The following is a 111636-nucleotide window of genomic DNA, read 5'->3' on the forward strand; positions in this document are numbered from 1 at the left end:
ACAGAACTCGGCAGCACGATTCGCGCAGTAGAGGAACTGTCGCGCAGATTCGTGGAGGTCGTCGCGCCGCTCGTCGGGAACGACGAGTTTGACCGGCGCAGTTCGACGCACCTCCATATTTCAGATTATCATCTGATGGTTTTTATAACCTTGGGGGTCGGGTAGCTACCGTCGTGCGGTTTCGTCGTCGGTTGTCGGTTTCCTCTCCGACCTACTCGCTCGCTACACTCGCTCCTTGAGGTCGGAGGCTCCACCTCGTATTATGCTGAACTCCGCTATGGCGACCCGGTCGAACAACTCACCAAGTACGCGAGCTCAGCGGATGCGGACACGCTCTTCGTCGGCCATCACGGCCACTTGGAACACGCCGAGCGGTTTCTCGGCAGTGTCGCCAAGGGGGTCGTCGAACGCGGAGAGATTCCCGTCACTGTCGTCCAGTGAGTGGTCAGGAGATATGTCGACTGGTGGAGTAGCATATGATGATAAGGCCAGTGCCATCGAACGACAAGACATGGCTGGAATAGTGCTTGCCACCGACGGGAGTGAGTACGCAGAGAAGGCGGGTGCACAGGCCATCGAACTCGCAGCCGACCGCGACGTGCCATTACATGTCCTCTGTGTCGTCGACCGCCGTGAGTTCGATGAGACAGCTCTTAGCTCCGGGGAACTGGCCTGTATCCAGGCCGAAGACCGCGGGCACGAATGTGTCGCAACCGTAGCCGACGAGGCTGAAGCAACAGGGCTGGATGTCACAACGACCGTCTGCCACGGGATCCCCGAAGATGATATCGTCGAGTACGCTGACGAAATCGAAGCTGACACTATCGTTATCGGTCAACACGGGGACCACACCGTCCATCTCGGTGGTGTCGGGCGACGGATCGAAGACAACAGTACCCGAGAAACGATGGTCGTCTCTTCCTGAGTGGCCAGTACGGGCGGAAAGGGACGCCCCACTGGCTGTGTTTCTGGCAGCCGACGCCCCGTCGCATATACCTGGAGCGAATCTCTCCGTCGATGGGAGATGGACTGCGCACTAACGGACGCTCCGGCAGCATTCCCAGCAGCCGACGTGTTTCCCGGTGGCTACCAGGAGTCGTCGACGGTGCCTACTGAAACATACTCGGGCCGGTCGGCCCCTGCTCCGTGTCGGATTCCTCTTGAGCGACGCGGCGATATTGCTGGGCGACCTGCTGAAGCTGGTCGCGTATCTCTTCTGCCTGTTCGTCCAGTTCGCTCGTATCGATATCGAAGTCGACCAGCGGTTCCAGGGCGTTCTCGATGACTGCTTTTGCGGCACTGGGGTCCGGAATGTACGGATTCGCCCGGACGACGAGGCCAGCTGCCGACACCCCGCTGTGATAACACTCGTTGATCAGCGTCCCAGTGATACCACCAATGGCACCCTGGCCCGACGCCAGTTCGATATTCGCGTCGGTCAACCGCTTTGCCATCTCGTTATCAGTGGCGACGCCGACGACCTCGCCGATCTGGGACTCTGACTGGGCTGGCATCCCCGCGAGGAAGATGGCTCGCTCGAATTCCGCCGCCAGGTCGTCGAGCACAACCTGCGAAAGTGGTCGAGCGGCGGTCGGTGGGATCGGCACGTCACTCTGGAGCGTCAGCAGGTCAGGATCAGTGCCCGAATACACACGGAAGGTATCCTGAATATGCCCGTCTCTGAACGAGGCGACCGACGGGAGTCCTTCTGACCTGAGCCTGCCGTGATGGCTGAGTTGTAGTTGCTTGCGTATCTGCTCGACGGCAATCGAAGCGACGAGTCCGTGCCCGGGGAGCCCTTCGATGAGCGTCGGTGTCTCTGCTTCGAGGTCTGTCAAACGGTCGAATCTAACGGACGGCTCTGAGTTAGTCATGGGTGGTCTACGGAGAGCTGACGCGTTTTCCCGAGCACCGCTGTGGCTGTGACTCGGGGGTAGCAGCGGGTGCTTTGACTGTCTGTTCCGCACAGACCCATCCACCTGCGGTCGCTAAAAACAGGGGGTCGGAACCACTGTTTCCCGGAAGACCGGCAAGCCGACGATGGTACTCGTCACGCCGATGGTGAGTATCGAGACGATGCCGCGCGTATCGATGACCGGTTCGTACTCACCGATTGATACCCTCCAACGCCTGCGCTTCATCAGTCCACTCACGCACCAGTTCCTCACTGACCTGTATTTGCTCGGCGACTGCCGTCGGGTCGGCGGTGGCGAGTGCCGTTAGCGAATCGATACCAGCGTTGCGAAGTTTCTCGGCATACGTTGGACCGACCCCGTCGATATCGGTGAGATCGTACGCTGTCGCGATTGCCTCACCCGTGATGGCGTCTACGACTTCGGATCTAATGGCCTCGCCAACATTTTCGAGGACAGTCTCCTCAGTACGCCCATCCGTATCAACTGTAACAGTAATCTCGGTATCTGCCGTCTCGACGCTGATTTCTACATCAAGCGCGTCTTCGATGAACTGCTCGATGGCCGCCGGTGAATCCGCAACGAGTGCTCTGGCAATGTCACCGCTCTCGTCGGCGATCCCAATCTCGATCTCGTCCGCTTCTCCGGTGGTCAAATCTGTCTCGATATCGACGCCGAGTGCCTGCTCGGCACCTTCACCGATGACATCGGCCAGTGTGGGATGTGGAATCTGTTCACGGAACCAGTGGGCGACCTCCGGCCACACGTCCCGATGCGCGTTTGCCGACATCGCGAGTCCGACGTGCCCGGTCGGGTACTCGATGGTCGTCACCTCGTCACTCCCGACGAGATCGTTGAACGGTTTGCTCGCTGCAGGGGGGACGAGATGGTCGTACTGGGCGAGAATCTGCAGCACTGGCATATCGATGGCCGTGATATCAACGTGTTCCTCACCGATGGTCAGGTCGTTCTCACAGAGTCGGTTGTCCTGATAGATTTTTTTCGAGGAATTCCACGTAGGTAGCGCCAGCCACGTCGACGCTGTCGGAGAGCCACGTCTCCATCCGTGCGAAATTCCGGACGAAATCCGCGTTTTCGAGCCGGTCGTACAACTGAACGTATTTCGAGACGTAATTCGCCACGGGGTCCATCAACGCGAATCCCACATCGAGGAATTCGCCGGGAACGTTCCCGAACGTCTCGGTCACGGCTGCCGGGTCGTAGTAGTCGGCGTCGCCCCATCGTTCGAGAACGCCACCAGTCTCATCGAAGTACAGTCCAGTGGCCATGAGTCCGAGTGCGTTGACAGTCTCGGGATGCAGTGCGGTGTACATGACCGACAAAGTGCCACCCATACAGTAGCCGAGGATGTTGAGACTGTCCTGGTCTGTGCGCTCTCGGACCTCGTCGACACAGTTCAGGAGATAGCGATTGACGTAATCGTCGAGCGTGAGGTGCTGGTCGAGTCGCGATGGCTCGTTCCACTTGACGAGATACACGTCGTGACCGGCTTCGAGTAACCGACGTACCACCGACCGGTCCGGCTGGAGATCCAGAATATACGGTCGATTGATGAGTGCATACACGATGAGAATCGGCACGTCGTGTTGCCTGTCGGTTACTGGCTCGTATCGGTGGAGTTCCAGTTTGTTCTCCGTGTAGACAACCTCGCTCGGCGTCTCGCCAACTCCGACGGACAGAGCATCTGTCAACCGGTCATCCGCGATGGCTGCTCGCTGCATCGCTTCGGTTCCGACCTCGAGAGTCGTCTGCTGAGCCTCCAGGCCCATCTCCAGCGGCGTCTGCAGTCGAGGTTGGTCGTCCGAGGACATGCACGCTAGTTCCACAATTTTGCAGTTGAAACCCAGTGTCCATGTCTCGAAACGTCTCTCCTGCCGAGGGACGTGGTGTCCACCTCCGAGGGCCAGTAGTCGATATAGCAGCCGGAACAATGCGTAGCAGCCACAGAGTTCTACTGACAGTCCCAGAACGCGGAGCGTTCCGGTGTGTGCGTATCGCAGAGCTTGCGAACGGGTATACGGCGGGGATTCCCTCGCTGTCGATGGTGGACCTGGGGAGCTTACTTGGCCAGTTCCAGTCGATTCGTCACTGTCTCGCCGAACAGTGCCTCGAAGAGTTTCTTCTCGGCAGCCCGCAGGTGTTGCGTGAACGTCGTCTGTGAGATGTCCATCATCGCTGCGACTTCCTCGCCGCTGTGTTCGCGTGGCCAATCGAAAAAGCCTGCAAAGTACGCAGTCTGTGCAGCCTCTCGCTGGCGATCAGTCAGTGAGGAGTCCAGTGTCGCCCGGAATGCAGCCTCCGTCTGGACGTCTCGCTCCCGTTCGCGCTGGGCGACCAGATCCAACTCTTCGTAAATCGTCCCGAGTGTGTCGACGACGGTGCGGATGTCGTTCGAACTGGCGACCTGCGCGACCAGCCGCCCGCTATCGCCGGAGAGGGACAGCGATTCGATGCTGCCACCGTACTCTGCCAGCGTCGCGACGATCGAATCATCATCGACGACGAACCGAAACAGGGTACAGTCGTCATGGTTGCAGACGTGCTGGACGGTATCGATGTGGGCGGCTTCGGTCGCATAGTCGCGGACTGCTTCGGGGTCGCTCTCCGCGACAGTGACGTACTGGATGCGTTTGCCGTCGCCGTCGGCAGCGATGTGTTCCAACTCGACCGTACAGTCCAGCGCTGCCGCGAGGTCGGCGAGTGGCTCGCTGATGCCGGACAACTGGAATTCGAGTTCGGTCACGCTATCGGAGGCGAGCGTCTGCTTGCTCTCGACCGCACTGATCGCGTCCGCGACGGTTCGGCCGAGTTCCGTGAAGATTTCCTGCTCGATGAGGTCGAACGCGTCCGTGTCGCTGGTCATGACGACGAGAACGCCGTACTCGGCACCGCGGTACGCAAGCGGCACGACGACGACGTTCGCATCCCTGGACCCGTCGACTCCCGACGTATTGATGGTGGTAAAGACCGGGTCCTGGCCGTCCAGTGCCTCGTCGACCGGCGTCGGCGTGGTGGCACACAACGTCTCGATGTGCTCGTCGAGCGTGGCAGCGTCAGTCCCGGCCCACGAGCGGGGGCTGACCGCATCGTCGACGAGGCCGCGACTGCCGATCCAGGCCACGTCAAAGATGGCCTCGCTGGCGAACTGCTCACAGACCGCTCGTTCTATCTCGTCTCGTGTGGATGCGGACACGAGTTCCCGGTTGATGTCCCGGAGCACCTCGTTGGTATTGTTCAGCAGCTCTAGCCGCTCGTTCTGGTCTTCGATGCGGACCTCGCGTTGTTTCCGGTCGGTGATATCGCGCTCGACGGCGACGTAGCGTTCGATCCCTCCCTCGTCGTCGGTGATCGGGGCGATGGTGGTATCAACCCAGTAGCGTTCGCCGGACTTTCGCTGATTCGTCAGCTCCCCGACCCAGACCGCGCCGGAACTGATCTGTTCCCAGAGGTCCCTATAGAACTCATCGTCGTGTTTCCCGGATTGCCACAGCCGCGGGTTCTCCCCGATCACCTCCTCGCGGTCGTAGCCCGTGACCGACTCGACGGCTGGATTCGCGTACTCGATAGTGCCGTCCGGATCGGTGAGGAAGATGGCGTGACCAGCATGTTCGATGGCCTTCCTGAACCCTCGAAGACGGTCGTTTGCCCTCTGGAGTTGCGTCTTGATATTCGCTTCCTCGTCGACGTACGTCGAGAGGTAGTACACCGTCAGTATCGCGAATACGCTCACGATCAGGCCGGGTAGTTCTTCCAGCCCCGAACTGGCAGTTTGCATCGTGAGTCCCTGGCGCAGTGTCATGAAAGAGAGCAGAAGCGTCAGGAAGCCGAATCGGCGGTCGCGGGTGCGAGAGAGCAACACCAGCGAGTAGCCCACACCGAGCAGTCGCAGCCCGACCGACACCAGAATGATCCAGTTCATGTACTCTCGGCCTGGGGTGCTGTCCGACCACGCGGCTGTCTCCCGACAGTAATCTCTGTGACCTGACTCGAAAAGCGCATAACAAGGGGTTGACTGTGCGTTCGGATAAATATCAGTATTCAGATCTGCGGCGGCGTGCGCGCCAAACTCGGCGTCACCCCCTCCACCAAACAGTATTGGTACCGGGATTATACGGAGCTAATCACTCGATTATCGACTCAAACAGTATTGGTACAACGCTCTCCACGGGTGTCTGCGTACATCTACGTGTATGAACAGTAGCACTGACTGGTCGGTTGTGGGCCAACCAACGACGGGTGGTGACGATGAGTAGCACAGACGACGGAGAGACGCTTCCGGGTGTTCCGAACGTCGGCACGGACGACCTCGACGCGATGGTCGATCAAGAACAGGTGGACCCGCGCGATGAGCTGGCGGACGTTGACGCGGACACGGACCTCGGAATCGCGATGGCCGAGGACGCAAAGCGCGTTTCCCGCGGCGAGCTTTCGGGCGAGGACTACTGGAGCAAGTACGACGAGGCTGCCAACACGGAGTTTGGCGAAGCGTATCGCAAGACGCCGAACCCATCGGTACAGAGCGGTGACCAGACGATCGATGCGGACGTCGCCGAGGACCTCAGTTGCACCGTCGGGTCGATGGAGTCCGTCGCGGTGGAACTGGCTGAAGCGGAGTCAGCGACCGACGACACGAGCAGCGACAAAACCTGGGGGATGGTCATCGACCTGCAGAAGTGCGTCGGTTGTGACTCCTGTACAGTCGCCTGCAAGGCGGAGAACCGAACGCCACCGGGCGTGTCCTACAACGTCGTGATGGAGGAGGAACACGGCGAGTTCCCGAACGTCACGCGCACGAACGTACCGCGCCCGTGCATGCAGTGTGAGAACCCGCCCTGTGTGCAGGTGTGTCCGGTGTCAGCGACGTACAAGCTCGACAACGGCGTCGTCAACATCGACTACGACCGCTGTATCGGCTGTCGATACTGTATCATCGCCTGCCCGTACGGCGCACGCTACTTCGACTTCGGCGAGAACTACGACGACGAGGTCGAGGAGGCGGGCGAGGTGACCAGTCCGGAGTACGGTGTCGACCGCGGCAAGCGAGAAGACGGGAAATCTCCGGTCGGGAACGTGCGCAAGTGTAGTTTCTGTACGCATCGCCTGGAACGCGGCGAGGAACCGGCCTGCGTCGAAACCTGCGTCGGGGACGCCCGTAACATGGGCGATCTCGACGACTCCGATAGCGAGGTGTCGAAGATGGCCGACTCCTCGCGGGCGTTCCAGCTCAAAGAGAGCGAGGGGACGGACCCCAACGTGTACTACCTCAAATAGGACAATGGCAACTAACTCCTCACTGTTCGAGTTCGATCCGGGCTTCGAGAACGGGCGCTTACGACTTGCCTGGTACGCCTTCATCGGCGCGCTCCTCGTGGGCGGTGGCTACGCGATGTGGCTCCGCATCACCCAGGGGATGGCGAGTACCAACCTCACGAGCATCGTGCCGTGGGGCGCGTGGGTCGCCTTCTACATCTACTTCGTGGGCCTGTCCGCGGGGGCGTTCCTCGTGAGCACGATGGCGAACGTCTTCGAGATGGAGGGGATGCATCGAATCGACCGCGATGCACTGTTCGCGGCCATCATTAGCATGGCCGTCGCCCTGCTGTTCGTCTGGGTCGACCTCGGTCGCATGGACCGGATGTACTTCCCCTTTGTGTGGCGACAGCTGACGTCCGCACTCTCCTGGGAAGTCCACGCGTACGTGGCCTACATCGCCATCCTCGTCACGGAACTGTACTTCTCGATGCGTATCGACCTGGCGCGTCTCGCCGACCGCCTGGACGGGTTTCGTGGCAGTCTGTACAAACTGCTGGCGCTTGGCCGACTCGATACGAGCGAGGCCTCCCAGGCGTTCGACCAGCGCTGGCTCAAGCGAGCCGGTATTCTCGGAATCCCGCTGGCGATCTTCATGGTGCACGGTGGGACGGGCGTGCTGTTCGCAGTCTCGAAAGCCCGTCCGTACTGGAACAGCGGCCTGTTCCCGGTTATCTTCATCATCTCGGCGCTGCTGAGCGGGACGGCGCTAGTGATGGTGCTGTACGTGCTCCGGACGCGTCTGTTCGACGGCAATAGCGTCGACCGGGACTTGCTGGACCGACTTGCGCAACTACTGATCGGCTTCATCGTCATCGATGCGGCGCTTACGGCCATCGAGGCGCTGATCGCGTTCGCCAGTCTGCACCCGCACGAAGTCGAAACCTGGCAGGTTGTGCTGTTCGGCGAGATGTCGTGGTCGTTCTGGTGGTTCATGGTCGGGTTCAGTTGGGTGTTCCCATTGGTGTTGCTCACCAAGCGGTCCTGGCGACGGAGTCCGTGGGTAATGGTGCCCGCGGGGCTGAGCGTCGTCATCGGCATCATCGCTGTCCGATTCAATATCGTCGTCCCCGCCCAGATTCTCCCGGTTATGGAGGGCCTTCCCCACGGGTCGTACTTCCCGTCGCTGGTCGAGTGGGGGACGAGTATCGGCATCGTCGCAGTCGGATTACTGCTGTACACGCTCGGTGCGGAAACGCTACCATTGACGCCGCTTTCCGGAGGTGACCACGAATGAGTACTGACGACAACAGCGAAGACGGTGCGTCGGTTTCGCGCCGCGACTTCGTCAAGGCAGTCGGGAGCATCGGTGCCGTCGCAGGTGCCAGTAGCGCCGCGGTCAACATGGACCTGGATGGGCTGTGGACGGACGCGAACCAACACTACGTCGGCGACGACTACGGGGAGTACGGTGCCAGTGACGTGATCCACACCACCTGCGGGCAGTGCAACACGTTCTGTCCCATCAAGGTGCGACTCGACGACGGCAGTGGCACCGGTGAGTACAGTTCGCTCGTCCGCAAACTCGCGGGCAACCCGTACTCGTTTCTGAACACCCAACCGTTCGCACAGGTCCCCTACGAGAGCGACCCCGAAGACGTCGCGATGGGCGACGTCGACGGCAGCGGCGACGTCGACGCCGACCGCTGGTCGCTGTCCGGCGGGCGCATCTGCCTGAAGGGACAGGCGGGCATCCAGACGGCCTTCGACAGCTACCGTGTCCGCAAACCGATGAAGCGGGTCGGCTCTCGCGGCTCCGGCGAGTGGCGCACCATCTCCTGGGAGCAGGCCATCGAGGAAATCGTCGAGGGTGACGACGAACTCGGCCATCCCGGAATTCGGGAGCTGTGGGCGCACGCGCCCCAGGACGAAGTAATGGCCGACTGGGACGCCGTCCAGAGCGGTGAGATGGACAAGTCGACGTTCGACGAGAAGTGGGAAGACAGCCTTATCGACACTGATCACCCCGACCTGGGACCCAAAGCCAACCAGATCGTCGACGTGGGCGGGTTCCGGCGCAACTTCATCCGGACCCGTCTCTGGCACCAGGGACTCGGCTCGATAAACAGCATCCACCACGCTGGCACCTGTGGGTTCTCAAGCGTCATGGGGAACGTTCGGTCACACGACGGCAAGAAGAAGCGCCAGTACCCCGATATAGAGAACTGTGAGTATCTCATCGTGTGGGGGACCAATCCGATGGTCGCCAACAAAGGGCCGACGTGGCTCGCCCCGAAGCTGACCAATGCCATCGAGGACGGGATGCGCATGGATGTGGTCGACCCGCGGCTCTCGAAGACCGCCGAGAAGGCTGACACGTGGGTCCCGGTCGAACCCGGCGCGGACGGTGCGCTCGCGCTGGGAATGGCTCGCTGGATCATCGAACACGATCGCCACGATATCGAGTACCTCCAGAACCCGTCGGAGTCGTCCGCGAGTGCCGACGACGAGCCGACCTGGAGCGATGCGTCCCATCTCGTCCTCGTCGACGAGGAGACCGGCCCGAAAGCCAGAGCAGCGGACCTCGACCTCGTCCCATCGAACGCCGACAACGCCGACGACTTCGTGGTGGTCGACGCCGAATCGGGCGAGCCGCGACCCGCCAGTGACGTCGACACCGCCGTCCTCGACGTGGAAATCACTGTCAATGGGCGGCGCGTCGAGAGCGCGTGGAGCCAGTACCGCGACCGCGTGTACGAATACACGCTGGACGAGTACGCTGACATGGCTGGCATCCCTGTGGAGCAGATCGCGAATGTCGCGGACGAGTTCACCAGCCACGGCAAGCAGGCGGCGATCATGGCGTACCGCGGCCCGGCGAAACACACCAACGGCTTCTACAACACGCGGGCCATCGCCACGCTCCAGCACCTGATCGGCAACTACGACTGGAAAGGCGGGCAGATAACGCCCTACGCGGGGTATAACACCATGTCCGGCCGGTACGAACTCGGACAGGTCCCGGACGGGCACTCCCCGTGGGGGATTCCACTACTGCGCGGTGGCATCAACTACGAGGACACCTCGCTGTTCGAGCGCGATGACGGCTACCCGGCCAAGCGGCCGTGGTTCCCCGTCGCGCCGCCGCAGGCCGCCCAGGAGATCTACGGCAGCGCTGCCGACGAGTACCCCTACGGCGTCGAGGCGCTGTTCATCCGCCCGTACTCGAACAACCACGTAATGGGGGTCGCTGGCGGCGACCAGATCCCGGCCATCCTGCAGGACACCGACACCATTCCGCTGGTCGTTGCCTCCGACACCGTCATCGGCGAGACGAGCAAGCATGCCGATTACATCCTGCCGGAGCCGACCTACCTCGAACGGTGGGAGAACTTCGGGACGTACCCGAACAAGCGGTTGGCCGACGAAAAGATCAGCCAGCCAGCGGTCTCGGTCGTCCCCAACGCTCGGCCGTTCGAGAACGTGCTCATCGACATGTGGAAACGGCTGGACCTGCCCGGCGTGGGCGACGAGTCGATCCCCGACGCCGACGGCGACCTGTTCCCGCTCGACCAGGCCGAGGACTTCTACCTGAAGTTGGCGGCGAACATCGCCTACGACCGCGACCCCGTTCCGGACGCCAGCCAGGACGAGTTGCAGGTGTTCAAGGAGAGCCACGAGAAGGGACTGGGCGAGCAGTTCGACCTCGACCGCTGGCAGGCGGCGGTTACGGACGAGGAGTGGCCGAAGGTCGTCACAGTATTGAATCGCGGCGGCCGGTTCGAGGAACCGGTCGACGATTACGCGAGCGACTTCGAGGAAAAGGGCCACGAGTACGACTTCGCTGGCCGACGTGACGACACGAACGCCTACGACGGGGACCATATGCGCTACAAGCTCGGCTCGCGCGTGGACTTCTACAGCGAAGTTGTGCCCAACGGAAAACACTCCTACACCGGCGAACGATTCGACCCGCTCCCGCGTGTCGACGACGTCGAACACTACGATGGGACCGTCCAGGCAGCCGTGAGCGGGGAGGAAAACCGCGACAGGCCGCTGCGGCTCATCAACTGGAAGCCTCGTACCCAGGGGATGCACCGCACGCAGAACAGCCCGTGGCTGCGTGAAACCCGCCCGGAGAACCCCTTGTGGATGAACCCACAGGACGCGGAAGAGCGCGGTATCGAGAACGGCGACGAGATCGCCATCGACGCCGGTCGACGGACTGTCGATGGAATCGCGATGGTCACGAGCGGCATCCGTCCCGGCGTCGTCGGCGCGATGTGGGGATGGGGTCGCACTGGCGACGGTGCGGAGTCCGAGACTGTCGACGGCCAAACCCGCGGTCCGGTCGAAGCGGATGGCCACACCCCCTACCAGTTCGACGAGCCGATGGCGGATGAGGCGGGACTGGCGAAAGGCCGTGACGCTGGCTTCGCGATCAACCACATCCAGCCGCTGGACGGGGAACTCGGCGACACCGGGCTCTCGGACCTCGTCGGTGGGAGCAACGCACAGTACGACGCCTTCGTCGACGTGGAGCGGCGGTGATTCCCGTGGCAGAAACCGACGAAGAGCACGGAACGCCGACGACAGCCGCCCGGGACGACCCGGACCCAGTCACGATGGCCCGGGCGCGAAGCCGCGTGTACGACCTGCTGGCAGCGACCTTCGACGGCGAGATGGGGCGGCTCGTGTCGGCGCTCGACGATGCGGTGTTCGTCAGTCTCGCCGAGGTGTTGCCGATCAGTATCGAGACTGGTGATCTGGAGACGGCCGAGACGGATGAGCGGGCGCTTGGGATCGGATACGACAATCTGTTCGTCGTTCCCGGTTCCCATTACGTGCCGCCGTTTGCCTCGGCCCATGCGATCGATCCGAGCGAGGAGTTCGAGTCCGACTCGCCGTACCACTCGGCCGGCGAGGCAGGCGAACTGCTCGGCGATCCAGCGGCCGACATCGCGCACCTGTACGACGCTGCCAGCTTCGAACCGGAGCGGGGTGACGACATCCCCGACCACCTGGCTGCGGTGTTCGAGTTCATGGCCGCGCTCTGTGAGCATGAGGCAGCGATACTGGAAGAAGCCGACCCGGACGCCGAGGCGCTTACCAGCGTCCGCGAGTTGCAGGCGCTGACGCTCTCGCACCTGGGCTGGCTCGACCAGTTCGAGGCGGCCGTCGCCGCCGAGGACACTGTCGAAGGCGTCTTCGCGGCACTCGCGCGGATCGCCCGGACGTTCACCGCCTGGGACGCCCGTGACGGCGTGCAGGCAGACGGTACGACCCCCGACAAATCACCCTGAAGAGCTACTGATTCCAATGTCATCCAACGAAATTTCCGAAGCTGACCTGCGTGATCGCCTGCGCGCCGTCGCGGACCCGGCGCTCGAACTAGATATCGTCGCCGCCGGTCTCGTCAGGGACCTCTCTATCGAGGGCGGGACCGCACACGTGGAACTCGCGCTCGGTGCGCCCTACGCGCCGGACGAGTCCGACATCGCGGATCGCATCCGCGAGGTCGTCGACGAGACTGGACTCGACGCGGAACTCTCTGCCAGCGTCCCGTTGTTCGAGGAGGCCGAAGCGTCCGTGTTGCCCGGCGTCCGAAACGTGATTGCCGTCGCGTCGGGCAAAGGCGGCGTCGGCAAGAGCACCGTCGCCGTCAACCTCGCCGCCGGGCTTGCCGATCGCGGTGCCGATGTGGGTCTGTTCGATGCTGACGTGTACGGCCCCAACGTGCCGCGGATGCTCGGCGTCGACGACGACCCTGAAGTGACGACCGTCGACGGGAAAGATCGCATCGAACCGCCGACTGCCCACGGGCTGGAGTTCATGAGTGTCGGACTGATGATCGAGGACGACGATCCGGTCGTCTGGCGCGGCCCGGTCGCACAGAACACGCTCAGCGACCTCTTTACCGACGTCTCCTGGGGGCACCTCGACTACCTGATTATCGACCTGCCGCCTGGCACCGGCGACGTGCAGTTGACTGTCCTGCAACAACTGCCCATCACAGGCACGGTCGTCGTCACGACACCCCAGTCGGTCGCTGTCGACGACACACGCCGTGGCGTGGAGATGTTCGCGGAGTACCAGACGAACGTACTGGGTGTCGTCGAGAACATGAGCGGGTTCGTCTGTCCGGACTGCGGGGGCGAACACGACATCTTCGGCGACGAGGGCGGCCAGTTGCTTGCCGACGCGGTCGATGTCCCGTTCCTCGGTTCGCTTCCGCTCGATCCGTCGATCCGGGCCGGTGCCGACGGCGGTGAGCCGATCGTCCAGGGCGATACCGGTGAGGCGGCTGGCGCCTTTCAGGACCTGGCGGCGAACGTGGCTAACAAAGTCGGTGTTCTGCGCCGTCACCACAGACAGCAGACGGCCGCTGACAGCGACTGAGGATGACTGGTATGCACAGCGACGAGACGCCCACGGACCTGCGCGCGGTCGTGCTCGCCGGGGGACACAGCCGCCGGTTCGGGGAACCGAACAAAGCCCTGGCACAGGCCCACGGTCGGTCTGTAGTAAGTCGTGTCACAGCGGCAGTCCGATCAGTTGGTGACGCGCCGTCGCTCATCGCGGTCCAGTCCGAGCGCCAGCAAGCGAGGCTCGACGCAGCCATCGACCAGCCCGTGGAGTACGTTCGCGATGCCCCGGATTTGACTGGACCACTCGCCGGACTCGTTGCGGCCGCTCGCACGGCTCAGACGGACCGACTCGCCGTCGTCGGGTGTGACATGCCGCTGCTCGTCGGGGGAGTGCTCCGCTGGCTCGCTCGCCAGTCGTCGACCGCCGATGCTGTTCTCCCGGTCGATAGCGAGGGAAAGGGCCAGCCAGTCCACGCGATTTATCGAACGGACGCGATCACGGGCTGTGAGTCATCAGTGGGATCGATGCGTGCCTTTGTCGACGATCTCGACGTATATCCGGTGCCCGTCGAGACAACTCCGGCGTCAGTGCCGCTCTCGCGGTCGCTGACGAACGTAAACACCCAGGCCGATCTCACGGCAGTCCGGCGGCGGTGGCAACGGTTGGACTGTGACCGCTCGCGACTGGGTAGCGGGACAGTCGGTACAGACACCCGCAGTGAGGGGTGACACTGACGCGGTCAGCGACTGACAGTTCTCCACACGGCTACAGCCGTGGGGTTGGGCCACTGGAAAATAGCAGTGATAAAACAGAGCGTCACGATGCACCGTCCGTCAGAAGTATCGGCTCCCGGACAGGGACGAAATGTCAAGTGCTCGGCAGCCGGATGTGTGCTATGGCATCCTCCCTTTGTCCGCCCGAGTCACGGTGGACGACCGTCGGACTGGTGACGTTGGTACTAGTACTCGGATCAGTGCTGCCGTCACCACTTGGCCGTCATCCGGAGTTCAGTCGCGTCGGGCCTGACAAGGCACTCCATTTTCTGGGCCACGCCAGTTTGGCTGTGACGCTCACTGACGCGCTTGCCGCTGACGGGATCGACCGTATCGGCGCGACAGCGGTTGCAGTCAGCGGTTCGACGGCGCTCGGTCTGGGACTCGGATTCCTCCAGCAATTCGTCCCTGGTCGGGTCCCCGAGCGCGCGGATCTGGTTGCCGGAATCCTCGGGTCAGTCTGTGGTTGCGTCGGCTGGTTGTTCCTGTCCGGGAACTATCGGGAAACCAGCCAGTAGCTTCCAGTCGAAACCGCGTAGCTACTCCCGCGACCACCTATCATCAGTCTGTCTTTTGGAAGCGCGCTCACAGCTCCATTCGTCCACGGTGGTGTCGCTGTTCGGCGTCAGTGCTGTCGACGATCCCTCCGCCGAGTCTCGGCGAAGAGAAAGCCGCAGCCGCCGTATAATTCCTACCAAGCGGGAATTGGTGACGGGTTATTTGATTCGTCGTCACGTAGTACCACCCGGCGGCGATGCCGCCACATTGGCCATGCCATACACACTCGAAATCAGCGACGATCTCAGAGATCGACTGGACGACCACCTCGAAGAGGACGAGACATACGAGGAGTTCATCGCCGAACTGGTCTCCATGTACGAGACAGACGGAGCCTTCCTTCAGGAAGGCTATTCCGAGTGAGCGGGCTCTGGAACTGACCCGGGAGCGGCCATCCCTGCCCCCGCCGCTCGGACAGTGGTAGATTCTTCTGCCCTATCCCGTGCCCTGAGTGTCTGCCTGTTGGGTCGCAGCTCGGACCGCCCGTTGGATTGTCGACCGTCTGGACACTGGCACCCGGCGCGTTCTGTTCGACGCCCAGTATTCCCTGTTCGTATTGCTATCCGCTTGCGTTCCCGTCTCCTTGCCGACGATGATGTTCCCGGTAACCGAGTCGCCAGCGCCATTCTCCCACTCCGTCTTCAGACCTCGACAGTCGCGTTCGACGTGGCGCAGCGTCAGTACGGTAGCCCGGTCTATCTGTCAGTGGTCGGGACCCGAATCCGGGCGTTGCAATGCGTGTTATCTGTCGCCGTCCTGACCGCTGTTGGAAGCGCGCCGTCGCCAGTACAGTTTGTGCATCTCGATCGCGACGCCGACAGTGAGGGCGATGGCTCCCAGAGCCACCCACAGTCTCGGGTCGACGGGGGCTGATTCGAGAACTCGCTGTGCCGGTGGGTAGTACATCGCGCCGACGTGAATCAGGAAGGCAGCGAGCGTCCCCGTCAGCAAAATCGGACTCCGGAGTGGAGAGAGTCGGAGCATCGATATCGTCTCCGAGCGGGCGTTGCCGATGTTGACGATCTCGAAGAGGACGAACAGCAGCAAGACGTGATTGCGTACTGCCGTCTCCGAGAGCCCACTGTCGAGGAGCCACGAAAATGTGAGAAACCCAAACACACCCATCGCCAGGGCTGCGACGACGGTGCGCTCTCCCATGAGTCGGTTGAAGATGCGTTCGTCCGGGTCGCGTGGTGGCCGGTCCAGGACATCGTTTTCCTCCGGCTCGAAGGCGAGGGCGACGTCCTGAACACCGTTCGTCACGAGATTCAGCCAGAGAATCTGGACCGGGGCGAGCGGGAGCGGCATTCCAGCAGCGAGTGCCAGCAACACGAGTAACACCTCGCCTGCGCCAGTCGAGACGAGGAGATAGATCACCTTGCGGATGTTGTCGTAGGCGATTCGGCCCTGTCTGATGCCCGCGACGATGGTCGCGAAGTTGTCGTCACTGATGATCAACTCCGCAGCATCCCTGGCAACGTCGGTCCCCGATTCGCCCATGGCGATACCGATGTTGGCCTGACGCAACGCGGGGGCATCGTTGACGCCATCGCCCGTGACGGCGACGAAGTGTCCGGTTTCCCTGGCTGCCTCGACGATGTCGAGTTTCTGCGAGGGGGACACCCGGGCGAAGACACGAGTCGTCCGAACCCGCTCCCGGAGCTCGTCGTCGGGGACGTCTGCCAGATCAGCACCAGTCACCACGTCGTCGTCTTCCTCGGCCAGCCCGAGGTCCCGAGCGATGGCCAGCGCTGTTTCCGGGTGGTCACCCGTCACCATGGTGACGCCGATACCCGCAGCCTTCGCGGATGCGATCGCCTCCGCGACCCCCTCACGAAGCGGGTCGATCATGCCGACGAATCCAAGAAAGGTCAGGCCGGCTGGTTCCGTCGGCGGCTCCTCGGAGTTGTATGGGGCATCAAGCACCCCTGCTGCGACCGCGAGCACGCGATAGCCGTCTTCAGCGAGGTCGGTCGCGTCGTTCAGGAGCCGGTCAGTCGACTCCTGCGAACCGGTAGCTCCTCCATCGCACATTTCGAGGACGCGCTCGGGAGCACCCTTGACGTACACCTCGATGGTCTCGTCGTCAGGCCCGCGATGGTAGGTTGCGGCGAATCGCTGCTCGGACTCGAAGGGGATCTCGTCCACTTGCGGTCGCTCGGCCAGTGCAGTTTCTCGGGTGATTCCGGCTTTCCGACTGAACGACAGGAGCGCGATGTCGGTCGGATCACCTCGCCAGGTCCACTCGCCGTCCCGATGGTGCAGTGTGCCCTCGTTACAGAGGGCTGCAGCCCTGGCGAGACGTTCGACGGCATCACCGGGAACGGCACCATCCCGTCGGACCGCACCATCCGGTTCGTAGCCCTCGCCGGTGACGTCGAGGTCGGTCCCGTCGGGAAGGCGAACCGTTCGCACGGTGAGTTCGTTGGCCGTCAGCGTCCCCGTCTTGTCGGTCGCAATCAGCGTACAGCTCCCCAGTCCCTCGACAGCGACGAGTCGCCTGACGATGACACCGACATCGGCCATGCGACGGCTGGCGACCCCGAGCGCGACCGTCATCCCCACCGGCAGGCCTTCGGGAATCGCCGAGACGGCCAGTGCGACTGCAAAGAGGAACATCTCGACCACGCTATACCCCTGGAAAAATATCCCGACCAGCGCGACGAAGACCGCTGCGACGACGACAGCGATACTGATTAGCTGGGTGAATCGCTCCATCCGGGCGACGAGCGGCGGATTTCCACCCTCGACCGCCGTGACGTCTTCGGCGAGACGGCCGACGGCCGTCTCGGCACCGGTTCCCACCACCACACCGCGACCCCGGCCCCGGGTTACGACAGTACCCGAATAGGCCATGTTCCGGCGGTCACCCAGCGGGTCCGCAGGCGCTCCCTGCCAGTCTTCGTCCTTGGAGACCGATTCGGATTCGCCGGTCAGCGGGGATTCGTCGACTGCGAGTTCGTGCGTCTGCGTGAGCCGGATGTCGGCCGGAACGCGAAATCCCGATTCGAGTAACACGATATCGCCGGGAACGACGTCTTCTCCGTCGATCTCGACAGCGTCCCCGTCGCGGAGAACCGTTGCTCGGGTCCGGATGAGTTCCTGCAAGGCCTGACTGCTTCGCTCGGCCTGCCACTCCTGGAGGCCACCGATAATTGCATTGATGGCGAGAACGGCGACGATGAACCCAGCATCAGTTAGCTCGCCGATAGCGACTGACACGGCGGCGGCGATTGCGAGGATATAGATCAGCGGGCTCTTGAACTGCCGGAGGAGAATCTCCCACCACGTGACCACCTCACCAGCTGGCAGTTCGTTCGGACCGTATTCCGCTCGTCGCCGAGCGGCGTCGGCAGCTGTGAGCCCATCCGGAGCGGAATCACACGTCTCGTAGATCTCCGCAGCGTCACGGGTATGCCAGTGCTCGGTCTCGTTGTCGCCAGTACTCGTAGGTTCCTGTCGTGACATCGGTTCGATCCGTCGTCTAGAGCGGCTCCTCCAGTACCCCACCGATCCAGTCCCTGACCCGCAGTCTACGTCTGTGGGTGCCCAGAGCGGGACCGAGAGACTCCCTGGTCGACTCTCTCTGCCCCCTCACTGGGTGCTTCCACGGCATGGGTGAAAAGAGAGTGGACGTGACGCCAACCAGACAATTGCGGTGACTCGGACCGTCGCTCGGGTACGCCAGTCGACTCGACTGAAAACTGTCGCATCCCCGATGGGTACAGCGTTCTGAGAACAGTGATCCCCTTTTTCGGCTTCAAACAACTGGAAAAACCAGGTGGGACTGTACTGCTCGATTATCTACTGATTGTGAACAGTCCCGCATCCTTATCTGTCGACCGGGTGTTTGACGAGTGAGGCAGTAGTTAATGGGATTCCTCGATTCGTTCGGCGCACTCGTCAGTAGTATCATCGCGGCACTCGTCATGCTGCTCTTTGCGATCCTGAGTTTCTTCATCACGGTGTTCATCGTCCAGGTGGGAGCAGGGTTGGCCGGTTACTCGCCGTCCGGGGACTTCGTCGTCCTCTCGGCTGCGCTCCTGGCAACGGGTGCGATCGTCGCGGGAGCGACCCCGATGTCGAGTCTCAGCGGCGTCGAAGAGTGAACGGTCCGTGAACTCGGTGAACAGGGTGAACCCAGCGGGAGTCACGGTCGACTCTGGTTTCGACGCGACGCGTCTGGGGCCTCTCGATCCGGGGGAACTACGGGGTTGGCGGAGCCGGGACGTGTCGACTCGGTCGTTCAGTCACCGTCGGCGATGAACGCTTCGAGCGCCTCGCGTGCGTTCTCGACGGCGGCCTCCTTGGTCGCGGGATAGGCTTCGACTTTGGCGCGGAACGTGATGCCGTCGCCCAGCCGGACGTCGCCGTTGAACGCGGCTTGCTTGTCGATGCGGAGGAAGAGCGAACAGTTCTCGTCGACCCGCTCGTCGAGTTCGGCGGCCAGTTGGCTGGCGGTGTCGAGGTCGCTCAACCGGCCGAGCACGTGACGCATCTCGTCGGCGCGTTCGACGCGAGCCGAGAGGACGACGATCCGGTCGCCGTGGTGGCCCTCTGACGTCGCCCGCTCGATCTCGATGTCTTCCGGCAGGAACGTCCGCAGTGCCCCTTCGACTCGCTTCTCGTCCTCGGTGGCATAGCAGAACGTCCGGAGGTCGATGTAGTGGAAGGGGACTGACGGCATCGCGAGTCGTTACTCCTCGTCGTCGTCGCCGGACTCGACGAGATCGAGTTGTTCCTCGGAGAGACCGGCTTCCTGTCCGTCCTCGAAGTTGACGGTGTACGTCTCGTCGCCGAACATCGTCTCCATCACCTGCGTGATGGTCCCCTCTTCGCCGTCGTACTCGCTGTGCTCGTCGTGTAAGATGACGCGGTCGTCTTCGTCGAAACTCATACCGTTCGGTACCCCACGATTGCCTAAAAAGGGACTGGTTCGGACCGGCCGAGCCAGTTCCGAACGGCGCCTACCGGCTGGTCGTTCGTTTCCCGTCCTCATCGATTTCGAGTACGCAGCCGAAGGCGGGCGTCTGCCGCGGGATCTGGTGGTGGGACCGGTCGGTGCCCGTGTCGAAGACTTATTGCAGATACACTGCATATATGGACCTATGAATAACGTTACGCCCCCCTGTCACGCCGTTCGGTATCGGTCGTGGACTACCGGTTCCCCGTCGAACCGACGATGACGGCCGTCGATACCCTCTGGTACAAGGCCGACGAAGCCGACCAGCAGGCCGAACGCACCTATCACCAACTCAGCGACGCCCATTCGGGATACCTGGAGTACGAGCGCTCCCGTCGGGTCTCCCGGCCCCGGTTCCGGACGCTCGCCGAACGCATCCGCGAGAACGGACTCCCGTACGGCGCACACACGCTGGTATACCGCGAGTCCGGGCAGTTGCTGCTCGTTCGCCACGAGGGCGTTGGTATGTGGGTCGTCCCCGGCGGTGAGGTCGACGGCGACGAGACGTTCAAAGACGGCGCTCGTCGCGAACTCAAGGAGGAAGCAGGCGTCGAGGCCGATTACGACGGCCTGGCCATCCTGGCGCGCGTGTCCTTCCGAAGCGACGGGTATCAGACCTGGGGCGTCCTTCCCGTCTTCGAGGGACGTGCCCGGACGACCGACCAGACCGTCAGCGACCCGGACGACGAGATCTCCGACGCCCGCTGGTTTACCGACCTCCCCGAGGACACCCGCGACCGCGCGAGACTGCGACGCTGGCGGCGGCAGCGCTTCGGCTCCAGTTGAGGACTGCCCCGATCCCTTTCGATCTCCGGCAGCTTCACCGCTCGTAATAGACGCCAGACACTTTTACCGGAGTCGGGAACCAGCAACCGATGGATCGTTCAACGACTGCGCTCGCAGTTGGGGGGATCGTCGCCGTCGTCGTCGCCGGCGTCGCTGCCGCGTTCGTCTTCGGTGTGGTTCCGACTGGTGGGGACGGCGCACCGCCGCTGAACGAGAGCACCGACGGCAACGAAACGCAGGCCTTCGCGTTCGACGTCAATCGGACGGAAAAATGCGGCAAGCAGTGTCGGGAGATGACCGTCACCGTTGCGAACACCGACGACGTGGCCGTCGAGAACGTCACGCTCGATTTCGAGGTGTACGCCGGGGGATCGGACCCGGTCTGGGAGGGTGCCGAACAGGTCGACACGCTGGAATCGGGGTCGTCGGAATCGATGACGATCACGATCCGCGTCGACGAGGACGGATACGAGCAGATCCGCTCGAACTTCGGGACGGTGACGCTGCAGACGACCGTCGAGAACGGCAACGTCACGAACCGCTTCGAGGACGAGCGAAACGTCGCCTAGCTGCCGTACTCTTTGCCCTCGCGCCGGTCGGCGTTCAGCCGCCGCAGCGTCGCGCGGGCGTTGCTCGCGTCGTAGCCGAACAGCACTGTCTCGCTGTACTCGCCGGCCACCTCGGCCGCGTCGATGAGGTTGTCGATGTCGACGTCGACCGCGTACAGTTCGATGCTGAAGGGCGTGTCGAGCGCGGACTCGAACCCTTTGGCCAGGATTTCGAGCCAGTAGGTCGTCGAGTAGGCCATGTCGTACAGCGGGACGACGAACTCGTCGACGTACTCCGAGAGCGCATCGAGGTCCAACCCGGCCCGTTCGTAGACGTGTCCGGGGTACGGGTCCGGGTAGAGCGTTAGATACAGGTCGCCGGGGACGCGCTCGCGGGCCTCCCGGACGAACTCGGTGATGACGTGGGCGCGCCAGGCCTGCCAGTCGTCGAACTCGCTGTCGGCGAACCGCTGTTCACAGCGGTCGCAGTGACAGTACTCCTCGCGAGGGAAGCCCACGTCGTCGAGGCGAACGTCCTCCGTGACCTCGACGACGTCTTCGAGGATTTCGAGCAGCCCCTCTCGATAGTCGTCGTGGTTGGGGCAGACGTAGGCCCAGTCGAAGTACTGGCGCTCGCGGGTCGCCAGTTCGCCCTCGTCGCTTATGGGGATGATGTCCGAGTTCGCACCGGCGGCCGCGTTGTCGCCGAAACAGGAGATCATGCTGATGCCGTCCTCGACCGGTTCGGCGGCCCGTCCGGTCACGTCCTTGACTTCGTAGAACGACCGGTCGAACTCACCCCAGGCCAACTCTTCTTCGTTGCGCGTGACGACGCCGTACATGCCACGGGCTAGGCGAGCAGAAAGGAAAAGGCGTTGGGAAAACCCCCCGCTAGTTGGCGGACGATACCGGACGCCACGTCCGTTATTTCTTGACCGCGAGGCGGTAGACGAGGACGATGGCGACCAGGGCGGCGACGAGTTTGAACTTCTTCGACATTGCGTAACAAAAGTCGGACCCTCGGGCTATAATTGTTCCGGGAATCCGCAAAAACCGGGAGCGACGGCGCGAGCGACAGTCAGTCGACCTGGATGTGGTCGGCGATTCCCTCGCGGATGATCGTGTTACAGTACGCACACCGGACGCCTTCGTCGAGGACGTCGAAGTGGGAGTCGACCGGCTCGCTTTTCGTCGTGATGCAGTTGCGGTTCGGGCATTCGAGGACGCCGACGACCTGCTCGGGCCGTTCGACGCGGTGTTTCTCGATGACGTCGTAATCCCGGACGATGTTGATGGTCGCGGCCGGCGCGATCAGCGAGAGGACGTCGACTTCGTCCTGGCTCAGTTCCCGACCTTCGACCTTGACGATGTCTTTCCGGCCGAGCCGGTCGCTCGGAACGTTCATCCCGACGCTGACCTCCTCGCCGCGGGAGCCGTCGATGCCCAGGATGGCGAGGACGTTCAGCGCCTGGCCGCCCGTGATGTGGTCGATGACCGTCCCCTCCGTGATCTTGCTGACGCGGAGTTCCTCGTCGTCAGTCATGCGTTCCCCTCCAGGATGAGATCGAGCAGCGCCATACGAACCGGGACGCCGTTGTGTGCCTGCTGGAAGTAGTGGGCGTGGGTCGTCTCGTCGACGTCCGCGGCGATCTCGTCGACGCGCGGGAGCGGGTGCATCACGACCAGGTCGTCGCTCGCCGCCTCCAGGGTCTCGGCGTCGATCTGGTACTCGCCGGCGATCTCGCGGTACTCGTTCTCGTCGGGGAACCGCTCGCGCTGGATGCGGGTCACGTACAGCACGTCGAGGCTGGGCAGCACCTCGTCGAGTTCCGTGTGTTCCCGCATCGACGCGCCGGTCTCGTGGAGGTCGTAGCGGACGCTCCGGGGCAACTGGAGGCTTTCGGGACTGATGAAGTGCTGGGTCGCGTCGAACGTCGTCAGCGCGTGTGCCAGCGAGTGGACCGTCCGGCCGTACTTCAGGTCGCCCATGATGCCGACGGTGAGGTCGTCGAAGCCGGCCGACTCCCGGATCGTGTGCAGGTCGAGCAGCGTCTGGGTCGGGTGCTGGCCCGCGCCGTCGCCGGCGTTGATGAGCGGAACGTCGACGAAATCGCTGGCCATCTTCGCGGAGCCTTCCAGCGGGTGGCGCATCACCAGGGCGTCGGCGTATCCCTCGACGACGCGAACGGTGTCCGCGAGACTCTCCCCTTTCTTGACGCTGGACTGATCGACCGGTCCCATGTCGACGATGTCGCCGCCGAGGCGCTTCATGGCCGCGCTGAAACTCATCTTTGTGCGGGTGCTCGGCTCGAAAAAGAGCATCCCGAGCAGTTTGCCGGCGTGCCGGTCGGCCACGGCCGAGGGGTCCGCGGCGATCTCGGCAGCCCGGTCCAGGACGGACTCGATGTCCGCCCTGGAGAGCTGTTTGGCGCTGATGATGTGGTCGTGCCGCATTAGCGGGTACGCCGTGGCGAACCCCCTTGAATCTCTCGACACGGTGGCTACTCTGACGCCGGTGGCTCAATCCGTCACTATCTGTGACACGTACGTACGCTATGTAGTTTACATGATAAACAGCTAACGGGTGCTGTCAACTCGAGTGGGGTGGACGACGCACGTCCATTTGATATCGATGTTCGGATCACGTTCCACGGACGACGCGGACGCGGCGCTCACACGAACGAACGGGTGGACGGTCCCTCGGCGGACGTTCCTCTCGGGTGTGGGAACGGCGGTCGGGATGGGATCGCTCACGGGGAGTGGCCGAGCGGCCCCGAACGGCACCAGCCCGCGAGTACCGGAGGCGACCTACTACGTGTATCGGACGAACGACCGCTACCTCGTGGCGAACAGCCCGATTGCGGGGATCGAATTCAACGAACCGGCCGACAGAAACGCCGAGGCGGCGTTCCAGTACGCCTTCGATAACCTCCCGGAGTCCGGGGGGACTGTCGTCGCCAGTCCCGATACCTTTCGATTCGGGGGCCCTGCGACGCTGGGTACCGGGACGACGCTCGTCGGTTCGGACGGGACGCGGTTCGTCGGATCGACGACCGGCCAGCGCGACGACCCGTTGCCCAGCGATGCACAGGACAACCCGCTGGCGACGGGGCACGACATCGTTCGGCTCCGCGGCGACAACGTCGCTGTCGTGGGGATCGAGTTCGACGCCGACGGTGCTCAACTGGACAACCACGCCGTTCAGGCCGACGGCTGTTCCGGTGTGTACATCGCCAACAACCGGACCCTCAATGGGTTCCAAATGGCACTCTCCTTCACGGGGTGTGACGACGTGACCGTACAGGGCAACGTGGTCGATGGCCCCAACTGGTACGGGATCACCGCCCGCGGTGCCCCGGAGGGGAGCGACATCGACCTCAAACAGTCCACGAACGTCCTCGTGACGTCGAATCGCGTCTCCGACCTGAAGTTCAACAACATCGCGGTGTACAACGTCCGGGACTTCGCCGTCTCCCAGAACGTCGTCTCCGAGGGCGGACACAGCCTCATCGCGTGTTCGCCCTCACAGGGCGGGGCTATCGTCGGGAACGTCTGCCGCGACATCGACCGGTTCGGCGGTGACCCTGGCGGTGAAGCGGGGATCGAGATCGAGTACAAGCGGACGCATATCACCGACGCAGTCGCTGGGACGCCGGCTGAAACGTCGTTCGACATCACGGTCGCCGGCAACCACGTCCGGAACTGCGGCGTCGGCTTCATCTCCCGGACGGTGCCCGCCGACCTGGACGACGTGCGCGTCGACGAGGCCCGCCGGAACAAGCGCCCCTACAGCTTCAGCGTCACCGGGAACACTATCAGCGCGTGTCGGAACGCGGGCATCCGGATCCGCTCGGGCGAGGACGCCGTCCTCGCGACGAACACGCTCCGCCGAAACGGTACCGACCCCGAAAGCGCGGACCTCGTCAACGGAAGCGGTGACGAAGCCGCGAACATTGACGTCAACGCCGAGTACACGGCGGGCATTCAGCGGGACCTGAACGTCGTCCGGAACTGACGGCGCTCGCCGGAGCGACCGAACGTACATGTACGAAGACGGAACCACCCACCGGCATGCTCGCTATCGCCGGTGGCAAAGGCGGCTGCGGGAAGACGACGACGGCCGTCGGTCTGGCGGCAGCACTCGCACGGGAGGGCCAGTCCCCGCTCGTCGCCGACGCCGACCACGAGATGCCCGACCTCCACCTTCGAACGGACGTGCCGCGCCAACCGGGACTCGACGCGGTCGCCGGCGGCGCACGACCTGCGACCATCGCCCACGCCCCGAGCGATCAGCCGGACATCGCCGTCGTACCGGCCGGTATCGGTCCCGATGCCGCCCCGGCCGGGCTCGACCGCCTCGATCAGTGGTCCGGTCCCGTCCTGCTGGACTGCCCGGCCGGTGCGGCCCGGGACGCGGCCGTCCCGTTGCGGGTCGCCGACCGAACCCTCCTCGTCACCAATCCCGAGCCCCAGACGATACGGGACACGGCCAAGACGGCTGCGATGGCGCGCACTCTTGGTGCCCCACCGATCGGCGTGGTCTGGATCGATCGTTCGGTTGCGGGGCGTGCTACCGAAACGACGGTATCGGAGGAGGCCGCGCGGAAACTGTTCGGATGCGGCGTGTGTACACGGGTTCCCGCCGCTAGCGAACCCGTGTTGCAAGTGGAAAACGTTCGTACAGCCTATCAGGCAGCCGCAAGAAAGGTGCGCAAACGGAATATTTAATCTGCTGGATATGCTTGGTTTCGAGTGGCATGGAGAATCGGCTCCGGACCGGGATAGACGTTCTCGACCGGAAACTGAACGGGGGGATCCCGGCCGGGAGTATCGTCGCGTTGTGCGCCTCGCCTGCGAGCCAGGCGGAGCTGTTTCTGTACGAACTGACGGCGACGCGCGGCACGCTGTACCTCTCGCTCGACCGTTCGGAGGAGGCCGTCTCCGACAGCATCAGGAACTCGCCGACCGAAACCGGCGACCCGACGGTCCGACACATTCCCGGCGAGGCACCGCTGGACAACGCGGGGAAACTCGTCTCCGCGCTCCCGGAGACCTCGAACCTCATCATCGATCCGGTCAACGTCCTGGAAACCCAGGAGCCGCCGTCGCGGTTCCGGAACTTCATGAACGACGTACAGAACCACATTTTCAACACGGGGAGTCTGGCGATCCTCCACTGTTTGACCGGCCACGACGTTCCCGGACTCCGGGACTCGACCGAACACTTCGCCGACGTGGTCTTTCAGCTCGAAACCACGACGACCGGCGACGACGTCGAAAACAGGCTCGCCATTCCGAAGTTCCGCGGCGGCCGTGCGCCCGCGGACGTCATCAAACTCGATCTCGTCGAGGAAGTCTCGATCGACACCTCGCGCGACATCGCATAAACCGGAAGGCCCGCCCGGAGCGAAAACCCGCGAAGTCGTTACTCCGGTCGGGGCGTGCTGATGTTCTGCATCATCTCGTGACAGCCCGGGCACGTCGTGACCTTCTCGGCGCTACAGAGCCGCTTGCCACAGGCTGGACACTCGTAGAGTTGTGCATCCTCGTCACAGGGTGCTGGGTCGGCCGGCGTGGGCATGTGAATGAGTACCTAACACACCGGGTTAACTGTTGTGTTACCAATTGGTATCCATCTGTCCAAAACCATCTCCATTTGGCAGAACTGCAGTTAAAACCGGACGTATGTCAAAAAAGACCGTGTAGACTTACTCGTCCGCGGCGTCGCCGATCTCCTCGACGATCTCTTCGGCGTCGACGTCGGCGTCTTCGAGGGCTTCCTCGATGTCCTCGCCGCCAGCACCGCCCATACCGCCCATCATGCCGCCCATGCCCATGCCCATCCCGGAGCCGTCGATGATCTCCTGGATGATGACGCGGTCGATGCCGAGCAGGTCAGTGACCTGCTGACAGATCTGTTGTTTCTGCATCATCCACTGCTGATTCATCGTCAGCTGCATGTTCGCCTCGATGTACAGCGTCTCCTTTTCGACCTCGACGGTCTCGGTCTCGGGTTCCGCGTCCTCGTCGTCCTCGTCAGGCTGGACGACCTCTTCTTCCTCGACGGTGTCGGTCTGTAACCACATCTCCAGCTCCATGTCGAGGTACATCTCGAAGAGGCTCTGGGCCTGCTCCATCCGGTCGTCGACCGTGCCGACGACCTCGTAGTCGTACTCGATGTCCTCGCCGGCCAGCGGGTGGTTGAAGTCGACGCGCGCGCGGCCGCCGATGATCGTCTCGACGCGACCCTGCTCCTGGTCGATCTGGACCTGCGCGCCGGGGTAGCGGTCGTCCTCGGGGATCTTGTTGGCACTGACCGTGCGGACCTCTTCGTCGTCGAACTCGCCGAACGCTTCCGCGGCGGGGACCTCGACGGACCCGGACTTGCCGACTTCGCCGCCGATGATGTCTTCTTCGACGGCCTCGAAGAGGAAGCCCTCGCCCAGAACGAGCGTTCGGGGTTCGAAGGTCCGTTCCTCGTCGTCGATGCCCTCTTCCTCGGCGACCTCGGGATCGGTCGTGTCGACGATCATGCCCTCTTCGACGGTGCGGGCGGTGTAGTCGAGTTCGATGAAATCGCCGTTCTGGAGTCCCTCGGTGGACTCCTCGGTCTCAACGTCTTCTTCGGTCTCGGCTACGTCATCGGCCTGCTCGGCCTCGTCGGCCTCGGCTTCGTCACTCATATCGAGACAGTCAGGGCTTGTACTCTTAAGGTCAACGTTTCGGCACAGCAGCGGTGTCGGGGACCCGAGACGTTGCTGTCGGCCCCGTGCGCACGGAATCCGACTGCTTTTGTGCCGGCCGGCGAACCCACCAGGTATGTACGAGGTCGAGGTCAAGGTCCAGGCCGACCACGAACGCGTGCGCGACCGCTTGGGCGAACTCGGTGCCGAGTCCATCGGGACGGTCACGCAGGTCGACACCTACTTCGACGCCCCGCACAGGGAGTTCACCGAGACCGACGAGGCGCTCCGCATCCGCCGCGAGAGTCGGGACGACGAGACGAACGCTCGCCTGACCTACAAAGGGCCGCTCGTCGATGCCGAGTCCAAGACGAGAGAGGAAGTCGAAGCGGCCGTCGCGAACGGCGACGACGTACGCGCGATCCTGGAGGCGCTGGGTTTCTCGCCGGCCGCGACAGTCCGAAAGGAGCGTGAACGGTTCCGATACGACGAGTTCACCGTCACGCTCGACAACATCGACGGGTTGAACACGTTCGTCGAAGTCGAGACGCACGCCGACACCGAAGACGCCGTCGAAGCGAACCGCGAAGCGGCCTTCGAGTTGCTCGAACGCCTGAACCTCGACCCGGACGACCAGATCCGCACCTCGTATCTCGGCTTGCTGCTCGCTGACGGGGACGGCGATACCTCTCAGTAATCGTTATTCTGCGGAAATTTCCGTAAGTTATAGAATCCCCACCTGCCAAGGGATGGCTAATGACCGAGCGGAACATTCGCGTCCAGCCGACCAACCGGCTGGCAGTCGAAGACCAGGAAGTCGAGATCGTCGAGCGAAAAGGGATCGGACACCCCGACTCCATCTGTGACGGCGTCGCCGAGAGCGTCGCGCGCGCGCTGGCCCAGACCTACCTCGATCGGTTCGGGAAGCCGCTCCACTACAACACCGACGAGACGCAACTCGTCGCCGGCACCGCCGCCCCGGCCTTCGGCGGCGGCGAGATGCTCGAACCGATCTACCTCCTCATCGTCGGCCGCGCCACCAAGGAGTACGAGGGCACGAAGATTCCGGCCGAGACCATCGCCCTCGAGGCCGCTCGCGACTACATCAACGAGGAACTGCCGCGCCTCGACGTCGGCAAGGACGTCGTCGTCGACGTGAAACTCGGCGAGGGGAGCGGCGACCTCCAGGAGGTCTTCGGCGAGGACGGGTCGGTCCCGATGGCCAACGACACGAGTTTCGGCGTCGGTCACGCGCCGCTAACCGAGACCGAACAGATTGTCTACAACACGGAGCGCAAGTTGAACACCGAGTACGCCGAGGAAAACCCGGAGGTCGGGCCGGACATCAAGGTGATGGGCAAACGCGAGAACGATCACATCGACGTGACCGTCGCCGTCGCGATGGTCGACGAGTACGTCGCGGACATGGACGAGTACCGCGATGCCGTCGACGGGGTCCGGGAGTACGTCACCGAGTTGGCGACCGACTACACGGACCGCTCGGTCGAGGTCGAGGTCAACACCGCCGACGACTACGACGAGGGGTCGATCTATCTCACCACGACTGGCACGTCGGCCGAACAGGGCGACGACGGGTCGGTCGGCCGCGGCAACCGCGCCAACGGCCTCATCACGCCCAACCGGCCGATGAGCATCGAGGCGACGAGCGGCAAAAACGCCGTCAACCACATCGGGAAGATCTACAACCTGCTCTCGACGGACATCGCCGAGACGGTCGGCGAGGAGGTCGACGGCATCCGGGAGCTCCAGATCCGCCTGCTTTCCCAGATCGGCCGCCCCATTGACGAGCCACACGTCGCCGACGCGGACGTCGTCACCGAGGACGGCGTTGCCGTCTCGGACATCGAGGACGACGTCTCGGCCGTCATCGACCGGGAACTCGCCGACGTGACGAGTATCACGAAACGGGCTATCGACGGCGAACTGTCGACGTTCTGAGGGGGAGTCGGTCGCCGTACATTTTGGGGCTTACTCGTCGGCCTGGACCATGTCGTCGAAGGTGGTTTTCAGCCGGCTGAGAACCTGATCGTCGTGTGCGTTCGGGTCGATGTGGAAGTGACCGACGGCACCGGTCGTGTGGAGTTGGCCGGTGAACATGTGCAGGAACTTGTAGGCGCTCTCGACGTCGACGAACTGGAGCAACGCTGTAACGGAGTCGAAGCAGACGAAGATATCGTTGTCAGTCTCCGAGAGCGCCGTCAGTGCGTTGTTGATTTCCATCCCCAGTCCGGTGAGGTCGTTGGGGTTGGCGGTGAAGACTTCGACGTTCTCGTTCCCGGTGTCGTAGTCCGATACGTCGGCCGACGCTCGGTCGTTGACGTTGACGATGGCCGTGTTCGCCGGGAGGTCCCCGACCAGGTCGGTCCACTCCTCTATGAGGTGGTCGGGCGATCGGTGGTAGACGATTCGGAGGAGGTCCATTTCGGCTGGCGGGGAATCGGTCAGGAGGTGGTAACACGACTCCGTCTTTCCGTCGCTCATCGCCGAGGCCAACACCAGGACGTTCGCCGGCTCGACGTCGGGGCTCACAGTCCCACCCCGTCCTCGCCGGCCCGCGGCGGCCGCTGGATGCGCATGTACGGTTTCTCTTCGGTGTATTCCACCAGTCGCGTCGAGCCGAGGAATCCGGCCGGCGACTTCTTGAGTTTGAGGTACTGGAGGCCCTTGTCGTTGATCCAGGTTCTGAGCACCTGCCAGGAACCGTTCTTGTAGAACTCGGCCAGCTGGTCGTTCATCGTTCCCGGATTGAAGAAGTATAGTGACGTGTCTTCGTCCCGCATCAGGTTCTCCTCCTGCCAGAACCGGACCTGCTTCAGTTCGTCGTTCGTCATCACGGGAAGCTGTGCTTCGACGTTGATGACCGTGAACAGGTCCTTCTCGCCGCGCCGCTCGTCGATGGTCTGGAACACCTCGTCGGCGCTCTCGTCGTCGTGGACCCGCGGTTTGAACACGTTCCGGCGGGTGTTCTCCCAGATGTTCGGGTAGTCGACGAGGAACATGTGATCGTTTTCCAGCAGGTGGTCCATGTCGCCGATGTCCCGCTCGATGATCGCTTCCAGGCGTTTCGGTGGTAGTTCGACCGGCGGCACGAAGGCGATGGCCATGTCCCGGTCGACGGCCGCCCGCATCAGGTTCGTGATGATCGAGTGGGGACTGGCCTGGCCGTCGTGTTGGAGCAGCATCGTCCCGCCCGTGACGATGCCGCCGCCCAGGAGCGCGTCCAGCCCGTCGATGCCCGTCGGCATGAAGTCCTCGGGGACGAACTCGCCGGGATGAGTCCGCATCCGGGGAATGAGCCTGATCCCTTCGTCAGCGAACTCCGTCTGGAACACGCGCGTGTCGTGGTCGACGCCCCGCATCTTCATGATCTCCAGGAAGCGGTGGTAGTCGCCCTCGACGTTCTCGCGCCAGAGCCGGATGACGCCGTGGGTGTTGTACTGGACCGAATCGGCGACTGCGACGGTGGCGCGCCCGGATTTCGACCCGGGCTCGCTCTCCTCGGCGGTCAACAGCGCCGTCGCCTCGAAGTCGTCGGAGAACAGTCGAATCAGGTCCAGGATCGCCCGGCGAAACAGATCGTAGTCCTCGCCCATCGCGGAGAGACCCGACACGCTGTCGAGAACGACGCGGTCGACGGGCGCGTACTGTCGGAGGTGCTTGACGATGTACTCCGGTTCGAAGGGGGCAGAATAGCCCTCTCCGACCGAATCACCGCCGTCGAGCGTCTTCAGGGTGAGTTCTCGGTCCTCGTCTTCGAGCGTGTAGCCCGAAGTCGCGTGCAGCGTCGTGATCGTCAGGTTCTCGTCGTCCAACTCGAAGTCGTACCCAGCGAACGTGTCCCTGAGTTCGTCCTGGGTCTGCTCGGTGCTGATGAACAGACAGGAGTCGTCGCGTGCCACCCCTTCCTGGAGGAACTGCATCCCGAAGGTCGACTTCCCGGTCCCCGGCCCACCGCTCAGCAGGATCGCCCGGTTCTCCGGAAGCCCCCCACGGAGCAGTTCGTCCAGTACGGGACTGCCAGAGGGAACCTTCCGTACCGCACCGGTCGGTTCGGCCGGATCTGTATCTCGGCTCATTGCTGTCTATTTATCCTGGGACCTTACGGACAGCGACCATTTGGAATTACTGGTCGTTACAGTGCTAGAGGACGAGAGGCCCGACCTTCGACCGAGCCGAAACCGCTTTGCCTCGTCGGGGTCACCTGCCCGACATGGCGCGGGTCTGTATCGTCGGCACGCCGGAGACGAACCTCCGGTACGAACTCCTCTCGCGAGAGACGGCGCGGAACGCACTCGCCACCTACGACCTGCGCGAACCCTTCGAGAACACCGTCGCCGTCGAGACGGTGAGTCTCGGCTCGGCCGTCGCCCTCCTCGGCGACCTGAACTGGTATCTCGTCCGCTTCGCCCGCGACGTGTTCGTCATGGAGCCCAGCGTCAGCGAAACCGAGTGGCTCTCGCGGGACCTCGCTGCCGCGCTGCGGGACGACGACGTCACCGACGACGACGCCCAGCGATTCCTCAAGATCTACGGCGTCGTCGAACCGGACCCGCCCGAGCGCGACGACGAGGACGACGAGCAACCCGCGACCGAGCAGCCGCCGGAGCTGGTCGAACCGATGTACGTCACCCGAACGGGCCGCGAGTTACCCGAGTACGACCTCCGGGAGGTCGACGACACGCTGACCGTCCGGGTCACCGAATCGGAGTTCGGCGGCGAGAAACAGCGGTAGGGGACCCGAATTCTGCAGCTAGCGGTCGAACATCCCGGTCGACATGTACCGCTCGCCCGAGTCCCAGAACACGGTGACGACGAGCGGACAGTCCACGAATTCCTCGCTTCCCGGATCGGCCGGTCCCTCGCCGTCCATGACGATCCCCGGCGGCGGCCCCTGCTCGTCGGGCGAGGGGGGACAGGTCACCTCGGGGTCCGCGAGCCGCTCGGCGACGCGATGGGCGACGAGATTCGTTCCACCGCTGGACTGGCCGACGAGGACGCCCTCCTCGCGGGCGAGACGGCGACACTCGGCTTCGGCCGCGTCGATTCCGACGGTCTCGACCGAGTCGATGATCTCGGTGTCGAGGTTCTCGGAGACGAAGCCCGGTCCCATCCCCTGGAAGTCGTCGTCGCCGGACTCGCCCGTCGACAGGACGGCGTTTGCGTCCGGTTCGACGGCGACGACCTCCATCTCGGGGTATTCCTCTTTCAGTCGGTTGGCCGTCCCCGATAGCGTGCCGCCGGTGCCGACACCGGCGACGAACGCGTCGGGTTCGCGGTCGCCGACCTGCCGGATGATCTCCTCGCCGGTCGTCCGGTAGTGGGCCTCCGGGTTGGCGGGGTTCTCGAACTGGCGGGTCTGGACCATGCCTTTCTCGGCTTCCAACTGATCGGCTCGCTCCCTGGCATCGGTCATGTCGCCGTCGATCAGTTCGAGCTCCGCCCCGTAGGCCGCCATGATGTTGCGGCGCTCCTCCGATTTGGACGCGGGCATGACGATGGTTACGTCGTAGCCCTTCGCCGCAGCGGCCAGCGAGAGTCCGATTCCCGTGTTGCCGCTGGTCGGTTCGACGAGGTGGTCCCCGGGTTCGATCTCCCCCGCGGACTCGGCAGCCTCGATCATCGCCAGCGCCGGGCGGTCCTTGGCCGATCCGCCGGGGTTCTTCGATTCGATCTTCGCCGCGACTGTCGCGCCCGGCGGGGACCGGACCTGTACCAGCGGCGACCCGATGGCTTCGAGAACGGACGAATGCATTGGCCACCGATAGGCAGGCCCGGGGTAAATGCCCCCTGCCTCCGGCAGCGCGTGCCTCCGACGGTGACACCCGCACCAATCAGGGTTCGGCCGCGGGTTTTTGCCACTCCCGGGACAAGGCACGCCATGGCCAGTGGAGGGACCGACGGACTGGCGGGGCAGGTCCGCGAGACGTACGTCGCGGCGATACAGCACGACCTCGTCGAGTTCGATGCGGACGCCAGACTCGTCGGCGTCGTCCGGCGACCGACCGGCTGGTTCCACACCGCCGTCGACGAGAACCGCCCGGAACTGGGACCCCCTGAAACCCTGCTCGACGAGGTCAAAGACGAACAGGAGGACCTCAAAATGCAGGGGATGTGCGACGAGGGTGCACACAACGCCGCCTGGGAGAACTGTTCGTTCGCCGACCGCTACGGGGAGTACCTCGCGGAATCCGGGGCCGCCCGAGCCGCGGTAGACGACCTGGCGAGTGCGGTCGAGACTGGGACGACGGTCGTCCTCGTCTGTTTCGAGGGCGAGAACAAGCGCTGTCACCGACACGCGCTGGTCGAGGAAATCGAGGGACGGCTGAACAGCTGACGGAGCTGCTCGGGGCGCGATTAGCCGAACCCGGCCGGTTAAGCCCCTCGGCGACTAACAGTCATTCATGACCGAGGACGGACACCTCACCACGATGGAACCGGATCCCGTATGGGACGCGAAGAGCTACGAAGACACCGTCGACACGCTGGCCGACCACGCCGACGACCTCGTGTTCAAGGTCTGGGGCGGCGACTGGTGTAAGGACTGTCGTTCCCAGTTGCCCGCGTTCGGCGCGGCGCTGAAAGCCGCAGAGGTTCCCGAGGAGAACGTCGAACACTACCCGACCGAGAAGGAAGACGACGGCTCGAAGACCGGCCCCGGCGTCTCCGAGTACGGCATCGAGTACATCCCGACGGTCGTCGTGGAGCGCGCCGAGACCGGGGAAGAGGTCGCTCGCTTCGTCGAGGACGAAGACGTGCCCATCGCCGTGTACCTGGCCGACCAGCTCGCAGGGCTCGAACTCGACGCCTGATAACTGCGTGCTTCGTTTCTGGTCGTCGTACCCGCCCACCGTCGCCGCACCGGTAGCTTGCGGATAACAAACCCGCCGGCGATCGGCAACCGATCGTATGGAAGACGACGGTGATCCATCGGCAGGCATCGATCGCCGCCGTGTGCTCGGAATGCTCGGCGGAGCGACGGCCACCATCGCGGGCTTCTCTGGGCTCACGACGGCCACGCGGGCGGGCGACGATGGCCGAACGTACAGACTAGTCCAGGGAGATCAGTGTCACGAACTGACGCCGCTTACGGACGATGAACTCGCCACCGCGTTCTACGACTGGGACACGTGGGAGACGAAGTACAGTTCGGAGGGGACGACCGACCTCCAGCGACCCGACACGAGCATCCTGTTTCTCTACGAGACGCCGGACGGGGTCGTCCATCTGGTCGTCGTTCACGGGAAGTTGGGCGGCGACCACGACGGGGGGTCGGCCACCTTCGAGTTTCACGACATGCCGGAGCACGGTGACTGGATCGTACAGGACGACTACTACGACGGGTCGACGAACTACGACAACTGGTCCGTGGACAGCGACCACCACACCGTCGACTGGACGTGGGCCGGTGGCCGAACGGATGGCGGCCTCTACGGCCCGTTAGGAGACGATTTCGAGGTCCGCATCGAACCCCTGTTCAACGGGGACGCGGCGCTCTACGGCGAGTACTACGACGGCGAGGTGACCGAGTGGGAGGCGCTCTCGGGCGACCGGTCGGACCCCGACCGAATCACGCTCGACATGAGCCGACCGATTCGGCTCGAAGTCGGAGCCTGCGCAGAGGACGGGGACGGCCGGGACGACACCGACGATGGTGACGATGACGACAGTGATGAAGACGATGGAACCGGGGGCGACCACGAGGACGGCGGTCACGACGATGAAGACGAAAGCGACGGTGACGATGACCGTGACAGCGACGACGATGACAGGGGAGACGAGGACGAAGACGACGAAGACGGCGATGACGACGAAGACGGCGATGACGACGAAGACGGCGATGACGACGAAGACGGCGATGACGACGAAGACGGCGATGACGACGAAGACGGCGATGACGACGAAGACGGCGATGACGACGACGATGAGGACGAGGAAGAAGAGGAGGAAGAAGACGACAACGATGGTGATGACGATGAAGGGGCGGAGAATCCACCACCGGGACACGGTGGAACGCCGCCAGGTCACGGTGGTAAACCACCCGGTCAAGGCAAGTCACCCGGCGAACGCGGCCCACCCGGAAGGCGTGGCAGTGAGTAACGGGAAAGCTGGTCGAACGTTCAGAGGTCACCCTGTCGGCGATAGGGATCGAGGGGACGGACCGAGGGGTCGGACCGGTGCCAACCTCTGTCAGCGGGCTTCGCCCTGGAACCAGTCCAGTGCGTCCGTGACATCGTGCTGCGGCGGCGAACAGGTGAACTGCTGGCAGGCGTAGACGGTCGGTTCGTCGTCGCGTTGCTCCCGATCGGCCCAGATCGGCGGCGCGTCGTCGAGTTCGAGGGCCTCTAGCCACTCGTCGAGGCCGTCGACGGTCGGCGGTCGAACCGAGAGAATCCGACCCGGAAGGTACGCTCGGCTGATGGACTCGTGCCAGGACTCGGGCAGTCCGTCGGCCGCAACGGTCAACTCACGGGCACCGCTGGCGTAGTGATCGGAAGCGAGCACCAGCGACGAGTGTTGCAACGGATTCGACTCGACGGACCCGCCGTGGGTTTCCAGGACCCGCTCGGCGACGTCGGCGAACCCCTCGCGCGGGACGAAGTGGTCCAGCGCCAGGAGCAACTCCGCGGCGACGCCGGCGCTGGAGGGGGTCGACTGGTCGTTGAGTTCCTGTGGCCGGGCGACCAGTTCCTCGCCGTCGGCGGGCGTGAAATAGAGCGTGCCTGCCTCGGCGTCCCAGAAGTCGACCTCGATGGTCCGGGCCAGTTCGAGGGCGAAGGCGAGGTGGGCCACGTCGCCGGTCGCCTGGTACAGGTCGAACGCGCCCCGGGCCAGGAAGGCGTAGTCTTCGAGGTAGCCGTCGACTTTGACATCCCCGTCCTTGAACCGCCGGGAGAGTCGCCCCTCCTCGGCATCCCAGAGTCGGTCCCGAACGAATTCGAGCGCATTCGCGCCGGTCTCAGCCAGATGGTCGTCACCGGTGACCAGCGCGCCCTCGGCGAACGCCGAGATCATCAGGCCGTTCCAGCTGGCCAGAACCTTCTCGTCGCGGGCCGGTCGCGGTCGCTCGCTCCGGGCCTCGAAGACCTGCTCGCGGGCGGTTTCTAGCCTGTCCTCGACTTCGGACTCGTCCATCTCGTACGTCTCGGCGAGGTCGGGCACGCTCGCGACGACGGTCAGGACGTTGCTCTTCTCGAAGTTGCCGGGTTCGGTGACGCCGAAGCGGTCACAGAAGAGGTCGGCGTCGGTCTCGTCGTCGACCGCCTCGCGGACCCCCGCGGGTGTCCAGACGTAGAAGGCACCCTCCTCGTCCTCGCCGGATTCACCCTCGCTCTGGGCGTCGAGCGTGCTGAAGAATCCCCCCTCCTCGTGAGTCAGTTCCCGCTCGACGAACGCGAAGGTCTCGTGGGCGACCTCGCGGTACCGCTCGGTGCCGAACGCCTGGTAACCGGCCAGCAGCGTGCGCGGGATCTCGGCGTTGTCGTACAGCATCTTCTCGAAGTGGGGGACGACCCAGTCGCGGTCGGTGCAGTACCGGTGGAACCCTCCGCCGGCGTGGTCGTAGAGGCCACCGTCGACCATCGCGTCCAGGGCTTCCTCGGCCACTTCGCGGTAGACGTCTCGGCCCGTTCGCTCGTGAGCGCGCATGAGGATGTGGATGCGACCGGCCTGCGGGAACTTTGGGCCGCGTCCCCAGCCCCCTTCCTCGCGATCGGCCCCCCGAACCGCTGCCTGTGCGGCCGATTCGAGGGTGTTCTCGTCCGGCCCCGCTTCGGCCGGTTCGGGCGTCTCTTCGAGTTCGCCGCGGACGGCTTCGGTCCACTGCTCGGCCCGGTCTTCGAGTTCGTCGCGGTCAGTCTCCCAGCTGTCGCTGATACGGTCGAGCAGGTCGCCGAAGCCGGGCTGGCCCCGCTTTGGCTCGCTCGGGAAGTAGGTCCCGACGAAGAAGGGCTTGCCCTCGGGCGTGAGCCAGACCGAGAGCGGCCAGCCGCCGCGTCCGCTCGTCATCTGGCAGATGGTCTGATAGATGCTGTCGACGTCGGGGCGCTCCTCGCGGTCGACCTTGATCGGGACGAAGTCCTCGTTCAACTTGCGGGCGATCTCCTCGTCCTCGAAGGATTCGTCTTCCATCACGTGACACCAGTGGCAGGCCGAGTAGCCGACCGAGAGGAAGATCGGCACGTCGCGCTCTTTCGCCGCGTCCAGGGCCTCGTCGTCCCAGGGTTGCCAGTTGACGGGGTTGTCGGCGTGCTGTCTGAGATACGGGCTCTCCTCCTCGTCGAGTCGGTTTCGCTCCGTGGGGGCCTGACCGTCGGTCATGTCTCGGGATACGGGACCGGGACACAAAAGCCCGGGAGACTGGGAACGAGACGGGGAGCCGTCGGTTTATGACAACGCTTACGTGACCGTGGGTCGGGATTTCTCGTATGACAGAGAGAGTGCTGCTGGTTGGTGGCGGTGGCAGGGAACACGCCATCGCCCGCGCGCTGGCCGACTCCGAGGCCGACCTGTTCGCCTGTGCCGGGAACCGCAACCCTGGCATCGCAGCCGTCGCCGAGGGCTTCGAGACGCTCGACACGACCACTCCGCCCGCGGTCGTCTCCTACGCCGAGGACGTCGACGCCAACCTCGCCGTCATCGGTCCGGAAGCGGCACTGGAAGCGGGCGTCGCCGACGCCCTCGACGACGCGGGCGTCTACACGTTCGGTCCCCAGGAGAACGAAGCCCGCATCGAGACGGACAAGGGGTTCCAGCGCCGCTTCATGGAGGAAAACGACGTCCCGGGCTGCCCCGATTTCGAGGAGTTCCGGGACATGGACGCCGCCTGCGAGTACGTCGACGAGTACGACGGCGACCTCGCGATCAAGCCCGCCGGCCTGACCGGCGGGAAGGGCGTCCGCGTCATGGGCGACCAGATCGACGCCGAGGAAGCCAAGGCGTACATCCGCGACTCCGACTACGACCGCATCGTTCTCGAAGAACGCCTCGTCGGCGAGGAGTTCACCATCCAGGGCTTCGTCGCGAACGGCCAGCTTCGAGTCACCCCCGCGGTCCAGGACCACAAGCGCGCCTACGAGGGCGACGAGGGGCCGAACACCGGTGGGATGGGCAGTTACAGCGACGGCTCGCTGGAACTCCCCTTCATGTCCGAAGACGAGTACCGCGAGGCCGTCGACGTGATGGAAGCAGTCGTCGACGCCCTCGACGGCTACAAAGGCGTGCTCTACGGCCAGTTCATGCTCACCGCCGACGGCATCAAGGTCGTCGAGTTCAACGCGCGCTTCGGCGACCCGGAAGCGATGAACACGCTGCCGGTGCTCGCGACGGACTTCCTTGACGTCCTGACGGCCGCTCGCGACGGCGATGACCTCCCGAAACTCTCCTTCGAGCGCCAGGCCACGGTCTGTAAGTATGCCGTCCCGGACGGGTACCCAACCGATCCCGAGGCCGGGGCAAAAGTGACCATCGACGACGAGAGCGCCGGGGACGCCATCCTCTTCTACGCCAGCGTCGACGAGCGCGACGACGGCATCTACACCACGACCTCCCGATCCTTTGCCGTCGTCGGCGTGGCCGACTCCATCACCGAGGCCGAGGAGATGGCCGAGGACGCCCTGGAGAAAGCCGGCACCGAAGGGCTGCGCGTCCGTCACGACATCGGCAAACCCGATCTCGTCCAGCAGCGCATCGACCACATGACCGAACTCCGCGACTAGGCGGTTCGTTTTTACTTCCGTGCGTCGTCTGTGCGGGCAGTGCCAGGTTCAGAGGAGACCCACCGACACGACCGCACGACCGCCCACGCCACGCCGGGCCCGCTGAACTCCCTCCAGCACTGGCTGGACGCCCGCAACCCGCTCGTCGTCTGTCTCAACTACGCCGTCATCGTCGTGGCCCGCATCGCGCCGAGCCTGCGATTGAAGAGCTGGCTGTTGCGCCGCATCGGCGTCACGGTCGGTGAGGGCGTGTCGTGGGGGCTGGAGTCGACGCCGGACGTGTTCTGGCCCGAACTGGTCACCGTCGAAGACCACGCGATCATCGGCTACGACGTAACTCTTCTCTGCCACGAGTTCCTGCAAGACGAGTACCGGACGGGAGAGGTCGTCGTTGGTGAGGGGGCAATGATCGGTGCGGGGGCTATCGTTCTCCCGGGCGTCGAAATCGGCGAAGGGGCACAGGTGGCGGCGAACTCGCTGGTCACCGAGGACGTGCCGCCGGAGACGACCGTGGCGGGCGTGCCGGCCGAAGCGGTGTAGCTCAGTTCCGAATCCGGACGATGCCGCCCCTGAAGACCTGCTGGTTCGGGATAATGAACTCCTCGCCGTCGTTCTCGATGTGGGTGACGAACAGGTCGACCTCCTGGACGATGCCCCGGTTGTCGCCGACGCGGATCTCGTCGCCGATGCTGTACGGTTCGTTCAACAGCAGGTAGACGCCGGCGGCGCCCGCGGCGAGGAGGTCCTTGAACGCCAGTCCGCCGAGGAACACGACGCCAAAGACGTACGCGGTGAGCATTATCAGCAGGGCGTTGGTCGCGACGCCGAGTTGACTCAGCGCGATCAGCGCGGCGATGTAAAAGACGCTGTACTTGATGAGCGTCGGAATCACGCCGACCTCGGGGAGTTTCACGCCGCGCAGTCGCTCGCTGACGAGCAGCGCGGCTTTTTCGCCGAGTACCAGTCCGGCGATGACGGCCAGTGCGGCGATGAACACCTGCGGGAGGAAGGTTGCGATCGACGTCCAGAACGTGTAGGTGTCCAGCAACTGGGCCATCTGCAGTGCAGCCAGCGCGCCGCTGACGTAGATGGTCAGCGCCACGAGCTGTGAGAGGACGCCGACCGTCGAGGTACCCAGTCCGCGAGCCGTTCGCTCGAAGGCGGTTCCCTCGACCGTCTCGGAGAGTCCGAACGCCTCCAGGACCCGTCGGGCGAGCCGACTGACTGTATAGCCGATGACCAGTCCGACGATGAAGATGCCGCTGGCCAACAGGAACCGGGAGGTCGTGATGTACTGGGCGAAGCTCTGGTGGAACGACATCAGTACTCCTCCGGGTCCAGTTCGAGGATCAGTTCACCACCCTTGAACGCACGGACGAGGCCGTCGCTCTCGCTCAGAACCACGGCGATCGCGTTCGTGTCCCGCGTGATCGCTCCGGCAGCCATGTGTCGCGCCCCGAGTCCCTTCGGAATGTCGACGCCCTCCGCGGCGGGTTCGAGATAGCGGTACGCGGAGACGATCTTCCCCGAATCGGAGATGACGAACGCGCCGTCGAGCCGGGAGAACTCCTTCAGCATGACGTTGACGATGGGGTCCCCGACGTGGACGTGTGACTTCTCGAATGGGTTGTAGGAGAGCGGCCGGGACTTGTTCATCACTTTCCCGGCGTCGCCGACGACGAACAGCGCACCGACCGGCTTTCCTTTCTGGCCTTTTTTCCCGAGTTCGATGGCAACCTCCAGCACGTCACGAATGACCGCCGGTTCCGCGCGGGAGTTGGTGAACAGGCCGTAGACGCCGGAGGGGGAGAACTGGTTGGCTTTGACCCGCATTATCGTGTCGATGTTCTCGTCGAAGGTCTTGGTCGCACAGGCGATCTCTGCACCCTCGTCGATCAGGTCTTTTCCCAGCGCGCCTTCGATGCCGAACCTGACGCGACTCGACACGTCGTTGAACTCCAGCGGTAACTCGACGAAGTTCTCGGCCCCGACGGCGTTTTCCTCGGCGACGACCACGACCAGCGTGTCCGCTACCTCCTCGAAGTTTCCATAGAACGACGAACTCGGAGCGAACAGGAAGACGGCATCCACGTCCGCAACGATGTCCCCGAGCAGATCACGCAGGTCACTCATTGTTGTATCAACCGAACTAGCACGAAAAAGCTTTGCGGGGCGTCATGCGGACGTCTCACCTCCGTCACACGTCCACTCGTGCCCGTTCCGGGCGACTGTCTCCGACCTGTACTGTCCAGGAGCAACCGGCTCGTAATTATATATGTCCCGCAACCGTTTCGTCTGCCATGGCAGACCTTCCCGAAGACCCTGACCCTGCGACCGAGATGTACCGACACCGGACAGAGACGGTTTCCGTCGACCGCGGTGAGGGGCCGCCCCTCGTTCTCAGCCACGGCACGCTGATGGACTGGACCATGTTCCAGCCCCAGCTCGACGCGTTCGCCGATGACTACCGCGTCGTCACCTACAACAACCGCGCCCGCACCGACAACTGGCAGGGGCCCTACGACCTCGACGACCTCGCCGACGACTGCCGGACGCTGATGGAAGCAAAAAGTATCGATTCGGCCGTCCTCGGTGGGATGTCGATGGGGGGATTCATGGCGCTCCGATTCGCCCTTCGCTACCCCGATGCCCTCGAAGGTATCGTCCTCATCGACAGCATGGCCAAGCCCCATCCCGAGGATGACCAGGAGCAGTACAACGACATGGTTCAACAGACGAAAGCCGCCGGAGACGTCCCCGAACAGATGGCCGATATCGTCTCGAACATGCTGTTCGGTCGCACGTCGATCGAGCAGCGGACGGACCTCGTCGAGCACTGGAAGAACCGCTGGCTCACGTATCCCGGTGAGGCAGTACACGACGAGGTCAAGTCCTGGCTCCACCGCTCGGGTGTCGAGGACCGACTGGACGAGATCGAGGTACCCGTGTTGATCGTCCACGGCGAGGAAGACATCTCGATCGAACCGGAAATGTCCGAACCGATGGTCGATCAGCTTCCCAACGCCCGGATGGAGACGGTCCCCGAGGCCGGACACTCCTCGAACCTGGAGAACCCCGAACCGGTCAACGACGCCATCAGGTCGTTCCTTGAAGACGTGTACTAGCGAGCGTTCGAGGTTCGAATCTCTCGCGGCGCGACCCGCAACCCTGGGAACCCGTTACTTCGTTCGCGGCTGTGTCCCGACCGCATCGAGAAATCGGTCGAACGCCCCGCTCTCCGGATGGACATGTGCATACGTGCCGACCGTTCGGTACTCCGTCAACCCGTCCTGTTCGTCGACGATGCCGTCGCCGCGTTCTACGTCGAAGGCGAACGTGGCGTCCCGGTCGACGCTCGCGCTGCTGTAGTGGAATTCGTGCCCACGAAGGTAGCTGCCATCAGATGCGGTCAGCGTGTCGGTCTTCGCCCGGAATTCCACGTGGTCGAGCGCCTGGTAGCGGTCGTGCATCTCCACGTCGGACGGGAGGACCCCGGCCATCTCGCCGCGCTGGCCATCGGCCGTCGTCAGCGATTCGCTGAGGGCCATCAGGCCACCGCACTCGCCCAGTACTGGGAGACCGTCGCTGGCCCGGTCGCCAATGGTGTCGAGTGCCGGGCTCTCCGCCAGTTCCTCGACGTGGAGTTCCGGATAGCCGCCGGGGAGGTACACCCCGTCGCAGTCGGGGAGGTCGTCGCCCGCCGTTGGGGCGAACGTCACCACGTCGGCGGCCTCCCGGAGCCGTTCGATCGTCGCCGGATACCGGAAGCAAAACGCCGCGTCGTCGGCGACCGCGATGCGTGCGTCGGCGCTCGCAACTGGTTCGTCGTCACCGGTCGATTCCGGCGGCTCACGGGCGATATCGAGCAACTGGTCGGTCCGGAGGGGCTCGCCGGCCCCGGACAGCGTCTCGTCGTCCAGCGGGGATTCCGACCCCATGTGGAGTCCGAGATGCCGGTCCGGGATCTCCAGGTCCGGGGTGGGCGGAATCCGACCGAGATAGGCGAGGTCGTCGGGGAGCGCGTCTCGGATGCCCTCGGCGTGACGGCCGCCGTGCGCACGCTGGGCGATGACTCCGGCAACGTCGATATCTCGGTCGATCGCGCTCGCATACTCCTGGAAACCCAGCGCCGTCGCGGCGACGCTCTCCATCCCGGCCTTGGCGTCGACCACCAGCACGACCGGGATGTCCAGCGCCTCGGCGACCATCGCCGTGCTGGAGCAGTCGCCGTCGTAGAGTCCCATAACGCCCTCGACGACGCAAACGTCGCCAGTACCGCGGTGATAGTTCCGCCGAAGTCCGTCCTCGCCTTCCAGCCACAGGTCCAGCGTCCGCGACGGGGTGTCCGCTACGACGGTATGATGGCTCGGATCGATGAAGTCGGGACCTGCCTTCGCGGGTTGAACGGCGTGGCCCGCGCCCTGCAGTGCGCGAATCGTCGCCAGCGTCGCGACGGTCTTCCCGACCCCGGATTTCGTCCCCGCCAGCACGAAACCCTTCACGGCTCCGCCTCCGTCACGTCGCTGTCGAGCAGCCGATCGTACACCGTCAGGACTCGCTGGCGGACATCGGCCATCGGCAGCGATGCCTGTTCGGCCAGTGCTAGCGCACCGCCCATTCCGACGCCCTCCTTGGCCTCGCCGGCGACGTAGGCGTTCGTCGCGGGATGGTCGATGGTCTCGAAGCCTGGGTCGGTCACGGTCACATCCACGTCGAGCGTCGACGCGGCATCCCGGAGCTCGATCGACTCGTCGTCGGCGACGAACGAGGTCGTCGCCAGCGAAATCGGTCCCTCGATCCCGTAGTGACGGGCAGCCGCGGCCGCGGCGAGCATCTGGGTTCCGCCCGCGAGCGTAACTGCCGTGTCGGACTCGACGAGACCCCGTATTAGCCCCGTCATCGTCGCCAGCACCGGATCGCCCATCCGGCGGAGGGCGACGTTCGGTTCCCCCGCCGCACCGCCGGGTTCGACGTCGCTCGCGGTCAGTCCCGCCGAGACGACCGACTCCTTCAGTTCCAGGGGGTTCTCGGGCAGCGACGAGGAGACGGTCGCTTCCTCGCCGAGCGCCCGTAGCACGCCCAGCGCCGTCGTCGTTCCGCCGGGAATCGTCTCCGCGAGGTACACCGCGTCGTCGGGGATCGCCTGCCCGAACTGCCGTGCAGCGGCGACGAGTCCCTGGGCCGCCGGCACGGGGTCCTGTTCGCGAACGTCGCCCCCCGTCCGCGCCCCGACCGTGACCGTCGGTGCTCCGCTCGGTTCCGCCAATCCGCCGTCGACCACGGTCACGTCGAGATGCAGTAGCTCCGCGACCGCTCGGGTGACGACGGCCGGCGTCGGACACCCAGTCGGGCTAACCGGCACCACCGGCGCGCGCACCGGCTCGCCGTACGTGACGATCTCGGCATCGGCACCTGGCGTGTGAACCATCGCCTCCGGGTCCGCGCCTGCGGCACTGATACCGTCGATGGCGGCCGTCTCTGTGGTGCCCGCGACAAGTACGAGACGCATCTACCAGTCCTCCGCGAGCCGAGTTGCTTCCATACTCGTTGCGTTAACACAAGTATACTTTAACTCATGTGCTCGCGGCCGCGGCGACTGTTTCGTCGGTTGATTTATACACGCCGGGTCGCCCATGTGAAACATGGAAGATTACGACGAACTGGTGTCATCGCTGACGCCGCGACAGGAGAGCGACTCGGTCAGCATCTACCAGAACACCGTCGGACTCGCGTGTCCGGCCTGCGAGGAGGCCTTCGACAACCTCATCGTCTGCAAAGCCGAGTTCAACTCGCTCGAACTCGACTTCGCGATGGACATCTGCACCGCTACCCACGACGGTAATCCGCTCCTTTTCACCCACAAGCACTGATCCGTCCGGTCCTCACTCCTCGACGATCCGACTCCCGCCCGGGGGCAGGAACTCCTGAATGCGGTCGGGGCTGGCGACTTTCCGGACGAACGTCTCGTCGGCGAACCGGCCCTTCAGCTCCCGGTAACACATCTTCGCCATGTCGTTTTGCGCGTACTGGCCGGGTTCGACACGGATTGCCGTCTCGGTGTCGGGGAGGATGGCCGTCGGCGGCCCGCCGATGACCCGGGTGTCCGGCTCACAGCGGATGCCGACCGCAACCTCGGCTTCCACGTCCCGGAAGTACTCGCGGTCGCCCCTGATAGCGAACCCGCCCTTTTCGAGGTACTCGCCGCTCTCCGGGGTTTTCGAGACCTGGTCGGGGTCGACCATGTACACGTCGTCGGCGAACTTCCCTTCCTTCCAGACCGACGAGTAGGCGAGCGCGAACTGTGCGGCCTCGTCGAGCGTCGACTGGGGGAAATCCACGTCACGGGCGGGTTCGCTGGGACCGGTGGCCTTGAGAATCGTCACCGGACCGCCGTGAGCCTGGGCGTGGAAGAACTTGTCGCCACCGCTCATGTACTTCTTGACCAGTTCCTCGTTCTGGTCGGCGTTGCGCCCGCCGATGACGAGGAAGTCGTCGCTGGTGCGGAACCAGCGGTACTCCTCGTACCAGTGTTCGGACTGGCGCACCGGAATCGACGCCTTCGAGAGCCAGTCGACGTCCTCGATCTCCTCGTCTTCCTCGGCCGGCTCCCCGTCGCTGTCTTCCTGTTCCCACTCCTCGCGGCGCTGTTCGATCTCCGCCAACTCCTCGCGCTGGTCCTCGATGGCGGCCTCTGCGCCCTCCTTTTTCTCCTCGATGCGTTTGGCCTCGGTATATCGCTGGTCGGCGTTCTTCTCGACGCCCATCGTCGTGTCGACCGTCACGCGGTGGTCACCGAGTTCGATGGTGACCGTCCCCTGGCTTCCGTCGACGCCCTGGACGGCTTCTGCGGCGTCGATCCCCTGTTCGGCCCCTTGCTCGAACTTCTCGGCGATGTCGTCCCAGGGCACGTCCTCGGCGCGTGCGGCCTGCACCGTCGAGAGGATTTCGTCGACGAGGTCGTAGTTCGCGTACAGGAGTTCGGCCTTCTCGCGTTCGGCCTCGGCCTCGGACTCGAAGTCCTCGATGGCACCCTCCTGCTGGGCGATGATGCGTTTTTTCTTCTCGATTTCGGCCTCGAAATCCGGTCGCTGGCGACTGCCGCCGGTGCTCTCGTCTTCCCCGGCCGCCTTGCGCTCGTCGGCGTCGAAGTTCGTATAGTAGTCGTCCAGCGCCTCGGTGAAGGTGTCGAAGGCCTCGCTCGGCCGGTCCTCGTACTCTTCCATCGGGATCGGCGTCACGTCGACGCGAGGCCCGCGGTCGCTCTCGTTCCCGTCGCCTTCCTCGTCCTCGCTGTCGTCACCCTCGCCGTCGTCCGGCGCGTAGTACACTCTCGGGTCGAGGTCGGCGCTGGCGATGCGATCCCGGAGGTCTTCGATGACGCGGAACAGCGCTTCGTAATCGGATTCGTCGGCGTCCGCGATGGCCTTGGTTTTCTCGACGCCGGCGCGGGTACACAGTTCCTCGCCCCAGAAGCCCCCGAAGTCCAGTTGCGTCGCGAGCGTGCGCACCACGTCGCTGTCCGAGTCGTCCATCCGGGCGACGAAGGCCTCGAAGTCTGCCGTGAGCGGATTGAAACGGGCGGAGGGGAACTCGTACTGCGAGCCGGGCGCGACGGTTCGGGATTTGAGTCGCACGGTTTCGAGGCAGTCGATCACCTCGCCGTTGGTGTCGAGGACGGCGACGTTCCCGTCCCCGAACAGTTCCGCGACGATGGTCGTGTCCTGGTCCTCGCGCTCGAAGTGGAACTCGACGATGCGGTCGAACTGGTACTGCTCGATGCCGACGAGGTCCGCCCCTGACAGGCGGTTCCGCAACATCATCGCGAAGTTCGGCGGCCGTCCCGGGGCGTCCGGGACGTTCTCCTGGGCGGCGACGCGAATGTGTTTGGTATCGCCCACGTCGACGAGCAGTTCCACGCGGCCCCGATCGAAGTCCCGGCACTTGAGCCGGACGAGGCCGTCGTCGTAGAGGTAGGCCTTGTCCGCCTTCGCGCCCTCGTAGCGCCCCAACTCGCCGGTCAGCGCCGCGAGGTCGACGCTGGTGAGCTCCCGCTTTCGGTCCATACTGTGGGGTTCAGCGGGCGCCCAAAGAGGGTGTCGTTCGGCCTTGGACAGTCCAGTGGGCGGGCTGACGGCGCATTCACGCCCTCCCAGCGATCCGCTCGCCGGTCTCCAGCCCACACCGGAGCGCGGCGTGAACGCGCGCCTCCCCCGCCACCCAGTCCCCGGCGAAAAACAGGTCGTGTTCCGTCGCCCGTTCGCGCAGGTCGTCGTCGAACGTCCCGTCAGGCTGGGCGTAGCGCCAGTGCTGGGTGTCCGTCCAGTCCGGCTTCGCCAGGTCGACGTTGTCTACCAGGTCGGCCACCAGATCCGAGGCCGCGTCCGTCAGTTCGGTGTCGGGGATGTCGTAGTTCTCGACCGACCAGTCGGGACTCATCTGGGCGACGAGCAGTCCCTCACCGTCCGAGACGTGGCCGTCCTTGCACCCTTCATTGGACACCCAGCCGACGTCGTGGTCCTTGTCCGTGTTGACCAGCGCGTAGTAGGGCCATTCGACCTCGAAGGGGTAGTGCAGGACGGCCGAAACGATGGTTCGATAGGGAATCCCCGCGGTTTTGCGCCGGAGTTCGCGGCAGAGCCGGTGTTCCCAGTTGGCGGCTCCGAACAGGTCGGAGGTCTGTGGGGCCGGGGGCGTGAGCAAGAGTGCATCGAAGGTGCCGAGGTTCGAGTTCTGGTCGTCCCGGAGTTGCCAGCCGCCGTCGGCGCGCACCGGTTCCTCGACGCGGACGCCGTTTTCGACCGTCGCATCGGTTTCGGCGAACAGTCGCTTCCCGAGTTGGGTGATCCCCGCCTCGTAGGTCCACTTGTGTTCGTCCGCGTCCCGTCCTTCCGAGATCGTCCCCTCGACGTCGAAGGTCCAGATCGGTTCCTCGATGTCCACGAGGCCGTCGTCGTCGATGGTCCCCGTGATGAGATCGGACACGCGGTCGTCGCCGGCTTTGACGTAGTTCGCCCCGTAGTCGTAGGTACAGCCGTTCTTCCGGCGCGTGGCCGCCCGTCCACAGACGCCGCGGCTCTTCTCGAACACCGTCACGTCGACGTTCGCGTCCCGAAGTGCGTACGCCGCGCCGGCTCCCGCGGCACCGGCACCGACGATCGCTACCTCGTCAGTCATAGCTCGAAAGTCGGCCCCGACCGTGAGAAAACTTCCGTTCACTCGTACGGCGTACTGTCGCTGTGTACTCCTCCAATCGCCAGCGGTTGGCGATTGATGCGGCGAAGACCGACAGCAGTCCGTCTCAGAGCGTCTCTGCCAGCCGACGAACTGCGTCGGCTCCGCCGCGGATCAGCGGCGTTCCGTGTCCCATGCAGGCCAACTCGAACTCACCGGAGCGATCAGAAAACCGTCGGATACTCTCCCCGATCCGGTCCATGTCGTAGGAATCCAGCCAGAACGGCGGCGTCAACTCGCCCTCGTCCTCCCAGACGAGGTCGCCGAGAAAGGCCGCTCCCTCGTCGTGGACGTAGACAGTGTGACCGGGATTGTGGCCGGGCGTGTGGTAGGCCGTGAACCGGCCGATCCGATCGCCGTCAGCGACGGACTCGACGGTCACGTCGTCCGGGAGCGGCGCGACGTGGCGGACGAGGCGGTGGAACAGCCCCTTGTGGTGGAGCAGTCCGGGATCGTCGCTCCCGTCCAGCAGCCGCACGTCGGCCCCACCCAGGTACACTGGTGCCCGCAACTCGTCTTCGATGCGGTTCAGCCCCATCGTGTGATCGAGATCGTAATGCGTCAACAGGACGCGATCGACGTCGCCGACGCTGTACCCGGCGTCCGCGAGTTCCGAGCGGATGGGCTTGAGATTCCAGAACAGTCCGGCGTCGACGAGCGTGACGCCACTCTCGTCGGCCGCAGTCGTTCCGCCGTCCGCCGTCTGCCCGTCCCCGAAAATCGAACCGTCGGTATCGTCGACGAGATAGGCGTTCGTCGCAAGCGGCGGGAGCAACCCCAGATCCAGAAACCACACGCCGTCAGCCAACTGCGTTGCCATCGCTCGGTCTTAGGGCCCGGAGCGGAAAAAGTCGCTCCCTGGATACGTGTCCAGGTCACGACGCTGGCATCGGTCTCTCGCCTCCCATCTCGGGGCTTCTTGACGCTGGCGTGGGTCCGACCCGTATGAGACGGAAACTCTACCTCATCGCCGGCCTCGTTCTCGCGGTCTCGTCGTTCCCCACGCTCGTACTCATCCCCGACCTCTCACTGCTGGACCAGGTCGGTAGCGCCCTCACTGGCCTCGGCGGCCTCCTGTTCGTCGCCGCCGCACTCAGTGACCGATCCGTACTCGACTCCTCGTCCGTCGAGTGGTTCCACCTCGCGGGTGCCGGCGATATCGCGATCGGCCTCGGACTGCCGACCTCGCTGGCGGCGACGAGCGACGATATCGTCCTCGTCGGGGCCGCGTCCCTCGCCGGCCTCGTCCTCGTCATCATCGGCATGGACATGCTCCGCGGCGGCGAGTACGTCGACGTCAGCGGCCGCTGAGAACCCTCGGACGCTACAACCGCTTCGAGACGTACGGTCCGTCCGTGCATGACCTTTTTCGTCGGCGGGGTCGCTCACTTCGTTCCCGACCCTCTTCTCGCAAAAGCTGTTCCCGCGAGCTTGCGAGCGGGAGCTTGTCAGAGCTTGCTCTGACAGTGGACCAAAACGGCCGCTCGCTCTCCGCCTCGCGGCTTCGCCGCTCGTCCGTCCCGAGATGCTCGTTGTACTCGCATCTCGCGTCGCTCCCGGTACAACTGGTAACGACTGCCTACAGCCGCTTCGAGACGTACGGCCCGTCTTGCTTGTACCCGAGTTTCTCCCGGTAGTACTGCCGGACGCCGATCCCCGAGAGCACCGCCAGTTTCTCGTAACCGCCCTCGACAGCCAGGTCCTCGGCCTTCGCGAGCAGACGGCGACCGTAGCCGCGGTGTTGATGCTGGTCGGCTTCGCTCTGCTGGCCAACCCCGACTTGACTCCCGTACACGTGGAGTTCTCGGACGACAGCGGCATCGGCCAGTTCCCGCCGCACCGGGTTGTTCGGGAACCGAAGCCGACAGAACCCGATCAGCAGGTCTTTCTCGCGGTCCTCGAAGCTGATGAAGTGCTCGCGGCCGCCGCCGACCTCGTATTTCATCACGTCGAGTTCGACCTCCTCGGGTTCCTCGTCGTTCATGCCGACCTCGCGACAGCGGATGCAATCGCAGGTCCAGCCGTGTTCCTCCATCCGCTGGCGGGCCAGCTGTCGGAGGTTCGACTTCCAGACGCCGCCCTCGATGAAGTCCGCCGGGATGTCCCGCTGGACACGCTGGAGTCGCGTGTATTCCGGGATCATCGATTTGATCTCGGCGACCAGTTCGGCCGCCTGTTCGTTGCCCAGCGGCTCGTAGTCGCCGCGGTGATACATGTCGTACGTCGCGGTCCCCTCGACGATCAGCGTCGGGTAGATCTTGAGGAAGTCCGGCCGCCAGTCCGAATTCTCGAACAGTCGGCGGAAGTCCTCCAGACACATCTCCTCGCTCATCCCAGGCTGGCCGGGCATCATGTGGAAGCCGACCTTGAACCCCGAGTCCCGAAGCCGGCGGTTCGCGTCGAGGGACTCCTGGACGCCGTGGCCTCGGTGCATCTCGCGGTTGATGCGTTCGTAGGTCGTCTGGACGCCGACCTCGACTTTCGTCCCGCCCAGGTCGAGCATTCGATCGATCTGCTCGGGGTCACACCAGTCGGGCTTGGTCTCGAACGTCGTCGCGATGTTGCGGATCGAGTTCGTCTCGTTTTCCGCGATGACGTCCTCCAGATAGCGGAACTCGTATTCCTCGGGACTCTCGGCGAAGCTCTCACCCTCGGCGGGTTCGGGTTGGCTCTCCGGGTCGTAGTCGTTCATCGCCTCGATGGCGCGCTTGACGAACCACTCCTGGTAGTCATGAGAACGGGCGGTCATCGTCCCGCCCATCAGGATGAGTTCGACCTTGTCGACCGGGTGGCCGATCTCCCGGAGTTGCTCCAGTCGGAGCGTCACCTGTCCGTACGGGTCGTAGTCGTTTTGCTTCCCGCGTGCGGCCGCGGGTTCGTGACCGGTGTAGCTCTGGGCCGAGGAGAACTCCGAGTCCGGCCCGCCGGGACAGTAGAGACACTTCCCGTGGGGACACCGCTCGGGCGAGGTCATGATCGCGACCGGCGAGACGCCCGATGCCGTCCGAACGGGTTTGCGCCGGAGGACCTCCTCTAGCTCCTCGCGGCGCTCCAGGGGCGCGAAATCGAGGAGTTCGGAGTTCTTGGGGACCTTCGGCGCGGAGTACTCCGAACAGACCTCGAGTTTGGCCTTCTCGACGTCGTCGCGTTCGAGGTCGCCGGCCAGGATGCGGTCGACGAGTTCCTGACAGACCTGCTCGAAGGCCTCCGTCTCGGTCGGGTCGGCTGTCTCTGTACTCATTCGCAGTTGTGTTTCCATCGTCCGTTCGGCCGAATAAGCGTGTCGTCTCGCTCACCCCGTCGGGGGTCGACGCCGCCGTTTTCGTCCGTACCTATATTTCCCACCAGTCACAAGCACTGTCAGAGAGAGGCGTGTCTATGCAGGCCATCTGGGACGACGACGGGACGCTTCGGGAATCGTTCAGGTCGGACATGCGCGAACTGGCCGACCGGGCCAGCGGCGACCTCGAAGGCGACGACGAGTCGACGCTGTTCTGTTCGTTCGAGCCGACCTCGAACCGGTCGTCGATGCGCGTCGGCGTCTACTACGCCAACGGCCGCCAGACCCTCCGGTTCGACACCATCCGCGAGGAGATCGAACTGGCGATGGTCAATCACTACGAGATCGATCGGGCGAGACTCGTCATCGGCTCGGAGAAGGGCAGCCGAACGTTCAGCCTCGACGCCGCAAGCGGCGAGTACTCCGTCTCGAAAGAATCAGTGTAAGGTCGCCGCCTCAGATCTGGGCGACCACGGCTTCGAGGACCGCGTCCAGCACCGCGTCGCGCTCGCCCGAGAGGAACTCCAGGCACCCGTCGCGTGCGCTTTTTGCTGCCAGTCCCGCGTTGTCGGCCTGTTCCGACGCCCTCTCGGCGACGGCGCGAACGTCTACGTCGGCGTCGCTCCGGATGTACAGTTCGTCCGACGCGAGGCCGACGACGACGTCCGCGTCGTCGCGGTGGCGGCGGTGCAGTTCGTCGAGCAGGAGGTTCGTCGGCGGGAACTCGTAGCGGTGTGCGAACGCGTCCGTGTCGAGAACGATCACGTCGACGCCCTCGACCGTCCGGCGTTCGAGGTTGGCCTCTGCGGTCTCGACCTCCGCGTCGAGTTTCTCCCGGAACTGCTCGCTGACGTGGCCGGCCAGCCCGCGGTCGGCCTCGTTCTCGGGGAACAGGAGGTCGGCGATGAGTTCGCGCTTGTCCTCGTAGGACTGGTAGAACGCCTCCAGCGCGATCGCTTCGCGGATCTCACGGACCGAATCGGCGTCGTAGCCCGCGTCCGCTGCGGCCTCGACGTAGGATTCGGGCGTGTTCTCCCAGAAGCTCACGGCGGGGAGGTGGCCCAGTTCCGCGCGCACGTCCTCGTTGACGTGGGCCGCGACGGTGGCTGCCAGCGCGCTCGCGGTCGTGCGGTCGCCGTTGCCGGCCAGCGACGGCGACACCGTCGTCGAGACGGCGTCGACGACTTCCTCGTCTGCCTCCGCCGCGTCGACGACGACGCGGTCGGCCCCGTACACCGAGAGGAGGTCGAACCCGTCCAGGGACTCCCGGGTGGCACCGGCGGCGACGAACACGAACAGTGGCAGTTTCTCGTCGTGCCGCTGGCGGTTGTCGAGCATCCCCGTCACGTCGTTCGTCGCGTCTTCCATGTCGTAGACGCCGTCTTCGAGCGGGCGACGGTCGAAGTAGTGGTACTCGGCGTCGGCGGCACCGTGCTGCTCGCGAATGAGCGGGAGTGCGGCTCGCTCGATGGCGACACCGCCGACGTAGCCGTCGACGGTGGCGTTGTGTCGGACGACGACCGGGCGGTCTTCGAGGACCGCGCGCCGAACCGTCGTCGCGGCCTCGCGAACGTCGTCGAGGACCGCATCGACCGCGGGGTCCGCGGCGAGCGGCTCAACGTCCTCGGGGCGGGCGCGCTCGGTCAGCGCGTCGGCCATCCGCTCGGTTACCGTCTCACGCTCGTCGTCTTCGAGGACGACCAGCGCCTCGGTCTCGACCTGGAGTTCGCCGCGTCGCTCGCGAACCTCGCCGTCGAGTCGGACGATGTCCGCGTCCTCAACCTGGGGGTAGGCACGGACGCCCGCCTCTTTGAAGGCGGCACAGTCGACCGCACCCGACTCGTCGCGGACCTCGAACACCGTCGGCCCGCTCGTCTGGCGAATGTCCGAGATTTCGCCCTCGATACGGACGTCCTCGCCGACGCGGTCGTCGAGCGATCCGATGGTGACCAGTTCGAGGTCACCGCTCGCCTTTTCCTCGACGACTGCCTGGCCGCCGGAACCGCCACTTTCGGCGGTCTGTTCGCTCGTCGCTTCGGTCGTCGCTTCAGTCGTCTCGGCTGGCGTTTGGGTTTCCTCGTCGGATTCGTCGGCTGCTTCGCCTGACTCCCCGGCCGATCGTCGGTCGTTCGTCTCGCTCGACTCGTCCTCGACCTCGCCCACGTTGGTACGGACCGGACCGTCGTCGTCATCGTCGTCCGTGTCCCCGTCGTCAACCTCCGAGGCCAGCAGCGCGTGATCCTCGTCGGGATCGTCGATGAGCGTGCCGCGGAACTCCCGCTCGGACTGTCGGATCGACCAGCCGAGGTCGATGTTCCCGTTGTCTCTGACGTTCTTTACCTGGACGAACACGTCGTCGCCTGCGTCCCAGTCGAGGCTCTCGAGTCGCTGGTCGAGTTCGCTCCGGTGGAGCAGACCGGTCACCCGGTCGCCGATGTCGATGAAGACGCCGAACTCGGCGTAGCCGTCGACCGTGCCACGGTAGAACCGTCCCGGCGTCAACTGGTCTGCACTCGATCCGCGAAACTCGAAGACCGCGTCTTGCTGGTGTGTCTCGCAGATGTGTCCGTCGACAGACGTTCCGCAAATGATACAGCTTCCCATTAGGGTGTGCAAATAGACCCGGCCTAAAACTGTTGTCGAAACACGGCGCATATTGTGACTTCCTGCTGGGGACACGTCCCCCGAGTCCGAACGCCCCGCTACTCGAACACCGTCCCGTCGGCCTGGAGCGCTTCGAGGCCGCTGGCGACCGCCTCGGCCTGTTCGGGGAACAGGGCGATCTCGACTTCGTTGCCCTGGTCGTCGGCGAAGGCGAGTTTGACACGCTTGTCGCCGAACTCGCGAACGTCGACGGATTCGACGTCGTACAGCTTACTCGTCGCGGACTTGTTCGCCGGACCGACGTTCTTGATCGAGCCGTCCTTGAGTTCGACCATGAAGTCGTCGAGTTGCAGGCTCAGCATGAGGGTCGCTACGCGGGGCAGGGGTGAACCGTTTGGGGTCGGTCGCCTCACACCGGTACGGAGATCCCGGCCGTCGCCAGGAGGTCACCGACGGCGGCGAAGCCCCGGAACCCGTACCCGAAGACGATCGCGGCCGGGACGGCGGCGAGTAGCGCCGCGCGCGCCGTCCCGACACCGTGGACCTCGCTGGTGCCGACGACAAGCAACACCGTCCCGTACAGCGCACAGACCGCTCGCAGGGCCGGAATCGGTGGCCCGGCCAGCAGACAGGGCGCGATGGCGTAGGAGAGCACCTGCACCGTCTCGCTGACGCCGGCCCGGTCGGGCGCACCGGCCATCAGGACCAGCGTCTGGAGCGCGGCAGTCAGATGCAGCGTCGCGGGCATCACGAGCACGACCGCCAGCGCCAACCCGAGCGCCTTCGAGGCGAGGGGCTGCCCGCCGAACACCGGGTAGGCACCGGTCACGAGCGCCATCCGTGTCGCCTCCTCGACGAAGACGATCGCAGCAGCGAACACCAATCCCGGGGCCTGATCGCCTGGAGCGACGCCGGTCCGAAAGAAGCGCCGCGGGCGTACCAGCACTTCCAGCCACGCGCGAGCGACGGCAATCGGGCCCCTGTCGCGACCGCCCGTCGGGTTCTCGACCCACTGTGTCACACTCGCCAGTAGGGCGGGTCGGGGTTTGACGATTGCGGGTTCCGGTCGGAATCGACCGGTTCGGCTAGTCGTCGGCCCCGACGTTCTCGGTGCTCTCGAAACAGGCCGGCTCGGGTTCGATGTTCGCGTACTGCACGACTCGACGCCCGAGGACCGCGACGCGCTCGGCCGTCTCCTCGTCGGTCCAGCTCCAGTCCTCGGAATCACCTTCGAAGGCATTCGATGCGCGGGGGATCGCGGCCTGATGGGGAAGGACCCAGGCGTCGAGCGCACGGCAGACTGACCGGAGATGATCCAGCGCCGTAATGGGAAAACTCCCGCCCGCGACGGCGAGCAGGCCGACGGTCTCGTTCTCGAACTCGTCGAACCCGCAGTAGTCCAGCGCGTTTTTCAGCGGTGCCGAGTACGAGCCGTGATACACCGGCGTCCCGAGCAGAATGGCGTCGGCCTCGCGGACCAGTCGCGTGAACTCGGCCGCATCGCCGGCCTCGCCGCGGTCGGCGTCGTACACCGGGAGGTCCCACTCCCTGAGGTCGAGTAGTTCAGTGCTCGCGCCGATCCCTTTCGCTGCATCGAGTGCGTGCGTGAGTGCTTTCCGAGTGTGGCTCTCATCCCGCAGACTGCCGGTGATCGCGACGACGTGTGGCTCCGTCATGGTCTCGGTGTGTGCGAGCAGCCCCTTAGGTTCGGGCGGTGCCTCACTCGGGTCCCGGCGTTGCGGACGGCGTAGCCTGGTCGGTCACTGCGGGGACCGACAAAGTGATGGTGGTCCCGGAGTCGTCGGCGTCGATGTCGAGTGTGCCGCCACACTGCACGACCAGCCAGTTGACGAGCCAGAGTCCCAGCCCGCTTCCGTGTTTGAGCGCGGATTCGTCGCCGGACTGCAGGACCCGGAGTTCGTGGTCCGGGAGCCCCGGGCCGTCGTCGGCGACGGTCACTGTCACCGCCGTGCCCGCGTCGTCGACGCGGCCCTCGAGCCTGAGGTTTGGGTCACCCTCGTTGTGTTCCAGTGCGTTGTGTGCCAGTTCCGCGAGCGCCGGCCTGAGTGCCGCGTCGACGCTCACTGCCCGGTCCGGCGACGAGGTGTCGACGGTCGCGTCGGGGAACTCCTCGGTGACCTCCAAGCGCACCGCGTCGAGTGTCGACCCGAGTGTGATCGTCTCCCCGTCGTGTTCGTCCGCGTCGATGAGCCGTTCGATCCGATGGGCTTTCTCCGAGAGCTGTATCAGGTCGTCCGCGGCGTCCCGTATCCGCTGGACCGGTTCGCGTACCGCGCCCCCGTCGTCGTCGTGTAACACCAGGTCCGCGTTTCCGGTGATGACGCTCATCTCGTTGCGGAGGTTGTGACGGAGGACCCTGTTGAGGACGGTCAGACGCTGCTGTCTGACCCGCTTGTCGGTGATGTCGACTTCGATAGCCACGACCGCCATCAGCTCGCTGTCCATGTCGGTAACCGGGGCGATGGTCCGGCGTGCCCAGTATCGCTCACCGTTCTTACGCTTGTTGGACACTTCGCCCTCCCAGACCGACCCGGACTCGACGGTGTCCCACACGTCGTCGCTACTGGTTTCGTCCCCGCCAGTCAGGAACGTCAGCGGCCGCCCGACCGTCTCGGATGGCGTGTGGCCCGTGATCTCCTCGACAGCGGGGTTCACGTACTGAATCGTCCCCTCCGCATCCAGGATGTATAGCCCGTAGCCGGCCTGGTTCACTGCTTTCTGATAGCGCTGGGCTTCCTCCCGGGTCCGGATGGCAGAAATCGCGTGCTGGAGCGTCTCGCGGATCTCCACGAACATCGCCCGCTCGGATTCGGAGAACCCGTCGGCGTCGGTGGTGTAAACCCCGAGCACGTCGTCGCCCTCTCCGTCCGGGTCCAGCGACATCCTCGCACAGGCCGAGATATCCAGCTCTCGTGCCCGGCGCTTCCAGGCCGTCTCCCCGTCGGTCGACTGGACCTCGACGCTGTTGGAACTGCCGTCCGTTTCGACTACTGCGTCGACCACCGGGTCCGTCCCGTCGTCACCCTGTGGTCCCAGCGCGATACTGTCGAGGTAGTCGTCCACGTCGCCGGCGACGTGTTTGGAGTGGGCCGTGTCGCCGTCGCCACTGGCTACCCAGACGAACCGATAGGCCGGAACCGTCGCCAGTTCTTCGACGACGCGCTCTTTGACCGCCCGGTGGGTTCGGGCTTCGACGATGGCCTTCGAAACCGCCGAGTGAGCGCTCGTGACGTGTTCGAGGTGGACCAGCCGCGTGACGTCCGACAGCGTGATGGCAGACGCGATGAACTGCGGCCCGGCATCGATCGCACTTCTCGTCGCCTGGACGTGTCGCGTCGTCCCATCGACGGTTCGGGTCACGACGCGTTTCTCGCCGATCGACAGCGTCGAAAGCGACGTATCCAGCGCTGCAAGCGACTCCGTTCCTTCGCGGAGGCCTGGGTACATCTCCGTCGCCTGGTCGTTGTGGCTAACGACGTGTCCGTTTTCGTCGAGCAGCAAGACCCCCTCCGAGAGGATGTCGACGAGTTGTGAGTGGCCGGGCGTGCTCAACTCCATGAACGTGTCCTCGGCGAACACGAGTACCCCCACGGCGAAGACGGCGACACCGAGTGGCTCGTAGTTGACCTGCAACAGGAGTTCCGGGAACAGGGACGCGAGCAGATACGGGAGCGCGGGTAGTGCCGTCATCCCGACCAGGACGTACAGGGTCAACGGCGTGTCCCGTTCCCGGAACGCGTCGTACAGGACCCACAGCCCGACCGCGGAGAGCGCGTAGGCCACGCCCATCGTCAGCCAGTGGATACTGCTGTGACTGACTGCCATGTGTGGGAACGGTACTGGATTCATCGCTGGCGTGAAATACTGCCCGTGTATCGGGTTCGTCACCTTCACGACCGTCGCCAGTCCGTACACCGCCGCGCCGGCGGCGACGAGCCTGCGGTCGCGGTGGTACTGCCGACCCGTATACGCCGACACGAAGTACAGCCACGCGAAGACCGTCCCGAACCCGACGACCAGTCCCGCCGTGTAGGCGACCTCCTTCAGCCAGAGTGTCGGGACCAGAAACTGCACCACGACTGCCAGCGCCCACAGCCCGGAGAGTAGCAGTAATCCGGCCAGACCGCGCCGCATATCGCGCGATGGAAGCCGGCGCGTCTGCACGACGCTCCCCAGACAGGCCAGTGCCGCGCCCCCGAACAGGACGAGGTATGTCGCCTGCAGTACGTCCATGTCCTACGAGCAACTATCCGGGTCGAAAGAATAAACAACAGTCCGAGTTCCCAGTTGTTGAGAGAACGTTTCGCTTTCGGACGCGAGCGTGTTCCGCGTTTACATGTCGGGCCACGCCTTCGCGGCGCGGCCGGGGCCGGTGATCGAGTTGATCCAGCGAGCGGCGATGGCCTTCTTCAGGTTCCGGGCCATGAAGCCGCCGAACGTGTCGCCGGGGATCAGACTCATCGGGAACTGCGTCACGTCGTGAGCGACAGCGTCCTCGCCGACTGAGATGGCCGTACCTTTGCTCTCGAACGTCCAGTCATCGAGGGGCTGACCGCGCATCTGTCGGGCCATGTTCTTCCCGATGTGGTCGGCGGCCTCCCAGGCGGCCTCGGCGGTCGGCGGCGCGGGGTTCTCGCCGGGCTGGTCGATGAGGGCACAGTCGCCGATGGCGAAGACGCGCTCGTCCTCGGTCTGGAAGTTCATCTCCGTGTGAATGCGGTGATTGCGGTCGTCTTTCTCCAGATCGACGTCGCGGACGGCGTCGCGGCCCGTGATCCCGCCGGTCCAGATGAGGACGTCGTAGTCGAGTTCCGTCTCGTCACCGACGTAGATGGTCTCCTCGTCGACCTCGCCGATGAACTCGCCCGTCATGATGTTGACGTCGCGCTCCTCCAGCAGTTTGCGGAGTTTGGCCTGGACCTCGGGGTCGTTCCCGGGGAAGATCTCGTCGAGTCCTTCGACGAGGTGGATGTCGATGGGGGCGCGGTGGTCCTCGCGGAAGCCGGCGATCTCGCCGGCCGTCTGGATACCCGAGAGGCCGGCACCGCCGACGACGACCTGTGCGGGGTCGGACTGGGAGGCAGCGCGAGCGGCCTCCTTGACGTCCTGGTGAATGCCCATCGCGTCGTCGAGGCTCTTCAGCGTGTGGGAGTACTCTTCGAGGCCGTCGATCCCGAAGAAGGCGGTCTGGGAGCCGATCGCGACCAGCAGGTAGTCGTAGTCGATAGTAGAGTCGTCGTCGAGTTCGATCGTCCGGTCCTCGGTCTCGATGTCGACGACCTCGCCCTGCACGAATCGCGTGCTCGGGGACTTGATGTCGTCGACCGGGATCGTGACTTTCTCCTGAATGCTCGGATCACGAATGCAGCGGTGGGACTCGTGGAGGACGAGGTGATAATCGACGTTCGAGACCCACGTGATGTCCGCGTCGTTCCCCAGTTCGGATTCGAGGCTCTTGATTGCGCCCGCACCCGCGTATCCCGACCCGAGTACGACTACGTTCTCTGTCATGGGTGCCTCTCGGGTGTCACCTGATACAAAGGCTTTGAAATCGTGACGTACCAACCGGCAGTTGTTACCGACAGAAAGCCGGTTCTATCCGGCGATATTTACCACGGCGACGGCCCGGTCGCGTAGAATCATATCCAAGTTGTCACTGTCAAAGAGATGTAATGACGACCGTCGGGCTCCGTCTCCGTGACGGGGTCGAGCGAGCCCTTATTTCGCGACCTCGCCGACTGGTGCTTTCATGTCGTCGATGGTGAGAATGAGGATGTTGCTGGTGTCGTCTTTACCGCTGACGGTACCGATGATGCGGAGTTTCGAGAGCGGGGTCGGGCCGACGGTGACGGTGTCGCCCTCGTGGAAATCGGAGATCGAACCCTGGAGTTTGATCTCGGCGCGACACTCCTCGGGGTGGTGGACGCTCGTGAGGTCTATCTCTTCGACGTTGGCCGTTTCGACGGGTTCGCCGTTGTGGGCGAGGGGCACGTCTGCCGCCTGGTCCATGTCCTGGACCTGCAGCGCGTCGTATGCGTTCGCAGTTGGCTTGTAGCCACCTTTGGGGCCAGGTACACCCTCGACCAACTGGAGGGCCTTGAGACTCTGCATCTGGTTGCGGATCGTCCCCGGGTTACGGTCGACCTGTTCGGCGATGTCTTCGCCCTTGACCGCTGACTCGGACTCCCGATAGAGATTGACGAGTTCCTGAAGGATGTTCTTCTGACTCGGAGTGAGTTCGATTGATGACATAACGGAACGTTCGTGGTAGTTTTCCTTAAACCCGGCGGATAAATGAGTATCGTTCCACGAATCCAAAATCCGACGGCAAGCAGTCGAATGACGCGTCTCGATAGTGACAATATCCGGCAAGCGATACACATTTAGTCGTCCCCTTGGGTTTCAGAGGTATGCAGGGAAAGCGTGTGCTCGTGACCGGCGGCGCGGGGTTCATCGGATCGAACCTCGCCAACGGGCTCGCGGCTGACAACGACGTGATCGCGCTCGACGACGGCTATCTCGGTACCCCCGAGAACTTAGACGACGACGTCGAGTACGTCGAGGCCAGCGTCCTCGACGATGATCTCCCGGCCGACGTCGATGTGCTCTTTCACCTCGCGGCGCTGTCCTCGCTGAACATGCACGAGGACGACCCCCAGCTGGGGGCCCGGGTCAACGTCGAGGGGTTCGTCAACACGGTCGAGCAAGTACGGAAGGAAGGGTGTGACACCGTCGTCTACGCCTCGACCTCCTCGATCTACGGCAGCCGGACCGAACCCTCTCCCGAGGACATGCCGGTGGCGGTCAACACCGGGTACGAGGCCTCGAAACTGGCTCGCGAGCGCTACGGCGAGTATTACGCGAACTATCACGACATGAACGTCGCCGGCCTGCGCTTCTTTTCGGTCTACCAGGGCTACGGCGGCGCGGAGGAACACAAAGGCGAGTACGCCAACGTGATCGCGCAGTTCGCCGACGACATGGCCGGCGGCGAGCCGCCGGTGTTGTACGGCGACGGTACCCAGACCCGTGACTTCACTCACGTGAGCGATATCGTCCGCGGGATCGAACTGGCCGCCGATCACGAGTTGACGGGGATCTACAACCTCGGCACCGGCGACGCCTACAGTTTCAACACGGTCGTCGAGATGCTCAACGACGAACTCGGGACCGACATCAACCCCGAGTACGTCGAGAACCCGATCCCCGAGGACGTCTACGTCCACGACACGTGCGCCGACTTCTCGAAGATACGCGAGGCGACCGGCTGGGAGCCCGAAATCGACTTCGAGGAGGGCATCCGTCGGGTCTGTGCCCAGTACACCGGCGCGAACGTCTAGCCCGTCGGACAGTCGATTTTTGTGCGTTCGGGAGAGTGCAGGTACTGATGGACAGGAACGTACGCGTCATCGGGGTACCGATGGATCTGGGAGCCGACCGACGTGGCGTCGACATGGGCCCGTCGGCCATCCGCTACGCCGGTCTGGCCGCTGAACTGGAGGCGATCGGAGCGACGTGTGTCGACTGGGGCGACGTTCACGTCCCGCGACCGGAGGGAACCGATCCGGACGCCGGCGCACCGACCGACGGCGACGCCAAGTTCCTGACCGAGACCGAGACCGTCTGTACGCGGCTCTCGCACGAAGTCACAGAGGCCGTCGACGACGGGGAACTCCCACTCGTGCTCGGCGGTGACCACTCGATCGCCATCGGGAGCGCCGGCGGGGTGTCCCGCGACGAGTCGACGGGGATCGTCTGGTTCGACGCCCACGGGGATTTCAACACGCCCGCGACGACGCCGAGCGGGAACGTCCACGGGATGAGCCTCGCCGCGATCCTCGGTCTCGGGGAGTTCGCCGACACCGACTGGGCCCCCGCACGGAACGTCGCCGAGGAGAACGTCGCCATCATCGGCCTCCGGAGCCTCGACGAGGGCGAGCGATCGAACATCCGCGACAGCGACGTGACTGCCTACACCATGACGGACATCGACGACCGCGGCGTGACCGACGTGGTCGAGGAAGCCATCGAGGTGGCGACGGACGGGACGGACGGGGTCGCCGTCAGTCTGGACCTGGACTGGCTCGACCCGACGGAGGCCCCCGGCGTGGGGACGCCGGTTCGCGGTGGCGTCTCCTACCGCGAGGCCCACGCCGCGATGGAACTGGTCGCCGAACACCTCTCGGAACCGGGGCTGTTGCGCAGCTTCGAACTGGTCGAGGTCAACCCGATTCTGGACCAGCACAACCAGACCGCTGAGCTGGCCGTCGAACTGGTCGCCAGCGCCCTCGGGAAGATCATCCTCTGAGCGCTCAGCCTCGGCTTCGATACGGGGGTCGCGGCGGGGACGACCGCGTGACGGACACCGTGTCCGACGACCCGGTCAGATCGGCGACGACCGTCATCGCGCTGATCTGGACGGCGAAGACGAGTTCGTCGAGCAGGACCCCGATCAGCGGGACCTCGCCCATCAGTCCGCTGCCCAGCCCCAGCACCAGCACGATACCGAGGACTCGAACCCCGTGGCCCGCGACCCGCCGCCAGCTTTCTCGCACGCTCCGTCGAAGGCCGTGTCCCCGAACGACCAGCGGGAGCGCGACGAAGAGGCGGAGCAGGACGAACAGGATCGCGAGCACCACCGGGAGTGCCAGGACGGGAACTAGCGCTGCGAGTCCGACGAGCAGCCCGAACCCGGCGAGGATGCCGACCGTCAGACCCACTGCTCGCAGGAACCGCTCCGGTGTGAGGTCGTCGAACCCGGCTCGAAGGTCGCCACTGTCGATGGCGGCGATGCCGATAACGACGACGGCCAGGGTTCCGAGCGACGTGACGGTCAGCATGACCAGCCGTGCGGCCAGCCAGGGGAGCCGCAGGCCGTAGAAGGCACCGAGCGACGCGCTAACTGGGGGACCGTCCGTTCCGCTGATCGTGCCGTCGACGGTGACCTGGAACGGACTGACCAGCGTCGTCGTCGTGGACGGCACCGGGTCCAGAAGCATGAGTTGCTCGACGCCGACCGAAAGGAGTCCAGCGACGAGAAAGAGCACAACGACGGTCGGGTGCCAGGACAGCCGACGCAGGGCTTCGCGGAGCGTGTCCCAGACACGCACGGGCTGTCGGTCGGTCACGCCGACCCCTCCAGTGCGTACACCGCGTCTGCGTCGGAGAGGTACACCGTCCCGTCCCCTACCGCTGGCGAGGACACGTTGTACGTGCCTTCGAAGCGCCACAGTTCGTCGCCGGTCTCGGCGTCGTGTGCGAGCAGCGTGTCCTGATCCGGGAGCAAGAGCGTGTCACCAGCGGCGACCGGTGGAATCTCGTCGTCGCCGGGTATCTCCGTTTCGACAGCCCACTGTTCTGTCCCGCTGGCGGCATCGAGTGCGTAGAGTCGGCCGCCGTACCCGTCCTCGCCGTCCGACCAGCGGGATCTGATGAACAACGTGTCTTCGCGGACGACCGGGACCGTGACGAACCGCTCGTTCTCGCCGGCCTCGAACCGCCACCGTATGTCGCTCGACTCGGTGTCGACGGCGACCAGCCGCTCGTCCCGCGTGACGTACACGAGCCCGTTCGCGGCGACCGGTTGTATTCTGGGCCCACGCCCCAGGCTCGTTTCCCACTGTCGCTCGCCAGTCGAGGCGTCCAGGGCGACCAGCGAGGCCCCGCCTCCGTAGCTCGGGAGATACACCGTCCCGCCGGCGACGGCCGGACGCGTGAGGGCGCTCGTCTCCCGGTGCCACCGCACCCGGCCGGAACTCGCGTCGAGAGCTGCGATTCCGTCGCCTGTGGCGAAGACCGTGCCCGAGACGACGACCGGCGGCGTCTGCCAGCCGCTGTCCAGTGTGATCGTGGAGCCGATGGCGTCGTCAGACTCCTCGCCGACGTGCCAGCGTGACGTGAATGCGCGCTCGTCGGTCGCAGGTAGGTCGAGTCCGCCGTCGATACCCAGCGACTGATAGCCTTGCTCCCACGCGGTGACGAGCGCCGGCGAGACGTAGGCCGCCGCGTCGGCGACCGCCGGCGTCGACAGGAACCGTCTGTCGCGGTTAGTGAGTTCGTAGGCCACGGCTCCGGTCTCGGCGTCCAGCGCGACCAGTCGCTCGCCAAAGGACTGGAACACGCGCCCGTCGTGGCAGATCGGTGCCGGCGAGGAGAACCCACCGTGCTCGACTTCGTATCGCCAGCGCACGGTCGGCTCGTCACGGGGGGCGGTTCTGTCCGGTGCGTAGCCGGCACCGGTCGCGTCGTATCGGTACTGGGGCCACGACGGCCCGCCGTCGGCACCGGCGGCGGCGAGGGTGCCGACGCCGATACCGACGGCTCCGAGTCCGAGCCCCGACAGGAGGGACCGACGGGAGAGGGCAGGGCGGCGCATTACGAGCGGACCGTCCGGCCAGAGTGGTTACTAAGTTGTGATTTCCGACTGTCGAAAAACGGGCGAAGTCAGTCGTCCGCGGCCGCGATGGTCTCGGAGTGGTCGACGTCCGTGCCCAGCATGTCGAGGAACTCGGCGAGCCACTCGGGGTGGTCCGGCCAGGCCTGCCCCGTGACGAGGTTGCGGTCCCGGACGACGCCGTCGACCCACGAACAGCCGGCCGCCTCGACTTCCGCCTGGACTGCCGGATAGGACGTCATCTCGTAGCCCTCCAGCACGTCCGCCGCGGCCAGGATCTGTGGCCCGTGGCAGAGCGACGCCACCGGCTTCTCGGCCTCGAAGAAGTGCCGGACGGCGTCGAGGACCGCGTCGTAGGTCCGCAGGTACTCCGGGGCGCGGCCGCCGGGGACGACCAGGGCGTCGTAGTCGGCCGGGTCTACTTCCGCCATCGTGGCGTTGACCTCGAAGTTGTGCCCTCGTGATTCCATGTACGTCTGGTCGCCCCGGAAGTCGTGGATTGCCGTCTTGCACGTCTCCCCGGCCTCCTTCTCCGGACAGACCGCGTCGACCTCGTGGCCGACCGTCTGGAGCGTCTGGAACGGTACCATGACCTCGTAGTCCTCCACGAAGTCGCCGGCTATCAGCAGGATTCGCTTGCCGCTCATTGGTGTTCACGCGCCCGCATCGGGACGCAGCATATGCTATGGTGTCCCATGGATATAAACCCGAACCCGCTGAGTGCCTGCACCCCGCTTCACTCCAGCAGCGCGGGCACGTCGGCCAGCGACTCCATGACGTGGTCCGGCGTGAACTCGCTCTCCTCGACGTCCGATCGATCGGTGATGCCGGTCAGCACGAGGACGGTCGTCATTCCGGCGCGTTCACCGAGCGCAATGTCGGTGTCGAGTCGGTCGCCGACCAGCAGACAGTCCTCCGGTGGGACGCCCAGCGCGTCCGTCGCGGCCTCGACGGCCTCCGGCGAGGGTTTGCCCATCACGCGGTCGACGGCGCGGTCGGCGGCCGCCTCGATGGCTCCGATGATGGCCCCGGAACCAGGAATCAGGCTGTCCTCGCCCGCGGGAACGACGCGGTCCGGGTCCGAGCCGACGAAGACGGTGTCCTCGTCTTGCAGGCCCCGAAGGCCGGCAGTCATCGAGCCGTAATCGAACTCCCGGTCCCAGGACGCGACCAGGACGTCGGCGGCGGTGGCGTCTTCGGTCAGCGTGAGACCGGCGGTCTCGAACTGCTCGCGGAGCGCCGGCGACCCGATCAGGAAGAGGTCGTCGTCTGCGTGCTCGTCGGTAAGGTAGTCGGTCGTGACGGTGCCGGCCGAGAGCACCTCCTCGACGTCGACGGCGATGCCCATCTCGCCGAGGCGGTCGACGTAGTCCAGGCGGGTTTCGGTCGGGTTGTTCGAGAAGAAAAGCACGGAGAGATCGGCCGCGCGGAGCGAGTCGATGGCGTCGACCGCGCCGGGGAGCGGGTCGCTGCCGCGATACACTGTGCCGTCGAGATCGAGGACGACGCCGCGATAGCTCATACGCTACCCGGCGGACCCGGGGTTGATAACGCTCCCGGACGCGGCTACTCGGGGGCGAACCGCTCCTCAGCAATACGTCACGCCGGTGATATCGAACCGGGCACCACCCGATTTGCTATCAGCGACCGCGACCGACCAGCCGTGGGCTTCGGCGATCTCCTCGACGATGGCCAGGCCGAAGCCGGTGCCGTCGTCGGTCGTCGAGTAGCCGGTCCGGAACACCTCGCTGCGCTCGTCGGCCGGGATGCCGTCCCCGTCGTCGGCGACGAAGAACCCGTCGTCGACCCGGCCGACCCGGATCTCGGATGCGTCTCCGTGTTCGACGGCGTTCCGGAAGAGGTTGGAGAGCAGTTCCTGGAGTCGGGCACCGTCGGCTTCGATGGTCCCTTCGGCCTCGACGACGAGTTCGGCATCGCCCGTCTCGATGTAGGGCCAGACCTGCTCGACGGTCGGTTCCAGATCCGTCGGCTCCGGGTCCTCGACGGTCGCACCCTGCCGGGCGAGCGTCAGTACGTCGTCGATGAGCGCCGTCATCCGGCCGTGCGCGCCACTGATACGGTCGAGTTCCTCGGGCGGGTCCTCGAACTGCTCGGACAGCAGCGAGAGGTTGACCTCGGCGACGTCGAGGGGGTTCCGGAGGTCGTGGGAGACCATGCTGGCGAACCGGTCGAGGCGCTCGTTCTGTCGCTCCAGTTCCCGCTCGCGCTCGACGCGTTCGGTGACGTCTCTGGCGATGAGCTGGAAGGTGTTACGCTCGGTCCTGATGTCGACCGGCGCGAAGATGTTGTGGAAGTACCGATCGTCGAACTCCGTTTCTGACCGCTGGGACTCGCCCGTTTCGATGGCGGTTCGACCGACGGACAGCCACTCGTCGCCGATGCCGTCGGGGAGCCGCTCGACGATGTCGCTCCCGAGCAACTCCTCGCGAGAGACGGATGCGAGGTCCGCCATCGCTGGATTCGCCGCGATGAACTCCCCGTTGGCGGACACCTGCGCGACGGCGTCCGGGGTGTTGTTGACGAGCAACTCGTAGCGCCGTTGGGCACGCTTTTGGGTGACTGCGCTCTCGACCCGGTTGGCCAGTTGCTGGTACTGCTGGTCCTCGACGACCTCGAGTTTGAGGATGTAATCGGAGACGCCGGCCGCGATGGCTTTCGAGGCGATTTCCTCGTCCCCGCGGCCGGTCAGGAGGATGAAGGGTACGTCCCCGTGGCGCTCGGTGACCATGTCGAGGAGTTCGAGGCCGTTCGCGCCGGGCATCTCGTAGTCGCTCACGATACAGTCGATTTCGGTGTCGTCGAGAAACGTCAGCGCGTCCTCGGCGCTGGTCTCCCAGAACGTCGTCATCCCGTGTTCCTCTGACAGCGTCGAGGCCGTCATCTCGGCGAAGAACTCGCTGTCGTCGACCATCAGCAGCCGTATCTCGTCAGTCATTGTCCCGCCGATGCGCCGTGACGACGGTTCTGCGCGCGGAACGATCTGCGACGAGGTTGGGCTGCCACCTGCACACTATTCGCATGAAGCCGGCCCTCACTCAAATATCCACCGGGAGCGATTTCGGAATTATAACTGGACTCGACGGCGTCACTCCCGCAAACGGCGTTCCCACTTCGGCCCGGCTCGGCTCCCCAACAGCCAACCCACGACCGCAGCGACCAGCGACAGCGCGACCGCGCCGACCGTCGTGGTGACCGGTGCCGTCGGATAGACGAGTGCCGCGACCAGCATCGGGATCGACACCAGCGCCAGCGCAGCGCCGAAAGCCACGAACAACACCGTATCGAAGAGCAACTCCGTCGCGGAGAGCCCGGCGACGTACGCCGTCACGCCGAAGACGTACACCGCGACGAGCGGCAAGACGAGGAGTCCCACGGCCAGTTCACGGGGCGGATACCAGATCGTCGCGATCGCGAGGTAGAGCAACCCGGCCGGGAGCGACAGGAGCAGGTACGCGCGGCGCTTCCCCGCGAAGACCGCCCCGAGCGACACCGGATACCGGCGGTACTCGTCCGGGTCGTCGAACTGGGTCACCCAGCTGTACGTGGTGAATGCACCGAGTCCGAGCAACGTTCCGAAGGCGATGCCGGGGGACGGTTCCAGCCCCGTCGCCGCCGTGATCTGTCCGAGCAGGAGCGCGGTGACGCCGAACAGGACGCCCATCGAGAACAGTACCTTCCAGACCGACCCACTGGACCGGCTCACGTCCAGCAGCGCTCGGGTCGTCAGCCCGGTATCGTCGGCGAGTACCCCGCGAATCCGGGAGAACCGGCCCGGCGAGGTCCGCTGGGCGCGGCCCTCGACCGGCTGGAAGAGGAGCGGCCCGAGCACGGCGAACGCGACGACCGGCGCGAACCCGCGGACCGCAGCGATCGCGCTCGGGTCCAGATACAGCGCGTAGGGGGTGTACGCGACGACGTCGAACCCGATCGTGACGACGGCCGCAGTCAGGACCGCAACCGGGACGACGACGGCGAGTTTGCTCCGCGTCGCGAGTCCCGCGAGTGTCAGGCTGAGCGTCACCCCCAGCGCGAACGCGCCGACAAGCGTCACCCAGAACAGCCCGATTCGGCCGGGGGTGACGCCAGTACGGAGGGCGCTCGGTGCGGCGGCGATCCCGAGTGGGGCCAGGAAAAAGACGGCGTAGTACACCAGGTCCTTGAGCAGGAACACCGCGAGCAGGCGGTTCCACGACACCGGTAACGTCCGAGCGGAGAAAACCAGCAGCGTCACGTCGCCGAGCACGTCCCGCAACGCGTCGCGGCCGACGAGTCCGATAGTCCCGACCTGGAGGCCGAAGAAGAAGACCAGGCCGTGGAGGCCGGCGGCGACGGCGTCGAAGCCGGTTCCCGTGACCCGGAGCAACTCGAAGCCACCGGCCGCCAGCACCGCGATAGCGACCGGGAACGCGCCGAAGCGACGGCCGCCGAACAGTTCCTCGTGGAGTCGCCACTCCTCGCGGAGCATTCGCCGGAACAGGTGGAGTGTGAGAGCCATGAGTCAGTCCGTGGCTCCGGTCGGGACCGCTCGGCTCTTGCCAACTTCCTCCCGGAACACGTCGAGCAGGCGCTCGCCGTCGTCGAGTTCCTGCGGGTTGCGCTCGGCGACGAGGCGGCCGTCGCTGACGATGGCGACGCGGGTACAGAGTTCCTCGGCCACCTCGATGAAGTGCGTCGAGAGGAAGACGGTGTTGCCCCGCTCGCAGTACTCCCGGAAGTGGCCCTTGATCTGTTCCTGCATGAGCGGGTCCAGGTTGACCAGCGGTTCGTCGATGAAGACCAGGTCGGGTTCGTGGACGAAGGCCGCTGCGAGCATCACTCGCTGGCGCTCCCCCTCCGAGAGGTCCGTCGCCAGCGTGTCCAGTTTCTCGCGGAACTCGAAGCGGTCGGCCCAGTCGTCGATGGACGCGGACACGTCCGAGAGGTTCCGCACGGCACCCACGAACTCCAGGTACTCCCGCGGCGTCAGGAAACTCGGCGGGTCCTCCCGCTCGGGCAGGATTCCGACGGCGCGCCGGACTGCCAGCGGATCGGCCACCGGGTCGTGACCCAGGACGCTGGCGGTCCCCGAGGTCGGTTCGAGTTGCCCCGTGAGGATCTCGATCGTCGTGGTCTTCCCCGATCCGTTCGGTCCGAGGAGAGCGAACAGCTCTCCCTCGGGGACAGACAGCGAGAGGTCGGCGAGAGCCTCGAGGTCGCCGAAGCGTTTCGTCAACTCGGCCGTCTCGATGGCGGGCATCCTCGGGGAATCGGCGTCGACCGAGAAAAGCGTTGTCCGGATATCGACAGGTCGATCGCTCGGATCGACGCGGCTACTCCCCGTCGGTGAAGACGATCTCGTCGATCTCGTGTCGCGGGTTCTCGTCGTCGTCGCCCTCGTACTTGTAGCGAACGCCCTCCTCCTCGTCGGCGGTGGCCTGATGTGATCCGTCGCAGAACGGGTAGTTCCCCGAGAGTCCGCACATGCAGATGGCGATGTCGCCTTTCTCTCCGATGTCGTCCTCGTCGACGATCTTCGGGCCAGTCGCGTCGTGGGTGATCTCCCGTGACATACGATAGCAATGGATTATCCAGGGAAAAACCCTCGGGCGGGTCGCTCAAAAAAGGTAAACCCTCCCTGTTCGTTGGGCCAAGGCAATGAAAACGTGGCAGCGTCGGACTGCACTGTATCTCCTCGCGCTCGGGGCCATCATGCTGCTCTATTCCGTTCTGTATCACTACGCGATGCTGACCTACGAGGGGGCGACCCACTCGTTTCTCCACTCCGTCCAGGTCGTGGTCGAGACGTTCACCACGACCGGGTTCGGCTCCGACGCGCCGTGGTCGGAACCGGAGACGAACCTGCTGGTCATCGCCATGGACCTGACCGGCGTCGTGTTGATCTTCCTGGCGCTCCCGGTGTTGCTGTTCCCGATGTTCGAGGAGACGATCTCGACGACGCCGCCCAGCAGCGTCGGGGACGTCGAGGACCACGTCGTCATCTGTGCGTTTTCGCCGCGAATCCGGATGCTCATCGACGAACTCGATCTGCTGGACATCCCGTACGTCGTTGTGGAACCGGACCGCGACCGGGCGGTCGAACTCGTCGAGGACGGCGTGGACCTGATCCACGGCGACCCGGAGTCGGCGTCGGTCCTGGAGAACGCGAACCTGGGGTCGGCGCGCGCGCTCGTCGCCGACCTGGACGACTCGACGAACGCCAGCATCGTCCTGACCGGGAAAGACGTGGCCCCGGACGTGATGTGTATGACGTTCGTCACGGACCCGGAGATCGCCTCCTACCACCGGTACGCCGGGGCCGACCACGTGTTCTCGCCGCGGACGCTCATCGGTGAGAGTCTGGCCAAGAAAGTGACCACGAGCATCAGCACCGAGGTAGGTGACGCGATCGAGATCGGCGAGGACTTCGAGATCGCCGAACTCCCCGTGCAGTCCGGGAGCGAACTCACCGGCAAGACCGTCGCCGAGAGCGGGATTCGCGAGCGAGTCGGCGCGAACGTCATCGGTGCGTGGTTCCGCGGCGAGTTCGTCAGTCCGCCCTCGCCGGACGCCCGAATCGACGAACAGACCGTGTTGCTGGTCGCTGGCCGCGAAGCGCAACTGGAGACGCTCAAAGAACTCACGCTGTCGAAACAGCGCGACCGTCGCGACGGGACGGTCGTCATCGGCGGCTACGGCGAGGTCGGGTCCACTATTCACGCCAACCTCGACTCGGCGGGAATCCACTCGACCACCGTTGACATCGACGACCAGGACGGGGTCGATTTCGTGGGGAACATGACCGACCAGGCGGATCTCCGGGCAGCCGGCATCGAGGAGGCCAGAACGGTCATTCTCGCGCTCGCCGACGACACGATGACGATCTTCGCGACGCTCGCGGTCAGGGACCTCGCGCCGGACGTCGAGATCATCGCTCGCGCCGACGAGACCGAAAACGTCAGGAAACTCTATCAGGCCGGCGCCGACTACGCGCTCGCCCTGGCGACGGTCAGCGGTCGGATGCTCGCCTCGACGATCCTCGGCGAGGACGTCATTTCGCTGGATCAGCAGGTCGAAGTCGTCCGGTTCGACGCCGATGGACTCGCCGGTTCGACCCTGGCCGGAGCGGACATCCGTGCGAAAACCGGCTGTACAGTCATCGCGATCGAGCGCAACGGCGACGTGATAACCGACCTCGACGCCGACTTCGAGATCCGGGCCGAGGACAGCGTCGTGATCGCCGGTCCCGACGAGAGCATCGCGCAGTTCGCCAACCGATACGAGTAGCGATCACTCGCCCCGTTCGACCCGGGCGGTCGTCGAGCAAAGCGGCGTTGGACCAACGGGGAGTCTGTCACGCCTCGTCGAGTCGGGTCCGAACGTCGACGGCGGTCGCGACGGCCCAGACGCCGAACACCGTCGCCCCGACGATCTCCGGGAGTGCCAGTCCGGGCCGCATGACCTCGCCGGTCACGGTCCAGACCGTCCAGGCTCCGGTGTTAAGCAGGCCGCCCGCGACGGTCGCGAGGCCGCGGGTCCGTGCCCCGGCGAGTACGTTCCCGATCCCGTAGGTCCACAGCGCGACCGAGAGCAGGACGTAGAACCCCACGGCGGCCGGGACGTGTGGATCGGTCCCTTCTGGGAACACGCCGATGAGCGCCATCGCGAGCAGGACCAGTCCGAACAGGCCCACGCCGGCCAACTCGACGCGGTTGCGAACGGACCGAAGGAGGGCATAGCCGAAGCCGAGGCCGACGAGCCCGCCCCCCACGAGGCCGCCGTTGAAGACAGCTCGTGTCAGGGATGTCGAGGCGTCGCTGACCGTGCCCCCGAGGTTCGAGAGCGCGTTCCCCGTCCAGGAAAAGGAGGGCGATAACAGCGTCGCCAGAACGACCGCACCGAGCGTGAACGCGGGCGCGACCACCCCTGCCCATGCACTGACGCTGTCTGCTGTGTCAGTCATCGAGACTGTGTTCCGAGTAGTAACCCTTCAACGTGATTGATCGTGACGAACGTCGTGTTCGAGTCGATGGCGTGTTACTTTTCTACCAGGATACCAGACAGGGGAACATGTACGACAGGGGCCGCCGGGGGTTCCTCGCGATGGGGACGACGGCCGTCGCCACGCTGGCCGGGTGTTCCGGAATCCTCGGTGGCGGTGACGAAAACGAACAGAGGGGGACTCCTCGCAGTTCGTTCACCCTACAGACGCTCGATGTCGGTGGGTCGACCGGCTCGGAGATTCGAGTCCAACCGCCCGGGGAAGTCGCCCTGATCGACTTCTTCGCGTCGTGGTACGAACCGTGTAAACCACAGATGGCCGAACTGCGGACGGTCCGCGAGAACAACCCCGACCTCCACATGCTCTCGATCACCTGGGAGACGGAACGCCGGCCCGTCCGGACCTTCTGGGAACGGTACGACGGGACCTGGCCGGTCGCCATGGATCCCCAGATGAAAGCCGGAACGAAGTACAACGTCGAGGGCCTCCCGACGGTACTCGTCGTCGACGCCGAGGGGCAAACGGCCTGGCGACACACCGGGCTGACGAAGGCCGAGACCATCGAAGCGAACCTGGCGACTGCGCGGCAGTGAGCTACCCGTCCCCGCTCGGCGGTTCGACGGTCACCCTTCAAGGTTCGTCTCGGACGACGGTTCCGGTCACGATCCCGTCGGAAAGGGGCGCGTTACAATCGGCGAGGACCACGAGGACGGTAATCGCAACGACGCCGAGGCGTCGGCTCATCGAGTGGGCGTACTTTCCGGCCGTGAATAAAGCCACGCCGGGTTCGGGCGGATCGGGATTCGCTGAGTCTCAGCGGGGGGATTCGTCGCTCTCGGCCGTGAACAGCCCCTGTATCTGAACCTCGTTCTCCGTGGAGAACATCAGTGGCGCGGTCTCGGAGTCGGTTCGGGTTCCTGTCTGGGTCGGCAGTGTCTGGCGCGAGTCGGACGTCGAGCGTTGTGTACTCATGGATTTGGTGTGTCGGGCAGCAGCGGAATATTCGAAAGCGATGCCTGGACGCGTCAGTCGAGAATGAGACAGCGTACGCGTACGATCGGCATCATGTGTCTACCTGATCGTACCGGCCTATCTTTAATAAATGTTCCTGTTGTATCGTGCGAATGGAACGAGTAGTGGTACCGTATATCGATGGCCGTTGGGTCTTCGACCGAATTAGCGCAGTGATTGGGGTCAAGGAGACTGAACCGAGTCCGTGGCGGCCTCGAAGTGGTCGCCGCGGATGACTACCTCGTCGGCTCTGTCGTTGGCCGCTTCCGGACCGTGTTCGGCGGCGAACTCGCGGATCGCGAGCATGGACGCCTCGCGAACGAGCGCTTCGAGTTCGGCCCCGGAGTAGCCCGCCGTCTCCACGGCCAGTTCGTCCATGTCCACGTCCTCACCGAGCGGTTTCCCGGCGGCGTGGACTGCGAGAATCTCCCGACGTGCCGACTCGTCGGGGTCGGGGACCTCGACGTGTTGTTCCAGTCGTCCGGGACGGAGCAGTGCGGGGTCGAGCGACTCGCGCCGGTTGGTCGCCGCCAGAACGACCAGCGTCGGGTTCTCTGCCAGCCCGTCCAGTTCCGTCAGCAACTGGGAGACGACCCGTTCCGTCGCCTCGTTGGTCTCCCCGCGCCGGCCCGCGATGGCGTCGATCTCGTCGAAGAAGACGATCGAAGGTGCCGCCTGGCGGGCCCGCTCGAACACCTCGCGGACGGCCTTCTCGCTCTCGCCGACGTACTTGTCGAGCAGTTCCGGCCCGGCGACGTGGATGAAGTTCACGTCGCTCTCGCCGGCCAGTGCCCGCGCCAGGAGGGTCTTGCCAGTCCCCGGTGGTCCGTGGAGGAGCACGCCCGACGGCGGATCGGTGCTGGTGGCCTCGAACAGCGCCCGATAGGAGAGCGGCCACTCGACGGCCTCCTGTAGTCTGGATTTGGCCTCGTCGAGTCCGCCAACGTCGTCGAAACTCACGTCCGGGGTTTCGGCGACGTACTCCCGCATCGCGGAGGGATCGACCGCCGCCAGGGCCGTCTCGAAGTCCTCGCGAGTCACGACCGGGTCCTCGCGGGTCCGCCGGAGTGCGCCCATCGCTGCCTCGGTCACCAGCGAGCCGATGTCCGCGCCGACGAACCCGTGTGTTCGGCTCGCCAGCCAGTCCAGGTCCACGTCGTCGGCCAGCGGCATCTCCCGCGTGTGCACGTCGAGTATCTCGCGCCGGCCGGCCTCGCCCGGGACGCCGATCTCGATCTCGCGGTCGAAGCGCCCGCCCCGGCGCAGCGCGGGGTCGATGGCGTCGACGCGGTTGGTCGCCCCGATGACGATGACCCGACCGCGCTCTTCGAGCCCGTCGAGCAGCGTCAGCAACTGGGCGACCACCCGGTTCTCCATGTCGGCGTCCTCGTCGCGCGTCCCCGCGATCGAGTCGATCTCGTCGAGGAAGAGGATCGCCGGCGAGTTTTCCTCGGCCCGCTGGAACGCCTCACGGAGTTTCTCCTCGCTCTCGCCCTTGTACTTCGAGACGATTTCGGGGCCGGAGATGGTCTGAAAGTGCGCGTCGACCTCGTTGGCGACGGCGCGGGCGATGAGTGTCTTCCCCGTTCCGGGCGGCCCGTACAGGAGGACGCCCTTCGGGGGGTCGATTCCCAGCCGACGGAACAGGTCCGGTTCCGAGAGGGGGAGTTCGATCATCTCCCGGACCTGGTCGAGTTCCTCGTCAAGCCCGCCGATGTCCTCGTAGGTGACGTCGAGTTCCGTGGTTTGCTGTGGATCGATTTCCGTGGCGATGTCCCCGCCAGCCGTATCGTCCCCCTTGGCCGGCTGGGGATCGTCGAGGCCGAGATCGACGCCGTCCAGTACGGTGAGATCGGTCTCGTCGGTCACCCTGACGGGTCCGTCGGGGTCGGTCAGGGAGACGACCACGACGCCGAGTCCCTCGACGTGAACCCGCTCGTTCTCGCGGATCGGACGGTCGAGCAGCCGACTTTTCACGGTCGATTCGATGTCGTCCTCGTCGGGCAACGGTTCGGTCGGACGCACCGAGACGATGTTCGCGTCGGCGACCGAGGTGGTACTGACGGTGACGGTTTCGCCGATGTTGACGCCGGCGTTCGCCCGGGTGTCCGCGTCGATCTTGACGACGCCGCCGTCGCCGTCGGCCATCGGCCACATCTTCGCGACCGTCTCCTGGCTGCCCTGGATGATGACCGGATCACCGCTCAGGATGCCCAGTTCGTTCCGGGCGGCTTCGGGAAGCCGTGCGACACCCCTGCCGGCGTCTCGCTTGTCGGCCCCCTCGACAGTGAGCGTGACACCGCCCCCGTGATCCCGGCTCATGACCGGGCCTTATCGGCCCACCGTCTTGAGGTTTCCCCGGGGGAACGCATAAGACGGACGCCAGTAGATAAAATGACATGGTGGTCCAGACCCAGCGCGACGAAGCGACCTGGTTCAAATGCGAGGAGTGCGGACTCATGTTCGACGATCAGGACGACGCGCGGAAACACGAGGACAACTGCGACGCCGAGGAACCGTCGTATATCCAGTAAAGACCCGCCGAGCGTGAGGGGACCGACCCCTCACCGATAGAGGACGACCAGGAAGGCCAGTGCGGCCCCGAGGAAGACGACCAGTCCTTCCAGCGGGAGGTCGGTGACGTCGAGTCGCCAGACGAGTTCAGTCAGGGCGACGAATACGGCACCGACGAGCAGCGTCGCGCCGACGTGGGTTAGTTCGACGCCCCTGGTCTCGGCCTGCCTACCCACCTGCGCACCGAGAGTGATGGCGTGTCTGGCCGCGTCCCAGGACGCGACGACGCCCGCGGTGGCGACCAGGAGGACCAGTCGGTCGCTCCCGTAGGCGATCCCGCTGTTGAGCACACTGAGGAACACGAGTGCGGCACCTGCGGTGGCGAGTGCGGTCTCCCAGCCCCGGCGGATCGGCAGGAGCGCGCCGGTCAGGACCGCCACGCCGATCAGTCCCGGATACAGCTCCGCAGTCGCGATGTTGTCGAGGTTTGCCGTCGCGACGAACGCGACGCCGGTGAGCGCGATACCGATGCCACAGAGGCCGACGAGCAGGGTCGCGGTCCCGTCGTCCCGGTGGATCCCGAAACCCAGGACCAGCAGTCCGAAGACGGTCAGGCCGACCGGCAGCGCGTGGGTCCAGCCGGCGACGAGGAGGACGCTCCCGGCCGCGACGAGTACGGCGACTGCACTCGCGAGCGTCGTCGGTCGGTGGACCATCGTCGAACTCGCGGGAGCACTGGCCTGTGTCACCGAGACCACCGCCGCTTTGCGCCCAGCAGTGCGCGGGCCAGTGAGTCCTGGGTGTCCCAGTCGACGACCGACACGCCGCCTCGGCGCAGCGCGTAGAGCCGGTTCCGTCGCTCGACCGCCGCGATCCGACTCCCCGGCGACTCCGTCGTCGACACGTCGGGACTCACGACAGTCACTGGACGGCCGGCGTCGGCCAGTTCCAGCGCGCTCTCGACGACGAACTCGTCGGCGAGCGGACTCACGATGACGAGCTGGGTCTCGCGATCGAGCCCGGTCCTGAGTTCCCGAACCTGTGCCGCCGCCCTGTCGTAGTCAGATTCCGGGTTCTCGGGCGGTTGTGGCGACAGCGTCGGATGGGTGAGCAGTACCTCGCGTACTCGCCGTTCGTGGTCAGTCCCTCGGTCCGGTGGGACCCAGCAAAAGTCCCGGCCGATGGCTGCCAGTCCCGCCCGCTCGTCGACCTCCCAGACCGCTTCGAGCAGTTCCTGTGCGGCCGCGACGCCGTGTGAGACCGCGTGTGGACCGCCCTCGATCCCGCGATACGCGCTCGGTCGGGCATCGATGCAGACCACGACGCTGACGGTTCGCTCCTGGCGGTACTCGACCGTCGCGAGCGTTCCGGTCCTGGCGTACTGCTTCCAGTCGATCCGATTCGGACTGTCGCCGGAGCGGTACTCGCGGGTTCGAGCGAACTCGATGCCTTCGCCCTCGCCGCTGGTCAGGATCTGGCCGGGGAACGGGTCGCTCGTCTCCGCGACGGGCGGGTCCGGAATCTCGCGACGGCACTCGATGTCGGCGGTATCCGACTCTAGAGTCGTCTCGACCTCGGTACGACCGCTCACGTCGCGGGCGATGGCCGTCGCAGCCCGGAACTGGTGGGAGCCGTGCTCGGCGGTCACGGCGTAGGCGAACGTCGTGGTCTGACCGGGTCGAAGGACCGCCGCGTGCCTGGCGCTGCCCTCGCTCACCGCGAGCATCGCCGGAACGCCGTCGACGAGGCGCAGGTCTCGCAGCGTCTCCTCGCCCTCGTTGGTCACCGCTACCTCGACGGATACCTCGTCGCCGGGCGACGGGTTCGTCTCGCTCACGCGCCGGTCGAGCGCCAACTCGACCGCGGGCGGTTCGAGCAGCCGCGGGTAGATGGCGTAGCCGACGCCGAGACAGGCCGCGAGCAGGACGTAGGGGCGCTTCAACAGGACGCCGAACGCACCGGCGAGCAGTGCAACGGCGACGACGCCCCGCCAGTGGTGTGTCCGGCGAACCGTCGTCATCGACCGTCCGCCCCCTGATCCCGTTCGAGGATCGCGGTCACTGCGCTCTCGGTGCGACGCTGGAACCGCGATCCGCCCGGGAGCGCGTCCCGGAGGCGTCGACCGAACTCGCCCGCGCCGTCGTCGGCCAGGAACGTCGCCGCGGTCCCGTCGTCGGTCCACTCGCCGGCGGAGACGCTCGCCGTCGCAGCGGCCGACGAGCAGCCGTCGACCCGCATCACGGTCTCGACGGCCGTTCGGCGCAGCCTCGCTCTCACCGCCGCCCGCTGTCCGCCCGTGAGGTGTTCGGCGGGATCGAGCCCCCGCTCGATGACGCGGTCGATCTGCTCACCCGGCGGCCGCCCGGCGGGGACGGATTCGGTCGATGGCGGGTCGGCTCCGTCGAACCCGTCGAGCGTGCGGGCGAGCACCACGAGCAGCGCGAGACCCAATGCGACGATGCCGACGAGCGCGACGACGAGGTAATCGTGTCCGAGCCGGGACACGAGCCACTCCATCGAGACGAGACTCGCGAGACCGCGGGCGAAGAGTATGCCCACACCGAGACAAAACAGGAGTGCCCCGACGAGCAGCGGCCCCCGTGCAGTCCGAGTCATACGGTGCCCTCCGGCAGGTCGAGTTGCAGTCGCTGACAGACCTGTGAGACGCGCTGGCGGCGGTCCTCGGTCACTGGCCGCTCCCCGTATCGGACCTCCTCGAAGGTCCGCGTGAGCGTCTCGATGGCACTCGGGTCCATCCCGGCTTTCGCGGCGGCATTTGCACACTCGTGGGTCGTTCTGGTCCGCGTGTTCTCGACGTCGACGTTCCGCATCAGGGCGTCCCAGGCCGCGAACACGACGTTCGCATCCGGCGGGGGACTGGGCTCCCACGCGTTCTCGGCGTCCGTGTCGGCGCTGGCCCCATCGGTCGAGCCGTCGAACCACGGGAGTCGGTCGCGATACCGGTAGAGCAGGGCAGCCAGCAACCCGGCCGCGAGAGCGATCAGCAGCGGGTCGAACCCGTCGGCGTCCGACTCCGTCTCCTCGTTCGTGGCCTGGTCGGACTCGCCACCGCCACCGCTACCGTCCCCGCCGGCGATGGTCTCTGACCCGTTCCCCGGTGCGGGTCCCGAACCGCCGTCTTGGGGTTCCGGCATCGCACCGGATTCGTCCTCGTCACCGGTAGCGGGCGCGAGCCCGCTGTCGTCGCGGTTTCGCTGTTCCGGTCGGTCCGGCTGGTCCCCGATTCCACCCGCTCCCTGGCCGTCGTCACTGCCCCCAACCGGGGGCTCCTCGGCCGCGTCCGCGTCGCGCTTTTGCGTCTCGATGTCCTGCTGGAAGTCGGCGACGTCGCTGCTCTCGATGGGGAGATACGAGTAGTCGAGGTCGACTGCCTCGTGCGGTTCCGACGACAGCGTCGAGGACAGCGTCGTCGCTGCGACGCCAACGGCCAGAAAGCAGGACATCGCGACCGCGATGGAGATGAGTTGGTGGCGGTTCATAACACTCGAGCCTTCGTGACACGACAACCACCCCGTGGAGCGGGCATTGTTATCCACAGCATATTGGGATATCGGGTGTATTGGGGTGTGTCTGTGCCGTTCTCGCTCGATGACAGTAGTACCGGGATTCGACGCCGACAGTGTCGGTCCTTCCGGGAAAGCCGTCTCTATTCGCCCCCGACGCTGCCGGGAGGGGAGCGCTTTTGTCCGTCGCACTGATGCCATCGACCGTGCAGCTCCGCGGGCCAATCGTCGACGCCGAGGAACCCCGAACCGTCCAGACCAGCAACGGCCAGAGCGACCTCGCCGAAGTGACGATGCGCCCCGACGAGGGCCGCGAGGACCCCGTTACCGTCACGCTCTGGGGGAAGTGGAGCGAGACCGCCGAGTACATAGAACCCGGCATGGACCTGCTGGTGACCGACGCCGACGAGGACGAGTTCCGCGGGGAGATCCAGTACTCGACGGGCCGGGACTCGATGGTCGTCGTCGAACCCGGATTCCTCGTCGACGTGACCGACATCCGCTCGTGGGTCCAGTGCCCGCGGATGTACTACCTCAACAAGCTCGCCGGCCTGCCGCTCGCCTACCCCGTCGTCAAGGGGACCATCGTCCACGAGGTGTTCGGCGACCTGCTCCGTGGTCGGGATCTCGACGACGCCGTCGAGGAACGCGTCGCGGAGGCGGGCCTGGAACTGGGCTTGCTCGACCGGGACGCCGCGAGCGTCGCCGAGGAGGTCCGCCAGAACGCGAGCGCCATCGAAGGCTGGCTGAACCAGGGAACGCTGACCGAGGGCGACCAGTGGCGCAGCGAGCAGACGCTGGTCAGCGAGACCTACGGGCTGAAAGGCCGGGCCGACGCCGTCCGCCGCGGCGCGCCGGTCGAACTCAAGACCGGGAAAAACACCAACCGCGACCCACGCTTCCAGGACAAAGTCCAGGCCGCCTGCTACGCGCTCATGCTCGGGGAAGGGGAATCCCGGGGGTCGGACGTTGTCCACACCGGTGCGGCTCCGGACACGGGGACACTCCTCTACACCAAGAACGCGGCCGTGGAGCGGACCGAGGAGACCGGCGACCTCTCGCCGGCCAAGGACTTCTCGATCGGGCCTGGCTTCCTCCAGTACGTCGTGCGGACGCGCAACGAGATCGCCGCGATGGAGGCCGACATGAGCGTCCCGACGGGCTACGAGGCCGACGCCAAATGCGAGTACTGCTTCGAGCAGGACACCTGCATGGCCGTCTCGGGCCGTCTGGACCAGGAGTCCAAAGCCGGCCAGGTCGGACAGGCCATCCCCGAGGAAGAGCGGGACTACTTCGAGCGGTTCTACCGCGCCATCGAGACCGAACGGCGGGCGATCCATCGTGAGTACTCGAAGCTCTGGCGACAGACCGCCGAGGAACGGGCCGAGGACGACCGGGCGCTGGTCGATCTGGAGCCGCTCGACAACCGGGAACTCGACGGCGGCCGCTGGGAACTCCGCGCGGCCGGGACGGGCGCGGTCTCGAAGATCCGAGAGGGCGACGTGGTGCTGGCCAGCGACGGCCATCCGATCCGCGGGAAGGCCGAACTCGCGCGGGTCCAGCAACTGGAACCGGAAATCGTCGTCACGACCGACGAGCCGCTCGACCTCCGACGCCTCGACGTCTATCCCTCCGAGATCGGCGTCGACCGGATGCTCACCGCGCTCCACGACGCCCTGTTACAGCAGCCGGCCGAGCAGAAAGACGTCCTCTTTGGGCGACGGGATCCCGAGTTCCGCGAGGACGACACCACGTATATCGACAACAACGACGCCCAGAACGAGGCGGTGTCGCTGGCGGCCCGGGCCGAGGACTTCGCGCTCGTCCACGGGCCGCCGGGAACGGGCAAGACCTACACCCTCGCGCGGACGGTGCGCGCCCTCGTCGAACGCGGCGAGCGCGTCCTGTTGACCGCCTTCACCAACCGGGCGGTGGACAACGCCCTCGAAGCCCTTCGAGACCAGGGGTTCGACGACTTCCTCCGGATCGGCACCGAGAACGGCGTCCACGCCGACATGCAGTCCTACCGGCTGAAAGAGCGCGGCGACCCGGGGACCCTGTCGAATCGGCTCCGGGATGCGCCCGTGGTCGCAGCGACGACGGCCTCCTGTGGCTCGACGGTGATGCGCGGCCAGTCCTTCGACGTGGCCATCGTCGACGAGGCCGGCCAGATCACCGAACCCGGCGCGCTGGCGGCCATCAATCTCGCAGACCGGTTCGTCCTCGTCGGGGACCACCAGCAACTCCCGCCGGTCGTCCAGGCCGAGGACGACATGGACGGCGTGGAGACGGCGGACCTCTCGGCGTCGCTGTTCGAGCGACTCATCGAGGCCCATCCCGAGGCGTCGGTGATGCTCGACCGCCAGTACCGGATGGCCCAGCGCATCCAGGCCTTTGCCTCCCGGGAGTTCTACGACGGCCAGCTCCGCCCCGCCACGGGCGAGGTCGCGGCCCAGCGCATCGACGACCTCTCCGACGTCACGCTCGACGCGCTCCCCGACCATTTGCGGGACTCCGTCGCGTTCGTCGACCCGGGCGGTCAAGCCCGGGGGAACACCAACCCCGACGAGGCCGACGCCGTCGTCGAGACCGTTCAGTCCTACCTGGATGCGGGGGTCGCCGCCGACGAGATCGGCGTCATCGCCCCCTACCGCGCACAGGTCGCCGAGATCAACAAACGCGCGCCGGAGGGCGTCACTGTCGACACGGTCGACCGGTTCCAGGGCTCCTCGAAGGAGGTCATCGTCGTCTCCTTCGTCGCCACGGGGTCGCTGGAGGGGCCGATCTTCGAGGACTACCGCCGCATCAACGTCGCGCTCACGCGGGCGAAGAAGTCGCTCGTGCTGGTCGGCGACGCCGACGCGCTCTCGACGGACCCGGTCTACGGCCGGATGGTCGAGTGGGCGCGCTGACGGTGGCGTCCGTGGGGACTATCATTCTCCGAAGATAACGGGGGAGCGATGGTCCCCATCGCCACCCCCTCCAGACGCGTTGGTATTGCCCTCCTGATCATCGCCGTCGTCCTCGTCGGTGCGAGTGACGTGTCGGTGAACACACTCCCCGGATTCTCGGACCACACCGGTCCCTCGGAGATGGAGATCACCGAGTTCGAGCGCGTCGATTCGGGCTGTGCGGACGACCTGAGTAGCTTCCGCGGAACGCGGTCCGGCCCCAACGGAACGTACACCAAGCACACCTTCATCCGAACCGAGGACGCCGACGCCGCCCTCTCGGCGTGGGTCGAGCGCACGTCGCCGCCCGGCGCGGACCTGAGCACGTTCCGGGTTCACGTCGAGTCTCACCACGAGGGGCCGGTCAACGAGACGTGTGACACCGGCGTCCTCTATCGGATCACGATCAACGGCAGCGGCGGGTCCCCCCAGGGATTCCTCCCGGACGCACACGGGACGCGGATTCTGTGGCTGGAGAACGGGCGGTTCGCTGGCTGTAGCGGGAGCGTGACCAGCCCGCTGGAGAGCGGCTGTCAGCGCTTCGTAGACCAGCCTGAACGAACCTGGGCCAACGCGACCGACGGGGCGTAACGCGGGGGACCGACAGCTACTCCCCGCTTCCGGCCTTCAGGGCCAGCCATGAGTTTCACGCTCCCGCTCGGGGAGGGCACCATCGACGTCTCGCTTCCCGACTGCGAGGTGACGGTCGCCGACCCGCCGGGCGGCGAGGCTGTCGACGTCCGCGCTGCCGCTGAGAACGCCGTTGCGGACCCGCACGGCCCGTCGCTCGCAGCGCTCGCCGATCCCGACGACCTCGTGACCATCGTCGTTACCGACGTGACGCGTGCGACGCCGGACGACGTACTGCTCGACGTGCTACTTGGCGAACTCGAACGCGCGGGCGTCCCGCGTGAGCAGGTGACGGTGCTCCTGGGCCTGGGCCTCCATCGGCCGATGACCGACGCGGAGATCGAAGACGGGCTGGGCGAACACGCGGACCTCGCGCAGAATCACGACCCGGACGAGACGGTCACGGTCGGGACCGTCGACGACTGTCCCATCCAGGTCCACGAACGCGTCGCCGACGCCGATCTAGTCGTCTCGACGGGGATGGTCGAACCCCACCAGTACGCCGGCTTCTCCGGCGGGGCGAAGACGGTCGCCATCGGCGCGGGCGGCGCGCCGCTCATCCGCTACACGCACGGCCCCGAGATGCTGGCCGAGGAGGGCGTCAGACTGGGCCGGGTTGACGGCAATCCGTTCCGCGAGGCGGTCGACCGCGCGGGCGACGCGGTCGGCCTCGACTTCTGCCTCAACGTCACGCACGGACCGTCGGGGATTCTGGCCGCGAGTGCGGGCCGACCCCGATCGGTCGTTCAGGACCTCGCAGCGGCCGGTAAGGAGGCCCTATCGGTCCCGGTGACGAAGGCGTACGACGCGGTGGTCGCCGGGGTCGGCGCGCCGAAAGACGCCAACCTGTATCAGGCGACCCGGGCGGCGACGTACGTCGTTTTGGGTGCCCGTAATCCGCTCCGGAGCGGTGGCCGAGTCGTCATCCCGGCCGCGCTCCCGGAGGGTGCGGGCGACGGGACCGGCGAGCGCCGGTTCTACGAGTGGTTGGCCGAGGCTGGGAGCGCGGAATCGCTCTACGAAACGATGCGGGAGGGGTACGAACCCGGCGCACAGCGCGCGTTCGTCGTGGCGCGGGCGCTCCGCGACCACGACGTATACGTGACCGACAGCGACTGTCCCGAGATCGTCGAGGAGTGTTTGCTGTCCGCGGCACCGACGGTCGCGGATGCGATCGACCCCGGGAGCGACGTGCTGGTCGTGCCCGACGCGCTGAATACACTACTTACCGAGTAACAGTCCGGTGTTCCGGGTCGCAGTCAGACCTGCTCTTCGAGCGGCACTGCACAGTCGGCGTGGAGCCACGCGGCTTCGTTTTCCGAGTCGTAGATGACGACGGTTCCGTCGGGAGCCTCTTCGACGAGGTACCGGCCCGAATCCTGTTGTCCTTGCATCGATATCTGGTAGCAGCCGAAGCCTATAAGAGTTTAATCGGGGATTTCGCAACACATCGGCCGAGTGACGTGCGAATAACCAGACCCAAACTCGGAGACGGTACTGGGGTAGCGGTGATCTGGGGCCGTTCCCCGTGAGTAAGCTGACGATTCCACCGCCGAAGCGGCCCGTCTCAGGCGGAGGTCCCGTTCTCGCGGATACTGTGTCGGATTCGGCTATCGATCTCGGCTTTCAGTTCCTCGCGTTCGTGTTTCGTCGCGACCCGCCCGTGCACGAGTTCGAGAAGGTCGAGATGCCCGAGCAGGTTGTGGGCTTCCGCGCGGTCCAGGCCGAAGCCCTGTTGAATGTCGTAGAGCGTGTCGGCGGTGCGTACCGCCTCTTTCAGTTCCGCGAGCGTGACGTCGGCCGGCGCAGTCACGTCCGACGGGAGCACGTCCGCGAGCGGGTCGCTCTCGGGAACGACCGATCCATCCTCGTCGTTCTCGGACTCGTCCGCGGCAGCCGTCTCGGCATCGACATCACTGTCGGTGGTTCCTTCCTCCAATTCGGATTCCCGACGCTCCGCTTCCCCCTCCGTCTCTGGGGTCGAAGGAGGCGATTCGGGGTCTGGAGAGACCGTTTCAGCGTCCGCGTCCGACTCGGAGTCACTCCCGCTGGCTTCCGAAGCTGCATCGTCTGTCCGGTCTCCCACATCGGGCGTCCCCTCGGGGCTGGAAGCGCCATCCTCGCCGGTCGGATCGTGGATGCCGTGCTGTATCATGTGTCGCCGAACCGTCTGGGCGGAGACGTCGACGTCGAGCGCCTCGCGCATCGCGGGGAAAGAGTCGTGGGACTCGTAGGCGTCCCTTAGCGCATCGGGGTCCCGGTAAGCCGGGGTTGATTCGACGTCCTCGTCGCTGCTCTCCGCACGGAGGTGAATCTTGGTCCGGTGGATCTTCATCCCCGGTTCGCTCTCGAAAGTCTCGCCACACCCCGGTTCCGGACAGACGACTGCCCCGTCCTCGGCCGTCTCGTCCACACTCTCGACTGGCACTGCACTGGACTCGGGATCAGGTTCCTCCGGTACCGCCTGGGACGTTTCGGTGGCGTCCGCCCCGTCCGAATCAGCGGCCGATTCGGCCGGTCGATCCGCCGAGTCGATCGTCTCGTCAGAAGCCGTCACCACGCCCGAAACCACTGCCTGCTCGTTCTCGCTGCCGTCCGCTTGGCGCGTCACTGACTCCTCGGTCGTCGTTTCCGTCGTCTCGCAGTCGAGCGATACGGCGAGATCGAGCGTAACGTGTACCTTCCCGTCGGAGACCGCCGCTCGGTCGGCCGGAATCGTCGCATCACACACCTCGACGCCGCCCGTCTCGACCTCGTCGACGACAGCCGCGAGCCGACGAAGTGCATTACTTACTGACATAGGTTCTCCGTTCGTTAAGCACGGTGTAACCGATTGTCGAATATGAACTTCACGGCTGTTTTGTGCTGTTTATCGCTTATTAGACTTTAATTCGTTGCGGGCTACTTGCACGGAAATCACGCGATTCCGTAGACACCCGACGGTTCGTCGATTGTCGACCGTCGAGTCTGTCCGTCGTCAGACTCGCGATTCGGTCGGGTCCTCGTCGATGGCGTCGAGCACGCGTTCGTGGAACTCCTGTAGCACCTGGCTCTCGTCCTCCGCGAGGACGACGTCGGACGCCATCAACGTCGCCAGCCCGAACGATCGGGGCGTGGGCGTCTCCACTCGATGGGAGCGGATCGAGATCGCGTCGGACTGGACGGCTTCCAGCACCGTCTCGATACCGGCGACGTCGAGTTTGTCGTCGAGGATCTCCCGGTAGGTCTCCTCGATGACCGCGAAATCGGGTAACTCCTCGGCGAACCCCAGCAACATCTCGCTGGAGACCTGCTGTTCGCTGGCCGACTTCTCGTAGCCCTTGTAGCGCTTGAGTATCATCAGCGCCCGCGTGGCGTTGATGCGGAAGTACCGTTTGAGCAGGTCCGTCCCGTCGAGGCTCGCCCGGAGGTCAGAGCGAACGTCCGCGGGGTCGATGTCCCGAACGACGCCCGCGAGGTCGACTTTCCGATTGAGCGGCATCGAGAGGGTGAAGCCGTGGTCGGCCACGGCGACTGTGACGTTCGCGTTTGCCTCCTGGGCCACGCGGTAGGCCAGCAACCGGGAGAAACCGTCGTTGAATCGGCGACCGTAGTTGGAGTGGACGTAGTAGTGGCGCTCGTACTCGTCGCGGTCCATCTCCACCTCGATGACCAGCCGCGAGTCCGTGCTCACGCTCTCGGGACCGGCGTAACTGACCTGCTCGTCGAACATCCGGGCGATGGCTCGGACGCTGTCGTCGTCCAGCGGGAACTCCCTGAGCCACGCGCGAACCGCCGGCGGGCCGCCCCGCTCTAGTTTCTGGAGCAGGTCCCGCTGAAACGCCAGTATCTCCCGACCGAGGTCGTAGGAGAGCGGGAGCCGTTCGGAGAACCAGGAGGGAACGGTCGGGCGAGCGCTCGTCCGGTCGACATACACCTTCGAGCCACGGCGGTAGACGTACTCGAAGTTGTTCCCGCCGAGGACGAACACGTCACCGGATTCGAGCGTGTCGAGGTACTCCTCGTCAAGATTGCCGACCCACTGGTCGTCCGACCGGGTGAACACGTCGCAGGTAAAGGAGTCGGGGATGGTCCCGATGTTCGTCATGTAGATGACCCGCGCCAGCCGACCCCGTTTGCCGATGAGGGGCTCACCGACCGGGAAGTCCTCGTAGTGGTGTTCGCCCTCGGGCGGGTCGTTCGTGTCCCGCCAGACTTTCGCGTAGACGTTCCGGTCTTCCATCCCCTCGTAATCGGCGGTCAGGTACGAAAGCAGGGACTCGAACTCGTCCTCGGAGTAGTTCCGGTAGGGGTAGGCTCGCCGGAGAATCCCCTTTACGTCCCGTTCGGGACGGACCTCGTTGATCGCCATGCCGTAGACGTGCTGGGCGGCCACGTCCTGTGCGTTCTCGGGCACGAACACGCGGTCGACGAACCCCTCCTCGGCCTTCTTGCACATCACCGCACATTCGATCAGTTCGTCCCGGTCCAGCGCGACGATGCGCCCGGTGACCGTCTCGCCGAGCTGGTGCCCCGCCCGTCCCACGCGCTGGAGCAGGGAGGCCACCGATTTCGGCGACCCGACCTGTACCACGAGGTCGATGTACGGCATGTCGATGCCCAGTTCCAGGCTCGTCGAGGTCGTCACCACGTCGACGTCGCCGGACTTCAGCGCCCCCTCGATGCGCTGGCGCTCCTCTTTCGAGAGGCTGCCGTGGTGACACCCCGAGTTGCCCTCGTCGTAGTCGTCGTACCGCTCCCGCAGGTTCTTGAGGACGCGCTCGGCTCCCGAACGCGTGTTCGTGAAGACGAGCGTGTTCGTGTGGTCCTGAATCAGGTCGTGGAGCTGGTGGTAGAAGCGATCCGTGATCAGGTCCCGCGGCGTGTTGATGAGGTCGTCAGTGGGGCAGGACAGTTCGATGTCGAACTCCCGGACGAACCGCGTGTCGACGAGTTCGTACTCCCTGGACGCGCCGCCCGGTTCCGCCCGGCCGACCAGGAACTCCCCCATCGTGTCCAGGGGCTCGACGGTGGCCGAACAACCGATCCGGGTCGGGGACGCGTCGGTCATCGCTTCCAGGCGTTCCAGCGACACCGAGAGGTGCGTCCCGCGTTTGTTCTCGGCCAGGCTGTGGATCTCGTCGACGACGATCCACTCGACGGTTTCGAGTTTCCGCTTGAACTTCGGGGAGTTCAGCAAGATCGCGAGCGTCTCCGGCGTCGTGTTGAGGATGTGGGGCGTCTCTTCTAACATCCGCTGGCGCTCGCTGTCGTCGGTGTCCCCGTGTCTGATGGCGTGTCTGATGTCCACCGACTCGCCGCGAGCGGACAGTTTCTCGGTGATGCCCTGCAGCGGGACTTCCAGGTTCCGGTGGATATCGTTGGCCAGTGATTTCAGCGGGGAGATGTAGAGACAGTAGACGCTGTTGTCCAGCCCCTCGGCCCGGTCACGACGGAACAGTTCGTTGATGATCCCGCAGAAACTCGCCTGGGTCTTGCCCGACCCCGTCGGCGCACAGATGAGCGCGTTCGTTCCCTCGTGGATGAGCGGGATGGCCTCCTTCTGTGGCGGCGTGAAGTAGCCGCCGTTCTGGGGGACGAACTCGCCGAACTGTTCGACCCACCACTCCCGGACGGCGGGCTCTAACAGGTCCAGCACCTCGCCGTCGTCGATGTCGACGGCCGACGGATCGTAGTCCAGCGACTGCTCGGCCAGCAGGTCGCGTCCTCCCATCCTACGCCCCCGTTAGGGTGGCTCCTTCAAGTCCGTTCGGACCGCACGGTGAAAGTGAAACTCGCGCCGCCAACGGCCCCGCGCCCCCGTGTTTATGGACGTCACTGCACAATCTCTGGTATGCCCGATTCACAGCGGTCGAACGCCATCGCGCAACGGCTCGACGCCGGCGACGTCGCACTGGGAGCGCTCGACAGCACGTACAGCCCGACGCTGGTGGAATTGTACGGGGACCTGGGACTGGACTTCGTCTGGATCGACCTGGAACACGGCGGACCGAGCCCCTGGGATTCCGGGGCGCTCGAAGACCTGCTGCGGGCGGCCGAGGTGACCGGGACGGAACTGCTCGTCCGGGTCCCGACGAGCCAACCCGCGATGGTCCGGAAGGCCCTGGACGCCGGCGTCCGGAACCTGTTTCTCGCACGGGCCGAGAGCGCGGCGGAAGTCCGGGAGGCGGTCGAAGCGGCGCGGTTCCGGTACGACGGTGACGCCGGCAAACGCGGTCTCGCCGCGCCCCGGGCCCGTCGCTGGGGGATGGCGGAGGACTACGTGGATACCGAGGACCAGGAGACGCTGGTCGGTGTCACCGTCGAAACCCGGGAGACGCTCGACGAACTCGACGACCTGCTGGCCATCGACGAGCTCGGGTTCGTGTTCATCGGTCCCTTCGACCTCTCGGTGCAACTGGGCCATCCCGGCGAACTCGACCATCCCGAGGTCCAGGAGGCCATCGAAACGGTCCGTTCGAAGGCGATCGAGGCGGACGTTCCCGTCGGCGGTCTCGGCTTCGGGATGGACGACGTTAACGAGAAAGTCGACGACGGCTACCAGATACTCAACATCGGTAGCACGGCGGGTGCACTGCAGTCGGCCGTCAACGGCTGGCTCGACGACTACGACGGCGACCGGACGGGGGAATCCGGGGACTGACAGGGCAGTTTGAAGTTCGCGGCCGTCGGCCACCCTGTATGCGACTGACTTTTCTCGGAACGGGGACGGCGATGCCCACGGGTGAGCGGTTCCAGACCGGCCTGCTCGTCCAGGACGGCGACGACCGACTTCTGGTCGACTGTGGCAGCGGCGTCGTCCACGCCCTCCAGCGGACCGACGTCGGCTACGAGGGCATCGACACCGTCCTGCTGACCCACCACCACCTCGACCACGTCTCGGACCTCATGGTCCTGCTCAAGGCCAGATGGCTCGCCGGTGAGGAGTCGCTGACCGTCGTGGGACCGCCTGGCACGCCCGAGTTGGTCCGTGACCTGCTCGACGTCCACGAGTACATGCAGGACCGGATCGACCTCGACCTCCGGACCGTCGACCCCGACGACGGTTCCTTCGAGGTGGCCGGGTTCACCGCCGAGGCGATGGCGACGCGCCACTCGATGGAGTGCCTCGCCTACCGGCTGACCTCGGCGGAGGCCTCGGATGGGGACGCGACCCCGACGCTCGGCTTCAGCGGGGACACCGAGGCGTTCACCGACCTCGTCGACTTTTTCGACGGCGTGGCCGTCCTGGTCCACGACTGCTCGTTCCCCGACGAGGTCGACGTGTCGAACCACCCGACGCCGTCCTCGCTCGGCACGGCACTGGCCGATGCTGACGCCGATATCGGGCGCGTCTATCTCACTCACCTGTACCCACATACAGACGGCGAACACGACGCGATGCTCGATTCACTGTCCGACCGGTACGACGGCGACGTTCGCTTCGCCCGCGACGGACTCTCGCTGGATATCAGCTAGCACACCGGAACCCTGTTTCACGTGTACATCCCACGTCGGTACTGTGTGCCAAACACAATATTTTCTATCAGGCCTGATAACTGCGCCGATGCCGATAAAAAAGCCGGTCGAATCTGTTCGGACACTATGGCTAAACGGGAGTCCCTCCAGGATGACGCGTCCGATTCAGAACCGGCTGTGACGGCCGACGTACGTCGCGGGGTGGACGGAAGCGATCTCGCCGCGGACATCGGTCTCGATAGCGACGAGATCGCCTGGCGAAAGAGGTTCACCGGGTTCGACGAGTCGACCGCCGAGCGACTCACGTCGATGTCGGGGCTGTTCGAGGACGTCGCGGACGAACTGGTCGACGACTTCTACGAGCACCTATCCGACCACGAGCAGACAGTCGAGATATTCGGACGATCGAGCAAGGGCATCGAGCAACTCAAGGAGACACAGCGGGAGTACCTCCTCGATCTCGGCCGTGGCGAGTACGGGTCGGCGTATTTCGAGCGACGGGCCCGGATCGGGAAACTCCACGACATGCTCGATCTCGGGCCGCGCGTCTATCTCGGGGCGTATTCGATCTATTACGACGGATTGATGGAGGAAATCGCCGACGACGCTGTCGAGTCGACCGTCGCCGAGTACTCCGAGGAAGCGGGCGACGGGGCCGTCGAGCAGGCCGTTTCCGAGGCCGTCGAGCAGGTCACCGATCGAATGGAGGCCGTCTGTAAAATCATCAACCTCGACCAGCAGGTAGCGATGGACACGTACATCGACTCCTACAACAAACGGGCGGAGGCCGAGGCCCGACGCCGGAAAGAGGTGTCCCGAGAGGTCGAATCCGAAGTCAAACAGCCGATTCAGGAACTCGAAGCGGCTGCCAAGCAGTCGGCCGACCAGACCGAACGAATCGACGACATCACGACTGACCAGACCCAGAAAATGGAAGCCATCGCGACGGAGGTGTCGAACATGAGCGCCACCATCGAGGAGTTGGCCTCGACCGCCGACGAGGTGGAGTCGACCAGCCGGAACGCCGAGGAACTCGCCCAGACCGGTCGCGAGTCCGCCGACGAGGCCATCGAGTCCATGGAGACGGTCCAGCACTCCGCCGGCGCCGTCGCGGACGATCTCGACCAGTTACAGGACCGCGTCGACGAGATCGACGCCATCGTCGAGGTCATCGACGACATCGCCGACCAGACGAACATCCTCGCGCTGAACGCCTCCATCGAAGCCGCCCGGGCCGGCCAGGACGGCGAAGGGTTCGCCGTCGTCGCGGACGAAGTGAAATCGCTGGCCGAACAGGCACAGGATCAGGCCAGCGAGATCGAACGCACTGTCGAGCAGATTCAGGACGATACCGACGAGACCGTCGTGAGTCTCGCTGAGACCAACGAACACGTCGAAGACGGGATCGACCGCGTCGAGGCGGCGATGGCCGATCTCGAAGACATCGCGACGGCCGTCACCGAAGCCTCCCAGGGGATTCGCGAGGTCGCCGACGCCACGGACGACCAGGCGGCCAGCGCCGAAGAGATCGCGAGCATGGTCGACGTCGCTGTCGACAAGGCTCACGAGGTCTCGGACGCCGTCGACGAGATCGCGACCGCGACCGAACAACAGGCCCAGAGCATGCAACGGATCGACGAGGCGGTCACGAAACTGGCTGCCGACGACTGACCGGCCGTTGATCGACCCCTCTCAGGCCCGTTCGAGCGTGATGCGGAAGTCGGCTCCGCCGTGGTCGCCCTCGGTGACGCCGATGTCGCCACCGTAGGACTCGGTGAGCGCCTTGACGAAGCCGAGACCGAACCCCGTCCCGTCGCTGTCCGGCCCTTTGATTCCCATCTCGAACAGCCGATCCGTGATCGTCTCGGGGATGCCAGACCCGTCGTCTTCGATGCTGACGACGACCTGTTCGGCGTTCGCCTCGAGGACGTCCAGTCGGACGTGTACCTCGCCGTCGTTGTGGACCGCGGCGTTCGTGATGACGTTCGTGAACACCGAATCGAGTAGATCACCGCCGAAAACCTGATAGTCGAACCCCTCCGGGTCGTACTCGATAGTCAGCGACTCGTACTGGTTTCGCGCGTCCCCCACGACGGCCGTCGTGATGTCAGCGAGGGACCGCGGTGCCGGTTCGTCCTGCTGTTCGAGCGTGGTGACCAGGTCACCGACTCGTTCGATGAGATCGGCTGAACTCCGCGCGGTCCGGTTGATGCGTTCCGCGTACTCACGGGCCTCCCCGTCGACCTGACTGGCAACCTCGTCGGCGAAAGCCGCGATGACCTGCAGGTCGTTGCCCAAATCGTGACGCAGGAGCCTGTCGTACATCTCCACCATCTCCTTGCGCTTTTCGAGGTCCTGGTGTGCCCGTTCGAGTCGCTCGCGCGACCGGATGTTACCGATCGCGGTCGCGGCGTGTGAAGCCAGGATCTCCAGTGGCCGAATCACCGCGTCGCCGAACTCCTGTTCCTCGACGCTGCGGGTCACGATGATGGCGACGACCTCGTCGACGATGGTCGCCGGCACCGCCAGCGTCGAACCGACGCCCGATCCGCCCTCGCCCGCATCCGCACCCGTCACGACGACGGTCTCCCTGGACTCGTAGGCTTCGTACGCCACCTCACCAGGCGCATCACCCTGCGAAATCTCCGGATACGTGCTGTGGACGACACGCAGGTCGCCGTCCCGGGCCTCGATGAACGTCGTGTACGGGAACTCGAAGAGCAACGACATCGCTTCCAGACTCAGGGACACGACCTCTTCGACGGACTCGCAGTTGTTCAGCGCCTGCCCGTACTTGTTGAGATCGGCGACCTGGCGTGCGAAATCTGGTTGCTCTTCGAAGGACATCGAAACCCCACTACCTACTGACCAATCGTGATACCGGTTGAAAATTGTTGCGTCAGACACAGTCGACGCCACTGCGGACGACCGGTTCGCGGCCCACCCCCGCCTCAATCCAGCCGATAGCGGAGGATCGCGGCGACCTCACCCAGGTTCGAGAGCTGGAGTCCGGGATCGAAATCGCTGGAGAAGACGGTCACCTCGCCGCCCTGTTGTTCCGTCTGCTCGATCACCTCGTCGACGTCGACGTCCCAGTCCCCGTCACCGCGCTCGCGCCGGAGTGCCTCGTCGAGCACCAGCAGCGTCTCGACCGCGCCGAACTCCGCGGCCTTCGCGACCTGCTCTGGCCCGTAGGCCGCCTTCTCGCCCTTGCCGATTTCGTCCATCAACCGGTCGATGAGGTTCGCCTCCTCGGCGATCCGCGTCTCGGCCTGGACCTCCTCGACGGCCCCGCGTTTCAGCACCTCGTGGACGCCCCTGTCCCCGACGCCGCTGGTGTCGACCGTGGTGATCTTCTCGGTCAGGTCAGTCGAGTTATCCTCGATGTAGTCCAGCGCGTCCTGTTTGGTGAACCCGGGTCCCGCGAGAATGATCGCATCCACGTCCATCCGCGCCAGCACGTCGGTCAACTCCGAGAACAGTTCCTTCCGTGGCTGCGCGTAATCGCCTTTCCCCGTCGTGGCCGTGATACTCGCCCGTTCCTCGGTGCCGTACTGGGCGACGGTGTGAACGTACGCCTGCCCCTCCTCGACCGTCGCGATCGCGACGTCCGGGTTATCCGCCGCCTCGGCGGCCTCCTGGAGGCGTTCGAGCTGATCGGACTTCCAGTGTTTCTCGACCTCCAGTTCGGTCCGCTCCTCGACGTTGAGTGTGTGATGGTGACCGAGTTGGTCCTCCCGCGAGCAGTCGACGATCTCCCCGCCGACGCGCAGCCGATTCGCGAACCGAGCGAACTCGACGTCGTCCACATCGATGGTGACGTACATGTGCTCGCGTTCGCCACCAGTGTCCCGCATCTGGTCGTCGTTGCGCTGGATGCGGCGCGTAGTGTCCCCCGAGACGTGATCGCCGGGCTCCAGAATGTAGGTGAGATGCCAGAGGTCGTCCAGGGTTTCGGGCACCACTGTGATCCGCTCTTTGCCCCCCTCGACTTGGACCCGGTCGGCGATGCGCATACTCTTCGGTGTGTGAGTTGACGGTAAGTGCCCTCCGGTTTCGGCCACCGATACCGCTGCCTGGTGTCTTCTCCGTCGATGCACGGGACCGAATTCGAACCGGATGAAACCTCGCTTCGCTCGTCTTCTGGGCTGCAAATCCGCTGGCGATTTTACTGCTCGCGGATCGCTTGCAACAAAAATGCGCGGGACCGGATTTGAACCTCAGTCACTCCGCTTCGCTCCGTTCCCTGCTTCAAATCCGCTCCTGCTCTTCGCTCACTGCGTTCGCTCATGCGCGGGACCGGATTTGAACCGGCGGACCCCTACGGGACAGCGTCCTAAGCGCTGCGCCTTTGGCCTAGCTCGGCAACCCGCGCTCGCATCCCCCACTTTCCCCTTCCCACTTATAAAGGTCACGAGCCAGTCCGATCACCATCGATCGAATCGAACGCGATCGCTTCCACGACCAGTTTACCAACTCATATATGCGATGGTTGGAAATCGCCTCCTGAGAATGCGGGAGTACTACGGTTCGATTCCGCGAACCCATCGTGATCTCTACGACTGGATCGACACCAACTGGTTTCAGGTCCTGCTCGTCGGTGCGACTGTCGTGTTGACGCTCGCGACGGTTTTCCAGTTCTCGCGGAACCCGTTCTACGTCAACAAGGACTCGGCGCTGTTCCAGCACGCCGGCTGGTACATCGGTCAGGGCGCGGACCTCTACGTGGACATCTGGGACCTCAAACCCCCGCTCATCTACTTCGTGACGACCCTGCTCGCCTTCCTCTCGTTCGGCGATATGGCGGTGCTCCACGTCATGAGTGTCATCGTCGCTGTCGCCACGATGATCGGCGGGATCACCCTGGTCGGGGTGATCACCCACCGGCTGACCGAGGACGGCTTCGCCAGCGTCGTCGCGGGCATGTCGATGCTCGTCGTCCCGTCGACGTTCATGTTCCCCTACGCCGGCATCCGACCGAAGTACTTCGCGTTCCTCTGTGGCGCGGCGGCCCTCCTCCTGGCGATCGACGACCGCCCGCTCTACAGCGGGGCCGCGGCCGCACTGAGCGCCGGCTTCTGGCAACTTGGCGGCATCCTCGCGTTCCTCGTCGTCGCGATGGGATACGATCGCGGTGGCCGTCGCGGGATGGGTCGAACCATCGCGGGTGGGCTCGTCGTCACGGTGCTGACCGTCCTCCCGTTCGTGCTGACCGGGCGCGCGATCCCGCTCTTCGTCGAGGTCGTCCTCGGGCCGATTTACGGAGTGATCAGCTACACGATACCCGGCCGACTGCTCAAAGCCGTCATCGAACTCGGGTACGGCATCGTCCTCGTGCCGATCGGTGTCTACGGGTGGGCTCATGCTACCGTCGAGGACTACTCGAAGTACTGGTGGCTCGCTCTGGGAGGCGGGCTGTACCTGTTCCAGGTCTTCCTGGAGTTCCAGGGTGCCATCGAGATCATCCTGTTGCTCATGTTTCTCGCGATCGGGGTCGGCGTCCTCGTCTCGGAGGCCGCCACGCCGTCCAGACAGGCAGTCCTGGCCTGTCTCATCGTCCTGCTCGTCGTGTCCACGCTCTACTGGAACCAGGGGCCGGTCACGCCCGTCAGGGACGCCGTCGAGGACGAATACGAGAAGTGGGACATCGCCAACTACGACTCGCTCCCGCCGGACCCCGAGGGCTGGCCGTCGATGCAGACCATCTACTGGGAGAAACTGAAACCGGAGTACTGCCACTACAGACTGGGGCACAAACAGAAGTTCCTCGAACAGGAGACCGGCGGCACGCTTCTGAAGGAAACCTGTGGCCAGTGGCCCTACGACGACCCGCCCCTAGAGTGGGCCACTGGCGGATTGTATCCGTTCTGAAAGATATTCGCTCCCAGAGCGGTCGACGCCGAATCAGTGCTGTGACGATTCGCGAACCCCTCTGTACGTATAATAGAGCAGCAATGGAACCACGAAAACGGTCGGTATCCACAATATCCATCCGGTTTGCTGGAGGCTCGCCCCGCCAGCACCCGCAATCAGTATCAAGAAAAACCACAGTATCGCCGTCGGGATCACGATCACGAAGAGACTAGTCGCGAGCAATCGGAGGAGGCTGAAACACAGGTTCTTCAACTGGCGAGACATGGGATGATACCGTCCGTGACTGATCGAACTGACGACAGTTCTGTTCGGTCGAAAAGTATGCGGAACCGCCAATAAAATGTTCTGATGACCGCAGACCACTATCGAGTTCCGTCGGTCTCGAATCGCGTCGCCTTCCCGGCCACGACCCCCGACGGTCCTGACGCGTTCGACGGACAGCGCTTATACAGGGGGCCGTCCTATCGGAGCGCGTGTACCGCGCCAGCGACGAGGTGGAGAACGAACGGTGGCTCGCCGACATCAACGAGATCGGCGACCGACTCGACCTCGACGAGGCGGCGCGCTCGCGGGCCGCGGACCTCTTTCTCTCGACGGTGCCGGACACGGATCGCTCGAAGCGAGCCACGATGGCCGCCAGCATCTACGTCGGGGCGCTGATCGCCAGTGACCGGCGATCGCAGGGCGAGGTGGCCGAAGCCGCTGGCGTCGCTCGACTCACGGTCCAACAACGGTGGAAAGACCTGCTGGAAGAAGCGGGACTGGACGCGCCCGACTGGTGAGAACCGCGATCGTTACGTCTCGGGGTGTTTCGGTCGGCCGTCGCTGTCGGGCGTCAGGTTGCCGTGTTCGTCGATCTCCCCGTTGACGATGCGGGTGCTCGAGATGATCTCGCCGTCCTCGGCGTAGACGTGGTCGACGACTTCGATCTCGAGCGGGTCGTGGCCGCGCTCGCGGCGTATCTCGTTGATCCGCCGACCGCCGGTTTCGGTCTCAGGAGAGACCACGAGCACGTCGAACTGTTCTTCGGTGGCGATACCGGTCGGCTCGGTCAGTTTCCGGATCTCGTAGGAGCGGTCGTGTGGTTCGGCGAACTCGGAGAGTTCCGCGTCGAGACCGCGCTCGCGCTCGTCGTAGGAACGGACGTAGCGGTCTTCGTTGCGCGTCTTCGGTGCGAGTTCGTCGCTCGTGAGTCCGACCGTGACGTCGCCGAGTTCGAACGCACGCTCGAACAGCGCACGGTGCCCATCGTGTACGGGGTCGAACGTCCCGCCCAGCGCGACCTTCATACTCCCCGCCATTGTCCCCTCATGGCTTAGAGCCTTCGGATTGGGAACCCGGCCCACGGGTCACTCGTCCGTGCACGGTCCTGTTTCCCCGTCACTGTTCACCAGCGGTCTCCTCGTCGACCGTGATCGTCACCGGTTCCGAATCAGCCGACTCCGCATCTCCGTCCTCGTCGTCCGCACAGAGGTGATCGTCGAGGTTGAACACCGTGTTCAACTCCGACTGCACGTCGCCGACGATATCAGTCACCAGTTCGCTCGGTGGCATGGCCGTGTACTCGTAGGGGTTGTTGCCCGCGCCGCTACTCTCGCGTTTCCGCCGCTCGACTTTCCCCTCTTCGTGGAGTTCCGCGAGCGCCTCCCGGACGGTACTCGGGTACAGCCCCGTTCCGTCCGCGATCTCGTCGCTGGTGCTGTGGGCGTTCTGTCGGAGGAACACGTAGATACGCGCTCGCGTCTCCGTATCGAGAATCCACGCGAGCAGGTCGATGACGCTGTCGTCGAAGCGCTCGACTGCCTTATCGGCCTCCTCTTCGAGCCGTTCGCGGACGCTCTCCTCGCCCGTCTCGTCCGATACGTCGACCCCGTCTGTCGGTTCGTCTGGCTCCTGTGGCCCGTCGTCTGTAGACATGAGTCGTCTCTATGACGACAGAAGCAACTGCCGGGTAAAAACCCTTGGCTACAACCGAAGGCTCTCACATAGCGCGTCCATCCCCTTCTCGTCACGCAGTCGACGCTGTGCGTGTGCGCCGCTCTCGGCGTCGAATACTTCCTTGATACCGGTCACGCCGAGCCGCTCGCACTCGCGGTCGACGAGTTCGCCGAGCGGCACGGACTCCGAGAGGTCACGGGAGAGCAGGTCGGCGTCCTGGCCGTGTCGGATCGCTCGCCACTTGTTCTCGTCCAGCGGCTCGCGGCGGTGTTTCCGCCCGTTTTCGCCGTCCTCGAATCGCTCCGCGAGGTCGGTGACCAGCGCGTGCGTGTACTCGACGAACGCCATGACGCGCTCGGGATCGGCCTGGCCGTCCGGCGTCCGGACCTCGACGGTTCCCAGTTCCGAGTGCGGGCGCACGTCGTACCAGAGTTCGCCCCGGTCGTCGATCGATCCCGTCTCGATCATCGTCCGCTCGAAGTCGTCGAAGTCGGCGTAGGAATCGAACGCCGTCGGGACGCCCGTGTTGGGCAGCGCCTCGAAGATCTTCGCCCGCGCGGAGTGCAGGCCGGTGTCGAACCCGTTCCAGTACGGGGAGTTCGCCGACAGCGCGAGCAGAATGGGGAGATGCCAGCGGATTTCGTTTGCGACCCACACCGCCTTGTCCGCGTCGTCGACGCCGACGTGGATGTGCAGCCCGGCGGTCGTGTTCCGGTGCTGTGGGTACTGGATGCGGTCGAGTTGCGAACGGTAGCGGGGTTTCTCCGCGTGTTCGAGTTCGCGCCACTTCGCCGCCGGGTGGAGGCCGGCCGCGGCGATTCCGTAGCCGTGGGACTCGGCGTGGTCGACGAGCGCGTCCCTCACCGCGTTGAGTTGCTCGCGCGCGTCGTCGAGATCGTCGGCCTCGATAGTCGGGGTCTGGGTCTCGATGACGCACTTGAACAGTTCGTGGTCCAGCCGCTCTTCCAGAATCGCGGGCGGCTCGGTCTCGTAGACGAGTTCGTCGGTGCCCGAGGTCGGTCGGTTGTGTTCGTCGACGACGTAGAACTCCTCTTCGATGCCCAGCGTGCCCATTCGGGTGAAATTCTCGGCTGAACCCCGCTCGTCCATCGAAATCGGGTTTGGGTGGGTGTGGCTAAAACGTTCTGCATGCGACGCGAGTAGCGAGACACGACCATCGGGAGTGTCTCGGAACGAACGGGGAGGAACGACCCGTGAGTAGCACGAGCGTCGTAGACAGAGCGAGCGGGGAGGAACGATCCGCGAGTCGTGTGAGGGAATCGGACAGTATGCACGGCTCAGAACGCGGAAGTCAGCCAAAGCGAAGTGACCGTTGAGAGTGTGAATCGGGTATCACATCCAGAGGGTTTTGCCCCGTCGGCTCCTACTGTTGCCCATGGGTTGCGACAGGCGTTACCATGAATCAGGGGGCGTCGAACACGGATTGACACCCGAGCGGAGCAGCCGTGTCCGGTGAACTCGTCGGTGCTGTCGACCGCGCCCACCGATCGGGCGTCGCTCTGTCGCTGTATTTCCGCCGGCTGTTGACACCTCCGCTCCCGGGTGACGGGCTGCTGTTGTTCGGCTTCCTGGAGGGTGTGCTCGGCTGGGGGCTGTCCTGGCTGTTCAGCCAGAACCCCGGATTGGCTCCGATCGGGTTGATCCCGTCGATCGTCCTCACGTGGGTCGTCCTGACCGGTGGGGTCGTCTTCGTCGGCGTGACCTACACCGCGCCGACCGTCCGCCGGAACCGAGTCTGGATGGTCTGGGGCGGACTCAACGTGACCGCGACCGGGGTTAACCTCGCCGCCCTCGCCGGCACGCTCCCGTCGGGGCTGGTCACGTACGCGTACTGGCACCCGTGGCTGGCGGTGATGGGAATCGGCTATCTCGTGACTGGCCTGTACAACTGGGGGAACCCACAGATACGCCGGCAGGAGCGCCTCGTCTACGTCGCTACTGGTCTCGTGACGCTCGGCCTGCTGGTCGCGAGTTTCGGACCGCTGACCGGGTTCGTCACTGGCAACGTATTCCTGCTCGGCGGGGTATTGCAACTCGTCCCGATCGGCCACGACGTACTCGCTGACGCAGTGCTCATCGCCCGCCGACAGTAGCCCACCCATAGTGATCGAAGAACGATGCCTGGGCCGACCGACCAACGAGTCGACTGATGTACGACACCATCCTGCTTCCGACTGACGGTAGCGAGGCGACGACCGACGCCGCCGCTCACGCGTTCAGCCACGCCGAGCAGTACGACGCCACGATACACGTCCTGTCGGTCGTCGAACTCTCTAGCAGCCTCGGGACCGCCGGCCGGGACGAGGAGGAACTCGATCGCCGGAAACGGGAGCGAATGGCGATGGCCAAACGACTCCTCGAAGCGGATGCTCCCGAGGGCATCGACGCGACCGTCGCCGTCGAGTTCGGGAGTCCAGCCCGGGTCATCACGGAGTACATGACAGCCGTGGAGGCCGATCTCGTAGTCATGAGTACCCGCACCCGAGGCGGAGTCGAGCGATTCGTTTTCGGCAGCATCACGGAGCAAGTCATCCAGGCCAGCGACACACCAGTCCTGGCGGTCCAGCGGTGATCCTGGTCGATTACCAACCCTCATACTATGAATCACGACCGTATACACGCCCGGGAGCCGACCCATCACCGAGAGCAGTGGGCAGTCGGGGTCATCGAATCGATTCGGGAGCGGGACGGCCACTGTGTCGTCACGGTCACCGGGGACGAAGGCGAGACACTGGAGCTCGTCGTCACGCTCGCCATTCGCGACCTGTTCGTAAGTCGGCTGAATATCGACGAGGGAGCGTCGCCCGTCGGCGAGCGGGTCTGGTATCGAAAACACGGCGGTCACACGTCCCCGTAAGGGACACCCCGGACCGAGACGCGTTCCGGTGGCTGTCTGGTTCTGGTCGAGAGGAGTGACGAAGACCGGCGGGCGAAGCGAGTGGTTCGTCTGGGAATTCGTGCCCGTTCTAAACTCACCGCGGTCGTGCGACGACGCCAAGGTGGTCGGCGTGGAACGGTTCCAGCCGCTCGCGTTCCAGGACCTCGTAGTCGCTCTCCAGATCGGTGACCACGTCGTCGAACACGTCCTCGGGATCGGCGGTCACGTCTTCGCTCCGGGCCTTGACGGCGAGCAGTAGCCGCCCCTCGTCGGCCAGGAACTGTCGGTTCGCGAGCGCCACGTCCGCCTGCCCGCGCGTGGCGACGTCCTGAACGAGAACGTCGACCGGTTCGACGACGTGGGCGTAGGTCTCCGGTTTCCGGGCGTCTTTCAGCAGGGGAAACAGTCGATCACGGCTCTCCGCCGCGTCGAGCAGGTCTCGAATCGGGCGCGGAGCGAACTCGACGGCGTACGTCGGCCCGGAAAAGTCCGCCACGTGGCTGACCGTCGTCCCGGCCGCCGCACCCAGGTACAGCACCCTCTCCCCGCCGTCGAGGCCGGTGTCCATCCCGAGTTCGAGCATCGCCCCGAGTTTCGACCGGTGCGGGTCCCACCGTCGCCAGCCATCGCTCTCCGGTTCGCCGTACACCGGCTCTCCCTGTGTCGCCAGCCCCTCCGCTCCGTCGATGGTGCGGCGCTCGACGCCGTGGGGGAGGTCACGCATCGTCGTCACCTCGGGCCTGGATAGCGGCGATGCGCTCGTCCAGTTCGGCCTGCAGGTCCGGCCGCCGGTCGCCGCTGTAGTGGTCGATTCGTGCTGCGATGGAGAGTTTCCCGGCCAGTGCCCGCGATGCGGACCCGCGGTCTTCCGGTCGGGTGCCGTGGACCGCTTCGTGCGTGTAGATGAGTCCGTGCTTCGGTGAGGGCGCGTCGCCCCGAAGGTGGGCGAAGAGGGCGTCCTCGGCACCGAGAACTTGCACTGTGCCGCTCGGCTTTTTCGCCAGCGATTCCAGACCGCCCGCCAGCGAGATGAGGCGGGCCGCCAGAACCGGCCCGGCGAGCATCGTGAGGTTCGGCGCGACTTCAGGGGCCGTCGTCTCCACGAACCGTTCGAGGTCGTCGGCTTCCTCGTCGAGTCCGACGACACGGCGGGCCAGCGAGACGACCCGTCGGTCTCCGGGCGTCTCCGGGTCCTGTGCGGCGAGTTCGCGGGCGTAGTCGACGCCAGTTCCGGCGTCATCATCGAGGCTGCCGGCCCACTCGCTGAGCCGTTCGGCGAGTTCGTTCGCCTGCTCGCGGCAGTCGTCCATCGCGCGGACGGCGTGGACGAGTTGCCGGTCGGCCGCTCGCTCGCGCTCACCGGCGGCTTCCCGGGCGGCGGCGACCGTCACCTCGTGGAGTCGGTCGTAGTACTCGTCGCGGTTCCCGGCGAATCCCTGCTCGACGGCCACCCTCGGCCAGTCGGCCGATGTCTCGGCCTGGCCCTCCCGGATACGAGTCACGGCGGCCCCGTGGTCCTCGGGATCAAGTCCCGCGAACCATCCCTCGTCAGTCATGTCCGCCGGTAGCGCCCCCACGTCGGTAAAGCTTCGCGATTGCTGCCCGAATCATCACGTATTTGCATGTCGTTGTCGTGGTTCGTAGTATGACGAGTGCGGACCTCGATGCGGTCGACCCCTTTCACCGATTCGTGTTGCTCGCCGTTATCGACCTCCGCAACCGGTCGGATACACCCGTTCACTCATTCGACGTTACGGGCGTCTGCGAGGATCTCATCGACGAGTTCGAGGGCCTCGCGGAGATGATCCCGGGTGGCGTGACCCGCCAGCGCGTCATCGAGGCGCTCACGACGCTCGAAGAGGCCGACCTCCTCGGGAAAGAGCGGACCGAATCCCCGACGGGAAAGGGCAGACCCGCCTACTCGCTGGCGATCGACGAACCGGCGATCCTCGACCAGTTGGCCGACGACGAACGGTTCGCGCCCGCCGTCGAACGGGTCCGGGACTGACCGCCGACCGTCCGGGATGACACCGGCACCCGGGAGCTCGTCGTCCGGGTCCCGGTGACGAAATGTTGATGAGGGGGGCGTTGCTACCAGTTCGCATGGTTGTGCTGCCGCTCGGCGAGTTTTTCGACCGTCTCCGACAGCCGGAATACACCGGCGACAACCGGTGTCTCCCCTGTACGGCGACGAACTTCGTCATCGCGGTAGCGGTGAGCACCCTCCTGGGCTACCTGACACTGGGCGCGGATGCCGGGTTCGCCGCCGCCTTCGGACTGGCCGGTACTGTCTTCCTGGTGAGCGTCGCGGCGATCTACGTCCGCGGGTATCTCGTCCCGGGGACGCCGGAGCTGACCAAGCGGTACTTCCCGGACTGGCTGCTGGCTGCCTTCGGGAAAGCCGAGGCGGACCCGGACAAACACGGGCCGGTCGATACGGCGGTCGACGTCGAGGCCGTCCTGCTGGAATCGCACGTCATCGAACCGAAACCACACGGCGACCTCGGACTGACGCCGGCGTTCGAGGACGCCCTCTTCGACCGGATCGAAGCCGAACGGTCCGCCGACACCGACCGGGAGGCACTCGCAGAGATCATCGGCGTCGACGCGGCGACGCTCGAGTTCGAGGGCTACGGCGACGGCGCGTTCGTCGCCGCCAGCGACGGCCAGCGGGTCGGGAGCTGGGAATCACGCGCCGCCTTCCTCGCGGACACGGCTGCCGGTCGACTGCTCCCGGACCGCTACGACGACTGGGGGGAGACGGACCCGGTCGATCGCGGGGCCATCCTCGGTGGCATCCGACTCTTTCTCGAACGGTGTCCGGCCTGCGACGGTTCGGTGCGGTTCGGCCAGGAGGTCGTCGAGTCCTGCTGTCGGACCCACGACGTCGTCGCCGTCACCTGTGAGGACTGCGAGGCGCGGCTCTTCGAGGTCCAGGTGACCGACGAAGCGCTGGCGTACGATCCCGAAGCGTCGACCTGAGGGCGGAAATCGCGGTAACGTTTAACCCGACGGCCCTCCCGTGTGAGGGCATGCACGTCGCTGTCGTTGGCGCCGGGACCATCGGAACCGGCATCGCACACGTCTGTGCGGCCGCTGGCCACAACGTGAGTCTCCGCGACCTGGAACCGAACATCGTGATGGACGCGATCGATACGATCACGACGCGTCTCGGAACCAGCGTCGACCGCGGCGAACTCGCACAGCGGGACGTAGACGAAGCACTGGACCAACTCGACGGGACGACCGGACTCGAATCGGCCGTCGACGGCGCCGACCTCGTCGTCGAGGCCGTCCCTGAGGACCTCGACGCCAAACGCGAGGTGTTCGCCGATATCGAGGAACACGTCGACGAGGAGACGGTCATTGCGACGGCCACCGCCTCGCTGTCGGTTTCGGCCATCGCCGCCGGGCTGAAACACCCGGAACGGGCTGTCGGGCTCCACTTCTTCGACCCGCCGGCCGAGATGGCGCTCGTCGAAGTCGTCCTGGCGGACCAGACCGACGACGAGACGGCCGCGTTCGCCAAGTCGCTCGTCGAAGACCTGGGGAAGACGCCGGTCGTCGTCTCGGATTCGCCGGGGTTTGCCTCCTCGCGTCTCGTCCTGGCCCTCGGCGTCGAGGCCATGCGGATGGTCGAGGACGACGTGGCCAGCGTCTCCGACGTCGACGCGACCATGGAACTCGGCCACGACCACCCGATCGGCCCGCTGGAACTCACTGATCGCGTCGGCCTCGACCGAAGACTGTCCGTCCTCGAACGACTCCACGAGGAACTCGGGGACCGCTTCGAGCCGCCCGAAATACTCCGGGAGAAGGTGGAACAGGGCGACACCGGGAAGAAAGTCGGCCGCGGGTTCTACGTCTGGGAAGGCGGCGAACCGATGGACGTCGCCGACGACGACGAGTACGACATCGAGGACGTCATCTGATCGATGTCCGAGGGACCCGGTCGGGACGGTGTGGACGCCGACGAGTTCGACCACGACGCGTCGGACGAACCGCCCACGATGGGGGACCTGCTCGACGAACTCGACGACTATCACGACTCGTTGGCCGATCCACAGCGCCGCGAACGGATTCAGGACATCATCGAGACCGCACAGGACGTCGAGGAACCCGCCGTCTTCGGTCGGACTATCGCCGTCTTCGACCGGGGGGACATCGCCGAGGGGCTCCTCGGCTCGGTCCTGTTCGGGGTTCCGATGATGGTCGAAGGGGGGACACAGGAGGTCGGGGCGTTCATCGCGACCAATCCGGCGTACCTCGCGGGGACGATCGGCTTCGCCCTGTCGATGGCCGTCGGCATCCTCTACGTCGCCGATTTCCAGGACGTGCGTATTCACAAACCGATCTTCGGGCTGATCCCGCGCCGACTGGTCAGCGTCGTCGGCGTGGCGGCGCTGACTTCGGTCGCGCTGAGCACGGCCTGGGGCCGCGTCGACTGGGCCGACCCGATGCTCGCGTTCAGCACGTGTGCCGTGGCCTTCGTCCCGATGGTCATCGGGGCCGCGCTGGGCGACATCCTGCCGGGCTAGATAGGAACACATATTTGATCGAAATGATCATCAGATGATCGTATGAGATCGGGTCCATCGCGGCGACGGGTGCTACAGAGCGCCTCCGCCGGCTTACTGGTTGGGCTATCCGGTTGTAACTACGTCACGCAACGTCTGGCACGTGGCAACGTGAAAAACACCGTCGAGAAGACGTACGAGCCGGGCGATCTTTCGGCGTCGTTCTCGCTGAAAGAGGGACAGTCTGTTGCGTTCGGGAACGAGGATGTCGACGTGGTGCAGGGTGCCGGCGATGAGGACAGCGACCAGGCACGACCGTACGTCTCGGCACTCTTCCACGTTGAAACCGGCCGCGAACTACCGACACAGAACGTGACGCCGCCGGCAGAATCTGTCGCATACGTCGACGGTATCGGCGCGCCGACTGACGGCGAGTACGTCTGTGCCGTCGTCCCGTCGCTCCCGATACCGGAACAGCAGACCGGGACTAACGACGACCCATCGCTCGACAGGAAAATCGAGGTGTTCGGCGCGGCCGGGTCCTACGAGTCGATCGACGCGAACCCGTATCCGCTGGGGGACGCGGTCGACCTGCTCGAAACCGCGCGGGAGAACGTCGCATCGGGGTACGATCTCCGTGGAGGCCCCCTGAATCAGCTTGGCTATCCCGTTCCAGAGCAATACTACTACCTCCGTCACGACAGTACACCCAGGGAATCACCCGGCGTGGACGCCGAAGCTCCGTTCGACGAGGAACACATCTACGTCCCGGGGAACAAACTGTTCGAGTTCGCGACGGTGGAACTGGTGCGAGCGCGCACCGTCGAGTCGCTCTCCGATGAGGACCGCGAGGAGTACGTCTCCCGCTTACAGGACCTGCTCCCGACCCTCTACGCTGAGTACGGCCTCGCAGTCCAGTACGACAAACTGCTAGAGCAGGAAGACGAGGTGACCACGGTGATCAGGGACATGGTGCTCGCCGAGATGGGGACCGATCTCGAAGAGGTCGCCGAACCCGTCACCGAATCGCTCACCCCCAAGATCGGTGACGAGTACAGCTGGACGGTAGAGGATGTTCGGGAACCGACACTCGACGACCCAGGAATGACCGCCATGTGGGTGTTGAGGGGCAAGGCCGAGATCGATATCAGCGACGAGAGAGTCGGGTTCAAGTCGATTGGAGCGGTACTCCCACCGGACGTCTCGCCAACGTTCCAGTTGTCCCTCTCGGTCCCTTTCAAGTTCGAGACCAGAACCACGCTGAACGAGCGCTTCCCGGTCAGTTTCGAGGTGTCGGCGAACGAACAGCCGTTCGATACCGAAATCGGTATCGACTACGACGTGTAGGTTCGGTAAAGCGGTCCGTGGCAACCGCGAACCTCCCGGTCGGTTTGTTAAGCGTTAAATGTAGGGGTACCTTCCACCCCGGTATGAGCGAAGGTCAGCAGAAGCGCAAGCAGAAATGCATCTCCTGCGGGATCAACATCTCCGGGACCAACGCCGCGGCGTTCAAATGCCCCGATTGCGGCCAGCAGATCTACCGATGTGCCAAGTGCCGCAAGCAGAGCAACCTCTACGAGTGCCCCGACTGCGGGTTCACCGGTCCCTGAGTCGAAATCGCAACCCCAATACACCCTCATTCACACCACTACCCATGGGAAAAGTCGCAGCCAAGATCAAGGTAATGCCGCAGAGCCCGGAAGTGGACCTCGACGCGCTCCAGGAGCGCCTCGAACAGTCCCTGCCCGAAGGAGCCAAAATCAACGGGTTCGAGCGCGACGACGTCGCGTTCGGTCTCGTCGCCCTGTTCCCGACCGTCGTCGTCCCCGACGAATCCGGCGGGACGGAAGCCGTCGAGGAGGGCTTCCAGAGCGTCGACGGCGTCGAGAGCGTTTCCGTCGACTCGGTCGGTCGCCTCTAAGCAACTGCCTGTTTTTCGCCGTCACTCACGACCGCGTCCCAGCGATAGCTCCTGTCGGACGTCGTCGGTTACTGATGGGCGACGACCGTGGCGAACGGCACCGTCGCGATCAGCGCTCCCGCCGCCAGATAGCCCGACAGCAACAGCAAGGAACCGTTGATCATCGCGAGCATCCCCAATGCCGTGACCTTCTCCCCCGGTGTCATCATGGTACGAGTACCAGTATTCGGCCAAAAGACATAAATTACCCTTTGCGTTTTCACAGCGAGAAAACGCCCACCCGGTGACTCGGCTCACGGGACGGGAACGCACGTTTTATAAGCCCGTCCCGACAACCGACGGGCACGAATGCCCAACTCGCACGGACCCCTGAAGAAGACGCGACACAAGCTACAGAACAAACCCCGAGAACGCGGGACCTCCCCGCCCCAGCGATCGATCGCCGAGTACGACGACGGTCAGAAAGTCCACCTCCGCATCGACCCGAGCATCAACGAGGGCCGATTCCACCCGCGCTTCAACGGTCAGACCGGAACCATCGCCGGCATGCAGGGCAGCGCGTACAAGGTCGAGATCAACGACCAGGGGAAGGACAAAACGATCATCGCCAAACCGGCGCATCTGACGGCTCAGGAATGACGATCTTCAAGGAGAAGGTCGGTGAGGAGTACCTCACACTCGCCGAAACGAAAGACGTGCTCGCCGACCTGGAGCGCGAGCGCGCCGCCGACGAGGAGCGGGAGATGCGCTACGAACTGGCGCGGGCCATCGAGCACGTCAACCGCTTTGCGGTGCTGACGCCCGAAGAGTCCCAGGAGTTCGTCGAGGAACTGCAGGAACTGGAGAAAGTCGACGAGGCGACCGCGTACAAGATCGCCAACACGCTCCCGCAGGACCGCGACGAACTGCGTGCCATCTACGCACAGGAACGGTACTCCCTCTCTGGCGACGAACTCGACGACGTGCTCGACGTCGTCGCGAAGTACGCCTAATCACCGGGCCGCTCGCGGCTGGGGCTTTTATGTAGCCCGTCGTCGTATCCACGGGCATGAGCGATTCCGAGAGCGGCGAGCCTGAATCCCAGACTGCGGGCACGACAGGTGTCGTCCTCGACTACTTGCCACACGGGAGTGCCGAGGACGACAGACCACAGTACGAGAAGTCGCCGCTCGCGTACGTGTTGACCGTCGACGAGTTCAAACTGCAGGAACTCGTCCTGGAGACCGATCCGGACGTCCAGATCGGCGACCGGCTGGACCTGGACCGCGGGGGCGACGGCCCCATCAAGCGGCGTCGCGACATCGAGTACGACGACCTCCCCAGCGGGGCGCGTTCGGAGATCGACTACGTCGTCGAGGAGATCGTCACCGGGAACGAGGATCGGTTCGTCGACTTCTACAACGAGGCACAGCCGATCACGCTCCGACTGCACCAACTGAACCTCCTGCCCGGCATCGGGAAGAAGCTCCGTAACAACTTACTCGACGAGCGCGACCGCCGACCGTTCCAGAGCTTTTCGGACCTGGAATCGCGCGTCAGCGGCCTTCACAACCCCAAGGAGGTCCTCGTCGAGCGCATCCTCGAGGAGCTTCGCGAGGACGACCTGAAGTACCGGACGTTCGTCCGCGAGGACGAGCAGAACTGACAGGCTTTTGTTCGCGGAGGGGAACCGTCCCGGTATGACTGGCGGCTCACGGGACGACGGGACCGCGGGCGATCGACGCGATCCGGATGCACTGCTCGCTCGCGCGGGCGTCCGCGGGAACCCCGACCGCGACCAGCACTTCCTGGTCGACGACCGAGTTCTCGACCGTCTGCCGGAGTACGCCACCGACGCCGAGTTCGACACCGGCCACGTCCTCGAAATCGGGGCCGGAACGGGCGCGCTGACCGACCGCCTGCTGGCCGTCGCCGACGAGGTCACCGCCGTCGAGCGCGATCCCGATCTCGCGGCCTTCCTCCACGAAGAGTTCGCCGACGCCATCGATGCCGGCCGACTCACCGTGATCGAAGGCGACGCCCTCGACGTCGACCTGCCCGAGTTCACGAGTTCCGTCTCGAACCTGCCCTACGGCGCATCGAGCGAGATCATCTTCCGGTTGCTTCCGCAGAAGCGGCCGCTGCTGGTGATGGTCCAACAGGAGTTCGGCGAACGGATGGCGGCCGATCCCGGAACCGACGAGTACGGTCGCCTCTCGGTGACGGCCGGCCACTACGCCGACGTGGAGGTCGTCGAGCCGGTTCCGAAGGAAGCGTTTTCGCCGCCGCCCGCGGTCCAGAGCGTCGTCGTCCGGACGCGACCGCGGGATCCCGAATACACGGTCCCGAGCGATGACTTCTTCATGGACTTCGTGACCGCGGTGTTCACCCAGCGGCGCAAGACGATGCGCAACGCGATTCGGAACACGGGCCACATCTCCGGGCTGGACGACCCGGACGCCGTGGTCGCGGACGCGGACGAGGACCTGATGGGGATGCGGGCCGGCAACGTCACGCCCGCGCAGTTCGCGGCGCTGGCCCGGTTGGCGTGGGAGGTCGGCGACCCGTCATGAGCGTCGCGGGACCGGTTGCCGGGACCGTCCTGCAGGCCGGGCTTCTTCAGGAGCTGATTTCGACGCGTGCGGGGAAGACGCTGGCCAGCCTCGTCATCGTCGTCGGGTTCGTCGCGATCGGATTCTGGATCCGTGCGATCGGACCGCGGTTGAAAGAGCACTACTCCGAAGGGGACGCCGAAGCGATCCAGGCGGTGCTGGTGAGCCTGACAGCGGCGTCGACGGGCTGGTTCCTCGTCGTCGTCTGGCGAGCGATCGATCAGGTGTTCGAAAGCCTGGCGATCATCCGCTTTGGCCCTCGACAGGGCGCGCTCGCGCTGGTCGGCGTCCTCACCTTCATCATCGCGTACACGCTGACCCGCGTCACCAGGGGGATCCTGCAGGACCGGGGCGGCGACGTCATCACGGCACACCGGCGGGAGGCGTTCCACCACGTCCTGCAACTGGGGATCTACACGGTCGCGGGGATGGTCGTCCTCTCGCTGGCCGGCGTCAACCCGGCGAACCTGCTGGTCGGGGCCGGGGCAATCGGTCTGATCGTCGGGTTGGCCGCACGACAGACGCTCGGGTCGATCCTCGCCGGGATCGTCCTGCTGTTCGCCCGCCCGCTGGAGGTCGGTGACTGGGTCGTCATCGACGAGGACGAAGGAATCGTCACCGACGTGACCCTGTTCAACACGGAACTGCGGACCTGGAACGACGAACACGTCATGATTCCCA

General features: G+C 65.0%; 110 protein-coding genes, 1 tRNA gene and 3 pseudogenes (1 of these 114 only partly in view). 56 read left to right on the forward strand and 58 right to left on the reverse strand.

Features of this window, described 5'->3' with window-relative positions; genetic code table 11:
- Positions 1–117: pseudogene (locus E2481_RS19155) on the reverse strand (RNA-guided endonuclease TnpB family protein); the annotation flags it as partial.
- Positions 118–255: 138 nt separating this feature from the next.
- Between E2481_RS19155 and E2481_RS19160 the strand changes: the two are divergent.
- Positions 256–441, forward strand: a pseudogene (locus E2481_RS19160) (universal stress protein); the annotation flags it as partial.
- Between the two features lie 13 nt (positions 442–454).
- The gene (locus tag E2481_RS00015) at positions 455–925 is read left to right on the forward strand and encodes a universal stress protein (protein WP_250137686.1); all 471 of its coding nucleotides are present in this window, start codon (positions 455–457) and stop codon (positions 923–925) included.
- Positions 926–1109: 184 nt separating this feature from the next.
- Here E2481_RS00015 and E2481_RS00020 read toward each other — a convergent pair whose 3' ends face one another.
- From E2481_RS00020 to E2481_RS00030, 3 genes and pseudogenes are all read right to left on the reverse strand, one after another.
- Complete coding sequence (locus E2481_RS00020; protein WP_136715074.1) at positions 1110–1874, reverse strand: proteasome assembly chaperone family protein; 765 nt, start codon at positions 1872–1874, stop codon at positions 1110–1112.
- A 232-nt stretch (positions 1875–2106) separates the two neighbouring features.
- Positions 2107–3745: pseudogene (phaC, locus tag E2481_RS19165) on the reverse strand (class III poly(R)-hydroxyalkanoic acid synthase subunit PhaC).
- Between the two features lie 248 nt (positions 3746–3993).
- Positions 3994–5853 carry a bacterio-opsin activator domain-containing protein gene (locus tag E2481_RS00030; RefSeq protein ID WP_136715075.1) on the reverse strand — a complete coding sequence of 620 codons (1860 nt, stop codon included), beginning with the start codon at positions 5851–5853 and terminating at the stop codon, positions 3994–3996.
- Between the two features lie 326 nt (positions 5854–6179).
- Here E2481_RS00030 and E2481_RS00035 point away from each other — a divergent pair, with 326 nt between their 5' ends.
- The 8 genes from E2481_RS00035 (at position 6180) to E2481_RS18470 (ending at position 15247) form a co-directional block, all read left to right on the forward strand.
- Positions 6180–7205 carry a 4Fe-4S dicluster domain-containing protein gene (locus E2481_RS00035; RefSeq protein WP_136715076.1) on the forward strand — a complete coding sequence of 342 codons (1026 nt, stop codon included), beginning with the start codon at positions 6180–6182 and terminating at the stop codon, positions 7203–7205.
- Between the two features lie 4 nt (positions 7206–7209).
- A complete protein-coding gene (gene nrfD / locus E2481_RS00040) occupies positions 7210–8481 on the forward strand; it encodes an NrfD/PsrC family molybdoenzyme membrane anchor subunit (RefSeq protein WP_136715077.1) in 1272 nt (423 codons plus the stop codon).
- A complete protein-coding gene (locus E2481_RS00045; RefSeq protein WP_136715078.1) occupies positions 8478–11735 on the forward strand; it encodes a molybdopterin-dependent oxidoreductase in 3258 nt (1085 codons plus the stop codon). Before nrfD ends, E2481_RS00045 begins: the two co-directional genes overlap by 4 nt.
- A gap of 5 nt (positions 11736–11740) precedes the next feature.
- Entirely contained in the window at positions 11741–12487 is a 747-nt protein-coding gene (locus E2481_RS00050) for a TorD/DmsD family molecular chaperone (RefSeq protein ID WP_250137688.1), read from the forward strand.
- A gap of 16 nt (positions 12488–12503) precedes the next feature.
- Positions 12504–13583 carry an Mrp/NBP35 family ATP-binding protein gene (locus E2481_RS00055; protein ID WP_284070453.1) on the forward strand — a complete coding sequence of 360 codons (1080 nt, stop codon included), beginning with the start codon at positions 12504–12506 and terminating at the stop codon, positions 13581–13583.
- An 11-nt stretch (positions 13584–13594) separates the two neighbouring features.
- Complete coding sequence (gene mobA / locus E2481_RS00060; protein WP_169302337.1) at positions 13595–14281, forward strand: molybdenum cofactor guanylyltransferase; 687 nt, start codon at positions 13595–13597, stop codon at positions 14279–14281.
- Positions 14282–14448: 167 nt separating this feature from the next.
- Positions 14449–14844: a VanZ family protein gene (locus tag E2481_RS18845; protein WP_256867874.1), complete on the forward strand. Its 396-nt coding sequence runs from the start codon at positions 14449–14451 to the stop codon at positions 14842–14844.
- 253 nt (positions 14845–15097) lie between these two features.
- Positions 15098–15247 carry a DUF7557 family protein gene (locus E2481_RS18470; RefSeq protein ID WP_169302338.1) on the forward strand — a complete coding sequence of 50 codons (150 nt, stop codon included), beginning with the start codon at positions 15098–15100 and terminating at the stop codon, positions 15245–15247.
- Between the two features lie 378 nt (positions 15248–15625).
- Here E2481_RS18470 and E2481_RS00070 read toward each other — a convergent pair whose 3' ends face one another.
- Positions 15626–18352 carry a cation-translocating P-type ATPase gene (locus E2481_RS00070; RefSeq protein WP_136715081.1) on the reverse strand — a complete coding sequence of 909 codons (2727 nt, stop codon included), beginning with the start codon at positions 18350–18352 and terminating at the stop codon, positions 15626–15628.
- 404 nt (positions 18353–18756) lie between these two features.
- Here E2481_RS00070 and E2481_RS00075 point away from each other — a divergent pair, with 404 nt between their 5' ends.
- Positions 18757–18993, forward strand: a complete 237-nt coding sequence (locus E2481_RS00075; RefSeq protein ID WP_136715082.1) for a hypothetical protein — start codon at positions 18757–18759, stop codon at positions 18991–18993.
- A 137-nt stretch (positions 18994–19130) separates the two neighbouring features.
- On the opposite strand, the gene E2481_RS00080 is transcribed toward E2481_RS00075, so the two are convergent.
- The gene (locus tag E2481_RS00080) at positions 19131–19571 is read right to left on the reverse strand and encodes an RNA-binding protein (protein ID WP_136715083.1); all 441 of its coding nucleotides are present in this window, start codon (positions 19569–19571) and stop codon (positions 19131–19133) included.
- 9 nt (positions 19572–19580) lie between these two features.
- Positions 19581–19781 carry a DUF1918 domain-containing protein gene (locus E2481_RS00085; RefSeq protein ID WP_136715084.1) on the reverse strand — a complete coding sequence of 67 codons (201 nt, stop codon included), beginning with the start codon at positions 19779–19781 and terminating at the stop codon, positions 19581–19583.
- 285 nt (positions 19782–20066) lie between these two features.
- Between E2481_RS00085 and E2481_RS00090 the strand changes: the two genes are divergently transcribed.
- Together E2481_RS00090 and E2481_RS00095 are read left to right on the forward strand one after the other, a co-directional pair.
- Entirely contained in the window at positions 20067–20633 is a 567-nt protein-coding gene (locus tag E2481_RS00090) for an NUDIX hydrolase (protein WP_136715904.1), read from the forward strand.
- Positions 20634–20722: 89 nt separating this feature from the next.
- The gene (locus tag E2481_RS00095; RefSeq protein ID WP_136715085.1) at positions 20723–21202 is read left to right on the forward strand and encodes a hypothetical protein; all 480 of its coding nucleotides are present in this window, start codon (positions 20723–20725) and stop codon (positions 21200–21202) included.
- On the opposite strand, the gene E2481_RS00100 is transcribed toward E2481_RS00095, so the two are convergent.
- The 3 genes from E2481_RS00100 to pyrB all read right to left on the reverse strand — a co-directional run bounded on the left by E2481_RS00100 (position 21199) and on the right by pyrB (position 23635).
- Positions 21199–22023 carry a hypothetical protein gene (locus E2481_RS00100; protein ID WP_136715086.1) on the reverse strand — a complete coding sequence of 275 codons (825 nt, stop codon included), beginning with the start codon at positions 22021–22023 and terminating at the stop codon, positions 21199–21201. The two genes, E2481_RS00095 and E2481_RS00100, sit on opposite strands and share 4 nt — an antisense overlap.
- 236 nt (positions 22024–22259) lie before the next feature.
- Positions 22260–22724 (reverse strand): aspartate carbamoyltransferase regulatory subunit, encoded by a 465-nt coding sequence (gene pyrI, locus E2481_RS00105; RefSeq protein WP_136715087.1) that lies wholly within the window; start codon positions 22722–22724, stop codon positions 22260–22262.
- Positions 22721–23635 (reverse strand): aspartate carbamoyltransferase, encoded by a 915-nt coding sequence (gene pyrB / locus E2481_RS00110; RefSeq protein WP_136715088.1) that lies wholly within the window; start codon positions 23633–23635, stop codon positions 22721–22723. Before pyrB ends, pyrI begins: the two co-directional genes overlap by 4 nt.
- A gap of 178 nt (positions 23636–23813) precedes the next feature.
- On the opposite strand from pyrB, the gene E2481_RS00115 reads away from it, so the two are divergent.
- Genes E2481_RS00115 through E2481_RS00125 form a run of 3 tightly spaced genes read left to right on the forward strand, consistent with a single transcriptional unit; the run spans position 23814 to position 26568 of the window.
- Positions 23814–25196: a right-handed parallel beta-helix repeat-containing protein gene (locus tag E2481_RS00115; RefSeq protein ID WP_136715089.1), complete on the forward strand. Its 1383-nt coding sequence runs from the start codon at positions 23814–23816 to the stop codon at positions 25194–25196.
- A gap of 56 nt (positions 25197–25252) precedes the next feature.
- Positions 25253–25909, forward strand: a complete 657-nt coding sequence (locus E2481_RS00120; RefSeq protein WP_136715090.1) for a MinD/ParA family ATP-binding protein — start codon at positions 25253–25255, stop codon at positions 25907–25909.
- A gap of 29 nt (positions 25910–25938) precedes the next feature.
- Positions 25939–26568 carry an RAD55 family ATPase gene (locus tag E2481_RS00125; protein ID WP_136715091.1) on the forward strand — a complete coding sequence of 210 codons (630 nt, stop codon included), beginning with the start codon at positions 25939–25941 and terminating at the stop codon, positions 26566–26568.
- A gap of 38 nt (positions 26569–26606) precedes the next feature.
- Here E2481_RS00125 and E2481_RS00130 read toward each other — a convergent pair whose 3' ends face one another.
- Both E2481_RS00130 and E2481_RS00135 read right to left on the reverse strand, forming a co-directional pair.
- A complete protein-coding gene (locus E2481_RS00130; protein ID WP_136715092.1) occupies positions 26607–26762 on the reverse strand; it encodes a rubrerythrin-like domain-containing protein in 156 nt (51 codons plus the stop codon).
- Between the two features lie 127 nt (positions 26763–26889).
- Positions 26890–27864 carry an FKBP-type peptidyl-prolyl cis-trans isomerase gene (locus E2481_RS00135; protein ID WP_136715093.1) on the reverse strand — a complete coding sequence of 325 codons (975 nt, stop codon included), beginning with the start codon at positions 27862–27864 and terminating at the stop codon, positions 26890–26892.
- A 136-nt stretch (positions 27865–28000) separates the two neighbouring features.
- On the opposite strand from E2481_RS00135, the gene cyaB reads away from it, so the two are divergent.
- Together cyaB and E2481_RS00145 are read left to right on the forward strand one after the other, a co-directional pair.
- A complete protein-coding gene (gene cyaB, locus E2481_RS00140; protein WP_136715094.1) occupies positions 28001–28561 on the forward strand; it encodes a class IV adenylate cyclase in 561 nt (186 codons plus the stop codon).
- 59 nt (positions 28562–28620) lie between these two features.
- The gene (locus E2481_RS00145) at positions 28621–29823 is read left to right on the forward strand and encodes a methionine adenosyltransferase (protein WP_136715095.1); all 1203 of its coding nucleotides are present in this window, start codon (positions 28621–28623) and stop codon (positions 29821–29823) included.
- 30 nt (positions 29824–29853) lie between these two features.
- Here E2481_RS00145 and E2481_RS00150 read toward each other — a convergent pair whose 3' ends face one another.
- Positions 29854–30414 carry a DUF7504 family protein gene (locus tag E2481_RS00150; RefSeq protein WP_136715096.1) on the reverse strand — a complete coding sequence of 187 codons (561 nt, stop codon included), beginning with the start codon at positions 30412–30414 and terminating at the stop codon, positions 29854–29856.
- The gene (locus E2481_RS00155; RefSeq protein WP_136715097.1) at positions 30411–31961 is read right to left on the reverse strand and encodes an RAD55 family ATPase; all 1551 of its coding nucleotides are present in this window, start codon (positions 31959–31961) and stop codon (positions 30411–30413) included. The genes E2481_RS00150 and E2481_RS00155 overlap by 4 nt, the downstream gene beginning before the upstream one ends.
- 134 nt (positions 31962–32095) lie before the next feature.
- Here E2481_RS00155 and E2481_RS00160 point away from each other — a divergent pair, with 134 nt between their 5' ends.
- Positions 32096–32617: a DUF5804 family protein gene (locus E2481_RS00160; RefSeq protein ID WP_136715098.1), complete on the forward strand. Its 522-nt coding sequence runs from the start codon at positions 32096–32098 to the stop codon at positions 32615–32617.
- 18 nt (positions 32618–32635) lie between these two features.
- Here E2481_RS00160 and E2481_RS00165 read toward each other — a convergent pair whose 3' ends face one another.
- Entirely contained in the window at positions 32636–33637 is a 1002-nt protein-coding gene (locus E2481_RS00165) for a PLP-dependent cysteine synthase family protein (protein WP_136715099.1), read from the reverse strand.
- A 126-nt stretch (positions 33638–33763) separates the two neighbouring features.
- Here E2481_RS00165 and E2481_RS00170 point away from each other — a divergent pair, with 126 nt between their 5' ends.
- From E2481_RS00170 to E2481_RS18475, 3 genes are all read left to right on the forward strand, one after another.
- Positions 33764–34219 (forward strand): DUF488 family protein, N3 subclade, encoded by a 456-nt coding sequence (locus E2481_RS00170; RefSeq protein ID WP_136715100.1) that lies wholly within the window; start codon positions 33764–33766, stop codon positions 34217–34219.
- A 67-nt stretch (positions 34220–34286) separates the two neighbouring features.
- The gene (locus E2481_RS00175) at positions 34287–34694 is read left to right on the forward strand and encodes a TlpA family protein disulfide reductase (protein WP_136715101.1); all 408 of its coding nucleotides are present in this window, start codon (positions 34287–34289) and stop codon (positions 34692–34694) included.
- A 97-nt stretch (positions 34695–34791) separates the two neighbouring features.
- The gene (locus E2481_RS18475) at positions 34792–35982 is read left to right on the forward strand and encodes a hypothetical protein (RefSeq protein ID WP_169302339.1); all 1191 of its coding nucleotides are present in this window, start codon (positions 34792–34794) and stop codon (positions 35980–35982) included.
- A gap of 90 nt (positions 35983–36072) precedes the next feature.
- On the opposite strand, the gene E2481_RS00185 is transcribed toward E2481_RS18475, so the two are convergent.
- The gene (locus E2481_RS00185; RefSeq protein WP_136715102.1) at positions 36073–38202 is read right to left on the reverse strand and encodes a thioredoxin domain-containing protein; all 2130 of its coding nucleotides are present in this window, start codon (positions 38200–38202) and stop codon (positions 36073–36075) included.
- A 107-nt stretch (positions 38203–38309) separates the two neighbouring features.
- Here E2481_RS00185 and purD point away from each other — a divergent pair, with 107 nt between their 5' ends.
- Positions 38310–39599, forward strand: a complete 1290-nt coding sequence (gene purD, locus E2481_RS00190) for a phosphoribosylamine--glycine ligase (RefSeq protein ID WP_136715103.1) — start codon at positions 38310–38312, stop codon at positions 39597–39599.
- Between the two features lie 39 nt (positions 39600–39638).
- Positions 39639–40139, forward strand: coding sequence for an acyltransferase (locus tag E2481_RS00195; RefSeq protein WP_136715104.1), 501 nt, complete (start codon positions 39639–39641; stop codon positions 40137–40139).
- 1 nt (position 40140) lies between these two features.
- Here E2481_RS00195 and E2481_RS00200 read toward each other — a convergent pair whose 3' ends face one another.
- The gene (locus tag E2481_RS00200) at positions 40141–40920 is read right to left on the reverse strand and encodes a mechanosensitive ion channel domain-containing protein (RefSeq protein WP_136715105.1); all 780 of its coding nucleotides are present in this window, start codon (positions 40918–40920) and stop codon (positions 40141–40143) included.
- Positions 40920–41732: a diadenylate cyclase DacZ gene (gene dacZ, locus E2481_RS00205; protein WP_136715106.1), complete on the reverse strand. Its 813-nt coding sequence runs from the start codon at positions 41730–41732 to the stop codon at positions 40920–40922. The genes E2481_RS00200 and dacZ overlap by 1 nt, the downstream gene beginning before the upstream one ends.
- Before the next feature lie 167 nt (positions 41733–41899).
- Here dacZ and E2481_RS00210 point away from each other — a divergent pair, with 167 nt between their 5' ends.
- On the forward strand, positions 41900–42724 hold the full coding sequence (locus E2481_RS00210) for an alpha/beta fold hydrolase (protein WP_136715107.1): 825 nt from the start codon (positions 41900–41902) through the stop codon (positions 42722–42724).
- 54 nt (positions 42725–42778) lie between these two features.
- Here the strand turns inward: E2481_RS00210 and E2481_RS00215 are convergent, their stop codons facing one another.
- On the reverse strand, positions 42779–44101 hold the full coding sequence (locus E2481_RS00215) for a cobyrinic acid a,c-diamide synthase (RefSeq protein ID WP_136715108.1): 1323 nt from the start codon (positions 44099–44101) through the stop codon (positions 42779–42781).
- Positions 44098–45108 carry a nicotinate-nucleotide--dimethylbenzimidazole phosphoribosyltransferase gene (locus E2481_RS00220; protein ID WP_136715109.1) on the reverse strand — a complete coding sequence of 337 codons (1011 nt, stop codon included), beginning with the start codon at positions 45106–45108 and terminating at the stop codon, positions 44098–44100. The genes E2481_RS00215 and E2481_RS00220 overlap by 4 nt, the downstream gene beginning before the upstream one ends.
- 133 nt (positions 45109–45241) lie before the next feature.
- Here E2481_RS00220 and E2481_RS00225 point away from each other — a divergent pair, with 133 nt between their 5' ends.
- Entirely contained in the window at positions 45242–45469 is a 228-nt protein-coding gene (locus tag E2481_RS00225; protein WP_136715110.1) for a DUF7385 family protein, read from the forward strand.
- Between the two features lie 12 nt (positions 45470–45481).
- On the opposite strand, the gene rqcH is transcribed toward E2481_RS00225, so the two are convergent.
- The 3 genes from rqcH to E2481_RS00240 all read right to left on the reverse strand — a co-directional run bounded on the left by rqcH (position 45482) and on the right by E2481_RS00240 (position 49650).
- Entirely contained in the window at positions 45482–47662 is a 2181-nt protein-coding gene (gene rqcH / locus E2481_RS00230; RefSeq protein ID WP_136715111.1) for a ribosome rescue protein RqcH, read from the reverse strand.
- 76 nt (positions 47663–47738) lie between these two features.
- Positions 47739–48773, reverse strand: coding sequence for an NAD(P)/FAD-dependent oxidoreductase (locus E2481_RS00235; protein WP_136715112.1), 1035 nt, complete (start codon positions 48771–48773; stop codon positions 47739–47741).
- A gap of 124 nt (positions 48774–48897) precedes the next feature.
- Positions 48898–49650: an MBL fold metallo-hydrolase gene (locus tag E2481_RS00240; protein WP_136715113.1), complete on the reverse strand. Its 753-nt coding sequence runs from the start codon at positions 49648–49650 to the stop codon at positions 48898–48900.
- A 125-nt stretch (positions 49651–49775) separates the two neighbouring features.
- On the opposite strand from E2481_RS00240, the gene E2481_RS00245 reads away from it, so the two are divergent.
- Complete coding sequence (locus tag E2481_RS00245; RefSeq protein WP_136715114.1) at positions 49776–50141, forward strand: hypothetical protein; 366 nt, start codon at positions 49776–49778, stop codon at positions 50139–50141.
- A 268-nt stretch (positions 50142–50409) separates the two neighbouring features.
- Here E2481_RS00245 and E2481_RS00250 read toward each other — a convergent pair whose 3' ends face one another.
- On the reverse strand, positions 50410–52071 hold the full coding sequence (locus E2481_RS00250; protein ID WP_136715115.1) for a tRNA uridine(34) 5-carboxymethylaminomethyl modification radical SAM/GNAT enzyme Elp3: 1662 nt from the start codon (positions 52069–52071) through the stop codon (positions 50410–50412).
- A 137-nt stretch (positions 52072–52208) separates the two neighbouring features.
- Between E2481_RS00250 and E2481_RS00255 the strand changes: the two genes are divergently transcribed.
- Positions 52209–52556 (forward strand): hypothetical protein, encoded by a 348-nt coding sequence (locus E2481_RS00255; protein ID WP_136715116.1) that lies wholly within the window; start codon positions 52209–52211, stop codon positions 52554–52556.
- A gap of 10 nt (positions 52557–52566) precedes the next feature.
- Here E2481_RS00255 and E2481_RS00260 read toward each other — a convergent pair whose 3' ends face one another.
- The 7 genes from E2481_RS00260 to E2481_RS00290 all read right to left on the reverse strand — a co-directional run bounded on the left by E2481_RS00260 (position 52567) and on the right by E2481_RS00290 (position 60987).
- Positions 52567–54714 carry a DHH family phosphoesterase gene (locus E2481_RS00260; protein WP_136715117.1) on the reverse strand — a complete coding sequence of 716 codons (2148 nt, stop codon included), beginning with the start codon at positions 54712–54714 and terminating at the stop codon, positions 52567–52569.
- Between the two features lie 98 nt (positions 54715–54812).
- Positions 54813–55076: a hypothetical protein gene (locus tag E2481_RS00265; protein ID WP_136715118.1), complete on the reverse strand. Its 264-nt coding sequence runs from the start codon at positions 55074–55076 to the stop codon at positions 54813–54815.
- A 47-nt stretch (positions 55077–55123) separates the two neighbouring features.
- The gene (locus E2481_RS00270) at positions 55124–55735 is read right to left on the reverse strand and encodes a YIP1 family protein (protein ID WP_136715119.1); all 612 of its coding nucleotides are present in this window, start codon (positions 55733–55735) and stop codon (positions 55124–55126) included.
- 64 nt (positions 55736–55799) lie between these two features.
- Positions 55800–56390, reverse strand: coding sequence for an NADPH-dependent FMN reductase (locus E2481_RS00275; protein ID WP_136715120.1), 591 nt, complete (start codon positions 56388–56390; stop codon positions 55800–55802).
- A 43-nt stretch (positions 56391–56433) separates the two neighbouring features.
- Entirely contained in the window at positions 56434–58968 is a 2535-nt protein-coding gene (locus E2481_RS00280) for a PAS domain S-box protein (RefSeq protein WP_136715121.1), read from the reverse strand.
- Between the two features lie 99 nt (positions 58969–59067).
- Complete coding sequence (locus E2481_RS00285; RefSeq protein WP_136715122.1) at positions 59068–60246, reverse strand: NAD(P)/FAD-dependent oxidoreductase; 1179 nt, start codon at positions 60244–60246, stop codon at positions 59068–59070.
- A gap of 207 nt (positions 60247–60453) precedes the next feature.
- Positions 60454–60987, reverse strand: a complete 534-nt coding sequence (locus E2481_RS00290) for an Rrf2 family transcriptional regulator (protein ID WP_136715123.1) — start codon at positions 60985–60987, stop codon at positions 60454–60456.
- Positions 60988–61145: 158 nt separating this feature from the next.
- Here E2481_RS00290 and E2481_RS00295 point away from each other — a divergent pair, with 158 nt between their 5' ends.
- Together E2481_RS00295 and rocF are read left to right on the forward strand one after the other, a co-directional pair.
- Positions 61146–62075 carry an NAD-dependent epimerase/dehydratase family protein gene (locus E2481_RS00295; protein WP_136715124.1) on the forward strand — a complete coding sequence of 310 codons (930 nt, stop codon included), beginning with the start codon at positions 61146–61148 and terminating at the stop codon, positions 62073–62075.
- A 47-nt stretch (positions 62076–62122) separates the two neighbouring features.
- Positions 62123–63043: an arginase gene (gene rocF / locus E2481_RS00300; RefSeq protein WP_136715125.1), complete on the forward strand. Its 921-nt coding sequence runs from the start codon at positions 62123–62125 to the stop codon at positions 63041–63043.
- Positions 63044–63047: 4 nt separating this feature from the next.
- Here the strand turns inward: rocF and E2481_RS00305 are convergent, their stop codons facing one another.
- From E2481_RS00305 to E2481_RS00340, 8 genes are all read right to left on the reverse strand, one after another.
- Positions 63048–63863 carry a hypothetical protein gene (locus E2481_RS00305; RefSeq protein WP_136715126.1) on the reverse strand — a complete coding sequence of 272 codons (816 nt, stop codon included), beginning with the start codon at positions 63861–63863 and terminating at the stop codon, positions 63048–63050.
- Positions 63860–65110, reverse strand: coding sequence for an outer membrane protein assembly factor BamB family protein (locus tag E2481_RS00310; RefSeq protein WP_136715127.1), 1251 nt, complete (start codon positions 65108–65110; stop codon positions 63860–63862). Before E2481_RS00310 ends, E2481_RS00305 begins: the two co-directional genes overlap by 4 nt.
- Before the next feature lie 68 nt (positions 65111–65178).
- Positions 65179–65775, reverse strand: a complete 597-nt coding sequence (locus E2481_RS00315) for a DJ-1/PfpI family protein (protein ID WP_136715128.1) — start codon at positions 65773–65775, stop codon at positions 65179–65181.
- 89 nt (positions 65776–65864) lie between these two features.
- Positions 65865–66650 carry an HAD-IIA family hydrolase gene (locus E2481_RS00320; protein ID WP_136715129.1) on the reverse strand — a complete coding sequence of 262 codons (786 nt, stop codon included), beginning with the start codon at positions 66648–66650 and terminating at the stop codon, positions 65865–65867.
- Between the two features lie 66 nt (positions 66651–66716).
- The gene (locus E2481_RS00325) at positions 66717–68084 is read right to left on the reverse strand and encodes a sensor histidine kinase (protein WP_136715130.1); all 1368 of its coding nucleotides are present in this window, start codon (positions 68082–68084) and stop codon (positions 66717–66719) included.
- Positions 68085–68234: 150 nt separating this feature from the next.
- Complete coding sequence (locus E2481_RS00330; RefSeq protein WP_136715131.1) at positions 68235–69644, reverse strand: hypothetical protein; 1410 nt, start codon at positions 69642–69644, stop codon at positions 68235–68237.
- A 3-nt stretch (positions 69645–69647) separates the two neighbouring features.
- On the reverse strand, positions 69648–70385 hold the full coding sequence (locus tag E2481_RS00335) for an ABC transporter ATP-binding protein (protein ID WP_136715132.1): 738 nt from the start codon (positions 70383–70385) through the stop codon (positions 69648–69650).
- 73 nt (positions 70386–70458) lie between these two features.
- A complete protein-coding gene (locus tag E2481_RS00340; RefSeq protein ID WP_136715133.1) occupies positions 70459–70698 on the reverse strand; it encodes a CDGSH iron-sulfur domain-containing protein in 240 nt (79 codons plus the stop codon).
- An 85-nt stretch (positions 70699–70783) separates the two neighbouring features.
- Between E2481_RS00340 and E2481_RS00345 the strand changes: the two genes are divergently transcribed.
- The gene (locus tag E2481_RS00345) at positions 70784–72412 is read left to right on the forward strand and encodes a potassium channel family protein (protein ID WP_136715134.1); all 1629 of its coding nucleotides are present in this window, start codon (positions 70784–70786) and stop codon (positions 72410–72412) included.
- 67 nt (positions 72413–72479) lie between these two features.
- Here E2481_RS00345 and E2481_RS00350 read toward each other — a convergent pair whose 3' ends face one another.
- On the reverse strand, positions 72480–73088 hold the full coding sequence (locus E2481_RS00350; protein ID WP_136715135.1) for a DUF998 domain-containing protein: 609 nt from the start codon (positions 73086–73088) through the stop codon (positions 72480–72482).
- A 107-nt stretch (positions 73089–73195) separates the two neighbouring features.
- On the opposite strand from E2481_RS00350, the gene E2481_RS00355 reads away from it, so the two are divergent.
- Positions 73196–73720: a TlpA family protein disulfide reductase gene (locus E2481_RS00355; protein ID WP_136715136.1), complete on the forward strand. Its 525-nt coding sequence runs from the start codon at positions 73196–73198 to the stop codon at positions 73718–73720.
- Between the two features lie 220 nt (positions 73721–73940).
- Here E2481_RS00355 and E2481_RS18480 read toward each other — a convergent pair whose 3' ends face one another.
- Positions 73941–74099 (reverse strand): hypothetical protein, encoded by a 159-nt coding sequence (locus E2481_RS18480; RefSeq protein WP_169302340.1) that lies wholly within the window; start codon positions 74097–74099, stop codon positions 73941–73943.
- Positions 74100–74321: 222 nt separating this feature from the next.
- Positions 74322–76460 (reverse strand): AAA family ATPase, encoded by a 2139-nt coding sequence (locus tag E2481_RS00360; RefSeq protein ID WP_136715137.1) that lies wholly within the window; start codon positions 76458–76460, stop codon positions 74322–74324.
- A gap of 77 nt (positions 76461–76537) precedes the next feature.
- On the opposite strand from E2481_RS00360, the gene E2481_RS18850 reads away from it, so the two are divergent.
- Positions 76538–76672, forward strand: coding sequence for a DUF7128 family protein (locus tag E2481_RS18850; protein WP_256867875.1), 135 nt, complete (start codon positions 76538–76540; stop codon positions 76670–76672).
- 30 nt (positions 76673–76702) lie between these two features.
- On the opposite strand, the gene E2481_RS00365 is transcribed toward E2481_RS18850, so the two are convergent.
- From E2481_RS00365 to E2481_RS00380, 4 genes are read right to left on the reverse strand one after another with little or no spacing between them, the layout of a single operon-like run.
- Positions 76703–77401 (reverse strand): DUF7519 family protein, encoded by a 699-nt coding sequence (locus tag E2481_RS00365; RefSeq protein WP_136715138.1) that lies wholly within the window; start codon positions 77399–77401, stop codon positions 76703–76705.
- Entirely contained in the window at positions 77398–78672 is a 1275-nt protein-coding gene (locus E2481_RS00370; RefSeq protein WP_136715139.1) for a DUF58 domain-containing protein, read from the reverse strand. The genes E2481_RS00365 and E2481_RS00370 overlap by 4 nt, the downstream gene beginning before the upstream one ends.
- Positions 78669–79268, reverse strand: coding sequence for a DUF7269 family protein (locus E2481_RS00375; protein WP_136715140.1), 600 nt, complete (start codon positions 79266–79268; stop codon positions 78669–78671). Before E2481_RS00375 ends, E2481_RS00370 begins: the two co-directional genes overlap by 4 nt.
- Positions 79265–80152, reverse strand: a complete 888-nt coding sequence (locus E2481_RS00380) for a DUF4129 domain-containing protein (RefSeq protein ID WP_169302341.1) — start codon at positions 80150–80152, stop codon at positions 79265–79267. The genes E2481_RS00375 and E2481_RS00380 overlap by 4 nt, the downstream gene beginning before the upstream one ends.
- Positions 80153–80382: 230 nt before the next feature.
- On the opposite strand from E2481_RS00380, the gene E2481_RS00385 reads away from it, so the two are divergent.
- From E2481_RS00385 to E2481_RS00395, 3 genes are read left to right on the forward strand one after another with little or no spacing between them, the layout of a single operon-like run.
- On the forward strand, positions 80383–83088 hold the full coding sequence (locus E2481_RS00385) for an AAA domain-containing protein (protein WP_136715142.1): 2706 nt from the start codon (positions 80383–80385) through the stop codon (positions 83086–83088).
- A 48-nt stretch (positions 83089–83136) separates the two neighbouring features.
- Positions 83137–83718 (forward strand): hypothetical protein, encoded by a 582-nt coding sequence (locus E2481_RS00390; protein WP_136715143.1) that lies wholly within the window; start codon positions 83137–83139, stop codon positions 83716–83718.
- A 48-nt stretch (positions 83719–83766) separates the two neighbouring features.
- On the forward strand, positions 83767–84993 hold the full coding sequence (locus E2481_RS00395; RefSeq protein WP_136715144.1) for a lactate racemase domain-containing protein: 1227 nt from the start codon (positions 83767–83769) through the stop codon (positions 84991–84993).
- A gap of 23 nt (positions 84994–85016) precedes the next feature.
- Here the strand turns inward: E2481_RS00395 and E2481_RS18855 are convergent, their stop codons facing one another.
- From E2481_RS18855 to E2481_RS00405, 3 genes are all read right to left on the reverse strand, one after another.
- Positions 85017–85151 carry a DUF7331 family protein gene (locus E2481_RS18855; RefSeq protein ID WP_256867876.1) on the reverse strand — a complete coding sequence of 45 codons (135 nt, stop codon included), beginning with the start codon at positions 85149–85151 and terminating at the stop codon, positions 85017–85019.
- A 173-nt stretch (positions 85152–85324) separates the two neighbouring features.
- Positions 85325–86557 carry a hypothetical protein gene (locus E2481_RS00400; RefSeq protein WP_136715145.1) on the reverse strand — a complete coding sequence of 411 codons (1233 nt, stop codon included), beginning with the start codon at positions 86555–86557 and terminating at the stop codon, positions 85325–85327.
- A gap of 177 nt (positions 86558–86734) precedes the next feature.
- Positions 86735–89470: an ATP-dependent helicase gene (locus E2481_RS00405; protein WP_136715146.1), complete on the reverse strand. Its 2736-nt coding sequence runs from the start codon at positions 89468–89470 to the stop codon at positions 86735–86737.
- A 120-nt stretch (positions 89471–89590) separates the two neighbouring features.
- Here E2481_RS00405 and E2481_RS00410 point away from each other — a divergent pair, with 120 nt between their 5' ends.
- From E2481_RS00410 to E2481_RS00420, 3 genes are all read left to right on the forward strand, one after another.
- A complete protein-coding gene (locus E2481_RS00410) occupies positions 89591–90400 on the forward strand; it encodes an HpcH/HpaI aldolase family protein (RefSeq protein ID WP_136715147.1) in 810 nt (269 codons plus the stop codon).
- 38 nt (positions 90401–90438) lie between these two features.
- Complete coding sequence (locus tag E2481_RS00415) at positions 90439–91215, forward strand: MBL fold metallo-hydrolase (RefSeq protein ID WP_136715148.1); 777 nt, start codon at positions 90439–90441, stop codon at positions 91213–91215.
- Positions 91216–91341: 126 nt separating this feature from the next.
- Positions 91342–92886, forward strand: coding sequence for a globin-coupled sensor protein (locus tag E2481_RS00420; protein WP_136715149.1), 1545 nt, complete (start codon positions 91342–91344; stop codon positions 92884–92886).
- Between the two features lie 21 nt (positions 92887–92907).
- On the opposite strand, the gene E2481_RS00425 is transcribed toward E2481_RS00420, so the two are convergent.
- From E2481_RS00425 to E2481_RS00435, 3 genes are all read right to left on the reverse strand, one after another.
- A complete protein-coding gene (locus E2481_RS00425; RefSeq protein WP_136715150.1) occupies positions 92908–94062 on the reverse strand; it encodes a sensor histidine kinase in 1155 nt (384 codons plus the stop codon).
- 104 nt (positions 94063–94166) lie between these two features.
- Positions 94167–95231: an mRNA surveillance protein pelota gene (locus E2481_RS00430; protein WP_136715151.1), complete on the reverse strand. Its 1065-nt coding sequence runs from the start codon at positions 95229–95231 to the stop codon at positions 94167–94169.
- Positions 95232–95505: 274 nt separating this feature from the next.
- Positions 95506–95590, reverse strand: a tRNA-Leu gene (locus E2481_RS00435).
- A gap of 137 nt (positions 95591–95727) precedes the next feature.
- Here E2481_RS00435 and E2481_RS00440 point away from each other — a divergent pair.
- Both E2481_RS00440 and E2481_RS00445 read left to right on the forward strand, forming a co-directional pair.
- The gene (locus E2481_RS00440) at positions 95728–97086 is read left to right on the forward strand and encodes a DolP-mannose mannosyltransferase (RefSeq protein WP_136715152.1); all 1359 of its coding nucleotides are present in this window, start codon (positions 95728–95730) and stop codon (positions 97084–97086) included.
- A 476-nt stretch (positions 97087–97562) separates the two neighbouring features.
- Positions 97563–97871 (forward strand): transcription initiation factor IIB family protein, encoded by a 309-nt coding sequence (locus tag E2481_RS00445; protein ID WP_136715153.1) that lies wholly within the window; start codon positions 97563–97565, stop codon positions 97869–97871.
- A gap of 12 nt (positions 97872–97883) precedes the next feature.
- Here E2481_RS00445 and E2481_RS00450 read toward each other — a convergent pair whose 3' ends face one another.
- From E2481_RS00450 to E2481_RS00460, 3 genes are all read right to left on the reverse strand, one after another.
- Positions 97884–98378, reverse strand: a complete 495-nt coding sequence (locus tag E2481_RS00450; protein ID WP_136715154.1) for a phosphopantetheine adenylyltransferase — start codon at positions 98376–98378, stop codon at positions 97884–97886.
- A gap of 91 nt (positions 98379–98469) precedes the next feature.
- Positions 98470–99006, reverse strand: a complete 537-nt coding sequence (locus E2481_RS00455) for a winged helix-turn-helix domain-containing protein (RefSeq protein ID WP_136715155.1) — start codon at positions 99004–99006, stop codon at positions 98470–98472.
- 48 nt (positions 99007–99054) lie between these two features.
- Positions 99055–100137, reverse strand: a complete 1083-nt coding sequence (locus tag E2481_RS00460; protein WP_136715156.1) for a glutamate--cysteine ligase — start codon at positions 100135–100137, stop codon at positions 99055–99057.
- A gap of 356 nt (positions 100138–100493) precedes the next feature.
- On the opposite strand from E2481_RS00460, the gene E2481_RS00465 reads away from it, so the two are divergent.
- Genes E2481_RS00465 through E2481_RS00475 form a run of 3 tightly spaced genes read left to right on the forward strand, consistent with a single transcriptional unit; the run spans position 100494 to position 101905 of the window.
- Complete coding sequence (locus tag E2481_RS00465; protein ID WP_136715157.1) at positions 100494–101141, forward strand: hypothetical protein; 648 nt, start codon at positions 100494–100496, stop codon at positions 101139–101141.
- Between the two features lie 56 nt (positions 101142–101197).
- Positions 101198–101620, forward strand: coding sequence for a universal stress protein (locus E2481_RS00470; RefSeq protein ID WP_136715158.1), 423 nt, complete (start codon positions 101198–101200; stop codon positions 101618–101620).
- Between the two features lie 27 nt (positions 101621–101647).
- A complete protein-coding gene (locus E2481_RS00475; protein WP_136715159.1) occupies positions 101648–101905 on the forward strand; it encodes a DUF7861 family protein in 258 nt (85 codons plus the stop codon).
- A gap of 115 nt (positions 101906–102020) precedes the next feature.
- Here the strand turns inward: E2481_RS00475 and E2481_RS00480 are convergent, their stop codons facing one another.
- Together E2481_RS00480 and E2481_RS00485 are read right to left on the reverse strand one after the other, a co-directional pair.
- Positions 102021–102650, reverse strand: a complete 630-nt coding sequence (locus tag E2481_RS00480; protein WP_136715160.1) for a fibrillarin-like rRNA/tRNA 2'-O-methyltransferase — start codon at positions 102648–102650, stop codon at positions 102021–102023.
- Positions 102643–103482, reverse strand: a complete 840-nt coding sequence (locus E2481_RS00485; RefSeq protein ID WP_136715161.1) for an NOP5/NOP56 family protein — start codon at positions 103480–103482, stop codon at positions 102643–102645. The genes E2481_RS00480 and E2481_RS00485 overlap by 8 nt, the downstream gene beginning before the upstream one ends.
- Positions 103483–103571: 89 nt before the next feature.
- Here E2481_RS00485 and E2481_RS00490 point away from each other — a divergent pair, with 89 nt between their 5' ends.
- The 7 genes from E2481_RS00490 (at position 103572) to E2481_RS00520 (ending at position 108364) form a co-directional block, all read left to right on the forward strand.
- Positions 103572–103934, forward strand: coding sequence for a hypothetical protein (locus E2481_RS00490; RefSeq protein ID WP_136715162.1), 363 nt, complete (start codon positions 103572–103574; stop codon positions 103932–103934).
- Positions 103935–104029: 95 nt separating this feature from the next.
- Positions 104030–104908: a hypothetical protein gene (locus E2481_RS00495; RefSeq protein ID WP_136715163.1), complete on the forward strand. Its 879-nt coding sequence runs from the start codon at positions 104030–104032 to the stop codon at positions 104906–104908.
- Between the two features lie 50 nt (positions 104909–104958).
- Positions 104959–105858 (forward strand): 3-hydroxyacyl-CoA dehydrogenase family protein, encoded by a 900-nt coding sequence (locus E2481_RS00500; RefSeq protein ID WP_136715164.1) that lies wholly within the window; start codon positions 104959–104961, stop codon positions 105856–105858.
- A gap of 3 nt (positions 105859–105861) precedes the next feature.
- On the forward strand, positions 105862–106464 hold the full coding sequence (locus E2481_RS00505; RefSeq protein WP_136715165.1) for a DUF2391 domain-containing protein: 603 nt from the start codon (positions 105862–105864) through the stop codon (positions 106462–106464).
- Between the two features lie 42 nt (positions 106465–106506).
- Positions 106507–107790, forward strand: coding sequence for a hypothetical protein (locus tag E2481_RS00510; RefSeq protein WP_136715166.1), 1284 nt, complete (start codon positions 106507–106509; stop codon positions 107788–107790).
- 83 nt (positions 107791–107873) lie between these two features.
- The gene (locus E2481_RS00515; protein WP_136715167.1) at positions 107874–108053 is read left to right on the forward strand and encodes an HVO_2753 family zinc finger protein; all 180 of its coding nucleotides are present in this window, start codon (positions 107874–107876) and stop codon (positions 108051–108053) included.
- 44 nt (positions 108054–108097) lie between these two features.
- Positions 108098–108364 carry an elongation factor 1-beta gene (locus E2481_RS00520; RefSeq protein WP_136715168.1) on the forward strand — a complete coding sequence of 89 codons (267 nt, stop codon included), beginning with the start codon at positions 108098–108100 and terminating at the stop codon, positions 108362–108364.
- 68 nt (positions 108365–108432) lie between these two features.
- On the opposite strand, the gene E2481_RS18485 is transcribed toward E2481_RS00520, so the two are convergent.
- Positions 108433–108573, reverse strand: a complete 141-nt coding sequence (locus E2481_RS18485) for a hypothetical protein (protein ID WP_169302342.1) — start codon at positions 108571–108573, stop codon at positions 108433–108435.
- A gap of 139 nt (positions 108574–108712) precedes the next feature.
- On the opposite strand from E2481_RS18485, the gene E2481_RS00525 reads away from it, so the two are divergent.
- The 5 genes in view from E2481_RS00525 to E2481_RS00545 are tightly spaced (at most 56 nt apart) and all read left to right on the forward strand, a layout consistent with a single transcriptional unit that may run on beyond the window.
- A complete protein-coding gene (locus E2481_RS00525) occupies positions 108713–109003 on the forward strand; it encodes a 50S ribosomal protein L21e (RefSeq protein WP_136715169.1) in 291 nt (96 codons plus the stop codon).
- Positions 109000–109356, forward strand: a complete 357-nt coding sequence (locus E2481_RS00530; protein ID WP_136715170.1) for an RNA polymerase Rpb4 family protein — start codon at positions 109000–109002, stop codon at positions 109354–109356. Before E2481_RS00525 ends, E2481_RS00530 begins: the two co-directional genes overlap by 4 nt.
- Positions 109357–109412: 56 nt before the next feature.
- Positions 109413–110009, forward strand: coding sequence for a DUF655 domain-containing protein (locus tag E2481_RS00535; RefSeq protein ID WP_136715171.1), 597 nt, complete (start codon positions 109413–109415; stop codon positions 110007–110009).
- Positions 110010–110043: 34 nt separating this feature from the next.
- Positions 110044–110916, forward strand: coding sequence for a 16S ribosomal RNA methyltransferase A (locus E2481_RS00540; protein WP_136715172.1), 873 nt, complete (start codon positions 110044–110046; stop codon positions 110914–110916).
- Positions 110913–111636, forward strand: partial view of a mechanosensitive ion channel family protein gene (locus E2481_RS00545; RefSeq protein ID WP_136715173.1) — the 5' portion only. 473 nt of this gene lie beyond the right edge of the window; the window shows 724 of its 1197 coding nt (coding positions 1–724); its start codon is at positions 110913–110915; the stop codon falls past the right edge of the window. The genes E2481_RS00540 and E2481_RS00545 overlap by 4 nt, the downstream gene beginning before the upstream one ends.

The organism is Halorientalis salina, assembly GCF_005049285.1.
In the GTDB taxonomy this organism is placed as follows: domain Archaea; phylum Halobacteriota; class Halobacteria; order Halobacteriales; family Haloarculaceae; genus Halorientalis; species Halorientalis salina.

Coding starts and splice junctions, on each gene's coding strand:
- E2481_RS00405 (WP_136715146.1), bottom strand. CDS start 89,470: ATGGGAGGACGCGACCTGCTGGCCGAGCAGTCGCTGGACTACGATCCG.
- purD (WP_136715103.1), top strand. CDS start 38,310: ATGACAGAGAGAGTGCTGCTGGTTGGTGGCGGTGGCAGGGAACACGCC.
- E2481_RS00130 (WP_136715092.1), bottom strand. CDS start 26,762: ATGCCCACGCCGGCCGACCCAGCACCCTGTGACGAGGATGCACAACTC.
- E2481_RS00450 (WP_136715154.1), bottom strand. CDS start 98,378: ATGAAGGTCGCGCTGGGCGGGACGTTCGACCCCGTACACGATGGGCAC.
- E2481_RS00455 (WP_136715155.1), bottom strand. CDS start 99,006: ATGTCTACAGACGACGGGCCACAGGAGCCAGACGAACCGACAGACGGG.
- E2481_RS00440 (WP_136715152.1), top strand. CDS start 95,728: ATGCGGGAGTACTACGGTTCGATTCCGCGAACCCATCGTGATCTCTAC.
- pyrB (WP_136715088.1), bottom strand. CDS start 23,635: ATGCGGCACGACCACATCATCAGCGCCAAACAGCTCTCCAGGGCGGAC.
- E2481_RS00320 (WP_136715129.1), bottom strand. CDS start 66,650: ATGAGCTATCGCGGCGTCGTCCTCGATCTCGACGGCACAGTGTATCGC.
- E2481_RS00135 (WP_136715093.1), bottom strand. CDS start 27,864: ATGAGTGACGAAGCCGAGGCCGACGAGGCCGAGCAGGCCGATGACGTA.
- E2481_RS00145 (WP_136715095.1), top strand. CDS start 28,621: ATGACCGAGCGGAACATTCGCGTCCAGCCGACCAACCGGCTGGCAGTC.
- E2481_RS00115 (WP_136715089.1), top strand. CDS start 23,814: ATGTTCGGATCACGTTCCACGGACGACGCGGACGCGGCGCTCACACGA.
- E2481_RS00500 (WP_136715164.1), top strand. CDS start 104,959: ATGCACGTCGCTGTCGTTGGCGCCGGGACCATCGGAACCGGCATCGCA.
- E2481_RS00380 (WP_169302341.1), bottom strand. CDS start 80,152: ATGAACCGCCACCAACTCATCTCCATCGCGGTCGCGATGTCCTGCTTT.
- E2481_RS00330 (WP_136715131.1), bottom strand. CDS start 69,644: ATGGCTCTCACACTCCACCTGTTCCGGCGAATGCTCCGCGAGGAGTGG.
- cyaB (WP_136715094.1), top strand. CDS start 28,001: ATGTACGAGGTCGAGGTCAAGGTCCAGGCCGACCACGAACGCGTGCGC.
- E2481_RS00160 (WP_136715098.1), top strand. CDS start 32,096: ATGGCGCGGGTCTGTATCGTCGGCACGCCGGAGACGAACCTCCGGTAC.
- E2481_RS00340 (WP_136715133.1), bottom strand. CDS start 70,698: ATGTCACGGGAGATCACCCACGACGCGACTGGCCCGAAGATCGTCGAC.
- E2481_RS00395 (WP_136715144.1), top strand. CDS start 83,767: ATGAGTTTCACGCTCCCGCTCGGGGAGGGCACCATCGACGTCTCGCTT.
- E2481_RS00285 (WP_136715122.1), bottom strand. CDS start 60,246: ATGACAGAGAACGTAGTCGTACTCGGGTCGGGATACGCGGGTGCGGGC.
- E2481_RS00210 (WP_136715107.1), top strand. CDS start 41,900: ATGGCAGACCTTCCCGAAGACCCTGACCCTGCGACCGAGATGTACCGA.
- E2481_RS00360 (WP_136715137.1), bottom strand. CDS start 76,460: ATGAGCCGGGATCACGGGGGCGGTGTCACGCTCACTGTCGAGGGGGCC.
- E2481_RS00090 (WP_136715904.1), top strand. CDS start 20,067: ATGACGGCCGTCGATACCCTCTGGTACAAGGCCGACGAAGCCGACCAG.
- E2481_RS00045 (WP_136715078.1), top strand. CDS start 8,478: ATGAGTACTGACGACAACAGCGAAGACGGTGCGTCGGTTTCGCGCCGC.
- E2481_RS00100 (WP_136715086.1), bottom strand. CDS start 22,023: ATGTACGGCGTCGTCACGCGCAACGAAGAAGAGTTGGCCTGGGGTGAG.
- nrfD (WP_136715077.1), top strand. CDS start 7,210: ATGGCAACTAACTCCTCACTGTTCGAGTTCGATCCGGGCTTCGAGAAC.
- E2481_RS18485 (WP_169302342.1), bottom strand. CDS start 108,573: ATGATGACACCGGGGGAGAAGGTCACGGCATTGGGGATGCTCGCGATG.
- E2481_RS00430 (WP_136715151.1), bottom strand. CDS start 95,231: ATGCGCATCGCCGACCGGGTCCAAGTCGAGGGGGGCAAAGAGCGGATC.
- E2481_RS00225 (WP_136715110.1), top strand. CDS start 45,242: ATGGAAGATTACGACGAACTGGTGTCATCGCTGACGCCGCGACAGGAG.
- E2481_RS00495 (WP_136715163.1), top strand. CDS start 104,030: ATGGTTGTGCTGCCGCTCGGCGAGTTTTTCGACCGTCTCCGACAGCCG.
- E2481_RS00030 (WP_136715075.1), bottom strand. CDS start 5,853: ATGAACTGGATCATTCTGGTGTCGGTCGGGCTGCGACTGCTCGGTGTG.
- E2481_RS00095 (WP_136715085.1), top strand. CDS start 20,723: ATGGATCGTTCAACGACTGCGCTCGCAGTTGGGGGGATCGTCGCCGTC.
- E2481_RS00255 (WP_136715116.1), top strand. CDS start 52,209: ATGCAGGCCATCTGGGACGACGACGGGACGCTTCGGGAATCGTTCAGG.
- E2481_RS00485 (WP_136715161.1), bottom strand. CDS start 103,482: ATGACTGACGAGGGATGGTTCGCGGGACTTGATCCCGAGGACCACGGG.
- E2481_RS00275 (WP_136715120.1), bottom strand. CDS start 56,390: ATGACGGAGCCACACGTCGTCGCGATCACCGGCAGTCTGCGGGATGAG.
- E2481_RS00470 (WP_136715158.1), top strand. CDS start 101,198: ATGTACGACACCATCCTGCTTCCGACTGACGGTAGCGAGGCGACGACC.
- E2481_RS00335 (WP_136715132.1), bottom strand. CDS start 70,385: ATGCCCGCCATCGAGACGGCCGAGTTGACGAAACGCTTCGGCGACCTC.
- pyrI (WP_136715087.1), bottom strand. CDS start 22,724: ATGACTGACGACGAGGAACTCCGCGTCAGCAAGATCACGGAGGGGACG.
- E2481_RS00540 (WP_136715172.1), top strand. CDS start 110,044: ATGACTGGCGGCTCACGGGACGACGGGACCGCGGGCGATCGACGCGAT.
- E2481_RS00125 (WP_136715091.1), top strand. CDS start 25,939: ATGGAGAATCGGCTCCGGACCGGGATAGACGTTCTCGACCGGAAACTG.
- E2481_RS00245 (WP_136715114.1), top strand. CDS start 49,776: ATGAGACGGAAACTCTACCTCATCGCCGGCCTCGTTCTCGCGGTCTCG.
- E2481_RS00220 (WP_136715109.1), bottom strand. CDS start 45,108: ATGCGTCTCGTACTTGTCGCGGGCACCACAGAGACGGCCGCCATCGAC.
- E2481_RS00155 (WP_136715097.1), bottom strand. CDS start 31,961: ATGAGCCGAGATACAGATCCGGCCGAACCGACCGGTGCGGTACGGAAG.
- E2481_RS00515 (WP_136715167.1), top strand. CDS start 107,874: ATGAGCGAAGGTCAGCAGAAGCGCAAGCAGAAATGCATCTCCTGCGGG.
- E2481_RS00170 (WP_136715100.1), top strand. CDS start 33,764: ATGGCCAGTGGAGGGACCGACGGACTGGCGGGGCAGGTCCGCGAGACG.
- E2481_RS00035 (WP_136715076.1), top strand. CDS start 6,180: ATGAGTAGCACAGACGACGGAGAGACGCTTCCGGGTGTTCCGAACGTC.
- E2481_RS18845 (WP_256867874.1), top strand. CDS start 14,449: ATGGCATCCTCCCTTTGTCCGCCCGAGTCACGGTGGACGACCGTCGGA.
- E2481_RS00055 (WP_284070453.1), top strand. CDS start 12,504: ATGTCATCCAACGAAATTTCCGAAGCTGACCTGCGTGATCGCCTGCGC.
- E2481_RS00420 (WP_136715149.1), top strand. CDS start 91,342: ATGGCTAAACGGGAGTCCCTCCAGGATGACGCGTCCGATTCAGAACCG.
- E2481_RS00175 (WP_136715101.1), top strand. CDS start 34,287: ATGACCGAGGACGGACACCTCACCACGATGGAACCGGATCCCGTATGG.
- mobA (WP_169302337.1), top strand. CDS start 13,595: ATGCACAGCGACGAGACGCCCACGGACCTGCGCGCGGTCGTGCTCGCC.
- E2481_RS00250 (WP_136715115.1), bottom strand. CDS start 52,071: ATGAGTACAGAGACAGCCGACCCGACCGAGACGGAGGCCTTCGAGCAG.
- E2481_RS00355 (WP_136715136.1), top strand. CDS start 73,196: ATGTACGACAGGGGCCGCCGGGGGTTCCTCGCGATGGGGACGACGGCC.
- E2481_RS00020 (WP_136715074.1), bottom strand. CDS start 1,874: ATGACTAACTCAGAGCCGTCCGTTAGATTCGACCGTTTGACAGACCTC.
- E2481_RS00260 (WP_136715117.1), bottom strand. CDS start 54,714: ATGGGAAGCTGTATCATTTGCGGAACGTCTGTCGACGGACACATCTGC.
- E2481_RS00390 (WP_136715143.1), top strand. CDS start 83,137: ATGGTCCCCATCGCCACCCCCTCCAGACGCGTTGGTATTGCCCTCCTG.
- E2481_RS00325 (WP_136715130.1), bottom strand. CDS start 68,084: ATGACTGACGAGATACGGCTGCTGATGGTCGACGACAGCGAGTTCTTC.
- E2481_RS00265 (WP_136715118.1), bottom strand. CDS start 55,076: ATGCTGAGCCTGCAACTCGACGACTTCATGGTCGAACTCAAGGACGGC.
- E2481_RS00280 (WP_136715121.1), bottom strand. CDS start 58,968: ATGGACGTACTGCAGGCGACATACCTCGTCCTGTTCGGGGGCGCGGCA.
- E2481_RS00070 (WP_136715081.1), bottom strand. CDS start 18,352: ATGTCACGACAGGAACCTACGAGTACTGGCGACAACGAGACCGAGCAC.
- E2481_RS18850 (WP_256867875.1), top strand. CDS start 76,538: ATGGTGGTCCAGACCCAGCGCGACGAAGCGACCTGGTTCAAATGCGAG.
- E2481_RS00400 (WP_136715145.1), bottom strand. CDS start 86,557: ATGTCAGTAAGTAATGCACTTCGTCGGCTCGCGGCTGTCGTCGACGAG.
- E2481_RS18855 (WP_256867876.1), bottom strand. CDS start 85,151: ATGCAAGGACAACAGGATTCGGGCCGGTACCTCGTCGAAGAGGCTCCC.
- E2481_RS00410 (WP_136715147.1), top strand. CDS start 89,591: ATGCCCGATTCACAGCGGTCGAACGCCATCGCGCAACGGCTCGACGCC.
- E2481_RS00290 (WP_136715123.1), bottom strand. CDS start 60,987: ATGTCATCAATCGAACTCACTCCGAGTCAGAAGAACATCCTTCAGGAA.
- E2481_RS00315 (WP_136715128.1), bottom strand. CDS start 65,775: ATGAGCGGCAAGCGAATCCTGCTGATAGCCGGCGACTTCGTGGAGGAC.
- E2481_RS00490 (WP_136715162.1), top strand. CDS start 103,572: ATGACGAGTGCGGACCTCGATGCGGTCGACCCCTTTCACCGATTCGTG.
- E2481_RS00235 (WP_136715112.1), bottom strand. CDS start 48,773: ATGACTGACGAGGTAGCGATCGTCGGTGCCGGTGCCGCGGGAGCCGGC.
- E2481_RS00240 (WP_136715113.1), bottom strand. CDS start 49,650: ATGGCAACGCAGTTGGCTGACGGCGTGTGGTTTCTGGATCTGGGGTTG.
- E2481_RS00080 (WP_136715083.1), bottom strand. CDS start 19,571: ATGCCGTCAGTCCCCTTCCACTACATCGACCTCCGGACGTTCTGCTAT.
- E2481_RS00505 (WP_136715165.1), top strand. CDS start 105,862: ATGTCCGAGGGACCCGGTCGGGACGGTGTGGACGCCGACGAGTTCGAC.
- E2481_RS00085 (WP_136715084.1), bottom strand. CDS start 19,781: ATGAGTTTCGACGAAGACGACCGCGTCATCTTACACGACGAGCACAGC.
- E2481_RS00295 (WP_136715124.1), top strand. CDS start 61,146: ATGCAGGGAAAGCGTGTGCTCGTGACCGGCGGCGCGGGGTTCATCGGA.
- E2481_RS18470 (WP_169302338.1), top strand. CDS start 15,098: ATGCCATACACACTCGAAATCAGCGACGATCTCAGAGATCGACTGGAC.
- E2481_RS18480 (WP_169302340.1), bottom strand. CDS start 74,099: ATGAGTACACAACGCTCGACGTCCGACTCGCGCCAGACACTGCCGACC.
- E2481_RS00520 (WP_136715168.1), top strand. CDS start 108,098: ATGGGAAAAGTCGCAGCCAAGATCAAGGTAATGCCGCAGAGCCCGGAA.
- rocF (WP_136715125.1), top strand. CDS start 62,123: ATGGACAGGAACGTACGCGTCATCGGGGTACCGATGGATCTGGGAGCC.
- E2481_RS00370 (WP_136715139.1), bottom strand. CDS start 78,672: ATGACGACGGTTCGCCGGACACACCACTGGCGGGGCGTCGTCGCCGTT.
- E2481_RS00165 (WP_136715099.1), bottom strand. CDS start 33,637: ATGCATTCGTCCGTTCTCGAAGCCATCGGGTCGCCGCTGGTACAGGTC.
- E2481_RS00480 (WP_136715160.1), bottom strand. CDS start 102,650: ATGCGTGACCTCCCCCACGGCGTCGAGCGCCGCACCATCGACGGAGCG.
- E2481_RS18475 (WP_169302339.1), top strand. CDS start 34,792: ATGGAAGACGACGGTGATCCATCGGCAGGCATCGATCGCCGCCGTGTG.
- E2481_RS00460 (WP_136715156.1), bottom strand. CDS start 100,137: ATGGACGAGCGGGGTTCAGCCGAGAATTTCACCCGAATGGGCACGCTG.
- rqcH (WP_136715111.1), bottom strand. CDS start 47,662: ATGGACCGAAAGCGGGAGCTCACCAGCGTCGACCTCGCGGCGCTGACC.
- E2481_RS00075 (WP_136715082.1), top strand. CDS start 18,757: ATGGGATTCCTCGATTCGTTCGGCGCACTCGTCAGTAGTATCATCGCG.
- E2481_RS00425 (WP_136715150.1), bottom strand. CDS start 94,062: ATGTCCTTCGAAGAGCAACCAGATTTCGCACGCCAGGTCGCCGATCTC.
- E2481_RS00185 (WP_136715102.1), bottom strand. CDS start 38,202: ATGACCGACGGTCAGGCCCCCACGGAGCGAAACCGACTCGACGAGGAG.
- E2481_RS00350 (WP_136715135.1), bottom strand. CDS start 73,088: ATGACTGACACAGCAGACAGCGTCAGTGCATGGGCAGGGGTGGTCGCG.
- E2481_RS00525 (WP_136715169.1), top strand. CDS start 108,713: ATGCCCAACTCGCACGGACCCCTGAAGAAGACGCGACACAAGCTACAG.
- E2481_RS00530 (WP_136715170.1), top strand. CDS start 109,000: ATGACGATCTTCAAGGAGAAGGTCGGTGAGGAGTACCTCACACTCGCC.
- E2481_RS00120 (WP_136715090.1), top strand. CDS start 25,253: ATGCTCGCTATCGCCGGTGGCAAAGGCGGCTGCGGGAAGACGACGACG.
- E2481_RS00015 (WP_250137686.1), top strand. CDS start 455: ATGTCGACTGGTGGAGTAGCATATGATGATAAGGCCAGTGCCATCGAA.
- E2481_RS00535 (WP_136715171.1), top strand. CDS start 109,413: ATGAGCGATTCCGAGAGCGGCGAGCCTGAATCCCAGACTGCGGGCACG.
- E2481_RS00345 (WP_136715134.1), top strand. CDS start 70,784: ATGAAAACGTGGCAGCGTCGGACTGCACTGTATCTCCTCGCGCTCGGG.
- E2481_RS00415 (WP_136715148.1), top strand. CDS start 90,439: ATGCGACTGACTTTTCTCGGAACGGGGACGGCGATGCCCACGGGTGAG.
- E2481_RS00510 (WP_136715166.1), top strand. CDS start 106,507: ATGAGATCGGGTCCATCGCGGCGACGGGTGCTACAGAGCGCCTCCGCC.
- E2481_RS00375 (WP_136715140.1), bottom strand. CDS start 79,268: ATGACTCGGACTGCACGGGGGCCGCTGCTCGTCGGGGCACTCCTGTTT.
- E2481_RS00475 (WP_136715159.1), top strand. CDS start 101,648: ATGAATCACGACCGTATACACGCCCGGGAGCCGACCCATCACCGAGAG.
- E2481_RS00310 (WP_136715127.1), bottom strand. CDS start 65,110: ATGCGCCGCCCTGCCCTCTCCCGTCGGTCCCTCCTGTCGGGGCTCGGA.
- E2481_RS00200 (WP_136715105.1), bottom strand. CDS start 40,920: ATGTCGTTCCACCAGAGCTTCGCCCAGTACATCACGACCTCCCGGTTC.
- dacZ (WP_136715106.1), bottom strand. CDS start 41,732: ATGAGTGACCTGCGTGATCTGCTCGGGGACATCGTTGCGGACGTGGAT.